The organism is Psychromonas sp. SR45-3 (genome assembly GCF_014163575.1).
In the GTDB taxonomy this organism is placed as follows: domain Bacteria; phylum Pseudomonadota; class Gammaproteobacteria; order Enterobacterales; family Psychromonadaceae; genus Psychromonas; species Psychromonas arctica.
The window spans coordinates 37445-152787 of record NZ_JACJDP010000001.1; the positions used below are offsets into that span (position 1 = coordinate 37445).

General features: G+C 39.0%; 94 protein-coding genes (1 of these 94 cut by a window edge). 50 read left to right on the plus strand and 44 right to left on the minus strand.

Features of this window, described 5'->3' with window-relative positions:
• Positions 1 to 185 precede the first annotated feature (185 nt).
• Positions 186 to 437: a type II toxin-antitoxin system Phd/YefM family antitoxin gene (locus H5084_RS00190; protein ID WP_182689155.1), complete on the plus strand. Its 252-nt coding sequence runs from the start codon at positions 186 to 188 to the stop codon at positions 435 to 437.
• Entirely contained in the window at positions 427 to 714 is a 288-nt protein-coding gene (locus H5084_RS00195) for a type II toxin-antitoxin system RelE/ParE family toxin (protein ID WP_182689156.1), read from the plus strand. The genes H5084_RS00190 and H5084_RS00195 overlap by 11 nt, the downstream gene beginning before the upstream one ends.
• 423 nt (positions 715 to 1137) lie before the next feature.
• Here H5084_RS00195 and xdhC read toward each other — a convergent pair whose 3' ends face one another.
• Genes xdhC through xdhA form a run of 3 tightly spaced genes read right to left on the minus strand, consistent with a single transcriptional unit; the run spans position 1138 to position 5915 of the window.
• Positions 1138 to 2034 carry a xanthine dehydrogenase accessory protein XdhC gene (gene xdhC, locus H5084_RS00200; RefSeq protein WP_409077620.1) on the minus strand — a complete coding sequence of 299 codons (897 nt, stop codon included), beginning with the start codon at positions 2032 to 2034 and terminating at the stop codon, positions 1138 to 1140.
• The gene (xdhB, locus tag H5084_RS00205; RefSeq protein ID WP_182689158.1) at positions 2027 to 4405 is read right to left on the minus strand and encodes a xanthine dehydrogenase molybdopterin binding subunit; all 2379 of its coding nucleotides are present in this window, start codon (positions 4403 to 4405) and stop codon (positions 2027 to 2029) included. The genes xdhC and xdhB overlap by 8 nt, the downstream gene beginning before the upstream one ends.
• On the minus strand, positions 4392 to 5915 hold the full coding sequence (xdhA, locus tag H5084_RS00210; protein ID WP_310735720.1) for a xanthine dehydrogenase small subunit: 1524 nt from the start codon (positions 5913 to 5915) through the stop codon (positions 4392 to 4394). Before xdhA ends, xdhB begins: the two co-directional genes overlap by 14 nt.
• A 218-nt stretch (positions 5916 to 6133) precedes the next feature.
• On the opposite strand from xdhA, the gene H5084_RS00215 reads away from it, so the two are divergent.
• Positions 6134 to 7201: a BMP family ABC transporter substrate-binding protein gene (locus H5084_RS00215; protein WP_182689159.1), complete on the plus strand. Its 1068-nt coding sequence runs from the start codon at positions 6134 to 6136 to the stop codon at positions 7199 to 7201.
• Positions 7202 to 7329: 128 nt separating this feature from the next.
• Positions 7330 to 8019 (plus strand): TetR/AcrR family transcriptional regulator, encoded by a 690-nt coding sequence (locus tag H5084_RS00220; RefSeq protein ID WP_182689160.1) that lies wholly within the window; start codon positions 7330 to 7332, stop codon positions 8017 to 8019.
• A gap of 175 nt (positions 8020 to 8194) precedes the next feature.
• Here the strand turns inward: H5084_RS00220 and H5084_RS00225 are convergent, their stop codons facing one another.
• The 8 genes from H5084_RS00225 to H5084_RS00260 all read right to left on the minus strand — a co-directional run bounded on the left by H5084_RS00225 (position 8195) and on the right by H5084_RS00260 (position 16657).
• Positions 8195 to 9571: a TRAP transporter large permease subunit gene (locus H5084_RS00225; RefSeq protein WP_310735723.1), complete on the minus strand. Its 1377-nt coding sequence runs from the start codon at positions 9569 to 9571 to the stop codon at positions 8195 to 8197.
• Positions 9571 to 10137, minus strand: coding sequence for a TRAP transporter small permease subunit (locus H5084_RS00230; RefSeq protein WP_028868562.1), 567 nt, complete (start codon positions 10135 to 10137; stop codon positions 9571 to 9573). Before H5084_RS00230 ends, H5084_RS00225 begins: the two co-directional genes overlap by 1 nt.
• Positions 10138 to 10333: 196 nt before the next feature.
• A complete protein-coding gene (locus tag H5084_RS00235; protein WP_259396655.1) occupies positions 10334 to 11380 on the minus strand; it encodes a TRAP transporter substrate-binding protein in 1047 nt (348 codons plus the stop codon).
• A gap of 177 nt (positions 11381 to 11557) precedes the next feature.
• A complete protein-coding gene (locus H5084_RS00240; RefSeq protein ID WP_051369113.1) occupies positions 11558 to 12538 on the minus strand; it encodes a DMT family transporter in 981 nt (326 codons plus the stop codon).
• Between the two features lie 81 nt (positions 12539 to 12619).
• Entirely contained in the window at positions 12620 to 13414 is a 795-nt protein-coding gene (locus H5084_RS00245) for an HAD-IIB family hydrolase (protein WP_028868560.1), read from the minus strand.
• Positions 13415 to 13468: 54 nt separating this feature from the next.
• Positions 13469 to 14752 (minus strand): TRAP transporter large permease, encoded by a 1284-nt coding sequence (locus tag H5084_RS00250; protein ID WP_182689163.1) that lies wholly within the window; start codon positions 14750 to 14752, stop codon positions 13469 to 13471.
• A gap of 8 nt (positions 14753 to 14760) precedes the next feature.
• On the minus strand, positions 14761 to 15279 hold the full coding sequence (locus H5084_RS00255) for a TRAP transporter small permease (RefSeq protein WP_182689164.1): 519 nt from the start codon (positions 15277 to 15279) through the stop codon (positions 14761 to 14763).
• Positions 15280 to 15634: 355 nt separating this feature from the next.
• Positions 15635 to 16657: a C4-dicarboxylate TRAP transporter substrate-binding protein gene (locus tag H5084_RS00260; RefSeq protein WP_182689165.1), complete on the minus strand. Its 1023-nt coding sequence runs from the start codon at positions 16655 to 16657 to the stop codon at positions 15635 to 15637.
• 335 nt (positions 16658 to 16992) lie between these two features.
• On the opposite strand from H5084_RS00260, the gene H5084_RS00265 reads away from it, so the two are divergent.
• Together H5084_RS00265 and H5084_RS00270 are read left to right on the plus strand one after the other, a co-directional pair.
• On the plus strand, positions 16993 to 17706 hold the full coding sequence (locus tag H5084_RS00265; protein ID WP_182689166.1) for a glycerophosphoryl diester phosphodiesterase: 714 nt from the start codon (positions 16993 to 16995) through the stop codon (positions 17704 to 17706).
• Positions 17703 to 18437 (plus strand): DeoR/GlpR family DNA-binding transcription regulator, encoded by a 735-nt coding sequence (locus H5084_RS00270; RefSeq protein WP_211235648.1) that lies wholly within the window; start codon positions 17703 to 17705, stop codon positions 18435 to 18437. The genes H5084_RS00265 and H5084_RS00270 overlap by 4 nt, the downstream gene beginning before the upstream one ends.
• 130 nt (positions 18438 to 18567) lie before the next feature.
• Here H5084_RS00270 and H5084_RS00275 read toward each other — a convergent pair whose 3' ends face one another.
• From H5084_RS00275 to H5084_RS00305, 7 genes are all read right to left on the minus strand, one after another.
• Complete coding sequence (locus H5084_RS00275; RefSeq protein ID WP_182689167.1) at positions 18568 to 20181, minus strand: glycerol-3-phosphate dehydrogenase/oxidase; 1614 nt, start codon at positions 20179 to 20181, stop codon at positions 18568 to 18570.
• Positions 20182 to 20634: 453 nt separating this feature from the next.
• Positions 20635 to 21438: a phosphonate ABC transporter, permease protein PhnE gene (phnE, locus tag H5084_RS00280; RefSeq protein ID WP_182689168.1), complete on the minus strand. Its 804-nt coding sequence runs from the start codon at positions 21436 to 21438 to the stop codon at positions 20635 to 20637.
• Positions 21438 to 22235 (minus strand): phosphonate ABC transporter, permease protein PhnE, encoded by a 798-nt coding sequence (gene phnE, locus H5084_RS00285; RefSeq protein ID WP_028868553.1) that lies wholly within the window; start codon positions 22233 to 22235, stop codon positions 21438 to 21440. Before phnE (H5084_RS00285) ends, phnE (H5084_RS00280) begins: the two co-directional genes overlap by 1 nt.
• A complete protein-coding gene (gene phnC, locus H5084_RS00290) occupies positions 22223 to 22993 on the minus strand; it encodes a phosphonate ABC transporter ATP-binding protein (RefSeq protein WP_028868552.1) in 771 nt (256 codons plus the stop codon). Before phnC ends, phnE (H5084_RS00285) begins: the two co-directional genes overlap by 13 nt.
• A 241-nt stretch (positions 22994 to 23234) precedes the next feature.
• Positions 23235 to 24266, minus strand: coding sequence for a phosphate/phosphite/phosphonate ABC transporter substrate-binding protein (gene phnD, locus H5084_RS00295; RefSeq protein WP_182689169.1), 1032 nt, complete (start codon positions 24264 to 24266; stop codon positions 23235 to 23237).
• A gap of 253 nt (positions 24267 to 24519) precedes the next feature.
• Positions 24520 to 25887: a sigma-54 dependent transcriptional regulator gene (locus tag H5084_RS00300; protein ID WP_182689170.1), complete on the minus strand. Its 1368-nt coding sequence runs from the start codon at positions 25885 to 25887 to the stop codon at positions 24520 to 24522.
• The gene (locus H5084_RS00305; RefSeq protein WP_182689171.1) at positions 25874 to 27751 is read right to left on the minus strand and encodes an ATP-binding protein; all 1878 of its coding nucleotides are present in this window, start codon (positions 27749 to 27751) and stop codon (positions 25874 to 25876) included. The genes H5084_RS00300 and H5084_RS00305 overlap by 14 nt, the downstream gene beginning before the upstream one ends.
• 714 nt (positions 27752 to 28465) lie before the next feature.
• Here H5084_RS00305 and H5084_RS00310 point away from each other — a divergent pair.
• From H5084_RS00310 to H5084_RS19880, 4 genes are all read left to right on the plus strand, one after another.
• Positions 28466 to 29659, plus strand: a complete 1194-nt coding sequence (locus H5084_RS00310; RefSeq protein WP_182689172.1) for an efflux RND transporter periplasmic adaptor subunit — start codon at positions 28466 to 28468, stop codon at positions 29657 to 29659.
• A gap of 3 nt (positions 29660 to 29662) precedes the next feature.
• On the plus strand, positions 29663 to 31621 hold the full coding sequence (locus tag H5084_RS00315) for a MacB family efflux pump subunit (RefSeq protein ID WP_182689173.1): 1959 nt from the start codon (positions 29663 to 29665) through the stop codon (positions 31619 to 31621).
• Positions 31622 to 31722: 101 nt separating this feature from the next.
• On the plus strand, positions 31723 to 33162 hold the full coding sequence (locus tag H5084_RS19875) for an ATP-binding protein (protein WP_220485857.1): 1440 nt from the start codon (positions 31723 to 31725) through the stop codon (positions 33160 to 33162).
• Positions 33162 to 33857 carry a response regulator gene (locus H5084_RS19880; RefSeq protein ID WP_182689174.1) on the plus strand — a complete coding sequence of 232 codons (696 nt, stop codon included), beginning with the start codon at positions 33162 to 33164 and terminating at the stop codon, positions 33855 to 33857. Before H5084_RS19875 ends, H5084_RS19880 begins: the two co-directional genes overlap by 1 nt.
• Before the next feature lie 408 nt (positions 33858 to 34265).
• Here the strand turns inward: H5084_RS19880 and H5084_RS00330 are convergent, their stop codons facing one another.
• The 5 genes from H5084_RS00330 to H5084_RS00350 all read right to left on the minus strand — a co-directional run bounded on the left by H5084_RS00330 (position 34266) and on the right by H5084_RS00350 (position 38630).
• Positions 34266 to 34715: a PTS sugar transporter subunit IIA gene (locus H5084_RS00330; protein WP_182689175.1), complete on the minus strand. Its 450-nt coding sequence runs from the start codon at positions 34713 to 34715 to the stop codon at positions 34266 to 34268.
• On the minus strand, positions 34712 to 35968 hold the full coding sequence (locus H5084_RS00335; protein ID WP_028868007.1) for a PTS ascorbate transporter subunit IIC: 1257 nt from the start codon (positions 35966 to 35968) through the stop codon (positions 34712 to 34714). Before H5084_RS00335 ends, H5084_RS00330 begins: the two co-directional genes overlap by 4 nt.
• Before the next feature lie 10 nt (positions 35969 to 35978).
• Entirely contained in the window at positions 35979 to 36254 is a 276-nt protein-coding gene (locus H5084_RS00340) for a PTS sugar transporter subunit IIB (RefSeq protein WP_028868008.1), read from the minus strand.
• A gap of 257 nt (positions 36255 to 36511) precedes the next feature.
• Entirely contained in the window at positions 36512 to 36982 is a 471-nt protein-coding gene (locus H5084_RS00345; RefSeq protein WP_028868009.1) for a hypothetical protein, read from the minus strand.
• A 562-nt stretch (positions 36983 to 37544) separates the two neighbouring features.
• Entirely contained in the window at positions 37545 to 38630 is a 1086-nt protein-coding gene (locus H5084_RS00350) for an SMP-30/gluconolactonase/LRE family protein (RefSeq protein ID WP_028868010.1), read from the minus strand.
• 728 nt (positions 38631 to 39358) lie between these two features.
• On the opposite strand from H5084_RS00350, the gene H5084_RS00355 reads away from it, so the two are divergent.
• The 3 genes from H5084_RS00355 to H5084_RS00365 all read left to right on the plus strand — a co-directional run bounded on the left by H5084_RS00355 (position 39359) and on the right by H5084_RS00365 (position 40926).
• The gene (locus H5084_RS00355; protein ID WP_028868011.1) at positions 39359 to 40099 is read left to right on the plus strand and encodes a putative quinol monooxygenase; all 741 of its coding nucleotides are present in this window, start codon (positions 39359 to 39361) and stop codon (positions 40097 to 40099) included.
• 161 nt (positions 40100 to 40260) lie between these two features.
• Entirely contained in the window at positions 40261 to 40512 is a 252-nt protein-coding gene (locus tag H5084_RS00360; RefSeq protein WP_028868012.1) for a YdcH family protein, read from the plus strand.
• 66 nt (positions 40513 to 40578) lie between these two features.
• On the plus strand, positions 40579 to 40926 hold the full coding sequence (locus H5084_RS00365; RefSeq protein ID WP_182689176.1) for a putative quinol monooxygenase: 348 nt from the start codon (positions 40579 to 40581) through the stop codon (positions 40924 to 40926).
• A gap of 267 nt (positions 40927 to 41193) precedes the next feature.
• Here H5084_RS00365 and H5084_RS00370 read toward each other — a convergent pair whose 3' ends face one another.
• A complete protein-coding gene (locus H5084_RS00370) occupies positions 41194 to 42291 on the minus strand; it encodes an ABC transporter ATP-binding protein (RefSeq protein ID WP_182689177.1) in 1098 nt (365 codons plus the stop codon).
• A gap of 389 nt (positions 42292 to 42680) precedes the next feature.
• Here H5084_RS00370 and H5084_RS00375 point away from each other — a divergent pair, with 389 nt between their 5' ends.
• From H5084_RS00375 to H5084_RS00385, 3 genes are all read left to right on the plus strand, one after another.
• The gene (locus H5084_RS00375; protein ID WP_182689178.1) at positions 42681 to 43607 is read left to right on the plus strand and encodes a carbohydrate ABC transporter permease; all 927 of its coding nucleotides are present in this window, start codon (positions 42681 to 42683) and stop codon (positions 43605 to 43607) included.
• Complete coding sequence (locus H5084_RS00380; RefSeq protein WP_028868016.1) at positions 43607 to 44458, plus strand: carbohydrate ABC transporter permease; 852 nt, start codon at positions 43607 to 43609, stop codon at positions 44456 to 44458. The genes H5084_RS00375 and H5084_RS00380 overlap by 1 nt, the downstream gene beginning before the upstream one ends.
• A gap of 71 nt (positions 44459 to 44529) precedes the next feature.
• Entirely contained in the window at positions 44530 to 45759 is a 1230-nt protein-coding gene (locus tag H5084_RS00385; protein WP_028868017.1) for an ABC transporter substrate-binding protein, read from the plus strand.
• A gap of 168 nt (positions 45760 to 45927) precedes the next feature.
• Here H5084_RS00385 and H5084_RS00390 read toward each other — a convergent pair whose 3' ends face one another.
• Together H5084_RS00390 and H5084_RS00395 are read right to left on the minus strand one after the other, a co-directional pair.
• Positions 45928 to 46647 carry an exonuclease domain-containing protein gene (locus H5084_RS00390; RefSeq protein ID WP_182689179.1) on the minus strand — a complete coding sequence of 240 codons (720 nt, stop codon included), beginning with the start codon at positions 46645 to 46647 and terminating at the stop codon, positions 45928 to 45930.
• Entirely contained in the window at positions 46647 to 48491 is a 1845-nt protein-coding gene (locus H5084_RS00395) for a DUF294 nucleotidyltransferase-like domain-containing protein (protein ID WP_182689180.1), read from the minus strand. Before H5084_RS00395 ends, H5084_RS00390 begins: the two co-directional genes overlap by 1 nt.
• A gap of 335 nt (positions 48492 to 48826) precedes the next feature.
• Here H5084_RS00395 and galE point away from each other — a divergent pair, with 335 nt between their 5' ends.
• From galE to galM, 4 genes are all read left to right on the plus strand, one after another.
• Entirely contained in the window at positions 48827 to 49837 is a 1011-nt protein-coding gene (galE, locus tag H5084_RS00400; RefSeq protein ID WP_182689181.1) for a UDP-glucose 4-epimerase GalE, read from the plus strand.
• A 67-nt stretch (positions 49838 to 49904) separates the two neighbouring features.
• The gene (locus H5084_RS00405) at positions 49905 to 50960 is read left to right on the plus strand and encodes a UDP-glucose--hexose-1-phosphate uridylyltransferase (protein WP_182689182.1); all 1056 of its coding nucleotides are present in this window, start codon (positions 49905 to 49907) and stop codon (positions 50958 to 50960) included.
• Positions 50961 to 50977: 17 nt separating this feature from the next.
• Entirely contained in the window at positions 50978 to 52135 is a 1158-nt protein-coding gene (gene galK, locus H5084_RS00410; RefSeq protein WP_182689183.1) for a galactokinase, read from the plus strand.
• A gap of 17 nt (positions 52136 to 52152) precedes the next feature.
• On the plus strand, positions 52153 to 53205 hold the full coding sequence (galM, locus tag H5084_RS00415; protein ID WP_182689184.1) for a galactose-1-epimerase: 1053 nt from the start codon (positions 52153 to 52155) through the stop codon (positions 53203 to 53205).
• Positions 53206 to 53268: 63 nt separating this feature from the next.
• On the opposite strand, the gene H5084_RS00420 is transcribed toward galM, so the two are convergent.
• On the minus strand, positions 53269 to 54276 hold the full coding sequence (locus H5084_RS00420; RefSeq protein ID WP_028868024.1) for a substrate-binding domain-containing protein: 1008 nt from the start codon (positions 54274 to 54276) through the stop codon (positions 53269 to 53271).
• Positions 54277 to 54630: 354 nt separating this feature from the next.
• Here H5084_RS00420 and H5084_RS00425 point away from each other — a divergent pair, with 354 nt between their 5' ends.
• Entirely contained in the window at positions 54631 to 56733 is a 2103-nt protein-coding gene (locus H5084_RS00425) for an alpha-galactosidase (RefSeq protein ID WP_182689185.1), read from the plus strand.
• Between the two features lie 177 nt (positions 56734 to 56910).
• A complete protein-coding gene (gene pyk, locus H5084_RS00430) occupies positions 56911 to 58341 on the plus strand; it encodes a pyruvate kinase (RefSeq protein WP_028868026.1) in 1431 nt (476 codons plus the stop codon).
• Between the two features lie 32 nt (positions 58342 to 58373).
• Here pyk and H5084_RS00435 read toward each other — a convergent pair whose 3' ends face one another.
• On the minus strand, positions 58374 to 59441 hold the full coding sequence (locus H5084_RS00435) for a LacI family DNA-binding transcriptional regulator (RefSeq protein ID WP_182689186.1): 1068 nt from the start codon (positions 59439 to 59441) through the stop codon (positions 58374 to 58376).
• 254 nt (positions 59442 to 59695) lie between these two features.
• On the minus strand, positions 59696 to 61468 hold the full coding sequence (locus H5084_RS00440) for a solute:sodium symporter family transporter (RefSeq protein ID WP_182689187.1): 1773 nt from the start codon (positions 61466 to 61468) through the stop codon (positions 59696 to 59698).
• A gap of 538 nt (positions 61469 to 62006) precedes the next feature.
• Here H5084_RS00440 and H5084_RS00445 point away from each other — a divergent pair.
• The 16 genes from H5084_RS00445 (at position 62007) to H5084_RS00520 (ending at position 81136) form a co-directional block, all read left to right on the plus strand.
• On the plus strand, positions 62007 to 63374 hold the full coding sequence (locus H5084_RS00445) for a paraquat-inducible protein A (RefSeq protein WP_245600374.1): 1368 nt from the start codon (positions 62007 to 62009) through the stop codon (positions 63372 to 63374).
• A complete protein-coding gene (pqiB, locus tag H5084_RS00450) occupies positions 63364 to 65013 on the plus strand; it encodes an intermembrane transport protein PqiB (protein WP_182689188.1) in 1650 nt (549 codons plus the stop codon). Before H5084_RS00445 ends, pqiB begins: the two co-directional genes overlap by 11 nt.
• On the plus strand, positions 65013 to 65573 hold the full coding sequence (locus tag H5084_RS00455) for a membrane integrity-associated transporter subunit PqiC (protein WP_028868030.1): 561 nt from the start codon (positions 65013 to 65015) through the stop codon (positions 65571 to 65573). The genes pqiB and H5084_RS00455 overlap by 1 nt, the downstream gene beginning before the upstream one ends.
• Before the next feature lie 463 nt (positions 65574 to 66036).
• Entirely contained in the window at positions 66037 to 66957 is a 921-nt protein-coding gene (locus H5084_RS00460) for a LysR family transcriptional regulator (RefSeq protein ID WP_182689189.1), read from the plus strand.
• Between the two features lie 309 nt (positions 66958 to 67266).
• On the plus strand, positions 67267 to 69246 hold the full coding sequence (locus tag H5084_RS00465) for a TonB-dependent receptor domain-containing protein (RefSeq protein WP_182689190.1): 1980 nt from the start codon (positions 67267 to 67269) through the stop codon (positions 69244 to 69246).
• 109 nt (positions 69247 to 69355) lie between these two features.
• Positions 69356 to 70276, plus strand: a complete 921-nt coding sequence (locus H5084_RS00470; protein ID WP_182689191.1) for a siderophore ABC transporter substrate-binding protein — start codon at positions 69356 to 69358, stop codon at positions 70274 to 70276.
• Positions 70277 to 70348: 72 nt separating this feature from the next.
• The gene (locus H5084_RS00475) at positions 70349 to 71305 is read left to right on the plus strand and encodes an ABC transporter permease (RefSeq protein WP_182689192.1); all 957 of its coding nucleotides are present in this window, start codon (positions 70349 to 70351) and stop codon (positions 71303 to 71305) included.
• Positions 71298 to 72248 carry an iron chelate uptake ABC transporter family permease subunit gene (locus tag H5084_RS00480; RefSeq protein WP_182689193.1) on the plus strand — a complete coding sequence of 317 codons (951 nt, stop codon included), beginning with the start codon at positions 71298 to 71300 and terminating at the stop codon, positions 72246 to 72248. Before H5084_RS00475 ends, H5084_RS00480 begins: the two co-directional genes overlap by 8 nt.
• 11 nt (positions 72249 to 72259) lie before the next feature.
• Complete coding sequence (locus H5084_RS00485; RefSeq protein WP_182689194.1) at positions 72260 to 73018, plus strand: ABC transporter ATP-binding protein; 759 nt, start codon at positions 72260 to 72262, stop codon at positions 73016 to 73018.
• A 566-nt stretch (positions 73019 to 73584) separates the two neighbouring features.
• On the plus strand, positions 73585 to 74319 hold the full coding sequence (locus H5084_RS00490) for a ribonuclease activity regulator RraA (protein ID WP_028868031.1): 735 nt from the start codon (positions 73585 to 73587) through the stop codon (positions 74317 to 74319).
• Between the two features lie 121 nt (positions 74320 to 74440).
• The gene (locus H5084_RS00495; RefSeq protein WP_182689195.1) at positions 74441 to 75406 is read left to right on the plus strand and encodes a tripartite tricarboxylate transporter substrate binding protein; all 966 of its coding nucleotides are present in this window, start codon (positions 74441 to 74443) and stop codon (positions 75404 to 75406) included.
• A 52-nt stretch (positions 75407 to 75458) separates the two neighbouring features.
• Positions 75459 to 75941 carry a tripartite tricarboxylate transporter TctB family protein gene (locus H5084_RS00500; protein ID WP_182689196.1) on the plus strand — a complete coding sequence of 161 codons (483 nt, stop codon included), beginning with the start codon at positions 75459 to 75461 and terminating at the stop codon, positions 75939 to 75941.
• A 3-nt stretch (positions 75942 to 75944) separates the two neighbouring features.
• The gene (locus tag H5084_RS00505; RefSeq protein ID WP_028868034.1) at positions 75945 to 77456 is read left to right on the plus strand and encodes a tripartite tricarboxylate transporter permease; all 1512 of its coding nucleotides are present in this window, start codon (positions 75945 to 75947) and stop codon (positions 77454 to 77456) included.
• Positions 77457 to 77523: 67 nt separating this feature from the next.
• Positions 77524 to 79101 carry an aldehyde dehydrogenase (NADP(+)) gene (locus tag H5084_RS00510; RefSeq protein ID WP_182689197.1) on the plus strand — a complete coding sequence of 526 codons (1578 nt, stop codon included), beginning with the start codon at positions 77524 to 77526 and terminating at the stop codon, positions 79099 to 79101.
• A 98-nt stretch (positions 79102 to 79199) separates the two neighbouring features.
• Positions 79200 to 80141 carry a 2-hydroxyacid dehydrogenase gene (locus tag H5084_RS00515; protein WP_182689198.1) on the plus strand — a complete coding sequence of 314 codons (942 nt, stop codon included), beginning with the start codon at positions 79200 to 79202 and terminating at the stop codon, positions 80139 to 80141.
• A 284-nt stretch (positions 80142 to 80425) separates the two neighbouring features.
• Complete coding sequence (locus tag H5084_RS00520) at positions 80426 to 81136, plus strand: FadR/GntR family transcriptional regulator (RefSeq protein WP_028868037.1); 711 nt, start codon at positions 80426 to 80428, stop codon at positions 81134 to 81136.
• A gap of 277 nt (positions 81137 to 81413) precedes the next feature.
• On the opposite strand, the gene H5084_RS00525 is transcribed toward H5084_RS00520, so the two are convergent.
• The 6 genes from H5084_RS00525 to H5084_RS00550 all read right to left on the minus strand — a co-directional run bounded on the left by H5084_RS00525 (position 81414) and on the right by H5084_RS00550 (position 91825).
• Positions 81414 to 82367 (minus strand): NADPH:quinone reductase, encoded by a 954-nt coding sequence (locus tag H5084_RS00525; protein WP_182689199.1) that lies wholly within the window; start codon positions 82365 to 82367, stop codon positions 81414 to 81416.
• A gap of 186 nt (positions 82368 to 82553) precedes the next feature.
• A complete protein-coding gene (locus tag H5084_RS00530) occupies positions 82554 to 83501 on the minus strand; it encodes an alpha-E domain-containing protein (protein WP_182689200.1) in 948 nt (315 codons plus the stop codon).
• Positions 83502 to 83505: 4 nt separating this feature from the next.
• Entirely contained in the window at positions 83506 to 84957 is a 1452-nt protein-coding gene (locus H5084_RS00535; RefSeq protein WP_028868040.1) for a circularly permuted type 2 ATP-grasp protein, read from the minus strand.
• A gap of 45 nt (positions 84958 to 85002) precedes the next feature.
• On the minus strand, positions 85003 to 85881 hold the full coding sequence (locus tag H5084_RS00540) for a transglutaminase family protein (protein ID WP_028868041.1): 879 nt from the start codon (positions 85879 to 85881) through the stop codon (positions 85003 to 85005).
• Entirely contained in the window at positions 85878 to 88397 is a 2520-nt protein-coding gene (locus H5084_RS00545; protein ID WP_028868042.1) for a circularly permuted type 2 ATP-grasp protein, read from the minus strand. The genes H5084_RS00540 and H5084_RS00545 overlap by 4 nt, the downstream gene beginning before the upstream one ends.
• 116 nt (positions 88398 to 88513) lie before the next feature.
• Complete coding sequence (locus tag H5084_RS00550; RefSeq protein WP_182689201.1) at positions 88514 to 91825, minus strand: DUF2126 domain-containing protein; 3312 nt, start codon at positions 91823 to 91825, stop codon at positions 88514 to 88516.
• 961 nt (positions 91826 to 92786) lie between these two features.
• Between H5084_RS00550 and H5084_RS19580 the strand changes: the two genes are divergently transcribed.
• The 4 genes from H5084_RS19580 (at position 92787) to H5084_RS00570 (ending at position 97644) form a co-directional block, all read left to right on the plus strand.
• A complete protein-coding gene (locus tag H5084_RS19580; protein WP_182689202.1) occupies positions 92787 to 93698 on the plus strand; it encodes an SHOCT domain-containing protein in 912 nt (303 codons plus the stop codon).
• 69 nt (positions 93699 to 93767) lie between these two features.
• The gene (locus H5084_RS00560) at positions 93768 to 95015 is read left to right on the plus strand and encodes a putative zinc-binding metallopeptidase (protein WP_182689203.1); all 1248 of its coding nucleotides are present in this window, start codon (positions 93768 to 93770) and stop codon (positions 95013 to 95015) included.
• A 531-nt stretch (positions 95016 to 95546) separates the two neighbouring features.
• Positions 95547 to 96545, plus strand: coding sequence for a gluconate operon transcriptional repressor GntR (gntR, locus tag H5084_RS00565; protein ID WP_028868045.1), 999 nt, complete (start codon positions 95547 to 95549; stop codon positions 96543 to 96545).
• A gap of 214 nt (positions 96546 to 96759) precedes the next feature.
• Entirely contained in the window at positions 96760 to 97644 is an 885-nt protein-coding gene (locus H5084_RS00570) for an AEC family transporter (protein ID WP_182689204.1), read from the plus strand.
• Between the two features lie 108 nt (positions 97645 to 97752).
• Here H5084_RS00570 and H5084_RS00575 read toward each other — a convergent pair whose 3' ends face one another.
• Positions 97753 to 98280 carry a gluconokinase gene (locus H5084_RS00575; protein WP_182689205.1) on the minus strand — a complete coding sequence of 176 codons (528 nt, stop codon included), beginning with the start codon at positions 98278 to 98280 and terminating at the stop codon, positions 97753 to 97755.
• A 451-nt stretch (positions 98281 to 98731) separates the two neighbouring features.
• On the opposite strand from H5084_RS00575, the gene H5084_RS00580 reads away from it, so the two are divergent.
• From H5084_RS00580 to gndA, 4 genes are all read left to right on the plus strand, one after another.
• Positions 98732 to 99748 carry a TRAP transporter substrate-binding protein gene (locus tag H5084_RS00580; protein ID WP_182689206.1) on the plus strand — a complete coding sequence of 339 codons (1017 nt, stop codon included), beginning with the start codon at positions 98732 to 98734 and terminating at the stop codon, positions 99746 to 99748.
• Between the two features lie 61 nt (positions 99749 to 99809).
• Positions 99810 to 100367: a TRAP transporter small permease subunit gene (locus tag H5084_RS00585; protein ID WP_220485858.1), complete on the plus strand. Its 558-nt coding sequence runs from the start codon at positions 99810 to 99812 to the stop codon at positions 100365 to 100367.
• A complete protein-coding gene (locus H5084_RS00590) occupies positions 100360 to 101682 on the plus strand; it encodes a TRAP transporter large permease subunit (RefSeq protein ID WP_182689207.1) in 1323 nt (440 codons plus the stop codon). Before H5084_RS00585 ends, H5084_RS00590 begins: the two co-directional genes overlap by 8 nt.
• 179 nt (positions 101683 to 101861) lie before the next feature.
• On the plus strand, positions 101862 to 103364 hold the full coding sequence (gene gndA, locus H5084_RS00595) for an NADP-dependent phosphogluconate dehydrogenase (RefSeq protein ID WP_182689208.1): 1503 nt from the start codon (positions 101862 to 101864) through the stop codon (positions 103362 to 103364).
• 160 nt (positions 103365 to 103524) lie between these two features.
• Here gndA and H5084_RS00600 read toward each other — a convergent pair whose 3' ends face one another.
• The 8 genes from H5084_RS00600 to H5084_RS19585 form a co-directional block, all read right to left on the minus strand.
• On the minus strand, positions 103525 to 104394 hold the full coding sequence (locus tag H5084_RS00600) for a DMT family transporter (RefSeq protein WP_182689209.1): 870 nt from the start codon (positions 104392 to 104394) through the stop codon (positions 103525 to 103527).
• A 319-nt stretch (positions 104395 to 104713) separates the two neighbouring features.
• Positions 104714 to 105079, minus strand: a complete 366-nt coding sequence (locus H5084_RS00605; RefSeq protein ID WP_182689210.1) for a Na+/H+ antiporter subunit G — start codon at positions 105077 to 105079, stop codon at positions 104714 to 104716.
• A gap of 9 nt (positions 105080 to 105088) precedes the next feature.
• On the minus strand, positions 105089 to 105358 hold the full coding sequence (locus H5084_RS00610; RefSeq protein WP_182689211.1) for a K+/H+ antiporter subunit F: 270 nt from the start codon (positions 105356 to 105358) through the stop codon (positions 105089 to 105091).
• Positions 105352 to 105852, minus strand: coding sequence for a Na+/H+ antiporter subunit E (locus tag H5084_RS00615; protein ID WP_182689212.1), 501 nt, complete (start codon positions 105850 to 105852; stop codon positions 105352 to 105354). Before H5084_RS00615 ends, H5084_RS00610 begins: the two co-directional genes overlap by 7 nt.
• The gene (locus tag H5084_RS00620) at positions 105852 to 107363 is read right to left on the minus strand and encodes a monovalent cation/H+ antiporter subunit D (RefSeq protein WP_182689213.1); all 1512 of its coding nucleotides are present in this window, start codon (positions 107361 to 107363) and stop codon (positions 105852 to 105854) included. The genes H5084_RS00615 and H5084_RS00620 overlap by 1 nt, the downstream gene beginning before the upstream one ends.
• Positions 107363 to 107713, minus strand: coding sequence for a Na+/H+ antiporter subunit C (locus H5084_RS00625; RefSeq protein ID WP_028868738.1), 351 nt, complete (start codon positions 107711 to 107713; stop codon positions 107363 to 107365). The genes H5084_RS00620 and H5084_RS00625 overlap by 1 nt, the downstream gene beginning before the upstream one ends.
• Positions 107713 to 110508: a monovalent cation/H+ antiporter subunit A gene (locus H5084_RS00630; RefSeq protein WP_028868737.1), complete on the minus strand. Its 2796-nt coding sequence runs from the start codon at positions 110506 to 110508 to the stop codon at positions 107713 to 107715. Before H5084_RS00630 ends, H5084_RS00625 begins: the two co-directional genes overlap by 1 nt.
• Positions 110509 to 111422: 914 nt before the next feature.
• On the minus strand, positions 111423 to 111815 hold the full coding sequence (locus H5084_RS19585; protein ID WP_259396650.1) for a transposase: 393 nt from the start codon (positions 111813 to 111815) through the stop codon (positions 111423 to 111425).
• 616 nt (positions 111816 to 112431) lie between these two features.
• Here H5084_RS19585 and H5084_RS00640 point away from each other — a divergent pair.
• The 4 genes from H5084_RS00640 to argE all read left to right on the plus strand — a co-directional run.
• Positions 112432 to 113688 (plus strand): NAD(P)/FAD-dependent oxidoreductase, encoded by a 1257-nt coding sequence (locus tag H5084_RS00640; RefSeq protein WP_182689214.1) that lies wholly within the window; start codon positions 112432 to 112434, stop codon positions 113686 to 113688.
• Between the two features lie 93 nt (positions 113689 to 113781).
• Positions 113782 to 114201, plus strand: coding sequence for a RidA family protein (locus H5084_RS00645; protein ID WP_182689215.1), 420 nt, complete (start codon positions 113782 to 113784; stop codon positions 114199 to 114201).
• Positions 114202 to 114204: 3 nt separating this feature from the next.
• Positions 114205 to 114876: a DUF1028 domain-containing protein gene (locus H5084_RS00650; RefSeq protein WP_182689216.1), complete on the plus strand. Its 672-nt coding sequence runs from the start codon at positions 114205 to 114207 to the stop codon at positions 114874 to 114876.
• A 134-nt stretch (positions 114877 to 115010) separates the two neighbouring features.
• Positions 115011 to 115343 carry the start of an acetylornithine deacetylase gene (gene argE, locus H5084_RS00655; RefSeq protein WP_182689217.1) on the plus strand. The gene runs 849 nt beyond the window's last position, so only the first 333 of its 1182 coding nucleotides appear in the window; the start codon lies at positions 115011 to 115013; its stop codon lies beyond the right edge, outside the window.

The following is a 115343-nucleotide window of genomic DNA, read 5'->3' on the forward strand; positions in this document are numbered from 1 at the left end:
AAAACAAACAAGTTTAGCGAGTTAATAAAGACGACATGCCGCAAAGGCGGAATACCAAAGCCTACAATGACCTTAATGGCTCAACGAGCGCAAACGAGTTATAGCAAACATCAAAAACCAGATAGCTATTAATTAAATTTAGGTCTAAAATAAGGTCTTATTTAAACACTTAATTGGTTATTATCATGAGACAAGTTTTAGCTGATTGTTCAGCAAGTATTTCAGAGCTTAAGAAAAATCCTACTGCTTTATTAAATGAGGCTGATGGTTCGGCGATCGCTATCTTAAATCATAATAAACCAACGGCTTATTTAGTTCCTGCAGAAACCTATGAGTTACTTATGGATACGCTAGATGATTATGAGTTAGCTAAAATCGTAGAAGCACGTCGAGCTGACTTATCAACAGCGATTGAAGTAAGTCTAGATGACTTATAAGTTAAAGTTCTTACCTGCGGCTAAAAAAGAGTGGGATAAATTAGCAGAACCGCTTAAAAAACAATTCAAAAAGAAGTTAGCTGAAAGACTGATTAACCCGCACATACCATCAGCGAGGCTAAAAGGTTATGATTCTGTTTATAAAATAAAACTTCGTACCGCGGGCTATCGATTAGCCTACGAAGTAATAGATGATGAAATCGTCATTTATGTTTTAGCGATTGGTAAACGAGATAAAAATGCGATTTATAAAAAATTAGCATCTCGACTTATCTAACAAGTCCAAACTAAAAATCAATACCAAAACTTCCCTTAAACCTTACTTGATGTAGCTACGACAATTCCACCGTTGAGTTTTCCCAACTAATCGACTGCTTTTAGCTAAGCCAAACAGGACGTTTGGCTTAGGCTCGTTGTGGCCATGGATGGCCAGTAAGAGCCGATGCGTTATAAAAGCAGTTGGTTGTTTGGATCAGAAAATGACTCGGTGTCAGTCTCTTTGCTTACTTTCTCTTCTGACCAAGAGAAAGTAAAGGCGCCGCTAGGGCGGAATGCCAAAGCCTACAATTAACCTTAATGACTGGACGAGCGCAGACGAGCTACAACGAATAAAAATTAAATATGCATTCCCAGGCAGAGCGCTGTCTCTTGATCACAAGTCATCAAGAGACAGCGCAGAGCATGGGAACGAGGTAAACCATTAACCAACCTTACTTTTATTACTTTGTAATGCGCTTAACTGCACTAAGTTATTTTGCAATGTTTTCCATTCTTTGCCCTGTTGCTTTGGTGATTGTACTTGCACACTTTGGTATAACTCAACCAACTGCCCTGCTATTGAAATCGCGACTTCCATTGGTAACTTACCTGCGACAGCTTTCAAACCAACGGGGCAGGTCATGGTTTGAACTTGTGCATCGGTGAAGCCTCTTTGCGATAAACGATATTGAAACTTCTTCGCTTTAGTTTCTGAACCAATCACTCCTAACCATAATGAATCGGCACGTTTGATAATGGCTTGCGTTAACGAGAAATCTAATTGATGGTTATGCGTTAAGATTAAAGAAGCCGTGTTTTTTACTGCATTGCTAACTTGATCCACAGGCGCTTCATCAACCACTTTTTGAACGTTGCTTGGTATATGCTCAGGAAATAGATCTGCACGGCTATCAATCCAACGTACGCGTATCGGCAGTTGCCCTAGCATCGGTATCAAGGCTTGCGCTACATGACCTGCGCCATATACATCTAGGTGCATATTGTCGCTAGCAAAGGCTTCAAATAATACTAACACTTGGCCACCACAGCACTGTCCGAGACTAGCCCCGAGTTGAAAGTTTTCAACTTGCTGACAGGTTTCTCCTTGTGTTATCAATTGTCGAGCATGTTTAATCGCTTTAAACTCTAAATGCCCACCACCAATAGTCGCGTAAATATTATTTTCACTCACCACCATTTTAGTGCCACTGGCACGCGGTGTTGAACCTGCCGCGCCTAATAGCGTAATAATGACATAGGTTTCGCTACCCTGTTCAAGTTCAGTGGCAGCTTGTAACCAACTATGTGCATGTAAACCTTGTGTTGAAATATTAAGCATCATCAACTCCTTGTTTGCTTTGTTTACTCTCCTGTTTGTTTTGTTGTTGTAACCAGTCTTGCGCAACTTGTACGGCACCTAAAATACATTCTGCTGTAGCTGGCGTATTTAAGCTCGGAGCAAATTGATAATCAGTGATACTGGCGACGGCATTTCGCAACGCACTCCACACACTGATCCCTAGCATAAACGGAGGCTCGCCTACGGCTTTTGATTTAAATACTGTGGTTGCAGGGTTTTGTGAATCGTAAAGCGTGACATTAAATTCTGCAGGTGTATCACCTATCGCTGGAATTTTATAAGTGGCAGGTGCATTACTGGCCAACTCACCTTTATCATTCCAACTTAAGTCTTCAGTGGTTAACCATCCCATACCTTGAATAAAGCCACCTTCAATCTGTCCGATATCTAATGCGGGATTAATCGAGTTACCCACATCGTGCAAAATATCGACTCGTGTAACTGAGTTTTCACCGGTTAATACATCTATCTCTACTTCGCTCAGTGCAATTCCATAAGCGTAATAAAAGAAAGGATGACCTTCTGCTTTTTCACGGTCGTAATAGATTTCAGGCGTGGCATAAAAGCCCGTGCTAGAAAGTGAAATACGATTTAAATAAGCCAGGTTGATTAATTCAGGAAAACTGATTTGCCCTTTTTCATGGATCAATTGGTTATTCACTAACTGTAAACTGTCCGCATTTACTGCAAAGTGCTCGCTAGCAAAGGCGAACAATCTTTCTTTGATGGTATTCGCTGCGTTTAATGCCGCCATACCGTTTAGGTCGGTCCCACTTGATGCTGCAGTGGGTGAGGTGTTGGGCACTTTATCGGTACGTGTTGCATTGACTAGCACATGTTGCATATCGATGGAAAAAGCCTGTGCCACTATTTGTGCTATTTTGGTATGTAAACCCTGTCCCATTTCCGTACCGCCATGGTTAACATGAACAGAACCATCAGCATAAATAACCACTAGCGCACCGGCTTGGTTTAAATGCTGTACGGTAAAGGAAATACCAAATTTAACTGGCGTTAATGACAACCCTTTTTTAATGATTGGAGAATGTTGATTAAAGCTTTCAATACTGGCTTTACGCGCCCAGTAATCGGCCTCTACTTCCATTTTTGCAATCATATCCTGAAGAATAAATTGCTCTACTTTTTGTTTGTATGGCGTGATATCACGACCAGGCGTATACAGGTTAAGCTTACGAATGTGTAATGGGTCTTTACCTAGGTAGTAAGCAATATCATCAACAATTTGCTCTGCGACAATCATGCCCTGCGGGCCACCAAAACCTCGGAATGCGGTATTACTAACGGTATTAGTTTTGCAACGGTTACCATTAATATGTGCAGCAGGATAATAATAAGCATTGTCAGCGTGAAACAATGCACGGTCTACAATTGCATCTGATAAATCTGCGGAGTAACCGCAGTAACCATTGATATCGATATCAACACCGGTGATCAGCCCATCATCATCAAACCCTACTTGATAGGTGTTGTAAAATGGATGACGTTTGCCCGTTACTTTAAAATCATCGCCTCGTGCTAAACGAATTTTAACACTTTTACCGGTATAAAAAGCGGCCAGTGCAGCTAGACATGCCCAAGGTGCAGCCTGCGTTTCTTTGCCGCCAAAACCACCGCCCATACGACGCATTTCTACGGTGACATAATTAAATGGTTTATTAAGAATTTTTGCGACTAAGTGCTGCACTTCAGAGGGATGTTGGCTTGACGACTCAATAAACATGCCACCATCTTCCGTTGGCGTGGCAGTGCTCACTTGCCCTTCTAAATAAAAATGCTCTTGCCCACCCACGTAGAGTTCACCATTAATTTGGTGCTTGGCGTCATTAATTGCTTGTTTTGGCTCACCTCGATGTAACGCATGTGGAGGGCGCACCCAATGCTGCTCAGCCATTGCTTGTTTAATATCAAGCACAGCCGCTGTCTCTTGATATTCAATTTTCACTTTTCTAGCAGCAGTGCGAGCTATTTGATAACTGCTTGCGACCACCAATAAAATAGGCTGACTATGGTATTCAATTTTATCATCAGCCAGTAAAATATCGCCACTAAATACAGGACCAACATCATTTTTACCCGGTATATCCTTGGCGCTATAAATATCTACTACACCAGAGACTGACAACGCCTCGCGTGTATCGATGGAAACAATATGGCCACAACTAATTGTTGATAACACAGGGTAAGCATGCAAACTGTTTATTGCTTCAGGTTTATCATCAATATAAACGGCCTTACCTGTGACCTGTTTAAGCGCACTTTCATGCGCAAAAGATTGGCCAATCGCATTCTTTGCAAGGCCACTTGGTTTATCTGTTTTAAAGTGCCTCATGATGGATCCTTGTTTGAATGGCGGTATTAACCTGAGTATTTTGTTTTATTTGAATTTTACCCAATGCTTGAAACCAAATACGATCAAATAGATTTTTACTAACTTGAAGACGGTAAGCAGAAGAAGCGCGCACATCAGATAACGGCTGAAAATCGACATCTATTTGTTGTGCAGCATGCTGTAAATTTTCTAGGCTTAAGATTTGCCCATTGAGTGCTTTGGCAACATTTTTAGCCAGTGCAGGTGTTGCAGCCATGCCACCCATTGCACATCTAACATTGTGCATTTTATCGTTATCCAATTGATAACTTAAAACTAAACACACAGCAGAAATATCATCTTCTATGCGTTTCGATATTTTATGGCAACTTAACTGTAATGAAGCGTCACGCTTAGGAATATGGATCGCAACGATCACCTCATCGTCAGCTAATTGTGTTTTGCGGTAATCAACAAAGAAGTCGGCCAATGCAATCACACGTTGTCCACGACAACTCTGTAACTCAATACTGGCATTAAGCGCAATAAATAGTGGCGCAGGATCGCCAATGGGTGAAGCGTTAGCAATACTGCCGCCTAGCGAACCCGCATTTCTTATTTGTAATGATCCTAGGCGCTCAAACAGTTCATGAGATTCTGGATAAATTTCACAAAATCGCTCTAAAAATTCGCTATAAGGTAATGCAGCACCAATATGTAAACCTTGTTGATCTTCATTAAACTGCATTAATTCAGGACAATAACGTACTGAGATAAGTTTATTGTTATAACTAAGGCGCTGACTGAACTCTACCGATAAATCCGTGGCGCCTGCGACAAATTGAGCCTGAGGATGCGATGCTTTTAAGGCACACAACTGTGATAGATTTTGCGGTAAATAGAAATGTTGATCCCCATCTTCTAGCATTGGAATTTGATTTGCTAACAGGGCTTTTTTAAGCGTTTCTGTTAACACCCGAACCTGTTGGCTAAAACGATGATCTTGATGTGAAATATTTTGTGCTGCCTGCTGTGGATAACTAAAGCACTTTTCTGCTGCTTTTAAAATCGGTTGATAACCAGTACAACGACATAAATTACCACCTAGCGCTTGAATAACCGCTTCTTTACCTGGATATTGATTATGGTTCATGTACAAAGCAAACAAACTCATAATAAAACCGGGTGTACAGAAGCCACATTGAGAACCATGGCATTCAACCATGGCACGTTGTACTGGATGTAAATCTTCTAGCTTGGGGTCGACTTTAGTCGTAAGCGCTTCCACCGTGATCAGATGTTTCCCATGTAAGTTGCCCACCAGCATTAAACAAGCATTAATACTTTTGTACTGCCACTGGTCATTAATTAAATCACCAACCACAACCGTACAAGCACCACAGTCTCCTGAAGCACATCCTTCTTTGCTCCCAGCTCTCCCCATATTGGTGCGTAACCAGTCTAAAATGCTCAGACTTGGCGCAAACGATTTCAGTTCAATCATTTCGTTATTAAGTAAAAACTGAATCACGTAAACCTCCCTTTACTAACTGAGCCTTTGTTTATAGGTCCTTAGCATTATTAATTGTAGAACATTAAAAAATTTTAAATGCATTTGACCACTTGGTCAGTTTCTTGCTCTGCATACTATGTACCAACCTTGATTCGTGTTCAAAAAATGGTATTTGATATGGAACGTCATTAAGCAGTTTTTAATGCAAAACAAAAATCGATAGATGGAGAACAAATATGAAAAAGATTTTCAAAATGTTGTGTTTAACTCTGACCTTGGGTTTCTCTGCATTTAGCCATGCAGAAGAACCATTAAAAATAGGGTTTGTTTACGTGAGTTCAACAGGAGAAGCAGGTTGGACCTACACACATGACCAAGCGAGACTTAACCTAGAAAAAGTATACGGCGATAAAATTAAAACGACTTTTATCGAAAATGTAGCTGAAGGTCCCGATGCTGAGCGTGTGATCACACAGCTAGCACAAAGTGGTCATAAATTAATTTTTACCACTTCTTTTGGGTACATGAATCCAACACTTAAAGTAGCTAAACGTTTCCCAAATGTACGTTTTGAACATGCAACGGGTTACAAACGCGCTAAAAATGTCGGCACTTATTTCGACCGTATTTATGAAGCACGATACTTAACCGGTGTTGTTGCAGGTTACATGACAAAATCAAATGTATTGGGTTATATCGGTGCATTCCCTATTCCTGAAGTAGTGCGTGGTATTAATGCATTTACACTAGGTGCTCGTTCAGTAAAACCAGACCTAAAAGTTAAAGTTGTTTGGGTAAATACTTGGTTTGACCCTGCAAAGGAGCGTGAAGCAGCGAACAGTTTGATCGACCAAAAAGCCGATGTAATTACTTTTCATACGGATTCTCCGGCAGCAGTGCAAGCAGCTGAAGATGCAGGCATTTATGCGATTGCTTACCATTCGGATATGAGTGATTACGGTCCAAAAGCACAACTCACTGCAGCCGTACATAACTGGGATAGTTTTTACGTTAAACGTGTTCAATCTATCATGGATGGTACATGGAAATCGGAAGATGTTTGGGAAGGTATTGGTTCAGGTATGACACAAATTGCACCTTTCAATAAAGCTGTTCCACAGGATGTGGTTGATAAAGTAAATGCATTGTCAGCACAAATTGTGAGTGGTGCATTCCACCCATTCACAGGGCCGATCAAGGATCAATCTGGCAAAGAGATTGTTCCTGCTGGCGAAGTGATGAAAGACGGTGATTTATTACGCATGAATTATTATGTTGAAGGCGTTGACGGCAAACTAAAATAGCCCCCACTCTTCTTAGCATCATAATAGATGGGGTTTAGCATTATCTAAATCCCATCATGTTAAGCATCTATTACATTTTTAAATGCGAGAGTTAGCAACGTGACAACCCTACAGAGTGTTTCCTAGTTATGAACAAGACAATTAAAAAATCGACTCAAAAAACAGGACAAAAAAGAGCAATACAAGAGCGAGGAAAATTAGTTGATATACGTAAAGATAATGTAAAACATATTTTAGCGGCCGCTGAAAAAATATTTGCAGAGCGAGGTTATCGAGGCACCACTGTTTTAGCAGTCGCACAGGAAGTAGGTTTACCAAAAGCCAATATTCTTTATTACTTTAAAACCAAAGAAGGTTTGTATAAAGAAGTCATGAGCCAATTATTAAAGCTATGGATGGGCAGCATGAATGAAATGAATGAGCGCTCTCACCCTAGAGATGCCCTGCCGCTTTATATCGCCAATAAAATGCGTCAATCGCAACAACATCCCAATGCATCACGCATTTTTGCTGCAGAAGTATTACATGGTGCGCATTACCTGCGAGCGCCGTTAGAGGCAGAATTAAAAGAACAATATGAACAGACCTGCCAAGTATTCCAAAGTTGGATCGATAAAAAATGGATGGATCCGATGAATCCGCAACATTTACTGTTTATGTTATGGTCCAGTACACAAGCCTATGCAGACCATGGTTTACAAATCAGTATTCTCATGAAAAAAGAACAGCTAGAAGAGCAAGACTTTGAACAAGGCGTGCAATTATTAACACAAGTGATTTTAAAGGGCTGTGGTATTAGTAGTAAAAACAACGATTAATAGTAAAAACAACGAGGGGAAATAAACTGCTCTCTTTACGGCTCAGCAACAAATAATTCCCTCTACAGCTCGACAACAAATAACTCTTTTTACGACTCACAACAAATAAAAAAGCGCTCTTTATAAAAGAACGCTTTAAAGTTGCAGCTAAGTGAATTGCCAGTGACTAGTTTGTTTAACCGTACACTAATTCAGGTAACCAGGTTGCCAATTGCGGGTAATAAGCGAGTAGACCAATTACCACTATTTGAATTGCGATAAAAGGGATCACACCGCGATAAATTTGTGGCGTTGATACCGAATCTGGCGCGACACCACGCAAATAAAACAGTGAGAATCCAAAGGGAGGTGTTAAGAACGACGTTTGTAAATTTAACGCGATCATAATACCTAACCAGATAGGGTCAATGCCCATTGCTAGCAAGATAGGTGCAACAATTGGGATCACAACAAAAGTGATTTCAATAAAGTCTAAAAAGAATCCCAGCAAGAACATCACTAACATCACTAAAAAGACCGCACCAAACACACCACCCGGTAAGTTAGTTAAAAACTCACGCACTAGGTCATCACCACCAAAACCTCTAAATACCAATGAGAAGATAGAAGCACCAATGAGTATCATAAATACCATTGAGGTTACTTCAGTAGTGCTGCGTAACACTTTCTGTAATACAGGAAAGGTAAGTGTATTCTTAAGTTTAGCGAGAATAATCGCTCCAATAGAACCCACAGATGCTGCTTCCGTTGGTGTTGCGATACCGCCGAGAATAGAGCCCAGTACTAATACGATTAAACCAATTGGCGGAATCAATACGGTTAGTACTTGTATCCACAGCTCTCTACTTACCTTACGTTCATCGGCAGGGATAGGGGGTACTTTTTTAGGGGCAATAATAGCAATAGCGATAATATAAATCGCATATAAGCTGACCAATAAAATACCAGGCAGCAAAGCACCTAAAAATAGGTCTCCTACGGTGACACTTTCCGGAGAGAAGATACCTTGGTCTAATTGTGCTTGTTGATAAGAGGAAGAGATCACATCACCCAGTAACACCAATACAATAGAAGGTGGAATGATTTGTCCTAAGGTGCCCGATGCACAAATTACACCCGTTGCAACTTGCGGAGAATAACCACGCTTAAGCATGGTCGGTAATGCTAGCAGGCCCATCGTTACAACCGTTGCACCAACAATCCCAGTACTAGCAGCTAATAACATGCCCACAATCAATACTGATAAGCCGAGACCACCAGGTTTGCCACCAAACACTTGGCCCATGGTATCTAACAGGTCTTCAGCTATTTTGGACTTCTCTAACATCACCCCCATAAATACAAATAGGGGGATCGCTATTAATAAGTCATTGGCTAGAATACCTTGTATACGATTTGGAATAGCTTCTAAAAAAACACTATCAAAGGTATCTGTTGCAAAGCCAACTAGCGCAAATAATAAAGCCGAGCCAGCTAGCGCAAACGCAACCGGATAACCAATCAATAAAATGATGAAGGCAAAAGCAAATAACCATAGAGGAATAAATTCGATCATAGTCCATGCTCCTCTTCAGTTACATCTAATGCCAACACGTGTTGTTCATATCCTTTAATAATTAATATCGCTTTTAAGCTTTCTGCAATGCCTTGAATGATCATTAATACCGGCATTAGTAAAATCGTAGACTTAAACAGGTAACGCGCATCAACTCCGCCCGCTTCCTGCGAACCTTCTAATATTTCCCAAGAGGCTGCCACATATTCCCACGCGATATAGAAGATAAAGACACAGGTTGGCAGTAATAAAAATAGGAAGCCTAATAAGTTAACCCAGGCTTTTTTCTTTGCAGAAGCTGGTCGGTAAAATATATCAACACGGACATGAGCACCTTTGAGCAAGGTGTATCCCATACCTAACATGATCACATAGTTATGAAAGTAACTAATAGATTCTTGCATAAATACAGAGCCAGTATTAAAAGCATAACGCATAACAACAACGGTGAAGGTAATCAGCACAATTGCTAACACAAACCAAGAGACAAAACGACCTAACCAATCACTGAAACGATTAATGTTCCTGATCACGGCTATTAATGAAGGGGATGGTGTATCCATACAAAATTCTCAATCTACAAACTAAAAGAAACGGCGCGGTGTGACTATTAATCTAATGTAATCCAGTACATTACGATTCAATAAAATATCACGGCCGTTATTATGACGTTAAAACAGAAATTAATCCTATTCATAAAGGTATTAATAACACTTTAATGAACAGGATTAACATTGAGAGTAGTGAAATAGGGGCTAACTACTCAGGACTTCTTGCATTTAAGTAAGCTTTTTCTGAAATATCATGCCATTTAATAACTTGATCTCGATAAGCTTTATAAGATGCATAAACTTTTTTGCTCATTTCATCTTTTTGAGCTTCTTCTTCAACCACCTGCTCCGATAACACTTTTAATTCAGCTAACACATCTTTTGGAAAAGGTAATAACTCAATATCGCCTTTACTCATTAACTGTCCAAGAGCCGCATGATTACGAGTTGTGAAATCGGCTAACATATCTGCATTCGCGATTTTTGTTGCATTTAACACAATCGATTGTAGATTTTCAGGTAACCCTTCTAATGCTTTTTTATTGATCAGGATTTCCATTGAAGAACCTGGCTCATGCCATCCTGGGTAGTAATAGTATTTAGCTGCTTTGTTTAAACCAAAAGCTAAATCGTTATAAGGGCCAACCCATTCCGTTGCATCAATAGTACCCGATTGTAAAGCAGGGAAGATTTCACTACCCGGTAGCAATACAGGTGTACCGCCAGCGCGTTTTAACACTTCACCACCTAAACCCGGTATACGCATTTTTAAGCCTTTAACATCGGCTAAACTATCGATACGTTTATTAAACCAACCACCCATCTGCACGCCTGTATTGCCACCCGGCATAGGCACAATACCAAAGGGTTCATAGACTTCATGCCACAGTTCTAAACCACCACCAGTGAAAATCCAGCCATTCATCTCTTGCGCTGTTAGTCCAAAGGGTACCGAAGTAAAAAACTGCCCTGCAGGTACTTTACCTTTCCAATAATAGGCGGCACTGTGGCCTAATTCTGCGGTACCACGAGAGACAGCATCAAACACTTCTAATGCACCCACTAACTCTTTTGCACCATAAACTTTAACTTGAATTCGTCCGTCACTCATATCATTAATGAGTTTCGCTAATTCATTTGCCCCTGTCCCTAAACCTGGAAAGTTTTTTGGCCAAGTTGTTACCATTTTCCACTTATATTCTGCTTTAGCGGCATTGGCCATAAAAGGCGTTAATAACGCCCCTGCCATCGTCATTCCGATCGCTAATTTTGTAATTATTCTTTTTAACGGCATTCTAAACTCCTTGAATGGTAACGATTATTTATAGTGTTATATTTTCCAATGCTTCACTTATCTGTAATAAAGTCTTTAGGATGTTAATGAATTGCTAACAAGTAGCAAATAAATCATCCCTTAAGTATCGATTTATTTTCAACTTTTTGACATACCTCTAGCCTGAGTATTGAATTTAAACAAAACAGCCAGTTTATTGGCTGGTAGCAGCGCGAATAACATGCCTAACAGAGAGCACACTCCGCCTGCGATATGGAACCAAAATATGGATTCATCAAGAAATACAATTGCCAATACAGCCCCAAATAAAGGCATTAAGGTTATCGATAATGACGCACTTTCCGCCCCTAGTCGTAAAACCCCATTAGTCCAAAATATATAGGCAAGAATAGATGGGAACACCCACAAATAAGCAAACAAACTTATGTGTTCAAAAGAAGGTAAATAAAATTTAAAAAATACAGCTTCAATGGCATAAGCGACCATCAAGAAAGGTAGCCCCAACATGATCAAAATATACAGCACATTAATAGACGATAATTTAAGTGATAACTTTTTCAACAACACAGTAAATAATGCCCACACCACCACAGCAGCAACCATCAATAGATCACCCTGACTGAATTTAAGGCTTAATAAATGCAGCAACTGCCCTTTTGTTAAAATCAGTAATACCCCTAATATTGAAATGACCATACCAAGGAATTGCATGAAACGAGGACGATTACCCAAGACGCGCCATGCCATCAATAAAGTGGCAATCGGAATAAGTGTATTAATAAGGGTAATATTTACTACAGTGGTAAAATTAGCCGCCAAATAAAGCAAGCTGTTATAAAATACGATACTTAATATCGCTAGCCCTGTTAACGCCAATAAATGTGGGCGGATCATTGCCCAATTTTTTATCACTCTTGGCAAGCAAAAAGGCGTAAGCAATATAAACACACCGAACCAACGGAATAGATTCATCGCAATAGGCGCAACTTCAGGCATATAACTTCTGGCTAAAATAGCATTAATGGCCCAAAATAAATTGGTCATTAACAAACCTAAAAAAGCCATCCATAAAATACGATTATTATTTGTTGTATTATTACCAGCCGCTCTGTTAATCAATATTTACTCCATAGGGAATGATCTAGCTAATATAAGTGGTGTGAACCTATTAAAGCAACAATCGTAACAGTGAATGTATTGTTAAGCGAAGTTCTTTATCGCTAATAACTGTTTAGTAAACTCAGCAAAACCATAACCACCCGGTTCAGTCATAATGAATTTTGGATGATGTAAAAGCCTTTCCCAGTAATTTTTGATATTAGCGACCCCCACACTTTTAGGTAAAGCCGCGAACATGAATTGATCATTCAAGGAGTCTCCCACATAACAAGCTTGTGCAAGTATCTCAGAGGTTGATAAGCCTTTTTCCTGCAAAAACTGAAATGATGTCGCTTTTTTAGAATGCTCTCCATACCAGCTATTAATATGAATTGAACTCGCCGTTGCATTAGCGCCTAACATTTTAATCTTAGACACGACTTCTTCAATAACAGGCGTAGCAACAGGGTCGCGATTTTGACCAATATCAATCGCGACTTCACATAAACGATAAGACTGATCTAATGTTAAACCTAGGTCAGGGTAATCCGCTAAAATGCTAGTAACTTGCTCTTTTAAGGTGGCTTGATTTTGTGCAATTTGTTGAAGAGGAAGCCCTGACTTAAGGGTTAAATTACCCGCTTCCTTTTCCATAATAAAAGCGCCATTTTCGCCAATCACTGCATCAACCGGCCACAGTTGTGCAATATGATCGCACCAGCCTGCGCAAGCCCCTGTTACTGCAACCACTTTCAGCCCTGCTTGTTGTAACGCGGCCAGTGCTATTAAGGTCTCTGGTGGCAACTGCCCGTGCCAGGTTAATGTATCGTCAACATCTGTTAATACCCACTGCACCTCTTTCCAATCCTTGGTTAAGGTGTTTTTTAATTGCTTCATTGTATTTCCTTAAGCATCTATAACGCTTATCTATTAATGCTTATTTATTCGTGCTTATAACAAGTTAGGTAAGAACATTACTAAACCTTCCGAGTAAGTTAAAATCATTAACACGATTAATAATGCTAATAATAAAGGTGCAACCTCTCGTACAAAGTCGGTCAGTTTTACTTTCAGTATCGAGCAAACCGTAAACATCATGGAACCAAATGGAGGGGTCACACCACCAATCATAATATTAACGATCACAATGATACCGAAGTGCACAGGGTTAACGCCTAGATTAAGCACAGCCGGTAATAACAGCGGAGTTAGGATTATCATTGCAGCACCGCCTTCAATAAACATCCCCACTATCAATAACAGTAAGTTAATCAGCATTAACAGCACTAGCTTGTTATCTGTGACTAAGATTAATGCAGAGGCAACGTTCTGCGGAATTTGTTCCAAGGTCATGTAATAACCAAAGATCATCGCACCGATAATAATGAACATGACACTACTGGTGCCTTGCACTGTCTCTTTAAAAATAGCAGGGAAATGTGTCAGCTTTAACTCGCGATAAACAAATAAACCGATGATTGCACACAGTAAAACTGCGATGGCACCTGCTTCTGTAGGAGTGAATAAACCAAAGCGCATACCTAAAATAATCCCGAAGGGAATCAATAAAGCTGGAATAGCTCTGCCTAAATAATGAAGCCTTTCTTTAGCTGGTGCAGGCTCAGATCTTGATGGGGCATACTTTCTACGTCTCGCTATAATTGCAATCGTCACCATTAATGATAATGCCATCATAAAAGCAGGCACATAACCTGCGATGAACATTTCATGCACTGAAACATTGGCTAGCAAAGCATAAATAATTAAATTAATACCAGGAGGAATAACTGGGCTAATACTCGATGATGCAGCTGTAATCGCAGCGGTAAAGGGTAAGTCGTAACCTCGTTTAGTCATTTCTGGTGCAAGTATTTTCGATTGCATGGCTGCGTCTGCATTCGCAGATCCGGAAATGCCGCCCATTAGCGTACTTAGAGCCACATTCACATGTGCCAAACCACCGGTTTTATGACCGATCAATGAATCCGCCAGAGATAACAAACTACGACTAATGCCGGAATAATTCATTACCGACCCCACCATAATAAAGAAGGGGATCGCTAATAGCGGAAATGAGGAAGCCGATGAGATGAATCGTTGCATCACTAGCGTCACAGGGATCGAGGTATTAATAAATAAAAAATAAACCAGCGAAGAAGCTATTAAAGAAAATGCAATCGGTACATTTAGCAAAAACAGAGAGAACAAAATAATAATAGGAAGATAGATTTCCACTGTGTCACCTATATGTCTGACTGCGACGAGGAAACGTCGCTAGATTGCTTAGTTTGTGCGGATTGCTTAGGTTGCCTAAGCTGCTTAATATCTTTGAAAATAAAATTGACGGTATGAATCGACATCAAAGAGAAACAAAGAAATAGCACACCATTAATAGTGAAGTAGGACATGCCCATCACCGGCGTCACTTTGTTAGACAGCATCATGTAATCGTAACTTAGGTAAGCAAGGATCAAGTTGATAGCCAGTAAGAAAAAGGAAATGACTATATTGAATGGAATTTTTGCTTTTTCAGGCAATAACGCAATGATCACATCTACGCCCATATGTAGCTTATGTTTGTAACAAGAACTAATACCAAAATAAACAGACCAAATAAAGCAAATAACGGCTAATTCTTCACTCCACGGAACAACAAAACCAAAACCATAACGCAGGATGACATTAATAATGACCATCAAAATGGTAATGGAAATAGCAATTGATGCTAAGATTTCTTCAAAATTTTTAAATAAGAAGCCCATGACTTCTCCTACTCGTTAACTCATTGCGGTGCTCGAAAGCAAGCAGCTTAGTAATACATTGTGTTGCTTTAAGCGCACATAAAACAAACTCGCGGCATAACAATATTTAGCTTTTAAAATACATAAATAATACTAGAGACGGGACAACAGTTTACTTAAAAAACACATCAATCATGCTAGAGGCATAAAGCCTATTACGTACTAAAAAAGATGCTGCTTTATCGTTAAAAACAATAAAGCAGCATTATTTTATAACCTTTAACGATAGCAGCGGTAGTGCTTAGCGTTAATCACTCACGTGAATACTTAATGTTAGTCACTAGGTACAAGGTTAAATGTGGTGATACTACTTCGGCTATTTAGCCGCACGAATTTTTTCAAGTTCAGCACCAATCTTGCTGCGAATATCACTGCTCCATGCTGGGAACTGGTTATAAACATCAGCTGTTAATTTGCTGAATTCAGCGCTATCCACTTCGTTAAATTTAACACCTAACTCTTCTAGTTTTTGCGTGTATTCAGCATCCAATTTCACTAACTCGTTAGTATTTGAGATAGCACCAGCTGCTAACTCTTCATTAACAATTTTTTGTTGCTCTGGTGTAAATTTATCCCATAGTTTAGGTGAAATATACAGACCAACAGTCCCTAAGAAATGTTTAGTCAAAGACATGTTTTTAGCGACTTCATACATTTTAGTTGAGTACATTGTTAAAATTGAACCTTCGAGACCATCTACAACACCTTGTTGTACGCCAGCATAGGTTTCAGGGAAAGGCAATGATGCAGGTGCAGCGCCCATTGATGCTAATGTGCTAATAAATAATTGACTACCTGGAACACGAATACGCATACCAGCCATATCAGCAGAGTTTTTAATCTCTTTATTAGTGATCATATGACGGAAACCAAACATGTAATCAGCATTCAGTACTTTGATCCCTTTTGCTTCTACTTGTGCAGTTAAATCGGCCACTAATTGTGTATCCATCATTGCCAGGTATTCATCGTATGAGTTGTATAACATTGGACCTGCTAGAGCAGCAAAGTCCGGCACGTAATCGCCAAGGTAACTTAAATCTTCAACCGCAATCCAATCTGCGCCGTTCACGACTTGCTCGAGATTATCTTTATAAACTGGTAACTGTCCGCCTGGGTAAACTTTAATGTTGATGCCGCCATCGGTACGTTCGCGGATCTTGTCACTCACTTTAATTAGCTCTTGTGTTAGCAGCTCATTTTGAGTGAAAACTAAACTCATGTTGATATCAATTGGTTTAACAGCTTCTGTTGCTGTAGTCGCTGTTTCAGCAGGTTTTTCGCCGCAACCAACAAGTAATGCAGCAGCGGTCATGATGGTTCCAATTACCTTTATCATAAATAATACCTTTATTTGTGAAGTTAAATTTGTGAAGTTACATTTGAGCGCTTCATCAGTTTCTGAAAATAAAAAATGGTTATTTAAGTTGTATGCAATTGTGCTTACAACATAATTCAAATGAACATTTATAGGATCATATTAAAATTGAGTCAGTGCAAACAACACGTTACAAAAATGTAGACCTGAACATAAAAATACCACTAAATTGTTAACATTTAATGACAATTTATAGTAATGTTTATTTTTTTATTTATTTTCACATTGCTTTGTTTTTGCAATACAATCCTAAATAACAGGGTTTTTACGTTCATTTGAACATTACAGGTGGGTTTATGATCGCAGGTCATCGTGGTGCAGCGTCGCTAGCACCAGAAAATACATTAGCTGGTTTCAAAAAAGCTTTACAGTCTGGTGCAAAATGGATTGAGCTTGATACACAATTGAGTGCCGATAACACCCCCGTCATATTCCATGATGAGACAGTGGATCGTTGTACTAATGGCAAAAATAAAGTTGCAGACTTAACGCTTGAGCAATTACAAGCATTAGATGCAGGTAGCTGGTTTTCAGAGGAGTTTGCAGGAGAACAGATTCAATCTCTGGAGCAAACCTTAGCATTTTTTATGGCTAATGATTTATCTATGAACCTAGAAATCAAAATTCATCATGACCATCAAGTACAACCTTTAGTCGATAAAGTGGCAGAAGTGTTAGAAAAAATGAACTTCCCACATGAGAAATTAATTATCTCTAGTTTTTCGACATTAGCATTAACGCACTGTCGACAAATAATGCCAACGGTTCGTCTCGGTTATATTACCGAACATGAGCCACGAACAACATTAGTAAAATTAAAACCGCTCAATTTATATAGCCTGCATATTGATTACAAAATATTAACCGAAGAGATGGCTAAAGAAATCACACAATCAGGCCTAAAATTAAATATTTGGACCCTCAACGATATTCAGCAAGCTAGTAAATTTAGAGCTTGGGGAGTTGAGATGATCATCACAGATAAACCTGATCTGTTTGCTCAAGCATGATAAAGATAAATGCGCGCCAACAAAATATTCTCGCTCGTTTGAGGCAACATGAAGATATTCAGATTGATACTATGGCTGAATATTTTCAAGTTACCACACAAACCGTTCGACGTGATGTTAACCAACTTTGTAAAGCTGGCTATGCACGGCGTATTCACGGTGGGGTTGGTTTGCCAGTACAATTAACCAATACCAGTTATCAACTGCGTAGCGACTTACAGTTTGACGTCAAAGATAAAATTGCCAAAAAAGTCGCCGATTCCATTCCCGATGGCGCGACTATCATGATGGGAATAGGCACCACAGTGACACGTATTGCTTATTATTTAAAAACCAAAAATCGAGTGATCACCAACAACTTGCAAGTAGTGAAGATTTTAGAATCGAACCCTGAAATTGAAGTTTATATTGCCGGAGGCTTATTTAGATCTCAGCAACAGGATGTGGTGGGACACAGTGTGTTAACGTTTTTTAATAGTTTTGAAGCAGATATTGGCATATTGGGATGTGCCGCTGTTACTGAAAGTCATATTGCGATAGAACATGAAACTGCTGAAGCAGAGCTATCACAAAGTATTTTACACAACTCACGACAAACTTGGTTAGTCGCGGATGCAAGTAAGTGGTCGGGTTCGGCTTCAGTGAAAATAGCGTCATTAGCGACATTTGATCAAATCTACACCAATCAAACTAACCTACCTCAAGATTTAGCTATCACTGCAATCGAATAAAATGTTCATTAAGCTAATAATCATTTTTATTCTGCTAAAAAGCATAAAAAAAACCACTACGCTTGGTAGTGGTTTTTTTTAACTTAAAGCTTTAGTTAATTTTCAATCTAACAAACTAACCTTCGAGCAATTAACCTCGGTTTAACGAAACCGCGTTACGAAAATCAGCAACTTTCTGTTGTGCCTGGTCACCAAATAAACGTTCACTAACAGCTTCTAGACCGTCTGCATTATCTAAATATTCTTTACGGATCACTAATGTTGCTTTCGAGCGGCGACGCAGTAGATCTTCGAGGTTAACAACCATCTCATTCTCAGCAACCCAATCTATTTCAGCCCAAGTAAACTCTGTATGCTCAAGAGCAAGTTCAGCTTTACTAGGATCTTGTTTAATCGCTTCTAATAGAATAAACGCATCTTCACCGTAACGGCGCCAGAAACGACTTGATAAAGGTTCAATCGCACCTTTTGGTGTTAATTTATCAATCTCTGCCATTGCACTCATAAATTTAGCTTTAACTGAATCAGCAGGTTCACCATACCAACGCGAAGTTGTCTTCTTCATTGGGATCGATAAGTCTTCAACAATATCAGCAATTTCATCACCCACATTAATACAGTCAGTTAATTTACCACCGAAGATACTGATGTGTTTATCAAACTTATTTACATCTATCGCGTGTTTACGAGATAAAGCGACCCAATCTGCAACGCCTTCTTCGGCTTCGATAGCTAATGGTCGAACACCACATCTTTCTGCAATAATATCTGCTTTAGTTAACGGCTTATCTAACTCTAATAATGTATTAGCATTATCAAGAATAAATTGACGATCTTCGTCTGTAACCTCTGTTTTATGGCTCTCTACTTGGTTATCAGTGGTGCCAATACACGTTTTTGAACCCATTGGTAATACAAAGAATAAACGTCCATCGCTTGCAAAGAAGGCCAATACACGGTGATCTTTTGAAATACGTTCAACCGTTAAATGCACACCTTTTGAAAATAAGTGATGATGTGATGTTTTCTGTTTGGTACTTTTATTTACTTGGTCAACCATTGGTCCACAGGCATTGATCAAGGTTTTTGCTTTAATCGTAAAGGTTTCATCAGTGGTATTATCTTTAGCATCGATAACCCATTGATTGTTTTCACGCACCGCCTTAATTGACTCTACATAGTTTGCAACAAGCGCTGATTTTTTTGCAGCCGCCGTTATAAAGTTAAATACAAAGCGCGAATCATTGTCTTTTAAGAAAGCATCTGAGTATTCAAAACCAGCTTGAGCGCCAGTTACTTTAATACTTGGTTCAAGTTGTTTAATGGCATTACGTGTTAGATATTTAGGCGCCATAGTAAATAGTCGACCAAATAACCAATAAGCTAACGTTCCCATGAACACAAACCAAACAGGGAAACGAAAGCCTTTTTGGATAGTGGTTAAGAAACGCACCTCAGTCACTGACGATGGGTAATGCTTCATTAGGTTATTACGGCTCTTACAAAGTTTATTCACTAAACGGTATTCGTGGCTTTCTAAATACTTAATACCACCCCACGCAAGATTTGATGAGTTAGAGCTTGTTGCGCCAGCAAAGTCGCCTTTATCGATCAGGCCAACTTTAACTCCCTTGGCAGCCAAAGATGCAGCAGCGACAGCACCGTTGATACCACCCCCTAAAATAAGGACATCTAACTCTTCTTCAGCTAGTTGTTTAATATTGTTCGTTCTATTGAGGCTCATTTCGGAATCCTTGAATTAAATGTTCGTTCGCGCCAGTTTATGTTCACATTAGAACATATAGTTTTTCTAATTAATATGATCATTCGCACTTTACAGATAAAAATATGATGATTATTGAATTAAAAACGTACTATTTAAGTTGTAATGACTTTCATTACGTAAAAAAAAACCAACTGAAATTAATCAGTTGGTTTTCGAGGCCAGCTCTATGATGTTGATTCATTTAATAGTTTAGTCAGTAATGCCCTTAAGTGACCCATTAACAACTGGCTCCAATAATGAGTAACATCTTGAGTAAAATACGCCTTTAAATAGAACAACATAAAAAGATGACCTATCTGACTGTTAACAATCACGATAACCGTCACTTTAACAACAGCAATAAGTACTGATATGTATTAAAACGTTTATAGCGTTTCATTCCCATCAACAACTATTTCTATCAGCAAGCAGCTATATCAATCGTTTACGGATCTGAATAGCAACAATCTCAGCAACAATAACAACCGCAAAGATACTTACTAACACCATCGCTACTTTTTGCCATTGGAATAAGTTTTGCGCATCATTCAGTACCACACCGATACCACCAGCACCTACTAAACCTAATACCGCCGATTCACGTACATTAATATCCCATCTAAATAGTACAATTGAATAAAATGCAGGCATCACCTGCGGCCAATAACCTTTTACTAAAATACTGCCCCAAGGTGCTCCCGTTGCTTTCAAAGCTTCAATGGTGCCCATATTCACTTCAGCCAATGCTTCAGATAATAATTTACCCACAAAACCAATACTACGAATCGCGATAGCCATTATCCCAGCAATAACACCAGGTCCAAACAAGGCAATAAATAACAAAGCCCAAACTAATGAGTTAATAGATCGTGTTGCCACTAAAAAGAATTGTGCAATCCAATTCAGTGTTTTACTAGGGGTTATATTAGGTGCATTTAATAAGGCTAAAGGCACAGCAAAAATTAATGTAATCAGTGTACCTAGCGTAGCAATATGTAATGTTTCAATTAACGCATTATGAATTGAACTAGGGTAAAATGCGTAATCTAGCGGTGTCATCCGTTGAAACATATCCAACAATTGCTCTGGTGCATCGTATAAAAACTCTTCAATCACCTCTACACTTTGCCATGACCATACTAGCGAAACCACGATCACCAAATAAACCGCAAAACGCGAGATCCTTTCCTGTAATGTAAATCTTTTCCACTCTAAATCGATACTTGAAGTTGTCATTAGAAAATCCTTCTAACTAAATTTGAGAGCATTTCACCAACCAGAATAATAGCGATAATGGTAATTAAAATGGCAGAGACAAAATCGTAATCAAAGCGTTGGAAGGCTGAGAATAAAGTCCCGCCTAAACCACCAGCGCCAACAATGCCAACCATGGTTGAGTTTCTTAAATTTGAATCTAACTGGTAACTGGCGAAACCGATAAAACGGGTAAATACCTGTGGCATAACAGCATAAATAATCACACTAAAGAAACTTGCCCCGGTCGCTTTAATCGCTTCTACCGAGTTAAATGAAATCTCTTCAATTGCTTCAGCAAATAATTTAGCGATAAAACCAATGGATGCAAATATCAGCGTTAAGATCCCAGCTAACGCACCAAAACCAACCGCTTTAACAAAAATAATAGCGATGATAACGGGATGAAATGAACGACACAGCGCAATAAAGGCACGTACCGGAGCAGTGATCATAATAGGCATCATATTACGAGCCGCTAAAAGGCCAATAAACAATGAAATAACGATACCAAAAAAACTAGAAATAATGGCAATTTGTAAGCTTTCAGCCACCCCATCCATCAACAAACCAACACGAGAAAAGTCTGGTGGAAACATTCTTGTTAGCAAGCGCTCACTCTCGCTAAATCCTAATAAAATTCGCTCTAATGATAACCCTAATGAACTGGCACTGTAAAAAATATAAGCAATTACAACTACCCACAGCGCACGATTTAATAACGAGGCTTTAAATGGGTTAACCGCATGCCTAGTGCTAGATTTGGCTAATCCATCCATGACTCACCTCCATAAATGACTTTCAGATCAGCCTCACTAATATCTTCAGGTGGACCATCGTAATGCACTTTACCATTGGACATACCAATGATTCTTTTAGCGTAACGTTTAGCCAGATTTACATCATGGATATTAAGTAACACAGGAATATCATTACGTTGTGCAAAGGTTTCCATTAGCTCCATGATTTCAACAGCTGTTTTTGGATCTAATGAAGAAGTTGGCTCATCAGCTAATAATAGATAAGGTCCCTGCATTACGGCTCTGGCGATACCAACTCTTTGTCGTTGTCCACCGGATAATCCATCGGCTCGTTGATTTGCAAAGTCAGTTAATCCAACCACCTCTAATAATTCAAAGGCATGTTTTAAATCTTCCGGTTTATAGTTACGACGCCACGCATCCCAAGAACTCATATAACCTAAGCGTCCACTCAATACGTTTTCTAAAACTGTCAATCGCTCCACCAGGTTATATTCTTGGAATACCATGCCTATGTGTCTACGCATCTTGCGTAATGCTTTACCTTGAAGTTTAGTTAAATCAGCGCCGTCAAATAAGATTTCACCACTGCTAGGGTCATTTAAACGATTGATACATTTTAATAATGTACTTTTACCTGTGCCTGAAGGGCCAATAATGGCTACGATGCCAGATTCATTAATATCAATATTGATGCCTTTAAGGACAGGTTTACCAGCGATATATTCATGATGAAGATCGTTAATTTTAATTGCGTTAGAACTTGTAGATGCCATGGTGACAATTCCTTGTATCAACAGAAATGCTAAGTAATACCAATTTAATTTAATAAATGATCTATTTTGATGCCAATGAAAAGTGATGAAAAAAGGTATTGATGACAGCAACGAGTTGTTCTCATTACAATTCAATAATAACGCTTTGATTCATATTCACAGGCATAAATGAACGGATAATTCGTTAGATTGGTAAAATAGGCCGAAGATCTATTTTCAGCCTATTACTTATGTAGTTTTATTATTTTTCAGCGGCTAAAGCTGCTGCTTTTTTTGCGGCTTTCTTAGCAGCATTCTGTTCAGCTAATTTTTGTAAACCAGCTTTTGTATAAGCAGTGCCGGTAGCATGCGCGATATCGCGGATCACACCCCAGTCTTGTTTATAGGTAATAGGTGCAAATCTATCTGCTCCTTTAAACGTAGCACTCATTTCCGGTGTAAAGCGGTAAGTTGAGAAGGCACTCTCTATTTTTTTAACAAGCTCAGGGTTAAGATCATTTGCATAACCAAATGCAGAGGTTGGGAATTTTGGACTACGGTAAATAATTTTAATGTTTTCATCATCAACACGGTCCGCAGCCACCATACGGTCGTACACATCTGAAGCGACTGGTGCAGCATCATAATCGCCATTAAACACACCTAATATAGATTGGTCATGCTTACCTGAGTACAACACTTTATAGTCTTTATCTGGCACGATACCTAAAGCAGGGAATAAAGCACGCGGTGCTAAGTTACCAGAGTTAGAAGAAGCAGAAGTATGTGCAACCTTTTTACCCTTTAGATCTGCCATTTCATCAATGCCACTGTCTTTTCGAGTAATAGTAATCAAATTATAACCTTGGAAACCTTCCGCAGTACCTTTTACCGCAATCGGCACATAACCCGCTAGATTAACGGCATAACCTGTTGGCCCCGTAGAAAACCCTGCAATATGTAAACGTCCTGAACGCATCGCTTCAACTTGAGCAGAATTAGAGTGTACTGTGTAATAAACAACACGCTTGCCTGTAACTTTACTGAGGTGTTCTTGGAAATCTTTGAAAGCATCTTTATAAACAGCGGGATCTTCAACAGGTGTGTAAGTAAATACTAAAGTACTTGGGTCTCGCCACTGTTCAGGATCTTTAGGTGAATCTGCCACTAAATCATTATTTTCATCACAGTATCTATCATCTAATACACCGCGATTTGTACACTCATCAGCAATCGCTAATGTCGGCACAGTTAATGCGCCTGCGAGTAGTAATCCTTTGTATAATTTATTCATTTTACTTCCTTTTAGTTATGAGATTGTCATGCTCGTATCAGGTTATCTATTGGTCTGCTCTGAAACTTATTACAATGTCGCAGAGGTATTCACCAGACATAAGCTATTGAGCAGGCATAACCTATAGCAAGCCAAATGCCAACATAAAAAATAACTATTAATCAATAACTTAAATTAAATACAAATAAAAAACTCTATTTTTTGAGTCAATAAAGTCAACTAATTTAATGCTTTCAAAGGAAGAATGGGTCACTTATGTCTCTTTTGTTGCGCTCACTCTAAAGTCAAATTTGTTGATGTTATATTTTTTTAACTTACGGTATAGCGTTTTTCTAGGCAGGTTTAATTGCTCTGAAGAAGCATTAATATTACCTTCTGATTTTGCTAGTGCTTCTAATAACAATGCTTTTTCATAGCCTTCCATTTGTAGGTCAAAATCGAATCCTTCAGGCTCTGTTTCTGAGGTTGTTTTTTGTAGGTTAAAGCCTTGCCCATCAATGCCTAAAACAAATCTGTCTGCGACATTTCTTAGCTCTCGCGTATTACCTGGCCAATCATGCATATTCAGAGCACGTAATTGCTCACACAATAAAATAGGCGGTTGAGTTTGAAATTTTTGACAGGACTTTTTCACAAAATGACAAAATAACGGGTGTACATCTTCCACACGTTTTTTTAATTTGGGGATATTGATGCTGGCCACATTTAAACGATAAAACAGATCTTTTCTAAACAGACCTTGGTTACTGAGTTCTTCTAAATTTGCTTTACTTGCAGCCACCACCACAATATTAACAGGTATCAATTGATTACCACCGACTCGTTCAACCACCCTTTCCTGCAAAACACGTAAAAGTTTTATCTGCACTGAGATAGGCATACTTTCAATTTCATCTAAAAAAAGCGTGCCGTTATTAGCTAGCTCAATTTTTCCAATTCGTTGTTTACTGGCATTCGTAAATGACCCTAACTCATGTCCAAATAACTCACTTTCAATAATACTTTCAGTCATCCCGCCGCAATTAATGGCCACAAAAGGCTGCTCTTTTCGTACACTAAATTGATGCAGAGCATTAGCAACGACCTCTTTGCCGGTACCGGTATCACCATTAATAATGGTATCAACACCACTTTTTGCTAGCACTAATATTTGTTGGCGGATCAGCTCAATACTGCGCGATTCGCCAATCACAAACTCTTCAATAGTTGGAGAACTATTATGCTCAAGCGCATTATCGGGGTCATCGAACTGGCGTTTAGCAAAGGCATCATTTAATTTAACGATTAAATCAGAAGGCACTAACGGTTTTTCTAAAAAGTCATAGGCACCATTTTTAATTGCTTGCGTCGCCATCGGAATATCACCGTGTCCACTCATTAATAACACCGGCAAATTGGTGACGCGTTTATTAATGGCATCCAACAACGTTAAACCATCAATATGCGGCATTTTCACATCACATAAGACAACACAATGACTGTCTGGCCTCAAAGAACGTAAAGCGAGTTTGGGGTCAGTGAAGGGGAAAACTTCAAACCCCTCTAATTCAAGCATCTCTGTTAACGCTTCAATCACGTCTATTTCATCATCAATCAGCACCACTATTTTAGTATTTTGCATCGCTAGAACACTCCTCGTTGAGTTTCTTTAATTCAATGGTGAAGGTCGCACCTTTTCCTCGCTCTGATTGCACAGACAAGTTGCCATTGAAATCTTTAATAATGTTAAAAGTAATGGATAAACCTAGCCCTAATCCTTTACCAACCATCTTCTTAGTGAAAAAAGGATCAAAGATATGCGGCAGGTCTTCACTGATAATACCTTCACCGTTATCCTTCACCTTAATGCAAAGTGAGTGATCACTTTCAGTGACATAAATATGTATATGTGCATCATCAACGCCTTCCACTGCATCTAATGCATTGGCAATAATATTCACCATAACCTGCTCAAGACGAATAGCATTCGCCGACACAAAATAGTTGTCTAACGGGACATAGCTGATCTTACATTTACCATAATCAATGCGGCTTGATAACAACTCTAATGCTTCTGTGATCACGCTACTGACGCAGACCTTTTCAAGTTTCCCATCTGATTTACGGGCAAATGATTTTAAATGCTGGGTAATAACAGAGGTTTTAGCGATTAACTTTTCTATCTTGCACAGACTATTTTTTACTTTGTCCAGCTGCTGCCTTTCCAACCAAATCGACGCACTGTGCAAATGACTATTAACCGCAGTTAACGGTTGATTGATTTCATGGGTAATTCCCACACTCAGTCCACCTAATGCAGCTAACTTTCCGGACTGGACTAGCTCATTTTGCAGGGTAATTAATTGCTTATTGGTTTGTTCAAGCTTCAGTGAATTAGCTTGAAACAAAAGTACATCTTTAGCCATTTCTGTTATTTCATCATGACCTTTAATTTGAATCGGTGTATTCAATTTTCCAGAAGAGATTAAGCGCATACTTGACTGCAAATCACGAATCCGTTGCAGAATGTTATTTCTAACATAAAACCAAGAGAAAAAGACCGCGGCACACAGGCTAAAGAAGGAGACAGACAATGCTAACTTCATGTTTTTTAATAACCGTTGTTCAGTCGCATCTATTTCCGAATCCACTTGCTGATTAACCCGTTTGGCATAACTTTCTACTTGTACTGCTAATTGATGTAACTGCAACCGGCTATTGCCCCAAAGGAATTTCTGTTGGTAATTTAAATCAATCTGTTGGTTTTTTAAGTTAAATAATTTGCCCTGCCGAGACATCATATTATTAATGAAAACAAGCCGCTTATTAAGGGATGGGTCAGTATTTTCTAATTGTCCTGCTTGCCAAAACTCCCACCAATTACTGCCTACTTTTTCTAAGCGTAAAATAGTGTTATCCAACTCGTTAAATGTCAGGTCGTTATAAAGCTTTTCAGCTAAACCAAATTGGTAATGTAATAATCTGCGTAATTCATTGTGGTTAATCGCTGTTTTTTTTGTATCATTTAACTGCGATAACCATTGATCCGTTGCAATCAAAAAGGGGAATAGCCCACTCAGCAGATCTTTGAACTGTGTATTTAATACCTGCATTTTGACTTCATTAGTGTAAAGCAGACTTAAGTTGTAATTAATCTGATTAATAAGGTTTTTAAAGTATTGATTATAATCTGGAAAATCAACCATCAACTCACTCATCGTGGACAGTGAACGCTCAATTTCTTGCATTGCCTGGTCACGCTCTTGGTCCGATTCAGCGGAAAGAATAATAAAAGAAGTAGAAATGATGGTACGAGCAAGGTCATTAAGACGCGCGGCTTCCTCTAAAGAAACCATATCTTCCTGTTGAATTTCAGTCAGTCGATTTAAGGTTTCATTAAAGGTTGAATAGGAAACACTGGACACTAAAATAGTCGAAAAGGCCAACACACTGAAGGCAAAGACAAGTCTAAATCCAATACCAAAATACCTGGCTTTTGCGCGCATTAAATTCCGCCTAGCATTAATTTATTAACCCGCTGTATTTGTTCCAAAAACATTACTTACTCTCTTTTATTTCAACCATTACTTTCACCGCTCAATAGTCACTGACCTGAATAAATAATCAGGCTAAAATGTGTATATTGATAAGCTCAGCAGGTTGTATTAATGCAGTATTAACAGTGAAAAGGATTGGCGATTAAGGCTTTCACTCGAAGGAGATGATTCAACAAAACAGCTATAAAGTGGCTTATCAAGCCGCTCATAAGATCGCAGTATAGGACCTAAACACTTTACAAATATTGCCCGTTATAAATAGAGCAACTTATAACAAGGAGATTACACCTCATTAACACGGATTAAACATTCTCAAGAAAAAAACATGCTTTTGAACACGTTAAATGAGCAGAAATGAACACGAATGTGACCTAGGTAAGTTTAAGTAGATAAAAGATTGTTGCCCCCCTTTTAGTTATCAGTATTTCATGTTCAATACGCTATTGCTCAATATCATTAATGCAGTCACATTGAATAATGTGGTGTACGAAAGCACATCTACACAATTACCACAAAATCACATAAAAAATAAAAATAGTTATTTAAATACATATAGTTAATTTATTTTTTAATCTCCATATTTTGACCATATTTGCCCCTTATACTTTCCCTAATCGCTTTCATAGAAGCACTTCTACTTTTACTAATAAGATTGGATCAGTCATGAATAAAAAAATAAAGAATCTAACGATATTAATATTGTTCGCTGTTGGAGTTGGTTTCTCGATTAAATACTACTTTGCAGAAAATGAGCAAAACCTTGTTTTTACTACCGACTTTGTGAAAAAAGGCAATATAGAAAATGTAGTCCTAACAAATGGCGTACTTTATCCCTATACCCTCGTTGATGTAGGTTCTCAAGCTTCAGGACAAATAGACAATATTGCAGTTAATCTCGGCGATCAGGTTAAAAAAGGTGATTTAATTGCCCAAATAGACAATTTGACGCAAAAAAATACGTTAAAAGAAGCGCAAGCGTCACTTAGTATTATCAATGCTCAATACCGAGCAAAACAAGCACAAATATATGAAGCAACAGCAGAATTTGAACGCCAACAAAAAATGTTTAAAAATGGTGTGGCTTCGCAGTCCATTTTCGACACGGCGCAGGCAACGTTAACCGTATATAGCGCAGAACTAGAACAAATCGAAGCGCAAAAAGAACAAGCGTTGATCAGTGTCGATAACGCCAAATTAGAATTGGGTTATACGACCATCGTTGCGCCTATCGATGGCACTGTTATTTATATTTCTGCACAACAAGGTCAAACTATCAGCAACAATCAAGAAACACCTAGTATTGTTGAACTTGCGCAGCTTACAACCATGACCATTAAAGCTGAAGTATCAGAAGCAGACGTTATTCATATAAAACCAGGGCAACAGGTTTACTTTTCAATTCTTGGTGATACTAAACAAAAATACACGGCAGTATTACGTGCAATTGAGCCTGGTCCTACGTTATTGACTGGCGATGATAGTCAGCTGAGCATAGGTGACAGTGATGCTATTTATTACAATGCATTATTTGATGTCGACAACCCTGATCGGCTATTACGTATTGGTATGACGGCACAGGTCTCGATTATTTTAGACAGTGCTGCAGATGTATTACAGGTTCCAGCTCAAGTACTGACCAAAACGCCCAACAAACAGAATAGCTATCAAGTACCTGTCAAAGTAGATAATAAAGTCGAGTACCGTGATGTTGAAGTTGGCATCAATAACAGTGTTAATGCACAAATATTATCAGGACTTGAAGAAGGTGACGAAATTATCCTCGGCCAATCTTCTGCAAATCAAGCCACTACCTCTAGCCGTCAGGCCGGTGGCCGTCAAAAACAAGCGGGGCTTTAATCTATGAGTGAAGTACTACTTGAAATTGCAGGTGTCAGTCGAACATTTAGCGCTGGAGAACAAGATCTTACCGTGTTAAATAACGTGAGTTTAAAAGTTCACAGAGGCGAAATGATCGCTATTGTTGGAGCATCAGGTTCAGGCAAGTCAACCTTAATGAATATTTTAGGCTGTTTGGACAAGCCTTCGGCAGGCCAGTATCTGATTAATGGTCAAGATACGTCTAAAATGGATGAAGACCAATTAGCGGCACTGCGCCGTGAATATTTTGGTTTTATATTTCAGCGTTATCATCTACTGGGTGACCTTTCTGCCGTCGCGAATGTGGAAGTACCAGCATTATACGCCAGTGAAGATAAAGCAACTCGTCGAGCAAAAGCTGAAGCATTGCTGACTCGATTAGGGTTGAGTGACAGGCTTGATCACAAACCAAGTCAATTAAGTGGTGGCCAGCAGCAACGAGTCAGTGTTGCACGTGCACTGGTCAATGGTGGCGACGTTATTTTAGCAGATGAACCAACAGGTGCACTTGATAGTAGCAGCGGCGAAGAAATGATGAAGCTGTTACAAGAATTACATAAAGACGGTCATACCATTATCTTAGTGACCCATGACTTACAGGTTGCGAAGTTCGCTGATCGTATTATTGAGATAAAAGACGGTGAAATAAAAAGTGATACAGTCACTAACCCAAAAACGGAAACAATTAATGCCGTCGAATTTAAAAAAGAGAAAAAGGCGACTATCCCAAAAAACAGTTTATTTGATTGGACACGTTATCTTGAAGCGCTAAAAATGGCATTAACTGCCATGTCTAGTCATAAACTGCGTACGTTTCTAACCATGCTTGGCATTATTATTGGTATCGCATCCGTTGTTTCCGTTGTCGCTCTGGGTAACGGCTCTCAACAAACGGTTCTTGAAAATATGGCATCAATGGGCACCAACACGATTGAAATTAAACCCGGTAATGGACTGGGTGATCGCCGTTCTGGTCGAATACGCACGTTAACAGCCAGTGATGCAGAGATTCTCAAAACATTACCATTTGTTGATAGTGTTACGCCCACAGTGAGAGCTGATGTGGCAATTCGCTATAGCAACCAAGCCCTCACCGGTGAAGTACAAGGTGTAGGTTCGGAGTATTTTAGAGTAAAGGGTTACACTTTAGCGCAAGGCCAATATTTTGATGAAAATAGCGTTGATGATCTCGCTCAAGTGGCAGTAATTGACTCAAACACTGTCGCCTCTTTGTTCCCAAAAGAATCAGCACTCGGTAAAGTAATATTTCTAGGTCAACTACCCGTACGAGTAATTGGGGTAACAGAACCAAGAGAAAGTGCCTTTGGCAACACTGATGCATTAAATGTATGGATCCCTTACACCACTGTGTCAGCACGTATTTTCAGACAAAATGATGTTAATGATATTACTGTACGAATTAATGACAGCGTATCTAGCACCGCTGCTGAACAGGGTATTATTAAGCTAATTAAGATGCGCCATGGTGTGGAAGACTTTTTTACTGTTAATACCGATACTATTCGAGAAAATATTGAAAAAACGTCAGCGACGATGACCATGCTTATTTCAACCATAGCGTTTATATCTCTGATTGTAGGGGGCATTGGTGTTATGAATATTATGTTAGTGTCAGTAACTGAACGTACCCGTGAAATAGGTATTCGAATGGCAGTAGGTGCTCGTAAGCATGATATTTTACGACAATTTTTAATTGAAGCGGTTTTAGTCTGTATTTGCGGTGGTATTTTGGGTATTTCATTGGCTTTTTTAATTGGCCTTATCTTTGCCTCGAGCAGCAGTGACTTTCAAATGATTTATTCAACAAATTCAATCATTACCGCATTTGCTTGCTCAACTTTAATCGGTGTTTTATTTGGTTATTTACCTGCACGCAATGCCGCCAAATTAAACCCTGTTGACGCACTTGCGCGAGACTAAGAGAGCATCTAGCTAGCTTTAAAATGGTGAGTATTGAACAACTACTATCAATAAAAGATAAGTTAACCTATTTTTAATCAGTAGCATAAGAAGGAAATGACGTGAAGTTATTTTATAAATTTTTCTTTGCATTTTGCATTACCAGCTTTGTTGCTGTGGGATTAATGCTGTCTTTAATTACCGTTAATTTATCCACCAGCTTTAATGATTTTGTGAATGAGGCAGAGCATAAACAAGTTTCAAATTTGAAAAGCAGAATTGTCTCTTATTATCGAGATAACGGCAGTTGGCAACGGCTCAAAGGCAATGAACCTCTCTGGAAAGAGATGCTAGGCGCTAAAGTAAACAGCAATGCTGCGGATTCAACACCAACGAGCAACAGACAAAATGCCACTGAAACTAATGACAACCTACTCGCCTTAAGTAGTTTGTTGCAAACACAAAAAAGATTGAGCTTATATGATGTTGATAAACAAGTTATTATTGGTAGAGACTTAATAACTGACAACCCCTATAGCGAAGTCATTGAGCTCAATGGAAAAATAATAGGCTGGCTGAGTTTAGTGCCCTCTGAGCTTGTCGAAGGCAGCCCAGGAAATGAATTTTTAGCACAACAATACAAAAATTATTACATCATCGCGCTGATGGTTATTGCACTAGCTTTAATCACCGCTTGGTTATTTTCAAGACACCTGCTGGCGCCAATTAGCTCTCTTATCGATGGCACTTATACCTTGATTCGAGGTAATTACCGCCTTCGAATTGAAAAGAAAACCAATGATGAACTCGCCTTGCTGTCCGATAACGTTAATGTATTAGCTGAAACCTTAGACAAAAATCAGAATAACCGCTTTAAATGGATGTCAGATGTGACCCATGAATTAAAAACACCATTGACCGTGTTAAGAGGTCAGTTGATCGGTATTCAAGATGGTGTATTTATAGCAGATGAACAACGCGTGCAGTTATTCATCGACCAGATAGACAGTATGAGCAATATTGTTAATGACCTGTATCAGCTATCTATCACTGACGTTGGTGGACTTACTTATAAAAAACAACCGCTCAATCCGATTCAAATATTACTGCAAGTAGCAGATAGCTTTACTGCCAAATTTGAACAAAAAAAGCTCTATGTAGATTGTTCACAGTTGGCACAACTGATGGCAGATAAAAAATGTAGCGTATTAGCCGATAAGGATAGGATAAGGCAGTTATTTGTTAACCTGTTTGAGAATTGTTGCCGTTATACGGATGCAAGTGGGCAAATTCAGATTTCAGCTCAAATTATTGCTAAGCAACTACATATTCAAATACAAGACTCCGCTCCGGGCGTACCATTAGCTATCCAAGATAAATTGTTTGAACGCTTTTATCGTGTAGAACCCTCTCGTAACCGTGGTTACGGAGGGTCGGGGTTAGGGTTAGCTTTATGTAAACAAATTATCGATGCGCACCAAGGCGAGATTAGTACTTCTGATTCCTCATTAGGCGGACTCAGTATTAATATTACACTGCCAGAACACAGGAGTTATACGTAGTGAATAAGCATAAAATTCTCATTGTTGAAGATGAAGCTCATATTGCCGAGGTCTTAATCGCCTATTGTCAGAACAATGGTTACCTGGTTGAACACCTCAGTAGCGGTAAAGAAGTGATCCCTTTTATTGAAGAAAACAGTGTAGATCTAATACTGCTCGATTTAATGCTGCCGGATATTGATGGACTGGAAATCTGCAAAAAAATCAGAACTTTCTCGCAACTGCCGATTATTATGATCACAGCCAAAGGTGAAGAAATTGATAAATTACTGGGATTAGAATTTGGTGCAGATGATTATATTTGTAAACCCTTTAGCCCTAGAGAAGTAATGGCAAGAGTAAAAACCGTGCTACGTCGAGTGACCAATAATAATACAGAGTTGGATGCAGCTAATAGCATTAAACACTCAGAGTTTGAGATGAAAATTAATGAATTTGAAGTCACCTTTAAAGGTCAATTCTTAGATCTTACTCCCAGAGAATTTTTAATACTTCGGCTCTTTTTAGAAAACAGCGGACGTGTTTTTAGCCGAGACGAAATCTTAGTTTATGCTTACAGCGATACCTTGGATATCTCCGATCGCAACATCGATACACACATTAAAAATATCCGTAAAAAGATTAACCAAATAGCAGAAGAAGCAGAACCGATCCGTTCTGTATATGGCATTGGTTATAAGTTTAATAAATTGTAGTGAAATATTTTTATTAAGTCATAAAAAATACTGACAGTTTTAACTTTTAGTTTTTCAAATGAGATAGATACATTTTTTAACATATAAAATTAGAATGACATACCGAACGATATTAAGCCGCTTTATACTTAAATTAATAACTTATAGCGTTTGGATTAGTTTGGCTATTTCACACCACTTGCTCTGTGTAATCAAATCAGTTGGTACCATGCAAGTCCGCTCACATGCAATGACAGGCCCCGGTGTTCAGTGTTCACTAATACTGTTTGATTTAATTCTCGTTTTACACTCAACTTTCATGAGATTAACAAGTAACTTTCAGCCGAATTAGATTTTTAGATGGGGAAGTATTAAAGAGGTTAAAGGCGATAATTTTTATTATCGCCCTCTATAACTAAGTATTTCAACTTAGTATTTTTTAAGTACCCTAATGATTTCTACTTTATCTTCAGCATTGATGATCTTTTCAATATCCTCATCATTTTGGAATAACTCTGAAAGAGCCATAATAGTGAGTAAATGACCATCAGAATCTACTGCCGCTAATGTTATTGAGAAATATACATCGCCATTATCAGTAGATCCTAAATCGACACCTTTTTTAAACACAGTCAGCTGTAATGCAGTTTCATTCACTCCATCTTCAGGGCGTGCATGTGGCATTGCAATCTTAGGTGCTAACACATAATAAGGACCAATTTTTTTATGTGTTGCTTTGATCGCATCAGCATAACTTGGCTTAACTTTCCCCCTTGCAATGAGTGTAGAGCAGGTCAAATCGAGTGCATTATCAATACTTAAGTTTTCTTCGTTGGTAATAACAATTCCGTCATTACCAATTAAATCAAATAGACTCATTGTACCATCCATCCAAGAATAAGCCCGACAACACCGAAGTCAAAATCAGCAAACGTTGTAGCTTCTAGGCCTAGTCCACCTAGTACAGGAAGTAATAACATTGGTAAGAATGAAATACATAAACCTTGCGTAAATGACCCTAATACCGCGCCACGTAAACCACCTGTCGCATTTCCATAAACGCCAGCAGCACCACCAACAAAGAAGTGAGGTACAACACCCGCCACGATGATAGTCCAACCAAAAGCACCTTGAATTCCCATCGCAACAAGACCTGCAGCGAAAGAACATAAGAAACCAATAAGCACTGCATTTGGTGCAACTGGAAATACCATAGGGCAATCTAAAGCTGGTTTTGCGCCGGGTACTAACTTATCTGAAATACCTTTAAATGCAGGTACAATTTCAGCAATAAGCATCTTCACACCTTGCAATACTATGTATACACCACCTGCAAAGGTTAAAGATTGAATAAAGGTAAATACAACCCAATTTTGTCCATTTGAAATTTCTTCAACAAAATCACTACCTGCAACGATAGAAGCGAGTAAGAAAAAGGTTCCCATCGTTGTCGCAATTGCAACCGGAGTATCACGTAAGAACATTAAGCTCTTTGGTACATTTATCTCTTCCGTTGATTTAGAAGTGTCTCCAAACTTACTGCCGATATAACCAGAAATTACATAGGATAATGTCGAGAAATGCCCAATAGCAAGTTGATCTGTACCCATTACTTTTTCAGTATATTTTTGTCCTATAGCAGGCATGATAACCATCAATGAGCCAACGATAGTGGAGCCTAATGCAACTAATGCAACCCCAGTGATATCTGCTGTAGAAAGGATTACAGCAACCAACATAGACATAAACATGGTGTGATGCCCAGTTAGGAAAATATATTTCAATGGAGTAATACGTGCTAATACAATGTTTACAACAAATGCAAAGAACATAATAAGTGCCATCTCATAACCAAAAGCTTCTTGTGCAATTGCTACAATCGCTTCGTTATTTGGAATTACACCGCTTACGCCAAAAGCTTGAGTGAATATAGTTGAGAAGTTATTTAAAGCCCCAATCAGCGCTCCAGCACCGAACCCAAGGATTAAAAAACCCATTACTGTCTTAATAGTTCCCTTTAAAATCGTAGATGTATCGGCTTTTTGAGCAACTAAACCAATGAAAGCAATAAGACCAACCATTAGTGCTGGTTCTTTTAATAAACCAAGCATAAATTCAAAAAAATTAACCATAATAATGACCTTAATCGTTTAGGATAGTATTTAACTGTTCTTCAATTGAAGCTTTATCGAAAATATTAACTAAGCTGATAATATTTTCCTTGCCCGCTTCTTTTAATTGCGCAGCAACATCTGCAGCCGCAACCCAAATGTCAGCTTTGCTACCAGTAGCAGAAGATAAATCTTCGTGATCAACCATTGCATCAAGGCCTATTTTTTTCACCACATCTTTTACAGCCATTTCCATCATCAATGACGTACCTAAACCATTTCCACACACTACTAGTATTTTTTTCATCTCATTATTCCTTTGTTTGGTGAACTTGAATGCAAGATTGCTTTCCTAATTGATTGGCCGAATCATAGCCGAATGAGAAAAAATCGAACGTGATGGACGTCGCGAAACAAAAGTGATCTTGCGACGCATGTCACATCAATAGATTTTTGTTGTGATGTGGTATTTTAAAAGAATAAAAAGGGAAGGATTAACAGTGATAAAAAAACAGAAAGCCAGGTAAGCTTTAATAAACAAGTAGTTACAAGATGAACAGTGGATTAACTACCGTAATCTGTTAGCATTTTTTTCACTATAGAATTGATTTTTTTATTTCTCTTTGTTAGATCTTTCAATGAGATAGGTTTATTCGGATCAGATTTTATTGCCTCCATTTCATTCAATTTATTTTTCATTTTTTGTACCGCAGGCAACAACATTTGAATTTCTTCATTTTGATCATTCACCATTAACACAATGTTTTCCGACTCAACCTTAGTAATTGTTAACCATCCGTGTTTCAAGGATTTAACTCGCTCACCGACCAAAACTGACTCAGGCGGAATGTCACGATCAGGTACGTTACCATTTCTGAGTTTTGCTGCGCTAATAGCTCGAATGTTACCTGTATTTTCAAAAGCAACAATGACAGTATGACAATTGTAATATTCTACAACACTCACATAACCATGTTTATTGGTCTTAAACTTACTTCCATTAAGCATGTCTAACGGAGCCGCTATTTTTTTCACTACTTGTTCCTTTTTATTCTTTAATAGGAATAAAATAATATAATATAATACTTCTTAATCAATGATAGCTTATAGACATCGTAAAACACCACTCTTCCTTTATTTCAAATGATACAAGCAAAAGGAAAGATACAATAACCGTCCAATAGTTTCGATGACTTTTTACAGAAAAACAGCACGCAGTTATTATCTTAAAGACTTCCAATATTAACCTATCCAAAATGATTTTATTAAGATCATACTTTCAGCAGTTGTAGTCTATAACACCGACTTCACACACTTAAAAAGAAGTAAACAGGACTTATTTTAAGTTTACTTAAAGCCCAGCTTAAAGGGGGTGTCATGAATATTGCTGTGTTGAATGAGGTTGGGCTAGTTACATTTAGTATTTAGGTTAAGGCGGGTTTAATTAGCTTTGAATGTTTAGCTCAGATAAGTTGACTGTGCGATATAAAGCACTGTCTTGCAGGGGCCTAAATAGAAAAAGTATCAACAGCTGTGTTGATACTTTTCAATTTTAAAAAATATGGTGGAAGATTGAGGTTTTATCCTCCAGGCATATTTATTTTAATTTTATCACTGAGAGGGTAATTGGTTTTTCTGCTGTTTTATTTGTCATTGCAGCACTATCAAAGACGGCATCAAAGTTCGTCACTATAATTTCATCTCCTCTGACAATCACTTCAGCAGGGGCATCTAACTCTCCATTAGATCCATCGGTATCACCATTTTGTGCTAATAATTCAAGCTTGCCATTCATATCAATACTGTAGATTGCATTGGCAAATAGGTCTGCAATATAAATTTTATTGGTGCGTTTATCCCATTTCAAGCCATCGGTTGCTATCATGCCGGTAGCAAAAATAGATGTTTTAATCTTCTTATTGTTTTTGTCCATCGTTGTTTTATGAACAGAACCTTCTTCCATGATTGCAGTATAAAGATTACCGTCACCGTCTATCGTTAAACCATTTGCACCAAAATTAAGTAAGCCTGTTGACTCAAAGGTTTCAAATAAATGTGCATCATTGTCTTCATAACTTACAAAAGGTTTAATTTGAATGGGTTTGTCCGCGCTTAGTTCCTGGATATTAAATTTGTAAACTCCGCTGATAGTTGTGCCATTTTCAGATTTTAAAACGGTGTCAGAAACAAATAATTCATTACCTTTCCATACCGCGCCATTAGGAAATGTGAAACCAGTGATAACCACATCCGTACTGACCGCTTTGCCATCTTTTACATTGATTCTTATCAACCTTGATTCGCCATTAAACCACAACTGCATATCCGCAACATAAGCATTGCCATCAGGGCCAAAACCTATGCCCATTGGGGCTACCTTATCCGAAGACTTCTCCATATCCTCAGCCTTAAAGGTATACCAAGTCGTTAATTTATTAAGTTTGTCTATTTTCCCAATCGTTGGTAGCGCTGGTTTTTGCATCTCACCGGACTTGATTAATGCGTCATTGTGAAAGTTGGGAGACGTAAAATAGATATTACCTTCCTTATCAAAATCACTACTTGCAGGAGAATTAAATGTTTCCGGTAGGCTTAAGAATAATTCAGATTGTAATTTAGCCGCATAAGCATGATAGGTTGTAAAACCTATCAATAAAGCCGCTGCCATAATAATTTTTTTCATTTTATTTTTTACCTTAGTGAGTGATTGAAGTTTGTGTGGATCAGTATACTGAAACATAAAACTGTTGATAATATGGCTAAATTTAAAATCACTTTATAGTTTATATTGATAATAAGCCCGTTCGGACATTTTTCCGTTTGAAGTAGATCTAGCGGTAAGGTCGATAAAATGAGGAGAAAGTGAAGGGAATAAGTTAGAAGGTAGCAATTGAGGTAATCTCTAAAGGAATATGGAAAATGCTCTAACTAAATAATCGATGGCACTGATCGCTTTAAAGCCTGAAATAAAAAAGCTGCTAATAAAACGAAGCGATTACTCTTTACTAAATGACAGTTTGCTTTAACAGTCCCACAAACTGAAATCCCTCCTCTATAGAAACCATAGACTCAGTGCTCGTTAATTGTTTATTTCATTGTTTTACTGTGAAAGCATCGACGGGGGTATGGTAACTATTGTGAGCTCAAAGACTAAACAGGATTAGCACCTTCATATGCCTGATACCTTTTTACTATCCACACCAAGTCATACTTCATTATTAACGTTTTCTATAAACTGATTCGCTTTTTTCGTTGATTATCATCGTGAAGGAGTACTGTTAAGCTGTGTCACATCATCTAATCACTTAAATGTTAAGCGATAGATAGGAAGCAGATAATAATAGTTTTGCTTCCACCTTTTAATCATCCCTTTACATGTTTAGGGCAAATATAATGATAGCGGAGAAAGTAATGTTTAAAAATTTCGGATGGATAGTTGAAGCAAAATTAAACGCAGGAGAATTGGAAAATTTTAAAGCGGTAATGAATTCTCAAGTAAACAGAGCATTGACTGAGAAAGGTACCCTAAACTATCAATATTACCTCTCTGATGCAGGCGACATTATGGTTTATGAGCGTTTTGCAGATGCGGACTCATCACACGAACATATTGAAAATTGGGATGCTCATGCTGAGCGCTGGCTTGCAGCCGCACCCGCTACACGTATGGTGCATCTGGGCGAGCTACCTGAAGATGTTAGACAGCGTCACGCTGCGCTAGATCCACTTTGGTTAAAACCATTAGGTGGATTTGCAAGAGAAGAAGCTGAAGGCAGCATGCTTAAAAAAGACGGTCAAACTACCTTTGAAAACTTTGGTTGGATAGTTGAAGCAAAACTTAATGAAGGCCAACTGGAAAATTTCAAAGCAGTGATGGATTCTCAGGTTAAAAGAGCATTAACTGAAGAAGGTACGCTGAACTACCAGTACTATATCTCTGATCAAGGTGACATTATGGTTTATGAACGATTTAAAGATCTTGAAGCGTCATTTATTCACATTGAAAACTGGAATGATCACGCAGAAGCTTGGATTGCAGCAGCAACGCCAACACGTATGGTACATCTCGGTGACTTACCTGAAGAACTTAGAAAAAAACATGCCGCGCTTGCGCCTCTTTTATTAAAACCACTAGGTGGATTTGCAAAATAATACTGACAACTAATAGCGATAACACATACCGACAATGAGTAGCGACAACCGACTCAAGTAATAACCTGGTTATGCTCTGTTGATAATAAAGTTTATCTCTTGGTTTCATCACTGTGTGACCATTCCAGTCACGCAGTGTAATTAGTCAGTAAGGAGTCACTATGTTAGGTGAAGATCATTCTCTTATTAATGAATTTCCGAAATACAAAGCTCTTATTTTTCAGCTCTGCAAAAGCGATCAAACCTTTGCTGAAGACTGCAAAGATTACAACACGCATGATAAAGAAATCCGCGAGTTGGAGTTAAATAATGAGCCGATCACTGATCAAGCAATGCATCAGCTGAAGCATGTTAGGGGGATATTGAAAGATTCACTTTATCAACGCCTGATACAAGCAAAAAACAGTGCTTAACTCGCTGAAGCGATTTAATTAATAACAAGCGAAATGTAAACAATGCAAAAAGCAATGGACAAAACAATGAGTAAAAACGTTATATGGGCTGTTGAAGGTTCAATTAAAGAAGGGCAAAGAGCAGCCCTTAATACGGTGATGCACGACATGATTGAAGTCACGTCAAAAGAAGTTGGATCACTCAATTACGAATGGACCTTAGCTGAAGATGGTAGCACCATTCATATCTATGAACGTTATGCAGATGAAGCGGCAGCAAAGGCGCACCTTACAACATGGGGAAAAAATGCGGCACGTTTTATTGCGGCTGTCGATATATCAAGAGTTGTTATTTATAGCTCAGTCAGTGAAGAGCTGAAAGCTTCATTTGCCGGTGCGGTAATGATGACACCAATCGGTGGTTTCGCCAAATAAGCAGCCTATTTTTTACTGACAGTGTCGTCGTGCTTTAGCAAGGATTTAGTAGCCGATCAGCAATGGCTTACTCATTCGTAGAATGGTTTGTCGAAGTTATAGTAGCGCTTTGGCAAAGATGTAGTAGCGCTTTGGCAACCACTTATTTCTATCATGTTAAACTATATCAATATTAGGAAGTTGATTTTGTTGAAAATAAAAGGAGTGTTTAAACACTCCTTAATATAGGTTCATTAAACAAATGACTATCAATAACCACCTACCCCATTATTCATAATCACGTAATGATAGTCCTTCTTGATCAAATAAATGCAAATCAGACTGCTGTACGTATAAAGACATTTTATCGCCTCTATTCACTTGTTGATCCGAAGGAATGTGTACAATGAAATTATCATTGCTCTGGTAATGCCCAAATAGATAAGTACTATTACCTAAACGCTCCACGTTGTTAGCCAGAAATGATAGCGTCAGTGCATTTGCTTCCGTAGCAGCTAATTGTATATGTTCCGGTCTGATACCCAACTTAACTTGGTCGCCTTTTTGGCAATTGCTGGAATGCGTATTAATTAATACCGACTGCCCGTCAGGTAAACCGACGCTAACTTGAGAGCCCTTAACATCAAGTAATGTTGCACTAATAAAATTCATTTTAGGTGAGCCGATGAATCCAGCAACAAACTCATTACCAGGGCGGTAATACAGATCCATTGGGCTGCCAGTTTGCTCCACTCTACCATCTCGTAATATGACAATTCGATCTGCTAGGGTCATGGCTTCAACTTGATCATGGGTAACATAAACCATGGTGTTACCAAGTTGCGAATGTAAGTTAGCGATTTGTAAGCGCATCTCAACGCGTAATTCAGCATCTAGATTAGATAATGGTTCATCAAATAGAAACACCTCTGGGTCACGAACGATGGCTCTTCCTATTGCAACACGCTGACGTTGACCACCCGACAGTTCTTTTGGTTTACGATTTAATAATGGTTCTAACTGTAAAATATCACTGGCTTTCTTAACTTGTTTTTTAATTTCGCCGCTCTCGATATTAGCCATTTTTAAAGCAAATCCCATATTTTCTTCAACCGTCATATGAGGGTAAAGTGCATAGGATTGAAATACCATGGCCACGCCGCGATCTGCAGGTTCAACATTAGTGACATCTATGTCACCAATAGACAGGGCGCCGCTGGTAATATCATCAAGCCCAGCAATGAGTCTTAATAACGTCGATTTACCACAACCAGAAGGACCTACAAATACAGTAAACTCGCCTTCTTTTATTTCTAAATCAACACCATGGATAATTTCAGTTTCTCCAAAGCGCTTAACAACCTGATGTAATGAAATTGCAGCCATGATTAATTATCCTATTAAGAACGTGCTATTAAAATCGCTTTTCAAGCGAAAAAAAATGTTTGCGAAAACTGTGGAATAAAGAAATTTACGTTATCGCAACTATCCTCACGCAGAAAGGCTTGCGTATATTTAATGTGATCTACAAAAATACAAAACTTAATAAGTATGACTGGGATCTCACTGCTTTTTTTGAGTTATTTGTACGAAAAAATGGAGAGAGACTCACCTCGCAATTTTTAGTTTCTAAACTGAAATCGCTAATAAAAATGTTTATCTTATTAAAGTAATTAATCACGTTTATTAAAATACAGAGAAATAAAGACTTAAAATGTCTTGCGTAAACATAATCGCAATTGAGGATTATATGATAACAATGTGATGGAGCAGATATGTTGCAGCAATCAACAGCTAAAACTAAGGGAATTCAACGACCAAATCAGTCACCAAAGCCACAACGTATAATATCCAAACGCTTTGTGCCCTGGATTTTCATGGCGCCTGCCTTATTATTATTTAGCCTATATGTTCTCTACCCTATCGCTAGTAGCTTTATGCTTAGTTTTTATAGCTGGGATGGCCTTGGGGATAAAACCTGGATTGGTTTCGATAATTATATTCAATTGTTTGACTCAGAAACCTTCTGGACGGCATTAAAAAATAATATTCTTTGGATGATATTGTTTATGTTAGCCCCGCCGATCGGGTTAGCAATCGCACTATTTTTAAATCAAGATGTGGCCGGTATACGTTTAGTTAAAGCCCTATTTTTCTTTCCATTTGTCATTTCCCAAGTGGTTATTGGGTTAGTCTTTTCTTGGTTTTATGACCCTAATTTAGGATTGCTGAATACCATTCTAGATGTCTTTGGTTTTCAGACCATTGCCTTACTGTCTAGCGAAGAATATGTCACCTACGGCATTATTGTTGCGGGTTTATGGCCACAAATAGCCTACTGTATGATTTTATATCTCACTGGGCTAAATAGTCTCAACCCCGATCAAATTGAAGCCGCTCGCTTGGACCGTGCAAAAGGTTGGAAAATGTTGCGCTACATAATTTTACCACAACTATCGCCTGCAACATTTATTGCCGTCGTCGTAACCGTGATAGGTGCACTACGGTCCTTTGACTTAGTGGCAACCATGACAGCCGGAGGGCCATGGGGAAGCTCAACCGTACTCGCTTACATGATGTATGAAGAATCTATATTCAATTATCGCATGGGTTACGGCGCGGCTGTTGCCGTTGTGTTGTTTTTGATTATGGCTGTCTATATTGCTTATTTCTTAGTTAATATGTTGAGGAGTGAAAGATAATGTATCCAACACCGATAAAACATGCATCACCTTTAACTAACATTCTTTATCGTATTTCACTGCCGATAACTATTTTATTATGGTTAATGCCCTTAGCCGCTGTGATGATGACCTCGATACGATCTATTCAGGATATTAACCAAGGTAATTACTGGGGTTGGCCAACCAGCTTTAACTTCATTGAAAACTATAATATGGTTTTTCAATCAACGGAAATGGGACAATATTTACTTAATTCAATAATTATTACCCTACCCGCGGTAATGGGTGCCGTTGCCCTTTCTACCTTAGCGGGATTTGCTTTAGCTAAGTATAAATTTAAAGCTAATATTTGGATGCTCGCTATTTTTATTGGCGGTAACTTTGTGCCTTTTCAAATTTTAATGATCCCAGTACGAGACCTCACCATCTCTTTAGGTTTGTATGATACTCACATGGGATTAATTATGTTTCACATCGCTTTTCAAACCGGATTTTGCACCCTCTTTATGCGTAACTTTATCGTCGGTTTACCCAATGAATTATTAGAGTCTGCACGGGTTGATGGCGTTAGTGAGTTTAAAATATTTTGGTATATTGTTTTACCCTTAGTACGCCCTGCACTTGCAGCACTTTCTGTACTTATTTTTACTTTTATTTGGAATGATTACTTTTGGGCATTGGTATTGGTACAAAGTGATACCGTGCGCCCTGTGACGGCTGGCCTAAGTTCATTACAAGGCCAATGGTTAGCGTCTTGGAATCTCATTTCAGCGGGTGCAGTCGTGGCCGCATTACCACCTGTAACACTTTTTTTTGCCATGCAGCGTCACTTCATTGCAGGGTTAACACTCGGTGCAACAAAAGGATAATAGCGACCTTATAGATCAAGTTTAAATAACCATTGGCGACAAGATGCTGCCATTACTTACAAGGAAAAAATATGAAAAAGTTCAATACAATATTGGCTGCTAGTGCGCTTTCCGTGACGCTATCATCCATGTCCTATGCTGGTAACTTAGTGATCAATTCAGATGCTTCAGATCCAGCACCAAAAGCGGCATTTAAGGAAATAATTACCGCCTTTGAAAATGAAAATCCAGATATTAAAGTCATCTATAACCTTTATGATCATGAAGGTTATAAAACCACTATTCGTAATTGGTTAGTTACATCGCCACCAGATGTTGTATTTTGGTATGCGGGTAATCGCATGAAAGCATTTGTCGACAAAGGTTTGTTTGAAGACGTCTCTGATGTTTGGAACGCTAATGATATGCACCAAGATTTTGCCAGCTCTAAACCAGCAATGACCATAGATGGCAAACAATGGGGTGTACCATATACCTATTATCAATGGGGTATTTATTACCGTAAAGATATCTTTGATAAATATGGCATTGCAGAACCTAAAACATGGGATGAATTTCTCGCTGCAAGTGCCACCTTGAAAAAAAATGACATTGCCCCCGTCGCCATTGGTACTAAATACCTTTGGACCACCGCCGGTTGGTTTGATTACATTAATTTACGAGTGAATGGTTTAGATTTTCATATGGATCTGATGGATGGAAAAATCCCTTACACAGACGAACGAGTGAAAAAAACTTTTAGCACATGGAAGCAAATGGTTGAGCCAGGTTACTACTTGAAAAATCATGCGACTTACTCTTGGCAAGAGGCACAGCCGTTTTTATACCGCGGCGAAGCGGCCATGTATTTAATCGGTAACTTCATTACTCCTAACTTCCCAGCAGAGCTAGAGGGCAAAATGGCCTTTATGCAATTCCCTGTGATCAATCCAGAAGTTGGTATTGCTGAAGATGCACCAATGGATACTTTGCATATCCCATCGAAAGCAATAAACAAAAAAGATGCGCGTGCTTTCCTCGCCTTTATGGCAAGACCTGAAAACCAAACCTTAGTCAACAAAGCGCTATTGCAAATCCCACCGAATAAAAAAGCAAAAGCGGTTGATAATCCTTTCCTAAATAAAGGGGTTACCATGCTAAATAACGCGGATGGAACCGCGCAGTTCTTTGACCGAGATACCGATCCGGGTATGGCTAAAGAAGCCATGAAAGGTTTCCAAGAGTTTATGGTAAAACCAGAGCGACTTGATAGCATTCTTAAACGTTTAGAAAAAGTGCGTGAACGTACCTTCAAAAAATAGATAGCTCGGAGTAGACAACTAAAGAGCAGATCGCTGAAAAGTAATCATACACATGGTTCTAAGAAGGAGCTGTTAATAACAGCTTCTTTTTTTTGTGTGAATATCAATATAAGGCTAGCTAATCACCAAATGATTACGCTAACGACATTCGGAAAGAATTACTCTTACTTATTGGCTCATTTCATATAGTGTTTCAAGGGTAACGTGTCGATCTCGATACATGTGCGCGATTTGTGCCAGCAGCAACTCAGCCGTGCCAACGGAATCAATCAAAGCATTATGAGCGGTATATTGAGGCAGGTTATAGCATTTTCTGACTGCTGAAAGTCGATTATCTTGGGATATTGTGTTGCCTCCCGTTTTTGCAGTTTTCCACTCTTCTATTTTCATGGTATCAATCCACATCAAAGGTAACTCAGGGATCCCTAAGAATTTTTGCGCATGAAAATCCAGAAAGTTTTTCTCAATGACCTTACCATGCACCACTAATATTTTATCTTTACTGTCATTGAGTAATTTATTAATTGCCTCCTCAAGCGGGATGCCATTATTCTGGATCATTTGCGGGACGATTTGATTGATAACCGCTGTTTCATGATTGATCTGTTGGCTGTTACTAATGTAAAAATGCTGTTTCCGCTCAAGATCTATCTGCATATTGACAATTTCGACCCACCCCATACTAATAATATCGTTGCTATTCGACTCAAACCCTGTGGTTTCAAAATCAACAACAAGAAAAGGCAGCGCCTTAAAAAGTGTATTTTTATCAACTAAGGGCTGGCTTAAGTTCAATTCAACCTCATAAGGCAGAGTTGATTTCAAACACTCAGCCCGTTTAATGGTTAGCTCATCCCAACGGTTCGTTTTTTTAAACAGGCTAAACATTAACTGAATCTCATTTTTGTATATTGTTGCCAATCATCAATGAGGCGAAAAGCATCTTTGATATGTTTACGTTCAAAACTTCCAAAATAATCAGGATTGATCTGACTGCTAGGTACTTCGCCCTTATTGATCATGTCCACTTGATAAGAAAACCTAAAGTTCTTAAGAAAGTTATACGCACTAAGAATATTTTTTAAAGTTGCATCATCCATCAGCCCAGCTTTGTTCACTGCCATTAACCTGTCAGTGGTATTACAGGTATCAGACTTAGCTGATAGCGCATAAATTCTCGCTAAATCGACAATAATATTAATGCCATAACGTTTTATATTAAGTGTTTTTTCATTATGTTCATTCTTACTTAATACCAGATTATGGAAAATTCCTAAAGGTGCTCGATTTTCTGCCGCATCACGTATTAATTTACTCAAAAAAATACGGCTAGAAAGCATTTCTTTAAATTCATTTACCAGGGTTGTTCTGTATTGGTGGTTCCCATATATAACCCTAGTATCAAGAAATACACTGAGGTTCAAAAGGCATTCGTATTCCGGATTGCGGATCCACTTTTTAAAATATTCTTGCCATACAGATAAAGGTTGGCACCACTTCGCAGTGACCGCCATAAACTTACCGGGACAAAGTTCATAACCACACAGGTCGAGCCCCTTAGTGACGACCATAGCAAGGTGACGAAAATACACTTTATCTTTTGTTGTCGCCTCATTCGATAAAATAATCGCACTGTCCTGATCCGACAAAATATGCGCTTCTTTACGCGCATGTGAGCCTGATACTACCCAAGAAAACTCGCAAGGCACTGGCCCAAGTCGGTCAATGGCAATCTCAATTAAACGCTGATTCACAGCATCCATGATCGTACTCAAAATAGTAGTTATTAAATCTGCAGGTACTTTATCATTAACTAATGCTTGAAAGATGCGGTCACGTTCAGGCATATGCTCTGCCAATTTATTTTCACTCGTTGATTTTTTTATTTTATTAATCAGATAAATAGCTTCAATACGTTGATTTTGAAAAAGTTGATTTAAAGATAGCAAACCAAGTACTTTACCCTGTTCGACAATCGGCAAATTTTGAATATTGTTTTCCATCATGCAGATAGCTGCATCAAAAACACTGGCCTTTGGAGAAATAGTGCATGGTAGTGAACTCATAACCTCACTGACGGGTGATTGTGTATTTTTCTCTTCCGCAATCACTCGGCCAATAAGATCCGTACAGGTCACAATACCAACTAACTGATTGTTCGCCTTTACAATTAAACAAGAGGCATCGTTATCTCGCATCACTTTAGCTGCTTGCGCAATTGAATCGTCGCTATTCACCTGCACAAATTGTTCACTGGCGACCTGTTCGACGCGATTAAAAAAAGAGTTCTGACTACTATCAGACCAAGTTGACTCAAGTGCAGAATCAATACGGTCTTCGGGTTTGGCAGTAAAATGTTGTGCATATTCAGGATATTGAGATTGAATATAATAAATAGTTTTGGCTGGCACTAAATAAAGTAAGGTATTGTCGATTGCTTCTATTTGATAGCGCGCTTCTGAGTTAGAAAATAAGCTAAAACCAAATACATCATCCTCTTCCAGCCGCCCTCTTAGACTGCCATCAACGCATCGTTGTTCAATAGCGCCCGTTTTGACAATAAATAAATAGTTATCTTGCTCCGATGAAGGCGGTGGGATCACCTCTCCTTTGGCAAGATAAACGATCTTAATTGTCGCACTTACTTTTTGCAGTAATGCCTCTGGTAAGCGACTAAATGGATCGATATTAGCAATGAACGATTCGATATTTGGAATAAGTGCTTCTGACATAATAAAACCGCTAAAAAATGAACAATATAGTCATATTTATAGCACACAATGGAAACGCTTACACAGACGTTTTCATACAAAGAGAGCCTGTAACTCGCCTAATTCAATCTTTTATCCTTACTTCAATGTGCAATAAAATTATTTAAATTGCATTATAATCAACAAAATAGAAGAATATTAGCGTTAAAAAATGAGTTGTTCGCCTGCAATCGGCCCATAAAAAACGCTTTGCAAAGAAAATGTAAACGTTTACACTATGTGCATTAGATCACTTCTTTTCAACATTTAAATTGTTATTATTTATCTTAATTGAATAGCTATAGGAGCAGTTTGTCATGAAAGTTCTCGTTACTGGTGGTATGGGGTATATAGGCAGTCACACCTGTGTACAAATGTTACAAGCTGGCCTAGAGCCTATTATTGTTGATAATCTTTGCAACAGTAAATTGGCCGTGTTGGATCGTATTGAAGCACTGACAAAAGTGCGCCCAATATTTTATCAAGGTGACGTTCGCGACCAAGCATTTCTAGATAAAGTCTTTAGTGAACATGATATTCAATCTGTTATTCATTTCGCCGGCCTCAAAGCGGTGGGAGAATCAGTAGCGAAGCCTTTGGAATACTATGATAACAATGTTAATGGCTCCTTAGTACTAGCACGCGCAATGCGCACTGCAGGTGTAAAAAGTATTGTTTTTAGCTCTTCTGCAACGGTTTATGGCGATCCAACAAGCGTGCCTATTACAGAGGACTCACCTGTTGGTGCAACAACCAATCCCTATGGTCGTAGTAAATACATAGTGGAATGTTGCTTCTCTGATTTTTATGACTCTCAGCCGGATTGGAGCATTACATTACTACGTTATTTCAATCCTGTTGGCGCACATCCTTCTGGCTCTATGGGTGAAGATCCACAGGGGTTCCCTAATAATCTAATGCCATTTATTGCGCAAGTTGCCGTTGGCCGTCGCGATAAATTGTCTGTCTTTGGTGATGATTACCCAACGCCTGATGGTACCGGTGTACGTGATTATATTCACGTTATGGATCTTGCTGATGGCCATATCGCTGCATTAAATACGGTCGGTCAAAAATCTGGATTACATATTTATAACCTAGGCACAGGTAATGGTTCTAGCGTCATTGAAATGGTTAATGCCTTCAGTGAAGCCTCTGGTAAAGAGATCGCCTATGAAATTTGTCCGCGCCGTCCAGGTGATATCGCAGAGTGTTGGGCAAGTACCAGCAAAGCGGAGCAAGATTTAGGTTGGAAAGCCAGCCGTAGCATTATGGAAATGACCGCAGATACGTGGAATTGGCAGTCAAAAAATCCACAAGGCTATTAATAATTATCCCAAATGTTAGGTGCTGAGTAAGCAATGCCTGACATGATAAATAGGAAACAGAATAACTATGTCTGATATTAAATTTAATCCAATTGATCACCCACATCGCCGTTATAACCCATTAACAGGACAATGGATCCTAGTCTCTCCACATCGTGCTAAACGCCCGTGGAGTGGTCAAGATGAGAAACCTTCAAACGTACAATTACCAAGCTACGATAAAGACTGTTTTTTATGTGCTAATAACACACGTATTTCTGGTGACAAAAATCCAGATTATAAAGGTACTTATGTTTTTGCTAACGACTTTGCGGCATTAATGACGGATTCGCCAGAAGCACCAGAATCTGAAAATCCGCTCTTTAAAACCCAAGGCGTACGTGGTTTAAGTCGTGTGATCTGTTTTTCTCCTGACCACAGTAAAACACTACCTGAGCTACCAGTGAATAAAATCCGTGCTGTTATTGATACTTGGAATGAGCAAATTGAAGAATTAGGTAAAGATTACGTTTGGGTACAAGCTTTTGAAAACAAAGGCGAGACAATGGGTTGTTCACAACCACATCCACACGGTCAAATTTGGGCGAATAGCTTCCTTCCTAATGAAATTGAACGCAAAGAAAAGCACCTGAAAGAATATTACGACCAACAGGGTTCAAACCTATTACTTGATTATGTTCAAGCTGAAATGAAAGATGGTGAACGTACTGTTGTTGAAACTGAGCACTGGATTGCCGTTGTGCCGTATTGGGCTGCATGGCCATTTGAAACCATGCTATTACCAAAAACAGCGATTCGTCGTATGAGTGAACTGTCTAATGAGCAACGCGACGACCTTGCTGTTGCTATGAAGAAATTAACCAGTCGGTATGACAACCTATTCCAGTGTTCTTTCCCTTACTCGATGGGCTGGCACTACGCGCCCTTCTTTGATGTTGGCACCAATATTGACCATTGGCAATTACATGCCATTTTCTATCCTCCGCTACTACGCTCTGCTTCAATCCGTAAATTTATGGTGGGCTACGAAATGTTGGCTGAATCTCAACGTGATCTGACTGCAGAGCAAGCGGCTCAGAAGTTACGTGATGTGAGTGATGTTCACTACAAAGAACAACAATAAGGATGGAGATTGACAGCATGCCAAGTAAACAATTAAAACAACGTGCAGCAAATGCATTCCAAGATGTATGTGGTTATCCTGCAACAACCTTTGTACAAGCACCCGGCCGCGTCAACCTGATCGGTGAGCATACCGATTACAATGACGGTTTTGTTATGCCCTGTGCCATTGATTATCAAGCGGTTATTGCCTGCGCTAAACGCGACGATGGTGTGATCCGTTTGATCTCTGTGGATTATGACCATGTGCAAGATTCATTTGTTGTTAACCAAGAAATAAAGCCAACAGAAGATAAATTATGGGCTAATTACATGCGTGGTGTCATTCATTTCTTAAAAGAAAAGGGCTATTCGCTTGGCGGCGCAGATATTGCTATTACTGGTAATGTTCCACTCGGCTCTGGATTAAGTTCTTCAGCGGCACTTGAAGTGGTTACAGGTCAGGCAATGAAAGTACTCTACGAGCTAGATGTTACACAGTCTGATTTAGCACTTATTGGGCAAGCATCTGAGCATAATTTTGCAGGTTGTAAATGCGGCATCATGGATCAGATGATTTCTGCCTGTGGCGAAAAAAGCCATGCGCTATTACTTGATTGTCGTAGCTTAGAAAGCAAAGCCGTACACATACCTGAAAGTGTCAGCATTATGATTGTTAACTCGCATGTCACCCATAGCTTGGTTGATGGTGCCTATAACGCATTGCGTGAACAGTGTGAAGAAGCTTCTCGTTTGCTTGGTAAAGTGGCATTGCGAGATGCAACGTTAGCAGAGTTAGATGCATCAAGTATTGAAAAAGGCTCTGATGTTTATAAACGTGCACATCATGTTATTTCTGAAAATGAACGTACTGTAGCCTGTGCTGATGCGTTGATTGCAGGTGATTTACAAAAAGTCGGTGAATATATGTATGCTTCGCATGCTTCTATGCGCGATGACTTTGAAATTACGGTGCCAGAGATTGACTATATTGTTGAAGTATTAGCTGAAGCATTGGGTAATAAAGGTGGTGCTCGCATGACCGGCGGTGGTTTTGGTGGATGTTGTGTTGCCTTGATGCCAACAGAAATGGTGCCTCAAGTTCAGGCTGCTATTGAAGCTAAGTATCAAGCAAAAACAGGCATTAAAGAATCTATTTATATTTGCACACCACAAAATGGTGCAGGCGTTATTTAATACGAAAGGTAATCATCATGTCGAATACACTTTTTAAAACCATGACTGAAGAAGTCGCTTTTGATGGTCAACCTGCAAAATTAGTTAAATTGCAGAATAAAAATGGCCTATCGGTTATTTTTATGGACATCGGTGCAACTTGGCTGAGTTGTGAAGTCCCCGTCGCCGATCAGCAGCGAGAGGTTTTATTAGGTGTATCTACAATGGCTGATTTTAAAAAACAGGGCATCTATTTAGGTGCGACAGTGGGTCGTTTTGCCAATCGTATTGCAGATGGACAATTTAGTATTAATGGTTATCCCTACCAATTATCAATCAATCAAGATGGCAATACACTACATGGTGGGATTGATGGTTTCGATAAACGTCGTTGGGAAATAGAACAGCAGACGCAGGGGTTAGTGCGCTTTGCTCTTGTCTCAGAGGATGGTGACCAAGGTTTTCCAGGGCAATTACAGGTATCAGTATGCTATCAATTAAGCGATGATAATCAGGTTATTATCAGTTATCACGCAAGCACTGACAAACCCACGCCAATTAACCTAACTAACCATGCTTATTTTAACCTTTCCGGTGCTGAGTCGGATGCGGACTGCAGAAATCATACACTGCAAATCGATGCTGACCATTACCTGCCTACTAATAAAGTCGGCATTCCACTTGATGGACCCGCTTCTGTAGAGAAGAACAGTTTTGATTTTCGTCAGCCTAAAGCCATTACAAATGATTTCCTGACCGAGCCACAACAGCAATTAGCAAAAGGTTATGACCATGCTTTTGTGCTTAACAATCCTTGCCAACAAGGTGCCCGTGCGGCATTGCTGAGTAGTGCAGATAATGATCTGGCACTAGAGGTGTTTACCAATAAACCTGCGCTACAACTTTACACAGGGAATTGGTTAGCGGGCACCCCTAATCGCAGTGGTGGAGAGTATCAAGACTATGCAGGCATAGCCTTAGAAACAGAGTTTTTACCCGATGCGGTTAACCACCCTGAATGGCAGCCTAGCGCTATTTTACAAGTGGGACAAGAATACCATTATCAAACCACCTATCGATTTATTACTTGAGTTCAAGCAAACAACAAAATGCACCATGAGCAGTAATTTTCTGCTCACTGCGCTCGATTATATTCACTCTACATCATGTTTGCTAACCGACAAACGCTTCACCAATGTCGGTGAAAAAATACGAGTTTCGGGAGCATATTGTTCTTTTTTAGCAAGTTTAAGTGCCAGTTGTGTCGCTTGTTTAGCCATAATCTCAATGGGATAGTTAATAGTTGTTAATTTAGGGTGAACATAACGAGAAATTAAGCTGTTATCAAAACCTATTAACGATATTTTTTCAGGTACCGCAATATTATTTTCTTCCAGAGCACTGAGTACGCCAGCAGCCATAAAATCGTTGTAAGTTAACACCGCACTAATTGGGATATTTTTAGATAATAATTCGATCATTGCAGATTTACCGCCTTGATCGTTGCTATCTGCAGCAGCAATATATTGCATTGGTGAAGGTAAATTATGGTCCTTCAAAGCCTTTAGATAACCTGCTTGACGTTCCGAAGCATCATCAATTTGATGATTAGAGTTAATATAAGCAATATGCTTATGGCCATTATTAATCAGAAATTCCGTCGCCATATAGGTACCTTGAAAATTGTCAAAGGCAATACAACGCTCTGCAATTTCAGGAATATATCGATTAATCAAGACTAAACCGGGTACTTCTTTGGCAAAGCCAATCAGCTCTTCTGCACTTAATGCTTTAGCATGAATAATAAGTGACTCTCGACAGCTATTAATCAACAGCTCAATCGCTTCGCGTTCACTATCGGCGTCATGGTAACCATTGCCAATTAACAGATGTTTATGATTTTCTCGTGCAACTTGATCAACCGCTTTAATTAAAGTGCCAAAAAAGGGATCTGAAATATCACTCACCAACACGCCAATAGTATTTGAGTTTTGGCTAACCAAAGCGCGTGCGTTGGCGTTAGGACGATAACCTAATTTTTTCATAGCACACTGCACCGCGCTTATTGATGATTTCCCTGCTTTAGGGGAATTATTTATCACCCTTGATACCGTCGCAATGGATACGCCAGCTTCTCTCGCTACATCTTTAATGGTTGCCATTTGATTCTCTTAAAAGAAGTTTATTTAGTTTCATTAGTGTAATCATTATAACGTTATCGATGTTCAAAATCAGAAGATGTTAACGTTTCCAATTTTTTAATTAAAAAGCACAAAAATTAACAGACTCTAATCACATTAACAGATTTTATGTTATGGAGGACTTATCATTCACTTACAAACTAAATACAAAAGCTCAGTGTGTGTTTTCAAAAACAATTGGTTACAAAAAATCTATTGCCCTATATCACATATATCAACTTAAAGGCTGACAAAGCGCTTAAAAAGTGACAATCTAAATCAATGTTTTCGCAAACAACTCAACTTTTAAAATATTCTTTATGCACCGGAGATAAAATGAGCGACATTATTCACCTAACAAGCAAAAGCTGTAGCCTAATAATCAAGGTTGATCGTACTCCTGAGGTGTTACATTGGGGCGCAAAAATAAGTCAGATTGACCCTGATATTATGTTATCTACTGAGCGCCCTATTTCTCAAGCTCGCCTTGACGTCGATGTGCCTTTGTCTTTATGTCCAGAGCTTGGGCGCGGACACTTTAATGCACCAGGTATCGAAGGACATCGCAATAGCCATGATTGGGCACCGGTTTTTGAAGTCATCGAGCAAGTGCTCACAGAGCAATCTGTTACATTCACACTACAAGACAATGTCGCCAAACTACAATTAGATATTGAACTGAAGCTTGATTTTGAAAGTGATGTTGTGCAAAAACGCGTAACCGTCACTAATGTTGGTGAAGGTAAATACCATCTCACCAAGCTTTCTTCTACGTTACCAGTGCCAAACCATGCTAATGAATTAATGACTTTCTATGGTCGCTGGACACGAGAATTCCAAACACATCGTCAATCATTTTCGCACGGTGGTTTCATGCAAGAAAACCGTCGCGGCAGAACCTCTCACGAAAACTTCCCTGGTTTATTTGTGGGCACGGATCACTTTACTGAACAAAATGGACAGGTTTGGGGTTTTCACTTAGGTTGGAGCGGTAATCACCAACTACGTGCTGATGTTAAAAGTGATGGTCGTCGTTTTGTGCAAGCAGGTGAATTACTACTGGCGGGTGAAACCGTTCTCGAACAATCACAAAGCTATACAACACCTTGGTTATACGCAACTTACAGTGCCGACGGTTTAAATGGTATTTCTGAACATTTCCACCACTTTGTACGCAACAACATTTTAAAATTCCCCGTTGATAAACCACGTCCAGTGCATCTTAATACGTGGGAAGGTATCTACTTCGAGCATGATCCTGAATACATAATGAAAATGGCAACTGAAGCGGCAGTAATGGGTGTTGAACGCTTTATTATTGATGATGGCTGGTTTATTGGTCGCGATGATGATCGCACGTCGTTAGGTGATTGGTACCTAGATAAGAATAAATATCCAAATGGTTTAGAACCTGTTATCGAACACGTTAACAATCAAGGCATGGAGTTTGGTCTGTGGGTTGAACCAGAGATGATTAGCCAAGACTCAAATCTTTACCGCGAACACCCTGATTGGGTTTTAGAGCTGAAGGGTTATCATCAACCATCAGGTCGTTGGCAGTATCTGCTGGATCTACAAAATCCAGATTGTTTTAACTATTTATTTGATCGCCTCAATGATCTACTCACTACCTACAATATCTCATACTTAAAATGGGATATGAACCGTGAGTTAGTTCAACCAGGTCACGAAGGAAAACCGGCAGTAAATGGTCAAACCAAAGCATTATATGCATTATTAGATAAATTATTAGCAGCACATAGTGAAGTAGAAATTGAATCTTGTTCATCGGGTGGCGGTCGAATTGACTTTGAAATTCTTAAGCGTACCCATCGTTTTTGGGCATCCGACTGTAACGATGCATTAGAGCGTCAGGCAATCCAACGTGGTATGAGTTATTTCTTTCCTCCAGAAGTAATGGGGTCACATATTGGGCCTGAAGAATGTCATTCAACTAATCGTCGTCACCATATCAATATGCGTGGTATTACCGCACTGGGTGGCCATATGGGTGTTGAATTAGATCCAGTGAAAGTACCTGAAGATGAAAGACAAGCATTCGCTAAATACATCGCATTACATAAACAATACCGTGAATTATTGCACAGTGGGCGCAGTTTCCGTTTAGATACACCCGATAAGCGCCAAAACATCTATGGTGTACAAAATGATCAAGAAATGTTGCTGACTGTTTGTCAGCTAACCATGCCTGATTATGCACTGCCATCACCGCTACTGATTAGCTGTATTGATAAAGATGCACAATACCAAGTGCAGATAGTTGAGATGCCAGAGACTAGTTTCCAGCTGATGAAGCAACGCCCGCAATGGTTAGATAAAACATTAACCTTAAGTGGTGAAAATATTAAAGAAATTGGGCTAACATTACCGATCCTTGATCCTGAATCTGCACTGATACTTTCTTTGAAAAAAATCTAACCCCTCTATATAACGGCCCACTATATCAATAGTGAGTCGTTATAAATTCAAACAATGACTTCAAATTGTAAGATAAATAAGTGAACATGTTTAGTATAATAAACAATCAACACACACTATCTGACATTGAACTGATTAAACGTCATAAAAAAACCCAATATATAATGAGGAACTCACATGACTAGACGTACAAAAATAGTGACAACATTAGGCCCTGCAACGGACCGTGATAATAACTTAGAAAAAATTATCGCCGCTGGTGCCAATATGGTGCGCATGAACTTTTCTCATGGCGAACCAGCAGACCATATAAAACGTGCAAAAGAAGTGCGAGATATTGCTCAACGCTTAGGTATTGAAGTTGCCATTATGGGTGATTTACAAGGTCCTAAAATCCGCGTATCGACCTTTAAAGAAGGTAAAATTCAACTCGCTATCGGTGATAAATTTATATTAGACAGCAATATCGATAAAGGCCAAGGCGATCAACAAGCGGTCGGCTTAGATTACAAAACATTACCACAAGAAGTGGCTGCAGAAGATGTATTGCTGTTAGATGATGGCCGTATCCAACTGATTGTTGAGAAGGTAACGGGTAGCCAAGTACACACCATTGTTTCAATCGGCGGTACTTTATCCAACAATAAAGGCATCAATAAAAAAGGCGGTGGTTTATCTGCTCCAGCTTTAACCCCAAAAGATAAAAAAGATATTATTACAGCAGCTGAGATTGGTTGCGATTACCTCGCGGTGTCTTTTCCTCGTAATGGCGCTGATATTCACTATGCTCGCCAATTGGCAAAAGAAGCAGGTAGTCATGCCAAAATAGTCGCTAAAGTAGAACGTGCTGAAGCAGTGGAAACACAAGAAGCATTAGAAGATATTGTTTTAGCATCTGATGTAGTGATGGTGGCACGTGGAGATCTCGGTGTAGAAATCGGTGATGCACGCTTAGTGGGTGTGCAAAAAAACATGATCCGTACTGCTCGTCGTTTAAATAGAGTGGTGATCACTGCGACGCAGATGATGGAATCAATGATCAGCGCCCCAATGCCTACTCGTGCTGAAGTAATGGATGTTGCTAATGCGGTATTAGATGGTACCGATGCGGTGATGTTATCTGGAGAAACAGCCGCAGGTGAATACCCATTAGAAACCGTGAGAGCAATGAGTGAAGTTTGCTTAGGGGCAGAAAAACATCCAAGTATTAATATATCTAAAAATCGTATGGATTGTACCTTCGATGACCCAACAGAAGCCCTAGCAATGACAGCAATGTTTGCGGCAAACCATACAGTAGGTATCAAAGCTATTATTGCCTTAACTGAGTCAGGTTCGACACCATTATTAATGTCGCGCTTAAGTTCTGGATTACCTATTTTTGCACTGTCTGGTAATACCCAAACACTTAATTACTGTGCTTTGTATCGAGGGGTTACACCAATTAGATTTAATTCCACAGCCACCAATAATAGTGACTATATCCGTAATGCCATTGATACGATAAAAGATGCTAATTATATAAAAACTGGTGACCTGATCTTAATTACGCACGGAGATGATCATTCTGAAGGCTCAACTAATACCTGTAAGATAATCAAAGTCTAAATCACTAAGACCATATATTTCCTTATATATAATTACTCAAGCAGTTGTTCACATTGCTTGAGTAATTTACGTAATACCTGTTTATCGGTCAGATTTTTTTGGTAGATTTGAGTGCTTTTTCGTTCAACGACTTCAGTTACAATAGATTCCTGCTTAAACGCAGCATCCGGTTTCTCAGCCATACTTAACGCCATTAATACACTGCGCTCTCCGATTAATAAAAAATCTTGTCTGATCGTAGTCAGTGGAGGCGAAAAATACGCGCTATCCGCGGTATCATCAAAGCCAATAACCGAGACTTGCTGTGGTACGCTTAAGTTAAACTCATTTAATGCTCTTAATACCCCAAGCGCCATCTGATCACTGCCCACTAACACCGCATCAAAATGAATACCGTCAGTTAATGCATGATGCGTATGTAAATAACCACTGCCAGCTTGCCAATCACCTTCAAATTGGCCAGTAACCTGTACATCATCATGTTCATTAAGTGCATCTAACCACCCTTTTAAACGTTGTTCAGCAGCACTTGAATCATGTGGTCCAGTGATCACTAAAAAACGTTTTCTTTGCAATGAGATCATCAATTCAGCTGCTTTTTTTGCACCTTCATAATTGGCGCCAGATACCGCATTGACTCGGCTATCAAGCGGTACATCAATAAATACAAAATGGATACCCACATAACGCTCGACCAATATTTCCGACTCTTCTTTGCTAAGTGGAATATTCATGATGATAAACTCTACGCGCTGTGACTTTAGCTCATCGATTGCCGCCGTTATTTTATCCAAGGAATGCGTGGAAACAACCGCTAAAGAAGTCCCATAACCTAATTTTTTTGCTTGCTCCCGAATACCATTAGCAATCAGTGAGGCACCATGCAGCAAGATATCAATGGTCACCACACCAATCATATTTGATTTTGCTCGACCTAATATTTGCGCGCCTTTATTGGGAATATAACCAAGCTCTTTAATCGCAGCATTCACTTTGATGCGTGTTTCTTCAGCCACATTAGATGAGCCATTAGTGACACGAGAAACAGTTTGCGTGGATACATTCGCTAGTTTAGCAACGTCTTTAAAAGTTACATTCATAATCTGTTTCCATTTCTGTTAATGTAAATGTGAATACCAAGCACATAATAATAGCCTCACTTCCTTGTTACACCGAACAAACTTTCTAGGAGAGAATAGGGTTTATTTAAGCAAACCTTTATTTTACACACTTAGTAAAAAATAGGTTATTAATCAAATCAAGGTTTTCGATCCTAAACAAATTAGGCCGTTTTACAAACGAAAAAAACAGAGTTAAATAACTCTGCTTTCGGGAAGGAGTAAAATATTATCTGTTATTGAGCAGCCAAGGCTTCCATTTCACGCATGCTTTTATGTTTTGTTTTAATTCTGAAGTACATCCCCACAACAAGAACCAAACCAACGATACCGTAAATAACCATCAAGCCTTTATCACCGGTTACCAGACCAAGGTCAGAGAATACAATGTATGCACCTAATACCATATAAAGAATGATGCCCGACGCTTCAAAGCGGAATGCCCAAGGTGTGATATCAATGTTTTCGTTGATAGGCATGATGTAAGCAGTTTCACGAGGACGCAATTTACCGATAACATACATAATTCCACAACAGATAACGAATAATACCGCTAATTGATGGAAGAAGTGTAATTCCGCAAGCGGTTTAAGCGGACCTAATGAGTCATGGAATTGAGCTGGTGTAAACTGAATAATACCGTAAGCAACAACAAAGAATGCTAGCGAAACTTTTGCAGCGATAGCAGGAACATACTTAGTCAGGTACCCCATAAATACGATAGTAAAGATCGGCACACTAAATAAACCAGCAAGACGTTGTAATAGATCAAATAAACCATTTGGTGCATACATAACAAACGGGGCAATAACCACCGATGAGATTGCAATTAACACACCAAATACACGTCCTTTATGTACTAACTCTAAGTCAGAAAGCTTATTTTCTTTATCAAAGAAAGGCTTATATACATTTAGCGTAAACAGCGTTGTTGATGAGTTCAATACACCGTTAAAAGTAGACAGAATTGCACCAAACATTGCTGCGATGAAGAAACCTACTAATGGCTTAGGCAGTACTTCGCCAACTAAACGTGTGTACATGGTATCGGCTTCAAAGGCTTGTCCAGCAGCATCAGTAGTACCAAACATATGATAAGCAATAATACCTGGGATGATTAAGAATAACGGTGTAATTACTTTAATCGCACCGGCTAAAATAACCCCTTTTTGGCCTTCTTTAAGGTTCTTTGCACCAAGAGCACGCTGGATAATCGCTTGGTCAGTACCCCAGTAATATAAGTTAACAAGTAACAGACCTGTAAACATAGTTGAGAATGGTACGTTGGGATCATCTGATGCACCAACAGCTTGTAATTTATCTGTTGCTTGGGTTGTGATTATTGTAAAGCCATCCATGAAGCTACCGTCGCCGAGGACATAAAGACCAAAGATGGGGATCATCAAACCACCCACAATCAGACCGACACCATTCATACTATCGGCAATAACAACCGCTTTTAAACCACCGTAAATAGCATAGAACAAACCTAAGAATCCGATAATAGCAGAGATAAGTAACACCGACTGGAAGCGGTCAATACCTAGTAGCGCTTCAACATCGAAGATACCACCAATTACCATTGCACCAGCATAAAGCGTGTTAGGTAATAAGTTAATAACGTAACTTAACAGGAAAAGAATCGTGACAAATTTCTTTACCGACATGTCATAACGTGATTCTAAGAAATCAGGAATAGTTGTTATGCCCTGCTTCAGGTAACGCGGCACTAAAAAAAGTGCAATGATGACCAGGGTAATACCTGACGCTACTTCATAACCCATTACTGACATATTGCCTTTATATGCAAGTGCGCTCATGCCAACAAAACTAGTCGCTGAAAGGTTGGTAAGGATTAGTGAGCTTGCAATAAGACCACCTGTTAAACTACGACCACCAAGGAAGTAGCCATCTTTAGAGTCATTTTTATCTGCCTTTACACGAGTCCATGTGACAAAAACCACAAGGCCGGTAAAGAACAAAAATGACAAAAGAATTGTTATTGGCATGATGTTTCTCCGGTTTATTTAAAGTAATAAGGAAGTTTGCGAATGTTTTCGTAAACATTGGTAAATATTAGCAGTGTTCACGACAGAGTCTCTTTTATAAAGGGCATATTGAGAGGTGGGTCACCTTGCCAAATAACATAATGAGATCTAGATAACGATAAAAATGATTGCGTAAACATAAGTGGTTGATATGTGAAATTGCAGTGTAAAAAGAGAGAGATTAGGAATTACCTCTTTGTTGTTACTTTGATAGTTACAAAGTACTTTTAAGGTAAAAAACACGACAAAATGTTTTTGAAAACATAACTTAATGTTATTGGAAATATAATGCTGTGAATTGTCAGGATTAACGCTAAACAGAATAGTTCTGTTATTATGTTGGTTAGATCTTCACCTTTATGTCTAGAATCTGTTCTCCTCACGTCTTACTGATTTTTACGTATGAGAGAGTGACGGGTATATACCCGCCAACAGTTTTAAATTAACCAGTACCAGTTTCAAATTAACCTGTAGCAAAATAAGTGAGCCTATCAATAACGTGACAATAGACATTAACACTACGCCAGTTAATTTAATGATCCCATGTGAGGAGTGCGGATTAGTTGTAGCTGTACCTAAATTACACCAAGCACAGAAAGCCCATTGCCCAAGATGTGCGCATATGCTGACACAAACTATCACTAAACCTCATCAAACAGCGATCGCCTATGCATCGGCCTGTTTACTAATGATGGTGCTAAGCGTTAGTTTCCCATTTATGTCATTTTCAGTGCAGGGATTAACGCAACAAATAACCCTGCTTCATGCTGTGCAAATGCTCGACCAATTTCAAAATTCATTACTCGCCTTGTTGTTATTAGCCACTGTGATTGTATTACCGACCCTGTACATCAGTTCAATGCTGTATCTGTATTTTATGGCGGCCAAAAATAAGCCTAACCTCGTTGTAAAATCATCGCAAAAGCATATTAAGCGACTCTGTAAACTGTTGCTAAAAATAGAGCCGTGGTTGATGGTTGATGTATTTTTATTGGGTGTATTAGTCAGCCTTATAAAAATTTCGTCACTGGCAGATATTAGCCTCGGTTATTCATTTTTTGCATTTTGCATCTATACCGTATTGGTTGTTAAGTGCGTTTCTTTAGTTGATAAAAGTTGGCTCTGGGAACAATTTATTCCTTCGATACAGTTCAAAAAAGATTATCAAGGTGATACTCATCATTCCAACACCCATCTTAACTGCCATGTATGCCACCAGATAAATCCTCAACCAATAACCAATAATCACACCTGCATTCGTTGTGACAGCCCAATACATCCCTTTAATATGCAAGCAAACCTGCAAAAGGTATGGGCACTATTATTCACAGCCATTATTTTTTATTTACCCGCGAACCTATACCCGATAATGTACACGGTTAGCCTAGGTTCAAGCAGTCCATCGACTATTTTGGAAGGCGTTATTGTATTGTGGCAATTAGGCTCTTACCCGATCGCTGCAGTTATCTTTGTTGCCAGTGTCTTTATCCCCTTAGTAAAAATATTTGCGCTTTGCTGGCTTTTCATCAGCGCAAAAAAAATGCACTCGTCGCCTGATAAAGATGCACTTAAAAAACTAAAGGTGTATCGAATAACCGAATTTATTGGTCGCTGGTCTATGATAGATGTTTTTGTGGTGGCAATATTAGTTGCACTGGTGCAATTACAAAGCCTAATGGCGATTTATCCCGGACCCGCTGCACTTTCATTTGCTATTGTGGTTATATTTACCATGCTCTCGGCGATGTTATTTGATTCGAGAATGCTTTGGCCTGATAGCAGCAATAAAAACCTAAAAGTGCACAGCAAAATAGATAGTTCCTCTCACTTAACCAATAATGCAAAAGAGATAAAAAATGACGGGTAATAGTACTCAGACAGAAGCTAATATAAAGAAACAAAACCAAATATCAGCGATATGGATTCTGCCATTAGTTGCACTGGTCATTGCACTATGGATGCTATTTCAATTTATTAATAATAAAGGCCCAGAAATCACTATTATCATGCCCACTGCAGAAGGCATTAATATTGGAAAAACTGAGATAAAATCCTTAAATGTAAAAGTAGGTATGGTGACCGATATCACGCTCAGTGAAACCTATGATTATATAAAAATAAAAGCTCAAATGAATAAAAATACCGATCGAATGCTTAATGATACAACGCAATTTTGGGTCGTCAAACCGAGGGTTGGTAGTGCGGGTATTTCAGGTTTAGAGACTATTTTATCCGGTGCTTATATTCAGATTCAACCCGGTGAATCTACGACCAGCAAACTCAATTTCACTGCTTTAGAGTTACCTCCTATTACCCCTCTTAGTAGTAAAGGGATACGAGTCTTATTAAGCCATGATCAAGCAGGAAAACTACACATAGGGGATCCAGTCAGCTATCAAGGTTTTACCGTCGGGCGCGTAGAAAAAACATCTTTTGATTTAGCAGAAAAAAAAGCCCTGTATCAACTGTTCATTTTTGAACCCTATGATGGTTTACTTCTTTCCGGCTCACAGTTTTGGCTCACCTCAGGTATTGATGTAAAACTGAATGCCGATGGTTTTAATGTGCAAGTCGACTCTTTACAAAGCCTACTATCCGGTGGTGTGACTTTTGGTCTTCCTGCGGGAGAAGATGTTGGACAACCCTTTGACGATGAATTAGTTAAACTGCCTCTCTTTGATAATTATGAACAAGTTAAAGAAGGACTTTATAAACAATACGTTAAGTTTATTATGGAATTTGATGAAAGCATTCGAGGTTTGACTGCAGGTGCTCCCGTAGAGTATCGAGGTATACGTATCGGCACCGTATTAGAAGCGCCCTATGATGTCGCCTTTTCTGAAAATAATGCATCATCAAACAAAATTCAGATTTTAGTAAAACTCGAACTAGGTAGGCTGTTTGATAAAGGTAGCAACATTTCTTTAAATACGTTCCAACAAGCCTTTAAGCAACACTTTAAAAATGGCTTAAAAGGGAAACTAGAAACAGGTAATTTATTAACCGGTGCTTTATTTGTTGATACTGAATTTGATGCACCTGAGCCAAACTTCAAGATGACTGAAGTTGGTAAATACAATGTATTCCCAACAAAAAAAGGGGAATTTGCAATGGTGCAACAGCAACTTTCATCATTATTTAACAAGGTCAATGATCTACCTTTAAATGATGCCGTCGAGTCGATGGCGCGCTCAATGAACTCTTTAGATAAAGCCTTAGTGTCAGCCAATACTACCATCAAAAACTTAAATGGTTTGGTTTCTGAAGAAGCAACTCAAAACCTACCGGCAGATATTCAAACTAGTTTAAAACAGCTACAAAAAACATTAGATGGGTTCAGTCCGAACTCAGTAATGTACAATGATTTAGAGCAAACAATGAAAAAGTTTGAGCAAGTCATGTCTGAATTACAGCCTGTTTTGAAACAAATTAATGATAAACCAAATTCACTTATATTTGGCACAGACACCGTACAAGATCCGATCCCAGCGAAGAGAGTAAATTAATGAAAATATGGCTTACGTTATTCACCCTCTTTATTGCTGGGTGTAGCAATAATCAAATACAACAAGATTCATTGTTTTTACTACCAGTGAATAGCGCTGCAGTCGTCGCCTCTAAAAGTGCACCGATTGTAGTAGTTAAAACAAATTTGGATGAGTATTTAGATCAAGTTGGTTTAGTGTATAGGGTCTCTGATACCGAAGTAATATTAGCCAAACATAATCGCTGGGCACAAAAGATATCGACGCAAATTAATCAACAAATGATACTTAATCTACGGGCGAAACAAAGCGCTTACTGGCCAGTGCAATTAAACGCAGCAATGGTTTTGAATAATCAACCGCAATTACACCTCTCTCTCTCTAGATTCAATGGCGTATATACCGGTAATGCTGAATTAAGTGGCGAGTGGTTACTGATTAATTCACAGGGCAAGGTTATTCAAAGTGACAATTTCGAAATAATCAAACCGCTAAAAAGTGAAGGTTATCAACAATTGGTGATTGCACTTGCAGAAGGTTTAGATGAATTGGCATCGCTGATTGCACAACAAATAAATTAATAGCTCACTGTTATAAGTTCACAGGGTTTCCAAAGTAACATAACCATCAAATATTCAAAGCCAGTGATTACTGGCTGTCATTGCTAATCACTCACCACCCTATAGCGTAGATTATCGGTAGCTTCATGGATAATGCCTGACACATTCGACAAATCATAATGAGAATGGTAATGATACCTTTTACTATTTAAAAGTTAAAAGTAAGCCGCTATAATCGATACTAATCCCATTAAGTATGCGAATAAATATTGGGCATAGATGACGTCAAAGAATGATTTCCTTTACAAAATTTCTATCGTAAATAGTGAATTATTTCAAGTAACTGGAATAAAAAGTTGAGCTGAAAAATGGATATAGGCTATAGGTTATAGGTTATAGGTACCGTTTTAATTTTTTATCAATAAACTAATCACGCTAACTAAGTGAACTATCAATTTAAGCGAACTATCAATTTAAGTGAATTATGAATTTAAACCAAGTCGACCTCAACTTACTGTTGCTTTTAAAACAGCTTCTTCAGGAAAAACACGTCACTAATACGGCATTAACACTTAATATGAGTCAATCGTCGGTGAGTCGAGCATTGCATAAACTGCGTAAGCTGTTCTCTGATCCATTATTAGTAAAATCCAGTAATGGTTATGCGTTAACACCTAAGGCAGAAACCATTAAACGTGATTTAAATACGGTACTTACTAGCTTAGAAAAATTGATCGATGGCAATGAGTTTTTCCCATCAAGCAGTGATAAAACTATTCGTATTTTTGGATTAGCTCCGCAAATGGATATATTGCTACCGAAATTAGTTAATATACTTAGAGATAGAGCTCCACAGATGACGCTCGATGTGGATACGGTATCCAAACCACACTTTGCAGGCCTGATCTCCGGTGCGCATCATTTTATTATTACTAGCCAAGAGCCACCCGCTGCTGACCAAGACTTATATCGTCAACATTATTTAGAACGTGACTTTCGTTTAATTATGTCTGCTAACCATCCCTTAGCAGCAGCTCCTCTTGATGCAGAAAAATTACGCAATTGCCAATTTGGACAAGTTTCACTGCAGGGAGACAAAAAATTATCCATAGAACCACGCTTTAAAGCTTTAGGTATAACAGGCGACAATGGCAAAATAGCGACCCCTGTGCGTCTTAATAATTTCTCATCCGCTGCTTCCATCGCAGCCAACTCTGATATTATTTTTCACCTGCCAACGGACTACGCTGTACAGGCTGCAAAGTCTCACAACATAATTTGTAGAGAAGTCCCAACAAATCTACAACATCCTACCAAGCGACTCTATTTATACTGGCACAAACGCTATCATCAAGATCCTATGTGTGTGTGGTTTCGTTCAATCATTACCGAGGTGAGCAACTAGAAAAGAAGGAATGATAAAAAATTCGTTAGCGGAAAACTTATTAGCAAACTACAAACTAAGCGACGAATATTCAGAGGATCCATGCCACAGCACGCATGGCAATTTAAATTATCCCACAACTCCTAAGTGACACAACTACCATTGACTAAGTGACAAATCGAGCATTCACAATCTGCATAACTGCTATCCAGAAAATGAATATGAGAATGATTGCTTTTAACATCACCATGAAGTCTAATGATAACCATTATCGAAAATGCAATGTTAAACCAATTTATTACTCATCATTATTTCAGGACGAGATAGAAAATGAAAAATTCTGCACCATTTCAACGTAAACGCATCGCAATTATTATTAGCTCATTATGTTCAAGTTTAGCCTTTTCTGTACAAGCAGAAGAACCCAAGGTGAGTACTTACGAAACCGTTGAAGTGTGGGGAACACAAATCAATAATGATAGCTCCCTATTAAGTAATGATATTGAATCTAAGCAAGCAGATCATATCAGTGACTTGTTACGTGACCAACCGGGTATTGATGTGGGTGGTTCACATGCGCTTAATCAATCGATTAATATTCGTGGTGTCACTGAATCTGACTTAAATATTACTATCGATGGTGTTGATCAAAGTAACAACGTATTTCACCATGTTGGTAACCTATTAATTAATCCAGATATTGTTAAAGCGGTTGACCTAAAATTAGGTAGCAACTCTATTATTAACAGTGGTCTTGGTGGGGGCGTTGCCTTTGAAACCAAAGATGCTGATGACCTATTAAAAGACGGTCAAAAGTTAGGAGCAAGAGTTTACGGTGGTTATGCAGATAACGATTACTACACTTACTCTGGCACTGTCTACTCTCGTTTAAATGAGCATTTTGATATGCTCGCTTATTACAGCGCGATAGATCGTAATAACCCTGATGATGGTGATGGCGTAGAGCAAGTAGGCCAAGAAGGAAAAATGCAAAATGTACTGCTTAAAGCAGGTTTTGATATTAATGATTCAAATCGTTTAGAGCTAAGTTACGATTATTATAATGATGACGGTGATTACACCATCAAATCCAATTTAGGTGCAGGTTACAGCCATGATAATTTAATTTATCCAATTGAATACACACGTGAATCGATTGCATTGAATTATGAATTATCGTTAACCAATACAGAAGTGCATTCAACTCTCTACAGCAATGAAATGAACTACAACCCAGATCGTCGCGATTACGGTAGTACAAACGACGAAGGGATCACCAATAACATTGGCTTTAAGGTATTAGCAGAAACTTACCTTGAAACCGCAACTATTGAACACACTGCTCGCTATGGTATTGAAGGTCAGCAACAAGAGTCAGAGAAAAAAGTTAACGGCAGTCGTTCGGGCGAGAAAGAGTCAATCGATAGCTATGCAGTTTATGTTGAAGACGAAATACAGTTAACTGAAAAATTATCTGTAACACCGGGTGTTCGTTACGATCATCATGCCATGGACGCCAACTCTTCTAATGATACTTTCAAAGAAACCAGCTTTGCATTAGCAGCTAAATACTTGATTAATGATCAATGGACTGCACGCGCCAGTGCCACTGAGTTATTCCAAGGTCCTTCATTACCGGGTTCATTCCTGAATGCTCCTGAAGTTATCAACGAAGACTTAAAAGCAGAAACAGGTGTTAACTATGAGTTAGGTTTATCATTTGAACAGCAAAACCTAGCAGGATTGGATAGCGTAGGTTTCTCTGTAAGTGTATTTGAAACCAATATTGATGATTACATTGATAACTCTACGACAGGTAAAACAGGTATTGAAAACTTAGGTGACGTGCAAATTCGTGGTGTGGAGTCTTCAATTAACATGCGTAAAGGTGAGTTCACAAGTCGCTTAACTTATGCTCATTCAGATTCTAAATATACCTCAATCAACGCCAATGCAACGGGTGCACCAACTAAAGGTGAAGCCTTAACTAATGAAGTGGGTGATAGCTTCTCTTTAAACCTAGGTTATGCCATCCCTGCATTAGATGTATCACTTAATTGGACCAGTATGTTGACTTTAGATTTGCATAAAGATGTTGACGCTGATGTCGCTAAAGAAGGTTACGACGTACATGACCTTTCTATTCAGTGGACGCCAAAACAAGTAGAGGATTTAACCATTACCGCTGGGCTTGAGAATATCTTTGATGAAACTTATGCGTCACATGCTTCATACAATAATTCAATTAATGGCTACACAGATTTTGAACCAGGTAGAACAGTAAAATTAACTGCATCTTACCTCTTCTAATTGAAAAAATGGTCTCGATAACTTATCAACCATTATAAACAATAGAACCCAGTTTAATCACTGGGTTTTATTTGTAATAGATCCACACTAAAGAATAGGAATAAAGAACATGACCTTTGGTAAAATTTTTTTTCACGGATTATTAAGAGTAATACTGTTAGTGGCTGTTACAAGCCCTGCTTTTGCTACCACTTATGAACACAGCCTAGGAACCGTAGAGATAAATGGGGTGCCAAAACGAGTAGTTATATTAGGATTCGGGAGCTTAGACTTTGTGGATGCATTGGGTGTTACCCCTATCGCGATGCCAAAAAGCTTACTACCAATCACATTAGAAAAATACAAAGCAGATAAGTATGTCGACACTGGCACGTTGCAAGAAGTTAACTATGAGACTCTGTTTACGCTAAAGCCTGATTTGATTATCGCTGAAGGACGAATGGCTAAGCTTTATCCCGACCTTGCAGCGATTGCACCAACTTACCTATTTCAGGTAGAAGCTAAACACTACTGGGAGTCAACGCAAAAACATTGGCTTAACCTAAGTAAAATATTAGGAAAAGAAGAGAAAGGTGCGCAGCTTATCGCCGATATACAAAATCGTATTGATAAAATAAAACAAAAAACGCAACGTACTCCTTTAAAAGTACTCACTGCTATGAGTAATGGTAGTAATATTACTTCATTTAGTCCAACTAGTCGCTTTTCATTTATTTATGATGAGGCTGGCTTTATGCCATCAACTTCTGGCAATGTCGCTTCAAAAAATCATACTCACGGTAACTTAATTTCCTTCGAATATATTGCAGATGCTCAGCCTGATGTGCTGTTAATACTGGATCGAGACCAAGCTATTGGCAAAGCAAGTGGCCAAGCACAACAACTATTTAATAACGCATTGGTGAATTCAATTCCTGCTGCAAAAAATGGCCGTATCATCTACCTTGATACTACAGCTTGGTACTTAGCTGCAGGTGGTTATCGCTCAATTAAACAGATGATACTCGACCTTAATAATGCCATCCGTTAACGATTAAAATATGAACGGCTTGATAGGTTTGCTTAAACTCGCAACCTTTCAAGCTCTTCAATGTAGATAATAATGAAGTTTACCCACTTTTTCGCTATTGCCATTTTACTGGCTCTTACCTGCGCATCACTAATGGTCGGCGTTGCTGATTTTTCATTGAGTGATATATTCCATGCGGATCCACACGCTCTTAGTATATTAACAACCAGCCGCTTACCGCGATTATTAGCAATTATGTTAGCCGGAGCAGGTTTAAGTATTGCAGGTCTGATCATGCAGCAGATTGTACAAAATCGATTTGCAGCACCTTCCACAACCGGCACCATCGATTGGGCAATGTTTGGTTACATGGTCGCATTGGTTGCATTTGCAAAGATGAGTAGTTGGGTTCATTTATTAATTATTTTTGCATTCTCAGTGTTTGGCACCATCTTGTTCATACATTTTTTACAACGCTTGAAGTTTAAGAGTACGGTGATGGTGCCCTTAATTGGCATTATGTACGGCAATGTTGTTTCTTCCATGACTACCTTTATCGCCTACAAATACGACTTAGTTCAATCCTTAAATTCATGGACAGTGGCCAATTTTGCTTCTGTATTACGCGGTAACTATGAATTCCTTTATATCGCCCTACCTGTTGCCGTCTTAGCCTATTTTTATGCAAATAAATTCAGTGCCGCCAGCGTCGGTGAAAGCTTTGCAAAAAATATAGGGTTAAATTACCAGCGTATCATCATGATTGGCGTTATTTTAGTGGCACTGCTTTCTTCTTCAGTGGTGATGATTGTAGGTATGATCCCGTTCTTGGGGTTAATTGTGCCTAACATCGTTTCGCTATTTATTGGTGACAATATGCGTCGTAACCTGCCTTGGACTGCTTACGTTGGTGTGGTGCTTGTACTGAGTTGTGATATTTTAGGTCGCCTGATTATTTTTCCTTATGAAATCCCTATCTCGATGATCATTAGCCTTTTAGGTGGTGCTGTGTTTATTTATCTGATCCTACGGGACAAGTCTAATGCGTGATCCTATTAAGCTATTCATTATCGGCGCTATCGCATTTATCATTTGCGCGCTTTTTTTAGGTAAAGGGCTGACCATCGATAATTATCAGTTTTTCTTATCACGCCGGATCCCAAAGGTATTGGCCATTATTTTATCAGCGATGGCCATTGCATCTTCATCGCTGATTTTTCAAACCGTCACCAATAATCGAATCCTTACCCCTTCGATTCTCGGTTTTGATTCCTTGTATGTCATGATCCAAGTTTTATTAGTGGCTATATTCGGTGGTTTTAGTGCCGTTGTCATTGATAGTGAAATGAACTTTTTACTATCAACTAGCATCATGACATTTTGCTCAATGGTCTTATTTCATTTTTATTTTAAAAGCCGACAACGCAATATATTCACCCTGTTATTAATTGGCGTAGTACTCAGCAGTCTGTTCAATAGTGCGACTGGATTCTTTACCATGGTCATTGATCCCGATGAATTTACCTATATTCAAGATTCAATGTTTGCCAGCTTTAATAATATTAATGCAGAGTTAGTTTACTGGTGTGTAGTGCCACTTTTACTGTGTTTTGCTTATCTAATTAAACTCGCTAATAAACTAGATGTGATGTGGTTAGGTATTGATAACGCAACGAGCTTAGGGGTGGATACACAGAAATTAACCATGCATATTATGTTTGTTATCACTTTAATGGTTTCAATTTCTACTGCATTGATCGGCCCAGTTTTATTTTTGGGCTTAATTGTAGTGGCATTAACACGACAATTATTTCGCACTTATCAACATCAATTTCTACTACTCGCAAGCGCTTTAGTTTCCATTGTGATGCTCGCAGGCGGACAATGGATGGTTGAAAACCTATTTAATTTTAATACCACCATTAGTGTGATCATTAACTTCCTCGGTGGCGGTTATTTCCTATTTTTATTAATGAAACATAAATTTGATTAAGGTCTAGTCTCGTGATCACAGTTAGCGGATTAAGTAAAAAATATAACGATAAATACGTTGTAAGCAATGTCGATGCTCTTTTCCCTCTGGGTAAAGTGACCAGTATTATTGGCCCTAATGGCGCAGGGAAAAGTACCCTACTGTCAATGGTTAGCCGTTTAACAGAAAGTGACGCAGGGCAAGTCATGATTGCGGACAAACCATTAAATCAGTGGGACAGTGCGAGTTTAGCAAAGCGATTATCGGTATTAAGACAGTCTAATAATATTAATATGCGCTTTACTGTACGTGAACTAGTTGCATTTGGCCGTTTCCCTTATTCGCAGGGCAGACTCACAAAGGAAGATAACAACTTTATTGACCGTGCAATGATTAATTTAGACATTACTCATTTGCAGGATCGCTATATTGATCAATTATCCGGCGGGCAACGGCAAATGGCCTTTATCGCGATGGTTGTCGCACAGGATACTGATTATGTTTTTCTTGATGAGCCCTTAAATAATCTTGATATCAAACACTCGGTAGATATCATGAAAACACTAAAGAAATTAGCAAAAAAACACCATAAAGCAGTAGTCATAGTGATCCATGATATTAACTTTGCGTCTTGTTATTCCGATAATATTATCGCCATGAAACAGGGAGAACTAATTAAAAGTGGTACCGTGTCAGAAGTCATTCAAGAACAGGTACTCAGCGAGATCTATGAAATTCCCTTTAAAGTACAGGAAGTAGAGGGTAAGCGTATTTCACTTTATTATAGTTAAGCCTTTTTTAAGGTAAAAAACGACTAAAAACCCTTATCTATTTCAACAAATAAATATCTATGTCTATGTCTATGTCTATGTCTACCTAATAACATAAATTTAAATCAATTATCTTCAATAACTAATAAGTGCTGCAATTAGTATTGCCGCACTTATTAGTCGATCCCACAATCCTCGATATCTTCAAAAAGTACAATAATCACTAACGGCAATATGAATGCTAATAACCCATTAATGTAATACTTCCCCTCCAAATAGTTGTAATAATATGTAAAAAAAATAAAACAACAAAAATACCTATATCTAAATCTATTATTTATCCTTAAATTCCACAATAAAAACAAATTCCATCAATATCAACAACTTAACTAAAATAAAAACAGTTATCATTATGAATTATCACTTAAAAATAAGGATAAAAGACAAACATGCGCTATATCTCATTATTTAAGAAAGTGAGATATTGCGCCTAAATTAGTAAATATTAGTAATAATTAGTTTGAATTGTCCTTTTTTTAGTCATATCTTATTAATGGTCAAACGCCATACACACAAGGGGATTATTAATGAGTAATGTAAATAGCATTCAAGAATTAGATGAACAAATAATAAACAGATTCCGTAAAGTTTCTACAGCGACTTTACATACCGCTCTTTTTAAAAGAGGGTTGCGTAATACCTTCATCCAGAATGTCAGCCGAGTTAACAAAAAGAAAGTAAAAATGGTTGGGCAAGCATACACATTGCGCTACATACCAGCTCGTGAAGACCTTGATACGGTTGCCGCTTTCAAAGATCCGCAACATCCACAAAGGGTCGCAGTAGAAACAGTGCCTGAAGGCATGATCCTAGTTTCAGACTGTCGCCAAGATGCATCTGCAGCAAGTGCAGGCAGTATTTTATTAGCTCGATTAGAATTTAGAAAATGTGGTGGTTTTGTATCGGATGCCGGTATTCGCGATTTTGATGACTCATCAAATATGGACTTACCTATTTTTTGCGCCAAACCTAGCGCACCTACAAATTTAACCAAACACCACGGTGTTGAACTTCAAGTTCCTATCGGCTGTGGCAGTGTTGCCGTTTACCCTGGCGACGTATTAGTGGGCGATGGCGATGGAGTAATGGTTATTCCACTTGAAATTGCTGAAGAAATATCACTTGAAGCAATAGCAATGGAACGTTTTGAAGCATACGTGATTGCTAAAGTACGCACTGGCAGCAAAGTCATCGGTCTTTACCCACCAACAGACAAAGTATTAGAAGAATATAACCAAACAAAATTAGCTGAGGCTAATTAATTCAAGCAGCTTTTCATTTATTAGTACAAACAGTGACCAATATTAAACAGAGTGGATCGTTTATTTATATATTTCATTTATTGTTTAATTATCAACCGTTTTATAAAAAAGGAAAATAGTTATGTTATACAAAGGATTAAAAAATAAATTAATGTGTGCATTAGGAGCTTGTATTCTTAGCTCTTCAGTCATAGCAGCAGACTTCCCATCAAGAGATATTCGTTTAATTGTTCCTTGGGCAGCAGGTGGTGGTGCAGATGGTATTTCACGCAAGATCAGTAATATTGCAGAGCAAGGTTTACCTAAATCTATTTATGTTGAAAACATCAATGGAGCCGTTACAGCAACTGGCTTAATGCAAATGACGCGAGCACGTCCAGACGGTCAAACAATTGGGGTTTTAACCTATGACAGTGTGATCACTCTGCCACGTGGAAAAATGGTACCAGGTTACTCTCTCGATAAAATGTCACTGATTGCACGCATCACAAAGGAAGCAGATTCCATTGTTGTTTCTAAACAGTCCGGCTTTAACAGCTTTGAAGAGCTGATTGCGGCGGCAAAAGCCAAACCAAATACAGTACGAATTGGCGTTGCACCAAAAGGTTCAGGTCCTTACTTAGCGGTACATCGGTTAGAAAAACTTACCGGTGTTAAATTTAACGTTATTACTTACCCTGGTTCATCAAGTGCAGAAACAGAAGCATTATTATCAGGTGAACTTGATGGTGCAATTTCAAGTTTAGGTGATTTCAGCGGCATCATTGAATCAGGTGATGCTAAAGGTGTTATTGAATTATCCTCTGAACAGAATCCTTCTTTCCCAGATGTCCCACCAATCAGTACCCTCGGTTATCAACTAGAAACAGGTAGCTTTATATTATTAGCCGCGCCTAAAGGCACGCCTAAAGACACCATTGCGATTATTGAAAATTCATTCAAAAAAGCTTACGACAGCACTGAATTTCAAGAGTGGATATTAAAAGTGGGTGTTACACCTAGCTGGTTAGGATCTAAAGATGTGCAAGCTTGGGTTGACGAACTTCAATCTAGTACGTTCAAAGAGATGGATGCATTAGGTCTATAAGGACTTAGTAATATACGCCTCACGTAAACACTGAGGCGTAAATGGAGGGGTTATGCTTTTAAACAAGAATGTAGTATTTCATTTTTTACTTTTTTTTCTATCAGTCGGATATTTTGTGATTGCGATCAATTTAGGGGCTCCATTTGTTAATAATGGATTGCAACCATCCTCTTTTCCTTTGCTTGTTGGTCTTTTTGCAATGATGTTCAGTTCAATTTTGCTGTATAGAGAAGTGAAATTAATGAAAAGTAAGGCTTCTTCTTTAGAAGACGACGCTCAAACAGATAATGCTTTATCAGGGAAAGGCCGATTTGCACCACTTGCGGTGATGCTATCAATCTTTTTATATATTTTGCTATTTTCACCTCTAGGCTACTTTTTCTCATCTATTTTATTTGTTTTATCAATCATTATTATTTTTTCATCACTGGAAAAAGTGCTTCAAAAAATAGTGATATCAACAATCATAGTCTCCTTTGGATATCTGGTATTTGAACAGATGTTTGGTGTAAGACTTCCGACTTTATGGGGATAGACCATGGAATTTATTAATCTTGTTTTAGGTAGTTTTTCATTATTGCTCTCTCCTCAAATTCTTCTTTATGTGGTTGCAGGGTTTCTGATTGGTACTATCTTTGCCTCAATTCCTGGATTAACGGCAACACTTGCATTAGCTCTTTTACTACCACTTACCTACAGCCTTGATGTATCCACTGCACTAATGGCATGTGCCAGTATTTATATGGCAGGTATGTGTGGAGGGAGTATTACAGCAACCACCATTAACATTCCAGGTGCACCTTCATCGATGATGACTGCTTTGGACGGCTACCCAATGCAGTTACAAGGTAAAGGTCCTTTAGCTTTAGGCCATGCAGCCTTTGGATCGATGGTCGGTGGAGCATTAGGAGCCATATTGCTGATCGTACTCGCGCCCTTTGTAGCAGAGGTTGCATTATTAGTTAAAACAACGGGTAAGTTTTCATTATTAGCCTTTGCAATTGTAGTGATAGTGATTGCACAGCGCGGCAAAGTAGTTAAAGCGGGCATGGCTGCCTGTATTGGTTTGATGCTGGCAACGGTCGGGTTAGATGCAATGGAGCCAATGACTCGCTTTACTTTTGGTTCTAGCGAACTCACTGCCGGTCTAGATTTAATGCCAATGATTATTGGTACATTTGCAATCAGTGAAATTCTGATCCAAGCAAAATCAAACGGTTGTGCCGAAAAAATGGTTGAGGCGTTAAAGAAAGTAACGATATCTCGCCGAGACTTTATTCCGCCTTTATCTGAAATACGTAAAATAGGGATAATGTGCTACCTAAAGTCTAGCCTTATTGGATATGCAGTAGGAACACTGCCTGGCGCAGGTGGTTCAATGGGTAGTTTCCTAGCTTATGCGGAAACAGTACGTACTTCCGATGAGCCTGAAACCTTTGGTAAAGGTAATCCGAAGGGTATTGTCGCCTCTGAAAGTGCTAATAATGCTGTATGTGGTGGCGCATTAGTACCGATGTTGACCTTTGGTATTCCGGGTGACCCAGTGACAGCCATTATGTTAGGCGTATTAGTGATCAATGGTATCCAACCAGGTCCACAGCTAATGGTAGGGCAAGCCGAGTTGATCGCTCCTATGTTAGCTTCATTACTATTTAGCGCACTAATATTGATCCCATTAACCCTATATTTACTCGGCCCATACTTTATAAAAATAGTCGCAATCCGCAAAGATGTTTTGTACGGCATCATCGCTTTATTAGCCGTGGTAGGTAGTTACGTTGCGACTTTCTCAACTTTTCAAATGATGATGTCATTGATTATAGGTATCTTAGCTTACTACTTAAGAAAACATGATTTCCCTGTGATCACTTTGCTTCTTGGATTTATCCTTGGCCCTAACTTAGAAGAATTTTTAAGACGCTCATTATCATTATCAAATGGTAACCCGATGACATTCTTTACTAATTATGACAGCCTATTTTTTGTCATTTTAACCTTAGTCTTTGTGTATTTCTTAGCGATCAAGAAACCATTAAAAAAACCTTTTTAGGCTAATTCATCATCAATTAAATAAGGCTCAAAAGAGCTCAATATATTAACTACTTAGGAGAACAAAAATGGAATTAACTGGACGACTATTAATAGGTAAAAAAAGCGTCGCGATTGCCAATGCAGAAATCAGAGCAATTAATCCTGCAACAGGTGAATTGTTAGAGCCTGCCTATTATTCAGGCGGTATTGCTGAAGTCAACCAAGCATGTGAATTAGCAACCCAAGCCAGTATCGAATTTCGTAATACCTCTTTAGAAGAGCGCGCTGTATTCCTCGAAACAGTTGCAGAAGAAATCATCGCGATTGGAGACCCGTTAATAGAACGAACCATGCTTGAAACTGGACTACCGAGAGCGCGCATTGAGGGTGAGCGAGGCCGTACCTGTGGGCAGTTACGATTATTTGCTTCAGTAGTACGTGCTGGCGAATGGCTAGATTTACGTATTGACCCAGCAATGCCAGATAGACAGCCATTACCTCGCCCAGACTTACGTTTACAAAATATCGCATTAGGCCCAGTGGCGGTGTTTGGCGCAAGCAATTTCCCATTAGCATTTAGTGTCGCAGGGGGTGATACCGCTTCTGCATTTGCAGCAGGCTGCCCTGTTGTGGTCAAAGCGCACTCGGCTCACCCAGGAACCTCTGAAATGGTAGGTCGTGCGATTCAATCTGCCGTTGCTAAATGTGGTTTAGCAGAAGGGGTATTCTCTTTATTATATGGTTCGGGAAATGAACTTGGACAAGCATTAGTCAGTGACTCACGTATTAAAGCTGTAGGCTTTACAGGGTCGCGTAGTGGAGGCCTAGCATTAATGAATATCGCGCAATCTCGTAAACAACCGATCCCTGTTTATGCAGAAATGAGCAGTATCAATCCTGTTTTCTTATTACCTCAAGCACTTCAAGCACGCTCAACTGAGTTGGGTGAAGGCTTCATCGCTTCATTGGCGATGGGCGCAGGGCAATTTTGTACCAACCCAGGGCTGGTTATTGCGGTCGGAGGAAAGGCACTTGAAGATTTTTTAACAACAGCAACAAAAGCAATTAATAATGTTGCAGCCCAAACCATGCTAACACCTGGCATTCATCAAGCTTATCAACAGGGGGTAAGCGCACTTGCTAATAATCAAACAGTTGAATCAAAAGGGTATGGGATCAGCAGTGATCAACCAAACGGCTGTCAGGCAGGGCTATTTATTACCACTGCAGAAGATTTCTTAAAAGATGAAGCACTACGTGATGAAGTATTTGGTTCAACGTCTTTAGTGGTTGAATGTAAAGATATCGAGCAAATGCTTTTAGTGGCTACGGAGCTTGAAGGGCAATTAACGGCGACATTACAAATGGATGATGCCGATCTAGAAGTGGCTACTGCATTATTACCAACACTAGAAGAAAAAGCGGGTCGAGTCATGGTAAATGGTTGGCCAACAGGTGTTGAAGTTTGCCATGCAATGGTACATGGAGGACCATTCCCTGCAACATCAGATTCACGAAGCACTTCCGTAGGAAGTGGTGCTATCCAGCGTTTCTTGCGTCCAGTATGCTACCAAAACTTACCGCAAGTGCTACTTCCAAAAAACCTTCGAGATGATAATCTAAATGCCACGTCGCATTTACTAGATGGTAAACGTATCAATTAAAAAACTTTATCATAATACTAAAGCCTGATACTTATCAGGCTTTTATCCGTTGTATTTTATCTCAAAATCAAGCATGTATCCTATTAAGGAATATATTAATGAAACCAAATATATTGGTACTTCGCGCTCTTGAAGCAAAACAAATGGCCAAACTAGAGCAGAATTACACATTACATTTTTTCAACATGACAAATCCTGTAAAGCAATTGCCTGAACAAGTTGCAGCGTCCATTATCGCAATAGTCACTAGCGGTACAATTGCCTTAACAACTGATCTTATTGAGCGATTACCAGCTCTAAAAATCATCTCATCATCAGGTGTGGGCTACGATGCTATCGATATTGAATTATGCAATATACGTGGCATTAAAGTATGTAATACTCCAGGGTTAATGACCAACGATGTCGCTGATATCGCCATAATGTTAATGCTTGCAACCCGTCGTAGATTAATGTTTGGTGACCAATGGCTACGCAGTAATCAATGGGCAGAAAAAGGGCCAATGCCTTTAACCTCTTCATTGACAGGAAAGAAACTAGGTATTGTAGGCCTAGGACGAATAGGCCAAGCGATCGCTGCTCGAGCACAAGCAATGCAACTAGAAATTGCTTACTTCGGTCGTCGTAAACAAAATAATTGCGATTATCAATATGAAAGCCAATTAGTTGACCTCGCTAAATGGGCTGATATTTTAGTTGTTTGCTGCCCGGGCGGTAAAGCCACCGTCGGGCTTATTAACAAACAAATACTTATCGCACTAGGTAAGCAAGGTACTTTAATTAATGTAGCAAGGGGATCGGTAGTGGATCAGGCTGCGTTAATAGAAGCGCTTGCTGACAAAACTATTGATAGTGCGGGGCTAGATGTTTTTGCTAAAGAGCCTTGTGATGGCGATATTTTTAAAGATTTAAATAATATTGTTTTATCACCACACCATGGTAGCGGAACTGTAGAAACGAGAGCGAATATGTCACAAATGGTTGTAGATAATTTAGAAGCCTATTTTTCTGGTAAAGCTTTAATAACACCGGTTAATTAAATAACCATGACCCAAGATAATGGTCGGAAAATAGCGTTCATTAAACAACTGGCTACGATCAATAAATATTAATCAATAAAATGATATAATTTTTCTCTAATAAAGCTAATAGCAAACACTGATGGAAACGTTAACACTATTATCGTTTGTGTTAACCATTAAGATTGCTCTGCTGCGCAGTGGAATTAGCATTGCATCACAATACTATCAACACCTTAAAGGCAAATATTAGTACTGTGCTAGAGTCAATAAAGAATAAATAGCTGGACGCTGGAAAACAACTTATGAGCAAAACTAACTACCTACCCAAAAGCCATCAACAGTCATTGGGTGCGATCGTTTATGAACAAATACTGACAGCTATCATAGAAGGGGTTTATGAGCTCAATACAAAACTCCCTGCAGAGACGCAATTATGTAAAGACTTTAAAGTTTCTCGCCCAATTCTTCGTGAAGCTTTAGCGCGCCTTCGAGAAGATGAGTTAATTACTTCACGTCGAGGCTCAGGTAGTTATGTAATAAAAAAACCTGATAGTGATGTGTTAAAATTTTCTCCTCTTTCTAGTATTGCAGATATTCAACGCTGTTTTGAATTTCGAGCTAACTTAGAAGCTGAAGCAGCGGGGTTAGCGGCAAGCAGGAGAACTAATCTACAGCTTGAAGTCATTCTAGATGCCTATGAGAAAATAAATATAGCTAATGCGTCTAGTAAATTGGCTACCGATGAAGATTTCAGTTTTCATTATGCAATTATCGATGCAGCCAATAACTATTTTTATAGTACCGTTCTGAAATCACTGGAAAAGAGTGTCAAAGAAGGAATTAATATCACCAGAAATTTATCATTACGCCACCCCCCTTCCCGATTAGAGCTTGTACAACAAGAACACCTAGCAATTGTAGACGCAATAAAAGCAGGAGATGCAATAGCAGCAAGAGACGCAATGAAGAGCCACCTCAATAATGCCCGTACTCGTATGTTTGATGGCGTTTAAGGAGAGGGTTTAGGGATTAGCTTCTGAATCTCCTCCATTAGCTGTACTTTATACTATGAACTTTAACCCACACTCTGTTCTAAAGTACAAAATCAATGATCTAAGTGACAGCAATAAATTAAGCATAAATGTTGAATTAAAAGAAAAAACGACCTGAGATTACGTTTTAGTCCATAAAAACTAATCTCAGGTCGTTAGTAAACAGACCAAAAATTGCAATTATATAACGCCTCTTTTTCAAAATAATTAAACTTTTATTGCTGAATTCAGGACTTAATTATTCTTGAACGTTAATAACAATATTGCCCGTTGCACCAGATCCCATTACTGCAATATGTGCCTCCGTTGTCTTAGCCAACTCAAAACGTTTCGCAATGACGGGGCTAATATCGCCTTTTTGCGCGGCGGAATACAAGCCTTCATGTATTAATGCGACTTGTTCTGGGTTTGCATTTGCTAGCGCGATGCCCATTATACAAGCATCTTTAGCCATCAAATCACGCGGATTTATTTCCACTTGGCCGCGACTACCAATGACCACTACCCTGCCATTAACATTGAGCAGAGGTAAATCATCACCTAGATTTTGATTAGCGAGCATTTCTAAAATAATATCAACTGCGCCAGCCTCTTTTACGCTTTGGTAATGTTCAGGATCATGATGATTAACAACCAGATCTGCGCCTTGCTGCTGTAATAATGCTCTACCTTGTTCAGAGCTCGCACTTGCAAAGGCTTTACAACCAGCTGCTTTAGCTAACTGTAAAGCTGCTAGACCAACACCACCACTGGCACCATGAATAAAGACCGTCTCTCCTGCTTGACAATTTGCACGAATAAACAAAGCACGCCAAGCGGTGGCATAAGGAGTGCCAAGGCATGCACCTTGTTCAAAACTGAGGCTATCAGCTAAAGGAAAAACTTGATCAGATGTTGCTAATGCAAACTCTGCACTGGTACCTGTTTTAGAGCCCGAACAATAAACACGCTGACCAATCTTAAAACCAGTGACTTTACTCCCTAACGCAGTAATAACACCGGCAGCATCTTTGCCTGGGGTGTGAGGGAAAGTAGCAGTATAACCATTGCTTCCAGCAGCGATATAAGTGTCAACAGGGTTAACCCCTGCCACTTTAACTGCAATTAAAATATCCTCATCTGCAACGCTTAAGTCAGCACATTGAGTCAAGGAAAGTGGATCGCCATGGTGATGAATTTGAATCGCTTGCATAAAATAATCCTATGGTTGCAGAATAAAGGGAATTTTTACTTAGAATGAAAATTTCAAGGGCAGACAACGAGCCAAGCACTTGGTAGCATCTGTCTCTATTTTCATGCCTGAGAAGTGAGTAGCAGGTACAAGTACCTTGTGCTTTATTGATCGCACAAGGTTCGCTCACTGTTTTAATAAAGTGACTTATTCAGCCGTTTCAGTTAATTCAGGTGCTTTTAAGAAATACAGTTCAGCGAGCTGATTATGTACACCAGCTAATTTAAGCTGTATTTTATCCACATAATCATGCAGATCACCATTCTTTAGCATTCTCACATCTTCATTTTTTAAACTGTCACATACCTGATCAATGAGCTTAATTAACTCCTCAGAATGAATAATCGGTTGCATCATTTTCTTTAATTCATTTAAACAAAATAAAATCGAACGAGGAAAGACTTCGCTGTGCATTATAAACTCTATTACATCAGCCCGTTGTACACGCACTCCCATTTGCTGACGATACATTTGATATGCACTCATTGAACGTAATAAACTGATCCATTGAATATTTTCAAAGGGTTTACCTTCTTCATTAGTGATCAGCGTTGCAGATCGAATATCTAGAATACGTGAGCTCATGTCTGCACGTTCTATCATTAAACCAAATCGACTAAACGTATAACCCTGGTCATGATTAAGGGTGGCATCTAAAGTACCAAAGATCATATGCGTTGATTCAATGATCTTTTTTAAGTAAGCAAAGCGTCCGCGCTTGCTCAGCCCTTCATTTTGATTATCTTTGACATAATAATATAAAGAGTTTATTTCTTCCCACACATCTCTTGGTATTACATCTCGAATAGTACGCGCATTCTCTCTAGCATTAATAACAGAATTCAGAATAGATGAATTATTATCGTAGCCGATTAATAAATAACGTAATGCCTTTGATTCTGAAAAGTCAGTATGATTTTCTTGATAGGCTTGACGCATACCAATAATATCAATTAAAGGCTCCCAACCAGTACTCACCCCTTTAGGTAGATCCATGATCAGCATATTATTAACATTAATTAAACGTGCTACATTTTCTGCACGTTCAATATAGCGAGACACCCAATATAAAGTTTCACATACTCTTGATAGCATATTATTACGCCTCCTCGTCAACAATCCAAGTATCTTTACTACCGCCACCTTGTGATGAATTCACCACCAGCGAGCCTTTGTTCATAGCAACACGTGTTAATCCACCTGTAGTGACCTGAGTATCATGCCCTGATGATAAAATAAACGGCCTTAAATCCACATGTCTTCCATCGGGTTCTACTCCATCCAATGTAGGCACGGTGGATAAGTCTAACGTCGGTTGAGCAACCCAATTACGAGGATCTGCTTTAATTTGAGCAATGGTTTCTTGTTGTTCTTTCTTGGTTGACTTGGGACCAATTAACAAACCATAACCACCTGACTCATTGGCAGGTTTAACCACTAATTTATCAATGTTTTTAATCACATAATCACATTCTTTTGGATCCAAACACTTGTACGTAGGCACGTTTGCTAATTTCGCATCTTCACCTAGGTAATATTTAATCATTTCAGGCACATAGGCATAAACTACTTTATCATCGGCAACGCCGGCACCCGGAGCATTGACTAATGCAACATTACCTTTTGCCCAAGCACGCATTAATCCAGGTACACCTAATTGAGAGTCCGGTAAAAATGCTTCGGGATCTAAAAATAGATCGTCTATGCGACGGTAAATAACATCAACTCGCTGCAAACCAGTGATGGTGCGCATATATACGCAATCGTCTTTCTCTACGACTAAATCACGCCCCTCTACTAACTCACAACCCATCTCTTGTGCTAGATAACAATGTTCAAAATAAGCTGAGTTAAAGACACCTGGCGTTAAAACAACCACTTCAGGTTTATCCTGTGGACGAGGTGACATAGCTGCTAACATATCAAATAATTGTGATGGGTAATCATCAACAGGTAGGATCGAGACTTGATCAAATAATTCAGGGAAAACACGCTTCATTACCGACCGATTTTCAAGCATATAAGAAACACCAGATGGGACACGTAAGTTATCTTCTAAGACATACATGGTGCCGTTGCCATCACGTACTAAGTCAGAACCACAAATATGTGCCCATATTTTGTTAGGAGGGTTAACCCCTACACATTGCTTGCGGAAGTTAACTGACTTTTCCAATAGACCTTTTGGAAAAACCCCATCTTTTATTATTTTTTGGTCATGGTATAAATCATCAATAAATAAGTTAAGCGCTTCAACGCGTTGTTTTAAACCTACCTCAATACCTTGCCATTCTTTTTTACCAATAGTGCGTGGAATAATATCAAAAGGCCAAGCTCTATCGATCATATTGCCTTCATCATAGACGGTGAAGCTGATCCCCATTTCTTTAATCGCTAAATCAGCAACTGCCCGTGCTTTGACTAACTCTTCATTTGATAAACTCGAAAAAAACTGAGCTAATTGATTGCCGTGTAATCTCACGTTCCCTTTAGCGTCAATTAATTCATCAAAAAAACCATTTGTTTGATACGCTTTCCAATCAATTCCCATACACTTCTCCACCTTTTGATTATTAACTCATATAAAATATTAAAATTACTCTAATCGAATCATATCTACCGCAACGTCTAGCAATTGAGATCCGCCACCAAATACAACGCCTTTTAAAGGGGTTACATCGGAAAAATCTCGTCCTACTGCTAAGGTGATATGTTGGTCTGTGGGTACTACATTATTGGTAGGGTCAAAATCAACCCACCCAAAATTAGGCAAATAGACGGCAAACCAAGCATGGGTCGCATCAGCACCTTCTAATTTTTCTTCACCTTCGGGCGGCATGGTTTCAATATATCCACTAATATATCGCCCCGCTAACCCAACACTTCGTAAACACGCGAGCGCAAAGTGTGCAAAATCTTGGCAAACGCCCCTTTTTTGTGCAAAAACAACGCTTAAGGGCGTACTTATCGTTGTAAAACCTGGGTCATAATAGAACTCATGAAAAATTCGTGCCATTAAGTCTTTACAACCTTCAATTAAGTTAACATCGGGTGCAAATGATACCAGCGTATATTCTTTTATCCCTTTCTCCAGCGGTGTGAGCTGAGAAGGTAATACAAATTCAGAGGCCCTTAATAGCTCCATGGTGTTAGCACTTTCCAGCAAATCTCGTACTTTTATCCATAGCATATCAAAACCATTTATATTGGCCTTGGCATCCGTTAATAGCTCAACCTCACTGGTCATAGTGACCTTAAGCGTCTTATGTTGTGTTGCAACCTCAAAAACAGTCACATTATTATTAAAATAATCAGTAAATTGCTGTAAATAACTGGGCGGTGGAGAGATATCAATACGGCTATGATGACAGATTTGCCCGCGATCCGTTTTTGGCGTCAAGCGAGCTTGATTCTGACATATACTGACATAATCAGCATATTGATAAGTAGTTGAATGTTTTATTTTATATTTCACGATTGAGCTTGCTCAATGTTGGTCCAATTTAATTTATGGGACGTTTTAGTATGTGTGAAGTACTGTAATAACAATACATCACAGAAAGTATTCAAGTTCATTCGGATATTATGACTGAACTCTATCAATTGTTTACGCTTACCATCTTCTGCTTTCTGTAGGTAATCTTTTTCAGTCAAATAACAAGTGGTTTTAGACAGTAAAATCGCTTTCTCGTGGGCGGCAATTAAACCCGGTCGACGCTTGGTCGGTAAGTGCTGACAAAGCTGATTTATTTGCTCGAGTTGGAACAATAACGAACGAGGGTACTCGGCATCTAGCAATAACAACTCTAAGCCGGTGCCAATAGTTTGGTACATACGATAACGACGTTTATGCGTAATTAAACTCACTTGGCAGCTCAATACTGCTTCTAACAACCCTAATTCTTTAGGCGTATCCATCTCTTCAGTCAGCAGTGCTGAACTTAAAGAAGTGATTTGAATACTGCGTTCAATACGACGGCCAATCTCCAATAAAAACCAGCCATTACTATTAGGCATACAATCTGTAATCGAACCATTAAAAGCCATAATTGAACCGATCACTTTATCTAATATGCTTTGCATGGCACGTGTTGAGATATCTCGAGTAGTATTTCTTAACTGTTTAACTTGATCATTAATATCATCAATCATGCGTCGACTATCATGCGATAATAATTCTCTCGTTTGCAAAGCAGTATTCGACAAGTACTTAAGCGTATTAACAATACTTCCAGCAGATTGTTCATCGGCCAATAATTGAAACGCGACTTGTTTAGATAAAAGAGGGTCGAAGCCCTCTAATTTAGGCTCCTGTTCAATGTAAGGATAAACAATATGCTGCGACTTAATCGCGTTGGAGAAGCGCCCTACAATACTATGTCGTATTGCATCGGGGTAAATAGCCAACTCCGTATACCTATCAATGAAGATACGCAAAATACGCACCGTATTCTCGCACCGCTCCAAATAACGTCCGAGCCAAAATAGGTGCTCAGCAGTACGGCTAGAGATAACACCTTCTAATAATGCAACATCAGTTCTTTTCTTGATCGGCGGGGGCAACACAACGGCTTCTAGCTCGGTGTCACTTGCTGTGTTTATCCAAGTATCTTTGATCCAACCAGAAACACTCGGATCATTACTAATTTCATTGGAAAAACATAACGCTGAAGGTAATATTTCAACTCCATTCTCAGTAGTTAGGGCATAACATCTAAAAACCACTGGTTTAGATATCAGCTTGCCATTGTCCCAAAAAGGTGCGGTACTAAAAACGGGTTTATCTTGAAAATAATATTCTTCAGGTTTTGCTCTGATCAGCGTTTTTATTTTCTCTGCATCAACACTGCCATCAAGCTTCAAGCTTCTATCTTTATAACTCGCTAACTCTAATAGCGACCAATCTAAGGTTTTAGCTTTTTCAACATCATAGTAATTAGGCTCGGCAATCATCAATGGCTGTTTTAAAATATGTTGCGATAAATGCGTTAAATTACATTGCACAGCAGGAGAAGATAAAACGCCGCTTCCAAATGGATTTAATACTTTAACAGCACCTTCACGTACCGCTTGTAATAAACCAGGAATGCCATGTAAGGAATACTCCGTTTGCTCTAAAGAGTCGATACTGCGATCCGGTACCCAACGTACTATCACGTTAATTTTGCCTAAACCCTGTAACGATTTTAAACACACCTCGCCATTACGCACCGTTAGGTCTGCGCTTTGCACTAGGGTATAACCAAAATAAACGGATAAAAAGGCATGTTCGTTATAGTTAGGATCATCTGTTCCTTGGGTTAAAATAACCACACGAGGATCATCCATATATTGAGTATATTCATTGATCCCTTCTTGAAATATTTTCAAAAAGTTTTTGATTTGCTGAACATTACAATCAGCAAACTCTTCCGCCATCACACGTCGAGCGATAATACGACTTTCAACTAACAACCCCATCCCTAATGGGCATTGGCAATGATCCGCTAATACTTTAAATTCACCCGATGGTGCTCGGTAAATATCCAAAGCGGTAAAAAACAATTTCAATTCATTGCTTGGTAAGCTAAAACCCTCTCTTAAATAATTACTATTTTGATATAATTGTTGCGCAGGGATATGACCTTCAAGTAACAACTTCTGTTCGCCATAAATATCCTGCTGAATAGCATTTAAGAGTACTGTTCTTTGTTTGATCCCTTCTTCTAAAAAAGTCCACTCTGACTTAGAAAACATAAAAGGAAGTGGATCAAAATGCCAGCGCTTATTACTTTCAGGCTGCGTATTACCATTTTGTAATAACTGGCTTATTTCAACAGCACGGCTACTCAAATCTTCCGCAGTTAAGTTACCTAAGCGCTTAAATAATGTATCCCAATGTTCAGGATAACGCCCACCATGATTAGCCAGCTCATCATGAACATGGACCTTATTTAAATACAAAGACAGCCATTTAGGTAAGGCCGACATGGTGTGGTTTTTTATATACAATTTAACATTGCTCCGTTTTATCAAACATCATGATCAGCAGCAGTCATTAGATCTGTGATCATGAAATCACTCTACCTTAAACAATCAACAGGTAGAGTGACTAATGTCGCTCTCTTTTATTTAAAAGCAGGTTGGCGACGTAAATCCAAGGTATTTGGATAATCTTGGTTAACACTCTCTTCTTCCGGTACCACAAACTCACTGACTGAATTGGCGACTTGGAAGCTGTGTGTCACCGCAGATGGGCTCCAACTTGGTTGATCTGAAGGTAATAAAGAAGGGGTATGACCATGTTCCCAGAATCGAGCCACTCTTCTTCCTTCCGCTTCAAATGCATTTACAGGTAAGGTTTCAGGATTACGTCCACCCGCATGACTTACATGATAAACAAAGCCACCCACAGAGCGTCCTTCCCAAGTATCAATTAAATCAAACACCAGAGGGGCATGCACGCCAATAGTTGGGTGTAAAGCTGTTGGTGGTTGCCATGCACGGTAACGAATACCCGCGACACGCTCATCTTTGGCTTTACCTTTTACCACTTTAAGCGGAACTCGGCGGCCATTACAAGTCACTATATAACGGTCACTCATGGTACCTTGCACTTTTATCTGCACCCTTTCTAATGACGAGTCCACGTACCTTGCAGTACCCGAAGCACTGGCTTCTTCACCAAGTACATGCCACGGTTCAATCGCAGTTCTTAATTCCAGGGTAATATTATCCAACTCACGGGTACCACAAACAGGGAATCTAAATTCAAAGAATGGGTTTAACCAACTGAATTGGAATGCAAAACCAGATTGTTGTAAATCACGACACACTTCTGCCAAATCATTTTCAACATATTGCGGTAATAAGAATTTATCATGTAGCTCAGTACCCCAACGAACCAATGGTTTGTGGTATGGTTTTTTCCAAAACCAAGCTAACAAGGTGCGTAGTAATAACATTTGCACCAAACTCATTTGTGAGTGAGGAGGCATTTCAAAGCCCCTAAATTCCACAATCCCTAAACGCCCTGTTGCAGAGTCTGGCGAATATAACTTATCAATACAGAACTCAGCACGGTGTGTATTACCGGTTAAATCAACCAATAAATTACGTAATAATCGGTCAACTAACCAAGGTTCCGGGACCTCGCCTTCGGGCATATGTGAAAATGCAATTTCTAATTCATATAACACTTCATCGCGGGCTTCATCAACACGAGGCGCTTGACTTGTTGGACCAATAAATAAACCAGAAAATAGGTAAGATAACCCAGGATGATGCTGCCAATAAGTGATAAAGCTTCTTAATATATCAGGGCGACGTAAAAACGGACTTTGATCCGGCGTTTCCCCGCCTAAGGTCACATGGTTACCACCACCGGTTCCCGTATGGCGACCATCGGCCATAAATTTATCCGTCCCTAAACGTGCCTCTTTAGCTAACGCATATAAGGTAGTCATCCTTTCAACTAACTGATCCCACGATTTAGAAGGGTGAATATTCACTTCAATCACACCCGGATCAGGCGTAACCGCATACTTTTCAACACGGCTGTCTTTAGGTGGGTTATAACCCTCAATCACCACCGGCATAGACAATGCTTTTGCTACCCCTTCAATGGCAGTCAATAAACCTAAATAATGTTCAAAATGGCTAGTCGGTGGCATAAAGATATATAAACGACCATCTCGTACCTCTAATGCCATTGCCGTTTTAATCATTTCTTTACCAATAAAACCTTTTTTCAGCTTTTTAGGTTTAGAAAATTCTTCTGGAATATCAAAGGGGTCGCGGTCAATAATATTACTTGTCCACTCCAGGCTGTCTAAAGGTAAGCGATAACCCAATGGAGATTCACCCGGCAATAGGAAACAATGCCCGCGCGTAAATTCCCAAGTACAAGATTGCCAGCAATTTTTACCGCCATTCCATTGCAATGGCAGCACATAACCGACTGGTTTTTCTATGCCTAACTCCATTTTTTTCAAAAAGCCTTGGCGGCTCATGGCATGCAATAATTCAGGTTGTTTGGGACCAACTTCGGTAGGTAAAGACCCTTCTTGCCAGAGATGATAAAGAATATCTTCATAGGCAGTGGTCAATGCTTCTTTACCTAAACCTAACGCATCACTCAGCTTTTCAGCAAATTTCTTGGTATCCGTATGGTCTAATTTGTAGTCTTTATTGGGATCCGCTAATAAACTTGCATCTTTCCATAGAGCTACCCCATCTTTGCGCCAATAACACGCATACTGCCAACGCGGTAATGGCTCACCTGGATACCATTTACCTTGTCCATAATGGGTAAAACCACCTTGCGTGAATACCTTATTCATTTCTACAAATAAGTTTTGCGCTAACTGACGTTTTTCTTTACCGTCGGCTTCCGTATTCCATTGTGCATGTTCCATATCATCAATAGAAATGAACGTAGGCTCACCGCCCATGGTTAAATGAATACCTTCTTCATCGTAGGTTTTGTCAACATGCTGACCTAAACGATTAATAGCAGACCACTGTGCTTCTGAATAAGGTTTAGTCACACGTGGATCTTCATGCACACGCGTCACTTTATTGTAAAAGCTAAACTCTGATTTACAGTCGTCAATACCACCGGTAACTGGTGCTGCAGAACTTGGTTCAGGGGTACAGGCTAATGGAATGTGTCCTTCTCCCGCAAATAAACCAGAGGTAGGATCTAAACCAATCCAACCCGCCCCCGGAATGTAAACTTCTGCCCACGCATGTAAATCAGTAAAATCTTCTTCAGGACCACTCGGGCCATCCAGCGATTTTTGGTCAGAAGTTAATTGGATTAAATAACCAGAAACAAAACGAGAAGCTAACCCTAAATGACGGAATAATTGTACTAATAACCAAGATGAATCACGACAAGACCCGGTTTTTTTACTCAGGGTTTCATTGGCGGTTTGCACCCCTGGCTCTAAACGAATGCCATACCCTACTAACTCATAAATGGCCTGATTAACCGCCACTAAAAAATCTACACTGCGAAGCGGCTCTTTAGGTTGCAGCGATGCAACTAACGCTAGCATTTTAGGGCTGGCTTTACGTTTTTTTAAATAAGGTGCTAATTCCGATTTTGAAACGCTGTCATAAACAAATGGAAATTCTTCTGCATATTCTTCTAAAAAGAAATCGAAGGGGTTAATGACCGTCATTTCTGCGACTAAATCGACGGTAAAACTGAACTCTGTGGTGGGTTGGTTAAATACGACGCGGGCTTGATAGTTACCGAAGGGATCTTGTTGCCAATTAATGTAGTGATCTTCGGGTAATATTTTTAAGGAATAACTTTTAATCTTAGTGCGGCTATGAGGTGCGGGTCGTAAACGAAATATATGCGGCCCCATGTTAACAGAACGGTCATATTTATATTCAGTATGGTGTGAAATACCAACAGTAATGGTCATCGACTAATCCCCTTTCATAAATTACAGCTATATAGATAACATGAAAATCTTTCTTAGTATTGTATTTATTTTGTGCAATATTTATTCCACTTACTTAAACCATAAAAAACAAAGGTTTTAGGTTGATTAATCATCAAACAGCACAATTAAACAGCTAATATGCTCAATAATGGCTTTTAAAATAGCGAAGCTTTTTAGAAATGGTGCAGTGATGCACTAAAATAGCCCTTAAAAATCAAATAGACTAAAAATATTTTTGGCGAAAAAACCAGCGCTAGAACAGAAAAAAAACAATACATACAAGATTCTGTTTTATCTTTACCTTATCAAAGCGCTATAACTGCGAATGTCTTTAAAAGTACAAAATATTAAATAATCTTTAATGAAATTAATATCATTTATACGTATAAAAAATACAATTGAACAGTGTTTAATCGCACATGTTTGAGGAAAATAACATTTAAAGATTTAATTCGTATCGAATTTAAAAATCAATGCTATTAAATAGAAAAAATAATGAAGATAACTTAATCCATATATCTTTTTCTTTAAAGCATCAAAAAGAAACAATTAAAGAGATGAAAAAAGCAATGTAAATAGTTCGAAAACGTCTAACTTTTGAAGATATGTAAAGATTATAAAAAAGACTACCTGTAATCTCTTTTTCTATCATTCAGAGCTCTTAAGTATCTATTAAAAAAGAGATTAATTTATATTAAAAATAAATAAAAAAGAGTGCTCGATAAAGCTGCTAAGAAGCTCAAGAATGATGCTATGATAGTGCATCTTTTAACCGCCACCTTGCGGTTAAACAAACGACCTTAAGATATAATCAAGCGGTATTCAGTATGAGTAATATAGGCAGGATGTTTATTAAACACCCTATTACACAACAGACGCTAACCCAGCCTTTTTCTTTGGCTATTTACTCCCACTCAATTTATAAAAAGGGCATATTATTATGCAAAAACTAACTAATGTTGGTGAAAATCTCGTCAATGATATAGCGTCACGTTATGGCTTAAGTCACGGTGCAGTGACTCACATGTTAGTTGCAGTGAATAATGGCGGCGGCTCTATGGCACAATTTAACTGCCCTGAATTAGGTGGCTCAGGACAATGGATGCGCGGTGGTATGACCATGGTCGGCGATATGTTTAATAACGGCCTAAAAACAACCGTCGACAATTTATGTAATGAGTTAGCAAACATACTCAGTAACAACCAAATTTTTCCGGTCATTCCAGCAGGTACACCAGGCAGCAATCAATGGTGGCCAAGTAACCTCGGCAATCCATTTAGTAGCGGCGCTCAAAACAATATCCGTTATGCGGTTTTTCCAAATCGTCTAGCAGTGGAATTGAATGGCCAAGTGTCCGTCTATGACACATTAGACCACAACATTGGTGGCGTCAGCCAACAACAAGGTAATAACACTTCTCTGACTTTCAATAGCCAGTGGGGCACCATTAATGTAAGCAGTTTGCCTTTGATCACAGGTCAACCATTACCAGTAGTAGCGAAAACTAACTTTGCAGACGTGGCTGCGCCTGCTATGAATAACATGCCAACAAATAACAATCTTAGCAATAACAGCCTTAACAATAATAACGGCCTAAATAGCAGCGCGAATAACAGCAGTAGCCAACAACAATCAACAAATGGCAACCTAGACAACAATTACTCAGCTAATACAAACGGTATCAACAACGATAACAACAGCCACAACAAGCAACCGATAGATCAGAAAGACCAAAAATCTATTACTCAGACGCTTGATATCATAGAAAAGTTAGCACAACTGCATGAGATGGGCGCATTAACAGATGACGAGTACAATACTAAAAAGTCGGATCTATTAAGTCGTATTTAAGCAAGAGTATTTCTGCAAGTTAAAGCATTAAATATGCTGGCTTTTCATTTTTGTTAATAGAGTATTTATATGAAAACATTTCAATGTGACTGCGCGGATCAACCTATTTTGTTTTTTGAAAGCAGTCATTGCCTCGCTTGTAACAGAACCGTAGGGCTCGATGACAACTTTGATCAAGTAGAGCCCTATGAATTTGATCAAGTAACAGGTTCATTTTTTAAAGCGATTGCACCCACTATCCATTATCAAAAATGTGATAACAACGCCCAATTTGAAGCCTGTAACGGTATGGTAAATTTAAATACGTTTGTGCCTGTTGAAGGCAAAGATGAAGTGTTGTGTTTTGCTTGTCGTTTTAACGAAACAGTGCCCGATTTGAGTATTGCTGAACATATTCCGTTATGGCAAAAAATGGAAGTAGCAAAGCGTCGTGCATTGTATACCTTAAAAGCGCTTTCATTACCGCTCAAGACGATCGCGCAAGACCCAGACAATGGATTAAGTTTTGATTTTATTACCGACCGTAATGTTAATGACCACTTTACTAGCCCATTAGCCGGCCATGAAACTGTGTTTACTGGCCATGATTGTGGTCATATCACTATCAACCTAGCCGAAGCCGACGATGTTTCTCGCTCACAAACAAAAGATGCGATGGGTGAACGTTATCGTACATTGTTAGGGCATTTTAGACATGAATTAGGGCACTACTACTTTGACCAATTAATCGTCCATACGCCAGAAAAACAACAATTATGTAAGCAATACTTTGGTGATGATCAGCTCGATTATCAAGAAGCACTAGACCAGCATTACCAACATGGCGCACCAAAAAATTGGCCTGAACATTATATTAGTGAATATGCCACTATGCACCCCTATGAAGACTGGGCAGAGTCTTGGGCGCATTATATGCACATCATTGATACCCTAGAAACAGCACAGAACTTTTCCATTACCGGCTCAACATCTGGTGAACAGGCGGATTCTGAAGAGGTAGGAGAATTAAACTTACCACAAGATGCGTACTTTTTTTCAGGGCAAACAGCGATCAGTAATATTCTAGATACGTGGGTCGATTTTTCAGTGATCCTCAACTCCTTAAACCGGAGCATGGGATTAGCAGATGCCTACCCTTTTGTATTAACGCAAGCTGTGCGTACTAAACTATCCTTTATCCACCATGCAATTCATCATAAATTGCATTTATTGCCAGCGCTAACACACAAGACAATACCAAAAAAAGTCAACAAAGCGGCACCTAAGGTAACTCCTACAGCTGCTCCTAAAACAGTGTCGAAGCCCCTTGTACCTTAGTGACAACCTCTAACTTTCAATTAATTGATAATGCAGCTCCTTCGATCTGCATTATCAACACCATAAATTCCATTTTATTATTTATCGATCCCACATTAGACCATTATTACATTGAATTGACTGCTTCATGGATGTGGGTTACCGCTAGATTAGGAATATTTTTATAGTTACAACTAGGTCGTCGCAACATAAAAACCACCAGCCCAAAAAAACAAAAGACCCTTACCGTAGCTTGGTTAAAACTCAACACAAACACTCAAATAACCCTCATCCTAGGTTATACCTTACCTTTAACAGATGTCAGTCTAACCCTGTTTTGTATCCTCGACCTACTACGTTGGCGTAGCAGTCAGCTCACTTTGAAATAGCAAAAAGTCATAGGGTGAATTAATTCGTCCTATGACTGCGTACTTGATATTTTTTGTTACTGGCTAACACTTTTTATTATTTGTCTGTGCCAAGTTGATTAATGTTGTGGCATCCATTAACGAGTCTTGTTATGTTACAGGTAACATTCCATAGGCTATGATTATGAGCAAGAAAAGAAGACCTACCCTCCAAGATGTCGCTAACATTGTCGGCGTAACCAAAATGACTATTAGTCGTTACCTGCGAGACCCACAACAAGTCTCCTCAGAGATGCAAAAAAAGATATCGCTCGCGGTAGAAGAATTAGGTTACATTCCTAACCGTGCACCGGATTTACTGTCTAATGCAAAAAGCCACGCCATTGGTATCTTAGTGCCCTCTTTAACCAATCAAGTATTCTCTGAAGTGATTCGTGGTATTGAGCGAGTGACAGAAGCGGCGGGTTATCAAACCATGTTTGCTCATTATGGATACAGTGCAGAGCTAGAAGAAAAACGGATTAGTTTTTTATTGTCTTATCATATCGACGGTTTAATTCTTTCTGAAAGCCAGCACACCCCGAGAACGTTAAAGATGATTAAAACGGCGGGTATTCCTGTGATCGAAATGATGGATGTGGCGTCACCGGCAATTGAACAAGCAGTGGGAGTTGATAATCTTGAAGCGAGTTATCAGATGGTTTCTGCGATGATTGCAAAAGGTTACCAGCATATTGTTTATTTAGGGGCGCGCTTAGATACTCGAACGAAATTAAGACAACAAGGTTATGAAAAAGCGATGCGAGAGCATGGCCTTAGTTGTAAAAGTATGATGACTGAAGCGGCTTCTTCATTTTCACTTGGTGCGGAACTGTTAACTCGTACGCTAGCTGCCTACCCACAAACAGATGGGTTATTTTGTACCAATGATGACTTGGCGATCGGTGCTATTTTTGAAGCGCAACGAATGGGCTTAAAAATTCCTGAACAGATTGCAGTTGCTGGTTTCCATGGCCACGATATAGGCCAGTCTATGGTGCCAAAGTTAGCAACTGTGGTAACGCCGCGTGAAAAGATAGGTCAGGTCACCGCGCAACAGTTAATTGCACGTTTAGCAGGTGAAGCGATCACCGATGCAGTGATTGATTTAGGGGTTGAGATCCGCCATGGTGAGAGTATTTAATCTCAACTGGAATCGTAAAATAAGGTATTACGGTGATTACATTACAACAATCTCTAGGTTCTAGCTTTTAGGCTTTAGGTTGAGCGATGGTTTTCCTAAACGATTAAAAGCTAATATATACATTGATAGCTGCTCTCTCGTTATAACAGAGCAGCTATTTTACCTATCAATATGACGGTCAACTTCCGCTTTCCGCTACGGTTGAATTATTATTATGTTATTACGCATTATAGAAATTTTATTCCCAATGTTTGTGGTCGTATTGGCCGGTTATATTTGCGCACGCCGTACTTCGATCGACATGGGGCCGATTAATAAGTTAAATCTCGATTATTTTGTACCGGCACTGGTGTTTGCTTCTTTGGTGAATATGCCCCTGGGTAGCAAGCAGGTTAATTTGATTGCCGCGAGTGTGATTGCGGTGATATTACCCGGCCTTTTGATTGCTATGTTATGCCGTTTCTATCATTGGAACGTGAAAGTTTGGGTGCCTCCACACATGTTTCGTAATAGCGGTAATTTAGCGATCCCGCTTTTTGTTTATACCTTTGGTGAAATTGCGAAAAGTGATGCAGTGTTATTAATGATAGTCTCAACCTGTTTGCAATTAACGCTGGGCATTGTGATTATTAGCGGCATTAATAAACAAGGTTTCAAACAATTGTTAAGCATGCCGATTATGTACGCCACTGTGACTGCTCTAGCATTGAATCTATTCGATGTATCTATTTGGGAACCGGTATGGGAGGCTGCTAATTTACTCGGTGAGAGTGCGATCCCTTTAATGCTTTTTTCATTAGGTAGCCAACTCATTTATGTTAATCGTTCGGGAGTTAAAATTGGTTTAATAAGTACGCTGACTTCTTTAGTAAGCGGCGCGATCACCTTTGCAGTGATCTATTTATGGATACCTTTAACCCAATTACAACTACAAATGATGGTGTTATTTACGATGTTGCCACCAGCAGTTATGAATTATTTACTTGCAGAGCGATACCAGTTGAATGGTGCGACCGTTGCTTCTATGGTGTTGTATGGCAACCTATTATCGGTATTAAGCATGCCGCTACTGTTATGGTTTGCTTTAACTATTTTATAACTAACCTCAGTTCTGGATAAGCAACACTTTAAAAAACGAGCAGCACTGTATAATCAATAATATGACTTTAAATATACAGACGCTTTCATTATCTTGAATTGAGGTTAACTAGTTTATTAACGTCTGCGTGGCATCAATACAACGTTGTAGCACGGTTTCGGCACTGCCATCAATATCGATTTTAATAACGTTCTTTTCATCTTCAGAGGGTAACTCTAATGCCTCAAACTGGCTTTTTAATAAAGCCACCGGCATAAAGTGTCCTTGGCGATTCTGCATGCGTTGTAGCACTAGTTCAAAACTGCCATGTAACAACAAGAAAGTCACTTGATTGTTATCTTCACAAATTAATTGGCGATATTTTTGTTTTAACGCAGAGCATACGATCACTGCATTTTCATTTTTTTTCTCAATGCTAAAAGCCGCATCTCGAATTCTTTCTAGCCAAGGAACACGGTCTTGATCATTTAATTCCTGACCAGAAGCCATTTTTAAGATGTTGGCTTTAGGATGTAGGTCATCACCATCAATGAATTTAACATCTAACGCTTTTGCCAGCGATTGGCCAATTGATGATTTACCACTGCTTGCGACTCCCATTATTATTAATACCGCACCACTAGGTAGTTTATTCATCCCGCTCCCTTATCCATCTTGCTTATGTTGATCAAGTTATGTCACTAATATTGCTAAAAACAATATCACGTTACGGGTAACATGTTACGCGTAACGTCTAAGAATGTGAACTGCCCCTCAACAATAAAAAAACACTCACTAGCCTCTCTTTGCAATGATCACACCATGCAAGCGTGCTTATCTAACAAACTGAATTGATAATTAACTTATTTAATTTCAATAAGATAAAAGTTAAAAGAGGTCATAAAGAATGACAAGAAAAAGACCAGAATAAGCGCTAAAAAATGATCTTTATCAAGAATAAGGTTAATATCTGCTTATGAATTTGTGATCAAAAACACGAAAAAATCCGGCAGTTACCGGTAACATGCGCTTCAAGTTACCGGTAACCTATTTGTAACTGGACATGATTAATTTGAAATTTACACTTATTGGAAAAAGGAATCTCAACATGAAAAAGCTTCACAAATCATTACTCTCGGGTGTTATTGCAGGCCTGTTATCGACTTCTGCAATGGCGGCTGATTTTGTGTTTAAAATTCAATCGTCTGATCCTTCTGGTGACAAAAATTTCCAGGTACAACAAGAATGGGCTGATCGTGTAGAGAAGATGTCTAATGGGCGTATTGATATCAAATTATTACCTGTTGCAAGTGTGGTAAAGCATACTGAAACACTAGGTGCGATTAAAATGGGCATTTTAGATGGCCAAATTACTGCAACTGGTTATTTCTCAGGTCAAGACCCTGCCTTTGGTTTAATTGGTAATATGGTCGGTGCATGGTCTGATACAACGCAGCTTTTACAATATATGAACTACGGTGGCGGTAATCAGTTAATGACTGAGTTATACGCTCCTTATGGTGTGAAGTTTGTTGGCGCATCAACTACCGGTGTTGAGTCGTTTGTTTCTAAAGTACCGCTGAATGGTGTTGCTGACTTAAAAGGACTTAAACTACGTGCTCCAGAAGGCTTAGTACAACAAGTATTTGCTGCAGCTGGCGCGTCTCCAGTTAACTTACCTGGTTCAGAAGTATTTACAGGGCTAAGCAAAGGCGTTATTGATGCTGCCGATTACACGGTATTCTCAACTAACCAAAAAAATGGTTTAAATGATGTGGCAACACACCCTGTTCAACCTGGTTTTCACTCATTACCTCTGATCGATATTTCAGTAAGCCAGAAAAAATGGGATAAATTACCAATGGATCTTCAAGAGATCTTAACGGTATCTGTGCGCGATTTTTCTTACGATATGACGACGCAGTTAAAAATTGCCGACCAAGCAGCGATTAAAGAAGCACAAGCAAATCCTAATATCACTATTCACGACTGGTCTGCTGAAGAACGTAAAAAATTCCGTAGCATCGCTCAAGGTCAATGGAAAGCATTTGCTGCTCGCTCTGAAAATGCCTCTAAGGTATATACATCGGTGACCACCTTCTTAGCTGAAAACGGTCTGTTATAAGCAATAATCTCAACTTAATCGCAAGGGTTGCCTCAACCCTTGCTTTATCTGGAAGCCTCTTATGCCTACCAAAAAAGTCATGCCACAACCTCAAGAAGATGAACAGCCTAAGAACAAACTTGATGCTGCTATTTTAAAAGTAAGTAACTGGCTGAGCATGTTGTTTATTTTCACTGTCTTTATTTCTTTTTATGAAGTGGTGATGCGTTATGTATTTAACTCACCAACTATTTGGGTACATGAAACAGCGTCTTTTATTGGCGGCTCGTTATTTGTGATTGGTGGGTTATATGCTTTCGCATCTAATAAGCATGTGCGTGTAGTACTTATTTACGATGTTGTTTCTCAGCGTACCCGCCATTACCTTAATTTACTGCACCATATCATTGGGATCAGCTTCTCTGCACTAATGACTTATGGTGCTTATACACTCGCCGAAAGTGCGTGGTTTTCTCCGCTAGGCGAATTGCGACTCAATACTTCAGGTAGTGCGTGGAACCCTCCTTTCCCTGCACTCTTAAAAGCGGTTATTTTGATTAGCTTTTGTATTCTTACTATTCAATTTTTATTGCATTTGATTGCCGAAATCAAAGCGCTAAGGAAACACTCTCATGTTTGATTTATCTGCAATTGGCATCGGCTATGGCAGCTTATTAATGCTGTTTATGATGATAGCGCTACTGTTAACAGGTATGCAGCTAGCATTTGTGACTGGTTTTGTTGCACTCTTTTTTACCGTGGGTTGGTTTGGTATCGACGCACTGCCTTTGGTGACTAGTCGCTTATATAGCTTTGTAGACAGTTATATCTTTCTTGCGGTGCCGATGTTTGTATTGATGGCCGCGTTATTAGATCGTTCCGGCATTGCCCATGATCTATTCGAAGCCATGAAGTTATTCGGCAAGCGTTTACGTGGTGGTGTTGCGGTACAAACTTTATTAGTTGCGGTTATATTAGCTTCAATGTCAGGCGTTATTGGTGGTGAAACGGTATTACTTGGTATATTAGCGTTACCACAAATGCTGCGCTTAGGTTACGACCGTAAATTAGCTATTGGCACAACCTGTGCTGGCGGTGCTTTAGGTACCATGTTACCTCCAAGTATTGTACTTATTATTTACGGTTTAACCGCTAGTGTATCTATTGGTGACTTATTTAAAGCCTCCTTTGTACCTGCATTATTACTGGCTATTTTTTATATTCTATATGTATTAATACGTTGTAAATTAAACCCTGCTTTAGCCCCTTTACCTACGGCTGAAGAACTCGCGGAAGATGCCAAAACACAACCTAACTTTTTTAAAGCCTTATTCTTCCCATTATTGTCGGTGGCAGTGGTACTTGGCAGCATTTATAGTGGTATTGCATCGGTCACAGAAGCCTCTGCATTAGGTGTTGTAGGCATTATGCTAAGTACTTGGATCCGTAAAGAGCTTAATATTTCAATGCTACAAGATGCCGCGATCTCGACCATGAAAACCTGTGGCATGATCATCTGGATTGGGATTGGTGCCAGCGCATTAGTTGGTGTTTATAACCTGATGGGTGGAATTGATTTTGTAGGTGACACTATACTGGCACTCAGTGGTGGCAGCCCTACGACTACACTCCTTATTATGATGGCTATCCTATTAGTATTAGGTATGTTCCTTGATTGGGTTGGTGTCGCATTATTAACTATGCCTATTTTTGTACCGATTATTGTTAGCTTAGGTATGGATCCTGTTTGGTTTGGTGTTGTATTCTGTTTAAATATGCAGGTCTCATTCCTTTCCCCTCCTTTTGGTCCGGCTGCTTTCTACTTAAAATCTGTAGCGCCCAAAGATATTAGCCTGGGTGAGATATTCAGTGCACTAGTGCCTTTCATCTGCTTACAAGTGTTAACACTTGCATTGGTCATTATTTTCCCAATCCTAGCCTTGTGGTGGAGATAACAGCTTAGAAATAAACATCTTAAAAATAGTTACACTAGAAGTAGTCGCGTTATAAATAGTAACGTGAAACAGTAACGTCGAACTAATCACGTAAAATAATAAAGATGGCCTAATAAGAAGCATAATAAATATGGTCATTTAGCCATAAATCAGGCGTTCATTTAAATATTGAGGTTTTAATGCAAGAACAAAAAGATATTGCCGTGATCGGCTTGGGTGTAATGGGTGCAAACATGGCACTAAACTTAGCCGAGCGTGGGTTTTCTGTGGTCGCCTTTGATACCAATCAACTACGCAGCCAAGAGCTACTAGGGCAACATCAGTTATTAACCGCGGCACCATTACAAACAGTGCAAGATCTAACACAATTAATGGCACAACTTACTGTGCCTCGCCGTATTGTATTATCTGTTCCAGCGGGTCCTATCGTCGATATTATTTGCCAGGATCTAATTGCTGCGGGCTTAGCACCTGATGATGTTGTCGTCGACACTGGTAACAGCCAATGGCGAGACTCCATTACTCGCCACCAAGCTTATCTAAATAAGTTTCATTTCTTTACTTGTGCCATTTCCGGTGGCGAGCAAGGCGCACGTTTCGGCCCCTCGTTAATGCCCAGCGGTGACAAAGCCGCATGGCAGCAATTGAAACCGATGTGGCAAGCTATCTCAGCAAAAGTTGATCCAGTAACAGGGGCTGAAATTGCACGTACTCATGTTGAACAACCGCTACCTGAAGGCGAGCCCTGTGCTGAATACATTGGGCCGATTGGTTCTGGGCACTTTGTGAAAATGGTACATAACGGCATTGAGTATGCGGATATGCAAATGATTGCCGAGACAGTTCAATTCATGCGCCAAGTATTAGCCATGTCTGCCGTTGAAGTCGCTGATGTCTTTAGTCAGTGGAACAAAGGCAAACTACAAAGTTATCTGATTGGTATTACCGCTGATATTTTACGTACCGTAGATCCTAAAACTGGCCAGCCTTTGGTTGATGTGATCCTAGATCAAGCGGGACAAAAAGGTACCGGTAACTGGACCGCTCGTGAGGCTTTGGAATTAGGTGTCCCTGCGAATGCGATTGCAGCTTCGGTATTTGCGCGCTGTTTAAGCACACAAAAGAAAACACGTGCTATTGGTGCATCACAATTAGCCGGTCCGGAGGTACAAGCAAAAGATAAAGCACTATGGATAGATAAATTATCAGACGCTTTATATTGTTCAAAAATATGCAGTTATGCACAGGGTTTTGAGCTGATGTCAGCTGCGGACAAAGAATATAACTGGCAACTTGATTATGTGGTGATTGCTAAAATTTGGCGTGCAGGCTGTGTTATTCGCGCCACTTTCCTGAATGATATTGCCGAGGCTTATCAAAGCCAGCCTCAGCTTCCCAACTTAATGCTTGCAGAGCGATTTAGTAACGACCTTGCTAAAGGACAATTAGCATGGCGACAAGTATTGACCGAAGCAATCGGCCAAGGTTTACCAATGTTAACCACCAGCTCAGCGATCGGTTATTATGATAGTTATCGTGAAGCGGACTCATCAGCAAGCTTAATACAAGCAATGCGTGATTATTTTGGCAGTCATACCTATCAGCGTAAAGATCAAGATATTACACAGCATTTCCATTTTGATTGGCACTTTGGTCAAGGCGAGCAAACACTTAATCATTAATCTGTATTCAAGATGACTTTGCGAGGAAATATGCTTTGCAAAGTCATCACTTCAATTTTCACTCTTTTATTTTAATTTCCTTCATTCTGATCATTTTGATGTTATTGCCACACAAGGTATTAATACCATCACTGGTTGGCTTGTCAACCATGGATACAATTCACCTTGAATGATAACGGGCATAAGAATACGCCAAACAAGCGCTAACGATAATAGCTAAACCTACGACTTGAAATAGCTGAAATTTTTGTTCAAAGAAGATAGCTTGTAATAAAGCGGCAATAAATATATTTAAATAAAATATAGGGGCTAGTTCTGCGCTCGACAGAGATCGTTGATACGCTTTAGTTCTAAATAATTGTGTGCCAACACTCAATGCCCCCATTACTCCAATGACTGCCGCATAAGGAAATAACCAATAAGCAAATTCAGAAGTAGATGACGGCATTAATAACGTGGCAATGGGTAATACTAATATTGCTGCAATTAAAAAACTAACGCCATTGATCATAAATGGGTCTAATTTAATTTGGCTGGATTTGTACATCGATACTTGCGAACATGCATTAAAAAAACCCGCTAATAACCCTAGCAACATGCCCCACTGAAATTGCACACCATTGATCACTCCAGATTGCACAATAACGCCAAAAAATGAAAAAACTAATGTCAGTACTATCGGTCTAGATATTGTGGAGCTATATAATATTTTTTCAATAATCGGAATAAACAGTGGGCCGGTACTAAATAAAACCACTAACTCAATCAGGCTTAATTTCGATAATGCTAAAAAGAAGCAAAACTGCGTTAACGCGATAAAAATAGAACGTTTTCCGATCACCTTTGTTTCAGCGAAAGTTGGAAGTTTCGCTCTTAATATAAAAGCAGTAGCTAACATAATAATCGCAGGGATTATCAAGCGAGCCATCAGTAACACATTAATAGGTACAATATGCTCTAAGTACTTGGCGAGAAAGCCACTTAATGACAAACAAACAGTAGAGAGAAGCATTAATAAAAGAGGCGACATTAAGCTTGATACCGATGGTGATTGTAAGATGTGGAGTGCTTTACTCAGATATTTGAGCACACACACAAGTCAGGATGAGGCAATATAATAGACTATTAAAGGGAATCAAAGGTGATCTCATCTAGCTAATAATACCTAGAAATTAAGGTTAAGCTATATTTTTAACACAGCGAATCCTACCCGATGACAACTCAAAAACGCTGAGCTGTCATCGGATTTAAATTCTATATCTATTGTTCTTTTGCAAAGTAGGTCGATGCGATAACTCACATTGATTAAGGTGTTTGCTTATGGTTATTTACAGCAATAAAAAAGCGAACTACTTATCATCAGGATGTTGTTGTAAATAGGCTTTTTTAGCCAAATATTGGTTTTGGGTACTATCAGTCATTTTCACTTTATAGTGTAAGCCTGCTTTCCCTAGCATATGTGCAGCAACGGGTGCGGTGATCAGCAAAAACATGCTAATTAATGCTTCTTTTAAGTTCACGTGGCCAAGTTGAACGCTGAAAAAAATCATTGAAGCGAGCAAAATACAGGCAACGCCTAGCGTACTAGCTTTAGTTGGAGCGTGTAAGCGAGTAAAATAATCCGGGAGTTTTGCTAAACCAATAGAGCCAATTAGCATAACAAAAGCACCAAACACTAATAAAAAACTCACTACCACTTCTAAAAATACAGTCATCTCTCTTCCTTATTCGATAATATCGCCACGTAATAAGTACTTACAAAAAGCTGAAGTACTTACAAAGCCAAGCAGAGCAATCAATAATGCACTTTCATAATAAATGGTAGAGCCTTGGTGAAGCCCTAACAATATGATCAATGCAATGCTATTAATGTACATAGTATCAACGGCAATAATTCTGTCTGGTGTAGTGGGGCCGATGATTAAACGCCAAGCATTTAACGCTAAAGCACAACAAATCAACGCACAAGCAATCAATATAGCGTAACTTAACATCCGAAAATCTCCTTTAAAGGGGCTTCATAACGATCTTTGATAAGGTTAATTAATTGTTGTTCATCCTCTAGATGCAGCACATGTACATATAACCATTTTCTGTCCTCTGATAATTCCACACTCACAGTACCTGGTGTTAATGACACGCTACTTGTAAAAATAGCCAGTGGCACAGGCTCTTTAATGTCTAAAGGCACCGCAATGAAGGCGGGCTTTAAACTGCGATTGCTTTGCAATACACGCTTCGCTACGTCGTAATTAGAGGCAACAATGTCAATTAACAAACGAAATGTATAGATCACCGCCTTGATAGGTTTTTTTGCTACCGCTTCTTTCTCACTGAGAGGTGCGACAATCCAAGGAATAACAATCGCAAACATCGCCCCTAACACCATATGACCACGACTAAAATCATGTAAAATTTGCCACACTAGCCATAATAATATGCTGTGGTAGGGTGTGGGAAACCAAACAAATTTACGTACTTTATTCATTATTTAGCGACCTCATTAAGTTGTTGCAAACTTAAACCAGCTTTAAGTTGCTCTGCAGCCAATTGTGTATAGTCACTTACTGTTCCGCCAAAAATAACCATCAAAGGAAGTATCACGACCAATAAGCCAATCGCCAGGTACTGAAGTGGATGGCCTTTTAGTGTGCTGGTGTTTTCACCATTGGTTCGCCAAAACAATGAGGTACCGGCACGTGATAAGGCAATTAAAGCAATTAGCCCTCCGCCTAATACGATTGGGAAAACCCACATTGCTTCACTTGCTTTGGTGATTGATTGTAAAATCAATGCCTTACCAACAAAGCCTGACAATGGTGGCATACCAATTAACCCAATTGCTAATAACACAAAGATAAAGCCCAAAATGCCCGCTTGAGGCATTGCTCTAGCAGTAACAAAACGGTCTTCCGCTTGACCACGAAGTTGTTGAATTAACCCTGCGAGCAAAAACATAGCAGCACAGGCGACGGTACTATGTAGTAAGTAATAAATCCCTGCTGAAGTAGCTTGTACCGTATTCAAACTAATAGTCACCAATAACGTACCGACGGATACAATCACCAAGTTACTACAAAGCACCCGCAAACTTTTACTCGCGAGTACCGCAATAGCGCCAGCAATAATAGTTAATAAAGCTATCGGCCATAACCATGGCAAAGCGATATTAGCCAGTTCACCGGCTTGGTCACCAAACATCACACCATGTACCCGCCAAATACTATAGATACCCACTTTAGTCATAATGGCAAATAATGCGGCCACTGAAGTACTGGTCGTCGAGTAAGCTTTGGGTAGCCAAAAATGTAAAGGAAGCATCGCCGCTTTTAAACCAAAAACAGCCAATAACAATAAGGCCCCTGACTTGGCGATCAGTAATTCATTATTGGAGAGCAGTGGGATCCTATCGGCCATATCAGCAAAGTTAAGGGTGCCTAAAGTGCCGTATAAAGTGCCTAATGCAAACAAAAATAACGATGAACCAATTAAATTAAGGAATACATAATGGATGTTTGCCTGTATCCGTTGTTTTCCTCCTCCGTGGATCATCAGAGAGTATGAGGCGATTAGCAATACTTCAAAAAACACAAATAAATTAAACACATCACCGGTTAAAAATGCACCGTTAATGCCCATTAATTGGAACATAATAAGAGGGTGGAAAAAGGCGCCTGTTTTATCTTCTCCTGCACTCGCATAGAGTATTACCGCTAAGCCTAAAATAGCACTTAAACAAACCATTAATACAGAAAATAGATCCGCGACTAATACAATGCCAAAAGGAGCGGACCAATCGCCAAGTGCATACACTTGAATACCTTGTGCCTCAACCTTGAATAGCAGCGAAAAGGCAACCACGACCATCAAAATATTAGCAGAGATGCTCACTACACGTTGTTTGCTTAAGGAGTTACTTAAGCTTGGAAAAAGCAAAGCAACAGCCACAAAAAAAGGAATTAATACTGGGAAGATAACTAAATGGTCAAACAAACTCATTAGGATTTTTCCTCAGCTAAAGGATCGAAAGGTTCTATTCCATCTACGTGATCACTACCTAAGTCTGCGCGTCCTCGCATTGCTAGAATCACAGCAAAAGCGGTCATAGCAAATCCAATAACGATCGCAGTCAGTACTAACGCCTGCGGTAGTGGATCTGCGTAATTTTCACTGCTACTCAGTACCGTAGGAGCACCGATGGTTAATCCACCACTGGCAAATAGAAATAAGTTAACAGCGTAAGACAATAAAGTAAGCCCAATAACTAACGTAAAGGTATGGCCACGTAGCATTAAAAATATGCCACAGGCACTCATGAAGCCGACACAAACTGCGTAGACTAGTTCCATTATCTTTCTCCTACTGTGAGTCGTTCTGTAGTCGTTAACTTGCCTAAGCTCGCTAATATAAGCAATGTCGCACCGATCACGGTAAAGTAAACCCCGATGTCAAATAGCAATGCACTAGCAAGTTCAAATTTACCTATCCAAGGTAACGAAACATATTCAAACCAAGAGGTTAAAAACGGTCGATCAAAAATCCAACTACCTAAGCCTGTTAATCCGGCGATCGATAATCCAATCGCGATCATATAGTGGTAACTCAAACTCACCCTTTTAGCCATCCAATCAACGCCATGTGCAAGGTATTGTTGAATTAACGCAATAGAAGTAATCAAACCGGCAATAAAGCCTCCGCCTGGTAAGTTGTGTCCACGCATAAAGATATAAGCAGAGATGAGCAGGAATAGAGGCAATAAGCTTTGTGAAACCACCATTAATAACACCGGATACTTCTCTTTCGCCCATAGGCGGCCATCGTAATCTTTAGTGCGCATTGATAAACGCATGCGAGCAATTAACTTATGAATACCTAATGCAGCAATCCCGAGCACCGTAATCTCACCAAAGGTATCAAAGCCACGGAAATCGACCAGAATAACATTTACCACATTGGTTCCGCCCCCGCCTGTTTTTGCATTGGCTAAGAAAAATGCAGAAATACTATCCAAAGGATGGGTCATTAAAGCAAAACAAATACTACCAATAATACAGCCTATGAATGCCGCAACAGTCAAGTCGCGTACAAAATGGCTAGGGCGACTTTTACTGGTTGGGGTTTGCTGAGGGAAGAAATAAAGCGCCAGCAATAACAAAATCACCGTTACAATTTCTACTGAGAGCTGAGTAAGCGCTAAGTCAGGTGCCGAGAAGTAAGCGAAGGTTATCGATACGACTAAACCGACTAGCGACAACATTAATAATGCAATGAGACGGTAATGACTCCAAATCATGGTGGCAAGTGAACCTGCAATAATCAAAATAGCAGCAACAAGCACAGCACCATTGATAGGCGTACCAGGCAAACTTCCTCTGGTTGTATCTAGGTCAAACAAAGGTGGTGCGATGAGCAATAAAGCGAAGAAACAGAGACAAAAAGCATAACGTTGTAAAGAGCCGTTCTCCAATGTCATGGTTATTTTTTGTGCCCACCTTACACAGGCCTGAATACAACCTTCAAAGACCAATTTTGCGTCAATATCCGGAAACATCCCTGCAAATTTGAATAGATGTTTGCGGTTCAAATAAATAGCCACACCACCCATCGTTGCCATTCCACTCATTAATAACGGCAGGTTAAATCCATGCCATATGGATAAGCTATATTCAGGTAAGGCATGGTTAAGTACCGCCAATGAAGTACTTTGTAGCAATGGACCAATCGTGTAGTTAGGAAAAATACCCACCAACAAACAAATCGCCACCAATATTTCCACGGGAACACGCATATAACGTGGTGGCTCATGTGGGGTTTTAGTTAAGCCTTTCGGCTCACCATTAAAGAACACATCATGAATAAAACGCAGTGAATAAGCGACAGAAAAGGCCGCAGCAATAGTCGCTAATACAGGAATTAACCAAGACATAGCACCTAAAATGCTTTGCTCTAAGGTTTCAGTAAAAAACATTTCTTTAGATAAAAACCCATTAAGCAGAGGCACCCCTGCCATCGATGCAGAGGCCACCATCGCTAACGTGGCAGTGATAGGCATGTATTTCCATAGCCCATTAATTTTACGCATGTCTCGCGAACCAGATTCATGGTCAATAATACCTGCAGCCATAAATAATGACGCTTTAAAAACGGCATGATTCATGATGTGAAATATTGCAGCAATCGCAGCTAACTCAGTATTTAAACCGAGCAACAATACAATTAAACCAAGGTGACTGATGGTCGAGTAAGCTAATAGCCCTTTTAAATCATGTTTAAACAATGCAGTGTAAGCGCCCAATAACATAGTCAATAAACCGGTTAATGACACCACCACAAACCACATTTCTGTGCCTGCTAAGACTGGGTAAAAACGCGCTAATAAGAAAATACCCGCTTTTACCATAGTAGCTGAGTGTAAGTAAGCACTTACCGGCGTAGGCGCTGCCATGGCGTGAGGCAACCAAAAATGGAATGGGAATTGAGCAGACTTAGTAAATGCACCAATTAAAAATAGACTTAAAATAGCTAAATAATAAGGACTTTGTTTTACCAACTCGCCACTATTGAGGACGACGTCTAATTCGTAACTGCCAACGACTTGAGCTAATAATATGATCCCTGCCAATAACGCTAAACCACCAGCACCAGTGATAGTAAGCGCCATTCTAGCACCTTTACGTGCATCACTATTGTGTGACCAAAAACCGATTAGCAAGAACGAACTAATACTGGTTAACTCCCAATAAAACCAGAGTTGTAGCATATTATTTGACATCACAATGCCGAGCATGGCCGTCATAAACATAATCAAATAACAGTAAAAACGTCCCATATGGTCTTTTTCAGATAAATAGTAACGCGCATATAAAATAACCAGTAGACCAATTCCCAAAATCAATATACTAAATAATGCAGCTAAACCATCGAGCCGAAATGATAATGATAAACCTAATTGGGGGATCCACTCAACGCTCTTGCTAAAAGACTCCCCAGCCAATACCGCTGGCAAATCAAGAAAAATCAAGCAAAGCGCTAGCGCTGGTAGCAACGCGGTTGCCAGCGTACAGGCACTACGATTAAGTTTATTGGCGAGTAAGGGAACTATAATCCCGAACATGGGTAAAAATGGCACCCAGAAATAATGCATTTAAGCGAAGCTCCGTTAGCTAAGTGGTTGGTATTCACGAACCACGATAGTGATTAATTGAATAAAAATCAACGTCTTATTATGTCATACTTTACTAAATTACTGATTATAAATCATTTCTATTTTCACACTTAAATGACAATTCAAATAATGTTTTTTTACTGCCGTTATTTTTTCGCTTTCACTGATGCTGGCTATGCCCTGATAAAATGCAATAAAGTGTATTTATTACTAAGGCCATTAAGGTAGAACAGCATTGTTTGAATTGTCGTTAAAGAATAAGTGGAATTGTTGTTAAAGTTAACAAGCCCTCGTTCTCAGACTTTAGTTTTTAGTATTAGAAAACACATTATTATTAAATGTTTATTTAATAATAATGTTCTTAACTAGCTTACCATTCAATTAAATATACCAATAATAGTATTAATTTTGAAACACTGCCGTTGTTATGTAAAAATTTGAATTGTACTGTGGGAGAGTATTGTCAACTTATCAAACTGAAGCGAAGAAGCACCGTCAAACAGACCTCAACATAAATGTTGAATTGAACTAACTCGCCCATACCATGATAACTCAAAAATTGTTGAACTTGACCATGGTATTCGAATCGCCTGATTTTATTTTCATATTGCGAGTAGGCTGATTTGAGAGCTCGCAACCGTTATTTTCATACTGAACAGTTGAATGCTCGGTACGGTCAACTTATTGAGTTTAACCAAGCAAATCCACTAAAATTCACTCTAAACTAAATTTTGAATACAACTAACCCTATCCCATTCGACGAACAAATGATCTCGGAAAAGACGATAATGTTTTGCTTGCATTAAATGGCGGCCAGGTCGAAACAAGTTATTAATCACACCATGGCAACTCAAAAATCGTTGAGCTTGTCCGAGAGATTTAAACTTCCGCATTTACCTTTCTTGTTGCCGAGTGGGCTGATGTGACAATTCACATCCATTGTTTTCATACTGAACGGTCGAGTGTTCGACACTTGGTACTAGTTCTTTTTTAGCCGCAGAATAACTTGCCAATTTATCCGTCACAATCTTTAACTGCATCGTCCCTTGCCCTTTTAGTAATCGCTTAAAGAAACGCATGGCAGCCCTTTTATCCTTGCGCTTTTGTACTAAAATATCTCTTTCATCACCGCCTTGAGCTACTGCTCGCCACAGGTAATGTAATACACCATATTTTGATAAAAACCTCATCCAGATACCAAGTATCTCCAAGCTGACCGCAGTTGTTTTTGACCTGATTACAGTCGATATTGCTGGATTTTTCACACCACTGTCGGATAGCTTCATAAGTAACAACAATTCCCCTAGCAGCAAGCAATTCTTCAATATCACGAAAGCTCAATGTAAAACGATGATAAAGCCAAACGGCATGGCTAATAATTTGTGCAGGATAACGATAACCAGCGTAGATGTTTGAATTTTTCATACCTTGATTATCGCATGTTTTTTGAAAAACCCCTTAACTTGACAGTACCCTGACAACAATACTCCGTGCTGCAAGTAATTCTTCGATATCTCGAAAGCTAAGTATAAAACGATGATAAAGCCAAACTGTATGGCTAATAATTTGTGCAGGATAACGATAACCAGCGTAGATATTAGAATTTTTCATACCTTGATTATCGCATGTTTTTTGAAAAAAACCTTAACTTGACAGTACCTGACACTGGCTAATTTGGCATCACAACCTGCAAATGCTTTGAAATAATCCAATGAAATATAACAGCAATAATAAGCTAAATATCACGCACTAATTCCTCTGTAACTTTGTTAAATAAGTTTTTTTAATCCTAACCTAAGGTTAATAATATTTTAACAAATAATTAACACCACTTACTCTTAGGTACATAACCAACCGACATAATAAAGTTTTACCCTTAAAGCTTTCATATAGGATGCAGACATGATGAATGAAAAGATAGATACGCTTGTTATTGGAGCTGGCCAAGCAGGTATTGCCATGAGCGAGCATCTAAGTAGTTATAATATTCCACATATTGTTTTAGAGCGAGACCGAATTGCTGAAAAATGGAGAACAGGAAGATGGGATTCATTAGTTGCTAACGGCCCTGCTTGGCACGATCGCTTTCCCGGCCTTGAATTTAATGATGTGCCTCAAGACAGCTTTGTTAAAAAAGAAAGCGTCGCTGATTACTTCGTAGAATACGCAAAAAAATACAATGCTCCTATTAGAGAGGGAGTAAAAGTAATCAAAGTTGAACGTAATACCAGTACTTCTGGATTCATTATCGAAACCTCAAGTGGCGTAATTGAAGCTAAAAGAGTTGTTTCTGCAACTGGAGCATTTCAAACTCCTATTATTCCTGCAATTGCACCTAAAGATAAAAACCTTCATCAGATTCACTCTGCAGATTACAAAAATCCAAAGCAACTTCCAGATGGTGCCGTTTTAGTTGTTGGAGCAGGATCATCAGGAGTGCAAATTGCTGATGAATTAATGAATTCAGGCAAAAAAGTATTTCTTTCTACAGGTCCTCATGATCGCCCTCCCCGCTCTTACCGAGATCGAGATTTCTGTTGGTGGCTAGGTGTTCTTGGAAAATGGAATATGGCTGCAATGGAGCCAGGAACTGAACATGTAACTATTGCAGTTAGTGGAGCTAAAGGAGGAAAAACAATTGATTTTAGGGAGCTCGCTAATGAGGGAATGACATTAGTTGGACGTACTAAGTCATTCAACAATGGCAAAATTACTTTTGAAAATGATCTGTTACAGAATCTAAAAAATGGTGATGATAATTATTTATCGCTACTAGATGAAGCAGACACCTATATCACAGATAACCATTTAGATTTACCAGAAGAACCGAATGCAAGGAATGTTTTTCCTGATGCAGAATGTATTAAAAACCCAATTCAAGAAATAGATTTAGTTCAAGAAAATATTACTTCAATTATTTGGGCAACAGGATTCTCATCCGATTACAGCTGGTTAAAAATAAATGCAGTAGATGAAAATGATAGACCATTACATCATCGAGGAGTTACTCCAGAAGCTGGCTTTTATTTTCTAGGCTTACCTTGGTTATCACGCCGAGGATCTAGTTTCATTTGGGGAGTTTGGCATGATGCAAAGTATTTGGCAGATCAAATCGAAATACAGCGTCAATACATGAATTATCATCATTCTTCAGAATAAATAAACGTGAATTTTTTATATGCTAAGAGTAAAAAAAATCTGTAATGATTATCTCTTAGCCTTTTTATATAACCTAAAAATTAGAGAATAAAAATGCCTACTCACACAAGAATTCGTATGTTTAATACAAAAGAAACCTATCCAAATCAAACATTAGATAATGATCTATGCCAAGCGGTGCGTGCTGGTAATACCGTATATGTCCGAGGACAAGTTGGAACTGATTTTGATGGAAAACTGATTGGTCTTGGCGATCCAGGAGCTCAAGCAGCACAAGCAATGAAAAATGTAAAAACATTGTTAGAAGAAGCGGGATCGGATATGAGCCATATCGTTAAAACAACCACTTACATTACAGATCCACGTTTTCGAGAAGCTGTTTATAAAGAAACAGGAAAATCGCTGAAAGGTGTTTTCCCTATTTCGACAGGTATAGTCGTACAAGCTTTGGCACAACCGGAATGGCTTATGGAAATCGATATTATTGCAGTTATACCGTCAGGAGAGGAATAAATAATGACGTATTCTATTGCAGGTTTCTGTCCCGAAACAGGAATGCTTGGAACAGCAATTACTTCTTCAAGTATTTGTGTTACTAGTCGATGCGCTTTTGTACAAAGTAAAACGGGTGTTGCTCTCACTCAAAATATTACCAATCCAGATCTTGGCCCATTAGCACTTACGTTATTTGAAAAGAATCAAACTCCAGAGCAGGTCATCGAATCACTCAAAGAAGCAGATACAGATGTTCAATGGCGTCAATTAGGAGTATTGAACGCTGAAGGCGAAGGGGCCACATTTAGTGGTGAAAAAGCATTAGGAATAAATGCGACTGCATCCGGCCAGAACTGTATCGCAATGGGTAACCTATTACATAATACAGGTGTTCCACAAGCCATGATCAACGCTTTTGAGCAAAGTTCAGGTCACTTAGCAGATAGATTACTTTTAGCACTAGAAGCAGGAATGGCAGCTGGTGGTGAATTAGGACCAGAACATTCTGCAGGGTTATTGGTTCATGCAGAGCCAAATTGGCCAGTTGTTGACTTAAGAGTCGATTGGCATGCTGAACCGATTAATGAACTAAGAGAAATTTGGACAAATTATGAACCTCAAATGAACGCTTACATTACTCGTGCAGTTGATCCTGAAAATTCGGAATCTTACGGAGTCCCGGGAGATCTTTAAGGAAATATTAAGCAACAAAACATTTTCTTAGGATAAATATAAAGCCGCTTTTATGAACGAATTTAAAACATATGAGTATATGTCAGCTATTCATGGCTAAACAAAAAATTTTACAACCATATAAAGAGCTATAGATGAAAAAATCACTCACTTTAGATGTGTTAAAACAACTCATTAACTTTAATACTACGAGCATTAATTCTAATTTAGAATTGATGGATTATATAACAAAGTATTTAAATTCGTATGGTGTTGAAAGTACATTAATCTTCGATACAGATGGGAAGAAAGCAAACCTTTTTGCCACTATTGGCCCTACTGACATTCCAGGAGTCATGCTATCTGGGCACACTGATACAGTTCCTGTCACTGGACAAAATTGGACGAAAGAACCATATATTCTAAGCGAAGAAAATGGTTGTTTTTTTGGCCGTGGTACGAGTGATATGAAAGGATTTATTGCCGCA

What these genes read in the sequence shown, in the direction of transcription:
- gndA (WP_182689208.1), top strand. Translation starts at nt 101,862, where the DNA reads ATGCAAGAACAAAAAGATATTGCCGTGATCGGCTTGGGTGTAATGGGT.
- H5084_RS00235 (WP_259396655.1), bottom strand. Translation starts at nt 11,380, where the DNA reads ATGACGATGGCAGGGGCGTTATTAACGCCTTTTATGGCCAATGCCGCT.
- phnE (WP_028868553.1), bottom strand. Translation starts at nt 22,235, where the DNA reads ATGGATGGATTAGCCAAATCTAGCACTAGGCATGCGGTTAACCCATTT.
- H5084_RS00535 (WP_028868040.1), bottom strand. Translation starts at nt 84,957, where the DNA reads ATGGGAATTGATTGGAAAGCGTATCAAACAAATGGTTTTTTTGATGAA.
- H5084_RS00360 (WP_028868012.1), top strand. Translation starts at nt 40,261, where the DNA reads ATGTTAGGTGAAGATCATTCTCTTATTAATGAATTTCCGAAATACAAA.
- H5084_RS00215 (WP_182689159.1), top strand. Translation starts at nt 6,134, where the DNA reads ATGAAAAAGATTTTCAAAATGTTGTGTTTAACTCTGACCTTGGGTTTC.
- H5084_RS00465 (WP_182689190.1), top strand. Translation starts at nt 67,267, where the DNA reads ATGAAAAATTCTGCACCATTTCAACGTAAACGCATCGCAATTATTATT.
- H5084_RS00390 (WP_182689179.1), bottom strand. Translation starts at nt 46,647, where the DNA reads ATGTTTAGCCTGTTTAAAAAAACGAACCGTTGGGATGAGCTAACCATT.
- H5084_RS00650 (WP_182689216.1), top strand. Translation starts at nt 114,205, where the DNA reads ATGACGTATTCTATTGCAGGTTTCTGTCCCGAAACAGGAATGCTTGGA.
- H5084_RS00610 (WP_182689211.1), bottom strand. Translation starts at nt 105,358, where the DNA reads ATGTTAAGTTACGCTATATTGATTGCTTGTGCGTTGATTTGTTGTGCT.
- H5084_RS00270 (WP_211235648.1), top strand. Translation starts at nt 17,703, where the DNA reads ATGATAAAGATAAATGCGCGCCAACAAAATATTCTCGCTCGTTTGAGG.
- H5084_RS00330 (WP_182689175.1), bottom strand. Translation starts at nt 34,715, where the DNA reads ATGAGTCTATTTGATTTAATTGGTAATGACGGAATTGTTATTACCAAC.
- H5084_RS00420 (WP_028868024.1), bottom strand. Translation starts at nt 54,276, where the DNA reads ATGGCAACCATTAAAGATGTAGCGAGAGAAGCTGGCGTATCCATTGCG.
- H5084_RS00380 (WP_028868016.1), top strand. Translation starts at nt 43,607, where the DNA reads ATGTATCCAACACCGATAAAACATGCATCACCTTTAACTAACATTCTT.
- H5084_RS00355 (WP_028868011.1), top strand. Translation starts at nt 39,359, where the DNA reads ATGTTTAAAAATTTCGGATGGATAGTTGAAGCAAAATTAAACGCAGGA.
- H5084_RS00310 (WP_182689172.1), top strand. Translation starts at nt 28,466, where the DNA reads ATGAATAAAAAAATAAAGAATCTAACGATATTAATATTGTTCGCTGTT.
- H5084_RS00460 (WP_182689189.1), top strand. Translation starts at nt 66,037, where the DNA reads ATGAATTTAAACCAAGTCGACCTCAACTTACTGTTGCTTTTAAAACAG.
- H5084_RS00425 (WP_182689185.1), top strand. Translation starts at nt 54,631, where the DNA reads ATGAGCGACATTATTCACCTAACAAGCAAAAGCTGTAGCCTAATAATC.
- H5084_RS00615 (WP_182689212.1), bottom strand. Translation starts at nt 105,852, where the DNA reads ATGAATAAAGTACGTAAATTTGTTTGGTTTCCCACACCCTACCACAGC.
- H5084_RS00600 (WP_182689209.1), bottom strand. Translation starts at nt 104,394, where the DNA reads ATGTCGCCTCTTTTATTAATGCTTCTCTCTACTGTTTGTTTGTCATTA.
- phnE (WP_182689168.1), bottom strand. Translation starts at nt 21,438, where the DNA reads ATGACAACTTCAAGTATCGATTTAGAGTGGAAAAGATTTACATTACAG.
- H5084_RS00405 (WP_182689182.1), top strand. Translation starts at nt 49,905, where the DNA reads ATGTCTGATATTAAATTTAATCCAATTGATCACCCACATCGCCGTTAT.
- H5084_RS00275 (WP_182689167.1), bottom strand. Translation starts at nt 20,181, where the DNA reads ATGAGCCTCAATAGAACGAACAATATTAAACAACTAGCTGAAGAAGAG.
- H5084_RS00300 (WP_182689170.1), bottom strand. Translation starts at nt 25,887, where the DNA reads ATGCAAAATACTAAAATAGTGGTGCTGATTGATGATGAAATAGACGTG.
- H5084_RS00585 (WP_220485858.1), top strand. Translation starts at nt 99,810, where the DNA reads ATGCCTACCAAAAAAGTCATGCCACAACCTCAAGAAGATGAACAGCCT.
- H5084_RS19580 (WP_182689202.1), top strand. Translation starts at nt 92,787, where the DNA reads ATGCAAAAACTAACTAATGTTGGTGAAAATCTCGTCAATGATATAGCG.
- H5084_RS00570 (WP_182689204.1), top strand. Translation starts at nt 96,760, where the DNA reads ATGTTATTACGCATTATAGAAATTTTATTCCCAATGTTTGTGGTCGTA.
- H5084_RS00640 (WP_182689214.1), top strand. Translation starts at nt 112,432, where the DNA reads ATGATGAATGAAAAGATAGATACGCTTGTTATTGGAGCTGGCCAAGCA.
- H5084_RS00265 (WP_182689166.1), top strand. Translation starts at nt 16,993, where the DNA reads ATGATCGCAGGTCATCGTGGTGCAGCGTCGCTAGCACCAGAAAATACA.
- H5084_RS00645 (WP_182689215.1), top strand. Translation starts at nt 113,782, where the DNA reads ATGCCTACTCACACAAGAATTCGTATGTTTAATACAAAAGAAACCTAT.
- xdhB (WP_182689158.1), bottom strand. Translation starts at nt 4,405, where the DNA reads ATGAGGCACTTTAAAACAGATAAACCAAGTGGCCTTGCAAAGAATGCG.
- pyk (WP_028868026.1), top strand. Translation starts at nt 56,911, where the DNA reads ATGACTAGACGTACAAAAATAGTGACAACATTAGGCCCTGCAACGGAC.
- H5084_RS00260 (WP_182689165.1), bottom strand. Translation starts at nt 16,657, where the DNA reads ATGATAAAGGTAATTGGAACCATCATGACCGCTGCTGCATTACTTGTT.
- H5084_RS00625 (WP_028868738.1), bottom strand. Translation starts at nt 107,713, where the DNA reads ATGGAACTAGTCTACGCAGTTTGTGTCGGCTTCATGAGTGCCTGTGGC.
- H5084_RS00375 (WP_182689178.1), top strand. Translation starts at nt 42,681, where the DNA reads ATGTTGCAGCAATCAACAGCTAAAACTAAGGGAATTCAACGACCAAAT.
- H5084_RS00370 (WP_182689177.1), bottom strand. Translation starts at nt 42,291, where the DNA reads ATGGCTGCAATTTCATTACATCAGGTTGTTAAGCGCTTTGGAGAAACT.
- H5084_RS00230 (WP_028868562.1), bottom strand. Translation starts at nt 10,137, where the DNA reads ATGGATACACCATCCCCTTCATTAATAGCCGTGATCAGGAACATTAAT.
- H5084_RS00395 (WP_182689180.1), bottom strand. Translation starts at nt 48,491, where the DNA reads ATGTCAGAAGCACTTATTCCAAATATCGAATCGTTCATTGCTAATATC.
- H5084_RS00220 (WP_182689160.1), top strand. Translation starts at nt 7,330, where the DNA reads ATGAACAAGACAATTAAAAAATCGACTCAAAAAACAGGACAAAAAAGA.
- H5084_RS00580 (WP_182689206.1), top strand. Translation starts at nt 98,732, where the DNA reads ATGAAAAAGCTTCACAAATCATTACTCTCGGGTGTTATTGCAGGCCTG.
- phnD (WP_182689169.1), bottom strand. Translation starts at nt 24,266, where the DNA reads ATGAATAAATTATACAAAGGATTACTACTCGCAGGCGCATTAACTGTG.
- H5084_RS00490 (WP_028868031.1), top strand. Translation starts at nt 73,585, where the DNA reads ATGAGTAATGTAAATAGCATTCAAGAATTAGATGAACAAATAATAAAC.
- H5084_RS00440 (WP_182689187.1), bottom strand. Translation starts at nt 61,468, where the DNA reads ATGCCAATAACAATTCTTTTGTCATTTTTGTTCTTTACCGGCCTTGTG.
- H5084_RS00560 (WP_182689203.1), top strand. Translation starts at nt 93,768, where the DNA reads ATGAAAACATTTCAATGTGACTGCGCGGATCAACCTATTTTGTTTTTT.
- H5084_RS00620 (WP_182689213.1), bottom strand. Translation starts at nt 107,363, where the DNA reads ATGAGTTTGTTTGACCATTTAGTTATCTTCCCAGTATTAATTCCTTTT.
- H5084_RS00575 (WP_182689205.1), bottom strand. Translation starts at nt 98,280, where the DNA reads ATGAATAAACTACCTAGTGGTGCGGTATTAATAATAATGGGAGTCGCA.
- H5084_RS00385 (WP_028868017.1), top strand. Translation starts at nt 44,530, where the DNA reads ATGAAAAAGTTCAATACAATATTGGCTGCTAGTGCGCTTTCCGTGACG.
- pqiB (WP_182689188.1), top strand. Translation starts at nt 63,364, where the DNA reads ATGACGGGTAATAGTACTCAGACAGAAGCTAATATAAAGAAACAAAAC.
- H5084_RS00470 (WP_182689191.1), top strand. Translation starts at nt 69,356, where the DNA reads ATGACCTTTGGTAAAATTTTTTTTCACGGATTATTAAGAGTAATACTG.
- H5084_RS00475 (WP_182689192.1), top strand. Translation starts at nt 70,349, where the DNA reads ATGAAGTTTACCCACTTTTTCGCTATTGCCATTTTACTGGCTCTTACC.
- galE (WP_182689181.1), top strand. Translation starts at nt 48,827, where the DNA reads ATGAAAGTTCTCGTTACTGGTGGTATGGGGTATATAGGCAGTCACACC.
- H5084_RS00605 (WP_182689210.1), bottom strand. Translation starts at nt 105,079, where the DNA reads ATGACTGTATTTTTAGAAGTGGTAGTGAGTTTTTTATTAGTGTTTGGT.
- xdhC (WP_409077620.1), bottom strand. Translation starts at nt 2,034, where the DNA reads ATGCTTAATATTTCAACACAAGGTTTACATGCACATAGTTGGTTACAA.
- H5084_RS00525 (WP_182689199.1), bottom strand. Translation starts at nt 82,367, where the DNA reads ATGCAAGCGATTCAAATTCATCACCATGGCGATCCACTTTCCTTGACT.
- H5084_RS00480 (WP_182689193.1), top strand. Translation starts at nt 71,298, where the DNA reads ATGCGTGATCCTATTAAGCTATTCATTATCGGCGCTATCGCATTTATC.
- H5084_RS00550 (WP_182689201.1), bottom strand. Translation starts at nt 91,825, where the DNA reads ATGACCATTACTGTTGGTATTTCACACCATACTGAATATAAATATGAC.
- H5084_RS00245 (WP_028868560.1), bottom strand. Translation starts at nt 13,414, where the DNA reads ATGAAGCAATTAAAAAACACCTTAACCAAGGATTGGAAAGAGGTGCAG.
- H5084_RS00530 (WP_182689200.1), bottom strand. Translation starts at nt 83,501, where the DNA reads ATGCTATCAAGAGTATGTGAAACTTTATATTGGGTGTCTCGCTATATT.
- H5084_RS00505 (WP_028868034.1), top strand. Translation starts at nt 75,945, where the DNA reads ATGGAATTTATTAATCTTGTTTTAGGTAGTTTTTCATTATTGCTCTCT.
- H5084_RS00335 (WP_028868007.1), bottom strand. Translation starts at nt 35,968, where the DNA reads ATGGTTAATTTTTTTGAATTTATGCTTGGTTTATTAAAAGAACCAGCA.
- H5084_RS00515 (WP_182689198.1), top strand. Translation starts at nt 79,200, where the DNA reads ATGAAACCAAATATATTGGTACTTCGCGCTCTTGAAGCAAAACAAATG.
- H5084_RS00365 (WP_182689176.1), top strand. Translation starts at nt 40,579, where the DNA reads ATGAGTAAAAACGTTATATGGGCTGTTGAAGGTTCAATTAAAGAAGGG.
- phnC (WP_028868552.1), bottom strand. Translation starts at nt 22,993, where the DNA reads ATGGCATCTACAAGTTCTAACGCAATTAAAATTAACGATCTTCATCAT.
- galK (WP_182689183.1), top strand. Translation starts at nt 50,978, where the DNA reads ATGCCAAGTAAACAATTAAAACAACGTGCAGCAAATGCATTCCAAGAT.
- H5084_RS00510 (WP_182689197.1), top strand. Translation starts at nt 77,524, where the DNA reads ATGGAATTAACTGGACGACTATTAATAGGTAAAAAAAGCGTCGCGATT.
- gntR (WP_028868045.1), top strand. Translation starts at nt 95,547, where the DNA reads ATGAGCAAGAAAAGAAGACCTACCCTCCAAGATGTCGCTAACATTGTC.
- H5084_RS00255 (WP_182689164.1), bottom strand. Translation starts at nt 15,279, where the DNA reads ATGGGCTTCTTATTTAAAAATTTTGAAGAAATCTTAGCATCAATTGCT.
- H5084_RS00435 (WP_182689186.1), bottom strand. Translation starts at nt 59,441, where the DNA reads ATGAATGTAACTTTTAAAGACGTTGCTAAACTAGCGAATGTATCCACG.
- H5084_RS00520 (WP_028868037.1), top strand. Translation starts at nt 80,426, where the DNA reads ATGAGCAAAACTAACTACCTACCCAAAAGCCATCAACAGTCATTGGGT.
- H5084_RS00455 (WP_028868030.1), top strand. Translation starts at nt 65,013, where the DNA reads ATGAAAATATGGCTTACGTTATTCACCCTCTTTATTGCTGGGTGTAGC.
- H5084_RS19585 (WP_259396650.1), bottom strand. Translation starts at nt 111,815, where the DNA reads ATGAAGCTATCCGACAGTGGTGTGAAAAATCCAGCAATATCGACTGTA.
- H5084_RS00630 (WP_028868737.1), bottom strand. Translation starts at nt 110,508, where the DNA reads ATGCATTATTTCTGGGTGCCATTTTTACCCATGTTCGGGATTATAGTT.
- H5084_RS00500 (WP_182689196.1), top strand. Translation starts at nt 75,459, where the DNA reads ATGCTTTTAAACAAGAATGTAGTATTTCATTTTTTACTTTTTTTTCTA.
- H5084_RS00495 (WP_182689195.1), top strand. Translation starts at nt 74,441, where the DNA reads ATGTTATACAAAGGATTAAAAAATAAATTAATGTGTGCATTAGGAGCT.
- H5084_RS00305 (WP_182689171.1), bottom strand. Translation starts at nt 27,751, where the DNA reads ATGCGCGCAAAAGCCAGGTATTTTGGTATTGGATTTAGACTTGTCTTT.
- galM (WP_182689184.1), top strand. Translation starts at nt 52,153, where the DNA reads ATGTCGAATACACTTTTTAAAACCATGACTGAAGAAGTCGCTTTTGAT.
- H5084_RS00195 (WP_182689156.1), top strand. Translation starts at nt 427, where the DNA reads ATGACTTATAAGTTAAAGTTCTTACCTGCGGCTAAAAAAGAGTGGGAT.
- H5084_RS00315 (WP_182689173.1), top strand. Translation starts at nt 29,663, where the DNA reads ATGAGTGAAGTACTACTTGAAATTGCAGGTGTCAGTCGAACATTTAGC.
- H5084_RS00350 (WP_028868010.1), bottom strand. Translation starts at nt 38,630, where the DNA reads ATGAAAAAAATTATTATGGCAGCGGCTTTATTGATAGGTTTTACAACC.
- H5084_RS00590 (WP_182689207.1), top strand. Translation starts at nt 100,360, where the DNA reads ATGTTTGATTTATCTGCAATTGGCATCGGCTATGGCAGCTTATTAATG.
- H5084_RS00340 (WP_028868008.1), bottom strand. Translation starts at nt 36,254, where the DNA reads ATGAAAAAAATACTAGTAGTGTGTGGAAATGGTTTAGGTACGTCATTG.
- H5084_RS00190 (WP_182689155.1), top strand. Translation starts at nt 186, where the DNA reads ATGAGACAAGTTTTAGCTGATTGTTCAGCAAGTATTTCAGAGCTTAAG.